The 115,343-nt window shown below is 35.1% G+C and carries 84 protein-coding genes and 4 pseudogenes (1 of these 88 only partly in view); 56 read left to right on the forward strand and 32 right to left on the reverse strand.

Annotation, left to right across the window (positions count from 1 at the left end; all coding sequences use genetic code 11):
- Positions 1–676 precede the first annotated feature (676 nt).
- Positions 677–1,981: a dihydrolipoamide acetyltransferase family protein gene (locus RGRSB_RS02140; protein WP_119259636.1), complete on the forward strand. Its 1,305-nt coding sequence runs from the start codon at positions 677–679 to the stop codon at positions 1,979–1,981.
- A gap of 1,071 nt (positions 1,982–3,052) precedes the next feature.
- Here RGRSB_RS02140 and RGRSB_RS09965 read toward each other — a convergent pair.
- From RGRSB_RS09965 to RGRSB_RS02150, 3 genes are all read right to left on the reverse strand, one after another.
- Entirely contained in the window at positions 3,053–3,223 is a 171-nt protein-coding gene (locus RGRSB_RS09965; protein WP_172582014.1) for a hypothetical protein, read from the reverse strand.
- Positions 3,224–3,420: 197 nt separating this feature from the next.
- Entirely contained in the window at positions 3,421–3,816 is a 396-nt protein-coding gene (locus tag RGRSB_RS02145; RefSeq protein ID WP_119259637.1) for a DUF948 domain-containing protein, read from the reverse strand.
- Complete coding sequence (locus RGRSB_RS02150; protein WP_119259638.1) at positions 3,813–4,181, reverse strand: YtxH domain-containing protein; 369 nt, start codon at positions 4,179–4,181, stop codon at positions 3,813–3,815. Before RGRSB_RS02150 ends, RGRSB_RS02145 begins: the two co-directional genes overlap by 4 nt.
- A 115-nt stretch (positions 4,182–4,296) precedes the next feature.
- Here RGRSB_RS02150 and purH point away from each other — a divergent pair, with 115 nt between their 5' ends.
- On the forward strand, positions 4,297–5,847 hold the full coding sequence (gene purH, locus RGRSB_RS02155) for a bifunctional phosphoribosylaminoimidazolecarboxamide formyltransferase/IMP cyclohydrolase (RefSeq protein WP_119259639.1): 1,551 nt from the start codon (positions 4,297–4,299) through the stop codon (positions 5,845–5,847).
- Positions 5,848–5,983: 136 nt separating this feature from the next.
- Here purH and RGRSB_RS02160 read toward each other — a convergent pair whose 3' ends face one another.
- Entirely contained in the window at positions 5,984–8,239 is a 2,256-nt protein-coding gene (locus RGRSB_RS02160; RefSeq protein ID WP_119259640.1) for a PBP1A family penicillin-binding protein, read from the reverse strand.
- A gap of 4,373 nt (positions 8,240–12,612) precedes the next feature.
- On the opposite strand from RGRSB_RS02160, the gene RGRSB_RS02165 reads away from it, so the two are divergent.
- On the forward strand, positions 12,613–12,933 hold the full coding sequence (locus tag RGRSB_RS02165) for a hypothetical protein (protein ID WP_119259641.1): 321 nt from the start codon (positions 12,613–12,615) through the stop codon (positions 12,931–12,933).
- Positions 12,934–15,053: 2,120 nt separating this feature from the next.
- Here the strand turns inward: RGRSB_RS02165 and cysK are convergent.
- The 4 genes from cysK to RGRSB_RS02185 form a co-directional block, all read right to left on the reverse strand.
- Positions 15,054–15,986, reverse strand: a complete 933-nt coding sequence (cysK, locus tag RGRSB_RS02170) for a cysteine synthase A (RefSeq protein WP_119259642.1) — start codon at positions 15,984–15,986, stop codon at positions 15,054–15,056.
- Positions 15,987–16,084: 98 nt separating this feature from the next.
- Entirely contained in the window at positions 16,085–16,795 is a 711-nt protein-coding gene (gene purQ, locus RGRSB_RS02175) for a phosphoribosylformylglycinamidine synthase subunit PurQ (RefSeq protein WP_119259643.1), read from the reverse strand.
- Between the two features lie 6 nt (positions 16,796–16,801).
- The gene (gene purS / locus RGRSB_RS02180) at positions 16,802–17,083 is read right to left on the reverse strand and encodes a phosphoribosylformylglycinamidine synthase subunit PurS (RefSeq protein WP_119259644.1); all 282 of its coding nucleotides are present in this window, start codon (positions 17,081–17,083) and stop codon (positions 16,802–16,804) included.
- Positions 17,084–17,537: 454 nt separating this feature from the next.
- Positions 17,538–19,022: a site-2 protease family protein gene (locus tag RGRSB_RS02185; protein WP_119259645.1), complete on the reverse strand. Its 1,485-nt coding sequence runs from the start codon at positions 19,020–19,022 to the stop codon at positions 17,538–17,540.
- 150 nt (positions 19,023–19,172) lie between these two features.
- Here RGRSB_RS02185 and RGRSB_RS02190 point away from each other — a divergent pair, with 150 nt between their 5' ends.
- Together RGRSB_RS02190 and RGRSB_RS02195 are read left to right on the forward strand one after the other, a co-directional pair.
- The gene (locus RGRSB_RS02190; RefSeq protein WP_119259646.1) at positions 19,173–19,853 is read left to right on the forward strand and encodes an MBL fold metallo-hydrolase; all 681 of its coding nucleotides are present in this window, start codon (positions 19,173–19,175) and stop codon (positions 19,851–19,853) included.
- A gap of 2,666 nt (positions 19,854–22,519) precedes the next feature.
- Positions 22,520–23,674: an NHL repeat-containing protein gene (locus RGRSB_RS02195; RefSeq protein WP_232014596.1), complete on the forward strand. Its 1,155-nt coding sequence runs from the start codon at positions 22,520–22,522 to the stop codon at positions 23,672–23,674.
- 1,302 nt (positions 23,675–24,976) lie between these two features.
- Here the strand turns inward: RGRSB_RS02195 and RGRSB_RS09970 are convergent.
- The 4 genes and pseudogenes from RGRSB_RS09970 to RGRSB_RS10690 all read right to left on the reverse strand — a co-directional run bounded on the left by RGRSB_RS09970 (position 24,977) and on the right by RGRSB_RS10690 (position 27,568).
- Positions 24,977–25,114 carry a hypothetical protein gene (locus RGRSB_RS09970; RefSeq protein WP_172582015.1) on the reverse strand — a complete coding sequence of 46 codons (138 nt, stop codon included), beginning with the start codon at positions 25,112–25,114 and terminating at the stop codon, positions 24,977–24,979.
- Between the two features lie 237 nt (positions 25,115–25,351).
- The gene (sodX, locus tag RGRSB_RS02200) at positions 25,352–25,696 is read right to left on the reverse strand and encodes a nickel-type superoxide dismutase maturation protease (protein ID WP_232014555.1); all 345 of its coding nucleotides are present in this window, start codon (positions 25,694–25,696) and stop codon (positions 25,352–25,354) included.
- Positions 25,697–25,726: 30 nt separating this feature from the next.
- Complete coding sequence (gene sodN / locus RGRSB_RS02205; protein ID WP_119259647.1) at positions 25,727–26,185, reverse strand: superoxide dismutase, Ni; 459 nt, start codon at positions 26,183–26,185, stop codon at positions 25,727–25,729.
- Between the two features lie 400 nt (positions 26,186–26,585).
- Positions 26,586–27,568: pseudogene (locus RGRSB_RS10690) on the reverse strand (succinate dehydrogenase/fumarate reductase iron-sulfur subunit).
- Between the two features lie 570 nt (positions 27,569–28,138).
- Between RGRSB_RS10690 and RGRSB_RS02215 the strand changes: the two are divergent.
- The 3 genes from RGRSB_RS02215 to RGRSB_RS02225 all read left to right on the forward strand — a co-directional run bounded on the left by RGRSB_RS02215 (position 28,139) and on the right by RGRSB_RS02225 (position 31,973).
- Positions 28,139–28,534, forward strand: coding sequence for an AbrB family transcriptional regulator (locus RGRSB_RS02215; RefSeq protein ID WP_119259648.1), 396 nt, complete (start codon positions 28,139–28,141; stop codon positions 28,532–28,534).
- A 264-nt stretch (positions 28,535–28,798) separates the two neighbouring features.
- Positions 28,799–29,635, forward strand: coding sequence for a CPBP family intramembrane glutamic endopeptidase (locus RGRSB_RS02220; protein WP_338063337.1), 837 nt, complete (start codon positions 28,799–28,801; stop codon positions 29,633–29,635).
- A 1,954-nt stretch (positions 29,636–31,589) separates the two neighbouring features.
- Entirely contained in the window at positions 31,590–31,973 is a 384-nt protein-coding gene (locus RGRSB_RS02225) for a DUF1815 family protein (RefSeq protein WP_119260918.1), read from the forward strand.
- Between the two features lie 83 nt (positions 31,974–32,056).
- Here the strand turns inward: RGRSB_RS02225 and pdhA are convergent, their stop codons facing one another.
- Positions 32,057–33,091: a pyruvate dehydrogenase (acetyl-transferring) E1 component subunit alpha gene (pdhA, locus tag RGRSB_RS02230; RefSeq protein WP_119259650.1), complete on the reverse strand. Its 1,035-nt coding sequence runs from the start codon at positions 33,089–33,091 to the stop codon at positions 32,057–32,059.
- 468 nt (positions 33,092–33,559) lie between these two features.
- On the opposite strand from pdhA, the gene RGRSB_RS02235 reads away from it, so the two are divergent.
- Together RGRSB_RS02235 and rpsU are read left to right on the forward strand one after the other, a co-directional pair.
- Entirely contained in the window at positions 33,560–35,836 is a 2,277-nt protein-coding gene (locus RGRSB_RS02235; protein ID WP_119259651.1) for an IMS domain-containing protein, read from the forward strand.
- A 189-nt stretch (positions 35,837–36,025) separates the two neighbouring features.
- A complete protein-coding gene (gene rpsU / locus RGRSB_RS02240) occupies positions 36,026–36,208 on the forward strand; it encodes a 30S ribosomal protein S21 (protein WP_012596483.1) in 183 nt (60 codons plus the stop codon).
- 127 nt (positions 36,209–36,335) lie between these two features.
- Here rpsU and RGRSB_RS02245 read toward each other — a convergent pair whose 3' ends face one another.
- The gene (locus RGRSB_RS02245; protein ID WP_119259652.1) at positions 36,336–36,683 is read right to left on the reverse strand and encodes a translation initiation factor; all 348 of its coding nucleotides are present in this window, start codon (positions 36,681–36,683) and stop codon (positions 36,336–36,338) included.
- Positions 36,684–37,166: 483 nt separating this feature from the next.
- Here RGRSB_RS02245 and RGRSB_RS02250 point away from each other — a divergent pair, with 483 nt between their 5' ends.
- Complete coding sequence (locus RGRSB_RS02250) at positions 37,167–38,483, forward strand: cytosine deaminase (protein ID WP_172582016.1); 1,317 nt, start codon at positions 37,167–37,169, stop codon at positions 38,481–38,483.
- Between the two features lie 1,846 nt (positions 38,484–40,329).
- Here RGRSB_RS02250 and hisC read toward each other — a convergent pair.
- Both hisC and htpG read right to left on the reverse strand, forming a co-directional pair.
- Positions 40,330–41,385, reverse strand: a complete 1,056-nt coding sequence (gene hisC, locus RGRSB_RS02255) for a histidinol-phosphate transaminase (RefSeq protein WP_119259653.1) — start codon at positions 41,383–41,385, stop codon at positions 40,330–40,332.
- 225 nt (positions 41,386–41,610) lie between these two features.
- Entirely contained in the window at positions 41,611–43,605 is a 1,995-nt protein-coding gene (gene htpG, locus RGRSB_RS02260) for a molecular chaperone HtpG (protein ID WP_119259654.1), read from the reverse strand.
- Positions 43,606–44,037: 432 nt separating this feature from the next.
- Between htpG and RGRSB_RS02265 the strand changes: the two genes are divergently transcribed.
- Positions 44,038–45,072, forward strand: a complete 1,035-nt coding sequence (locus tag RGRSB_RS02265; RefSeq protein WP_119259655.1) for a hypothetical protein — start codon at positions 44,038–44,040, stop codon at positions 45,070–45,072.
- A gap of 1,467 nt (positions 45,073–46,539) precedes the next feature.
- Here RGRSB_RS02265 and dusA read toward each other — a convergent pair.
- Positions 46,540–47,535: a tRNA dihydrouridine(20/20a) synthase DusA gene (gene dusA / locus RGRSB_RS02270; protein ID WP_119259656.1), complete on the reverse strand. Its 996-nt coding sequence runs from the start codon at positions 47,533–47,535 to the stop codon at positions 46,540–46,542.
- 1,144 nt (positions 47,536–48,679) lie between these two features.
- Positions 48,680–48,864: pseudogene (locus tag RGRSB_RS10415) on the reverse strand (photosystem II q(b) protein); the annotation flags it as partial.
- A 526-nt stretch (positions 48,865–49,390) separates the two neighbouring features.
- On the opposite strand from RGRSB_RS10415, the gene rplC reads away from it, so the two are divergent.
- From rplC to prfA, 31 genes are all read left to right on the forward strand, one after another.
- Positions 49,391–50,029, forward strand: coding sequence for a 50S ribosomal protein L3 (rplC, locus tag RGRSB_RS02275; protein ID WP_119259657.1), 639 nt, complete (start codon positions 49,391–49,393; stop codon positions 50,027–50,029).
- A 44-nt stretch (positions 50,030–50,073) separates the two neighbouring features.
- Positions 50,074–50,706 carry a 50S ribosomal protein L4 gene (rplD, locus tag RGRSB_RS02280; protein ID WP_119259658.1) on the forward strand — a complete coding sequence of 211 codons (633 nt, stop codon included), beginning with the start codon at positions 50,074–50,076 and terminating at the stop codon, positions 50,704–50,706.
- Entirely contained in the window at positions 50,699–51,001 is a 303-nt protein-coding gene (locus tag RGRSB_RS02285; RefSeq protein WP_119259659.1) for a 50S ribosomal protein L23, read from the forward strand. The genes rplD and RGRSB_RS02285 overlap by 8 nt, the downstream gene beginning before the upstream one ends.
- 103 nt (positions 51,002–51,104) lie before the next feature.
- Entirely contained in the window at positions 51,105–51,935 is an 831-nt protein-coding gene (gene rplB, locus RGRSB_RS02290; protein WP_119259660.1) for a 50S ribosomal protein L2, read from the forward strand.
- Between the two features lie 63 nt (positions 51,936–51,998).
- Positions 51,999–52,280, forward strand: a complete 282-nt coding sequence (rpsS, locus tag RGRSB_RS02295; RefSeq protein ID WP_119259661.1) for a 30S ribosomal protein S19 — start codon at positions 51,999–52,001, stop codon at positions 52,278–52,280.
- 62 nt (positions 52,281–52,342) lie between these two features.
- A complete protein-coding gene (rplV, locus tag RGRSB_RS02300) occupies positions 52,343–52,705 on the forward strand; it encodes a 50S ribosomal protein L22 (protein ID WP_119259662.1) in 363 nt (120 codons plus the stop codon).
- A 36-nt stretch (positions 52,706–52,741) separates the two neighbouring features.
- Positions 52,742–53,467: a 30S ribosomal protein S3 gene (gene rpsC, locus RGRSB_RS02305; RefSeq protein WP_119259663.1), complete on the forward strand. Its 726-nt coding sequence runs from the start codon at positions 52,742–52,744 to the stop codon at positions 53,465–53,467.
- Positions 53,468–53,566: 99 nt separating this feature from the next.
- Positions 53,567–53,986 (forward strand): 50S ribosomal protein L16, encoded by a 420-nt coding sequence (rplP, locus tag RGRSB_RS02310; protein WP_119259664.1) that lies wholly within the window; start codon positions 53,567–53,569, stop codon positions 53,984–53,986.
- Positions 53,987–53,990: 4 nt separating this feature from the next.
- Complete coding sequence (rpmC, locus tag RGRSB_RS02315) at positions 53,991–54,245, forward strand: 50S ribosomal protein L29 (protein ID WP_119259665.1); 255 nt, start codon at positions 53,991–53,993, stop codon at positions 54,243–54,245.
- Between the two features lie 30 nt (positions 54,246–54,275).
- Positions 54,276–54,518 (forward strand): 30S ribosomal protein S17, encoded by a 243-nt coding sequence (gene rpsQ / locus RGRSB_RS02320; protein WP_119259666.1) that lies wholly within the window; start codon positions 54,276–54,278, stop codon positions 54,516–54,518.
- A gap of 16 nt (positions 54,519–54,534) precedes the next feature.
- Positions 54,535–54,903 carry a 50S ribosomal protein L14 gene (gene rplN / locus RGRSB_RS02325; protein WP_119259667.1) on the forward strand — a complete coding sequence of 123 codons (369 nt, stop codon included), beginning with the start codon at positions 54,535–54,537 and terminating at the stop codon, positions 54,901–54,903.
- Entirely contained in the window at positions 54,904–55,254 is a 351-nt protein-coding gene (gene rplX, locus RGRSB_RS02330) for a 50S ribosomal protein L24 (protein WP_119259668.1), read from the forward strand.
- A 122-nt stretch (positions 55,255–55,376) separates the two neighbouring features.
- The gene (gene rplE, locus RGRSB_RS02335) at positions 55,377–55,919 is read left to right on the forward strand and encodes a 50S ribosomal protein L5 (RefSeq protein WP_119259669.1); all 543 of its coding nucleotides are present in this window, start codon (positions 55,377–55,379) and stop codon (positions 55,917–55,919) included.
- Between the two features lie 91 nt (positions 55,920–56,010).
- Positions 56,011–56,412 (forward strand): 30S ribosomal protein S8, encoded by a 402-nt coding sequence (rpsH, locus tag RGRSB_RS02340; protein ID WP_119259670.1) that lies wholly within the window; start codon positions 56,011–56,013, stop codon positions 56,410–56,412.
- 90 nt (positions 56,413–56,502) lie between these two features.
- Positions 56,503–57,042, forward strand: coding sequence for a 50S ribosomal protein L6 (gene rplF, locus RGRSB_RS02345; RefSeq protein WP_119259671.1), 540 nt, complete (start codon positions 56,503–56,505; stop codon positions 57,040–57,042).
- Positions 57,043–57,044: 2 nt separating this feature from the next.
- Positions 57,045–57,407 (forward strand): 50S ribosomal protein L18, encoded by a 363-nt coding sequence (gene rplR, locus RGRSB_RS02350; RefSeq protein ID WP_119259672.1) that lies wholly within the window; start codon positions 57,045–57,047, stop codon positions 57,405–57,407.
- 38 nt (positions 57,408–57,445) lie between these two features.
- A complete protein-coding gene (rpsE, locus tag RGRSB_RS02355; RefSeq protein ID WP_119259673.1) occupies positions 57,446–57,967 on the forward strand; it encodes a 30S ribosomal protein S5 in 522 nt (173 codons plus the stop codon).
- A gap of 78 nt (positions 57,968–58,045) precedes the next feature.
- Complete coding sequence (gene rplO / locus RGRSB_RS02360) at positions 58,046–58,492, forward strand: 50S ribosomal protein L15 (RefSeq protein WP_119259674.1); 447 nt, start codon at positions 58,046–58,048, stop codon at positions 58,490–58,492.
- Positions 58,493–58,570: 78 nt separating this feature from the next.
- Positions 58,571–59,887, forward strand: a complete 1,317-nt coding sequence (gene secY, locus RGRSB_RS02365; protein WP_119259675.1) for a preprotein translocase subunit SecY — start codon at positions 58,571–58,573, stop codon at positions 59,885–59,887.
- An 83-nt stretch (positions 59,888–59,970) separates the two neighbouring features.
- Positions 59,971–60,534, forward strand: coding sequence for an adenylate kinase (locus RGRSB_RS02370; RefSeq protein WP_119259676.1), 564 nt, complete (start codon positions 59,971–59,973; stop codon positions 60,532–60,534).
- 172 nt (positions 60,535–60,706) lie between these two features.
- Entirely contained in the window at positions 60,707–60,934 is a 228-nt protein-coding gene (gene infA, locus RGRSB_RS02375; protein WP_085433775.1) for a translation initiation factor IF-1, read from the forward strand.
- A 116-nt stretch (positions 60,935–61,050) separates the two neighbouring features.
- Positions 61,051–61,164 (forward strand): 50S ribosomal protein L36, encoded by a 114-nt coding sequence (gene rpmJ, locus RGRSB_RS02380; RefSeq protein ID WP_119260920.1) that lies wholly within the window; start codon positions 61,051–61,053, stop codon positions 61,162–61,164.
- 71 nt (positions 61,165–61,235) lie between these two features.
- Entirely contained in the window at positions 61,236–61,619 is a 384-nt protein-coding gene (gene rpsM / locus RGRSB_RS02385; protein WP_119259677.1) for a 30S ribosomal protein S13, read from the forward strand.
- A 48-nt stretch (positions 61,620–61,667) separates the two neighbouring features.
- Positions 61,668–62,060 (forward strand): 30S ribosomal protein S11, encoded by a 393-nt coding sequence (gene rpsK, locus RGRSB_RS02390; RefSeq protein ID WP_044106045.1) that lies wholly within the window; start codon positions 61,668–61,670, stop codon positions 62,058–62,060.
- A 98-nt stretch (positions 62,061–62,158) separates the two neighbouring features.
- Complete coding sequence (locus tag RGRSB_RS02395) at positions 62,159–63,103, forward strand: DNA-directed RNA polymerase subunit alpha (protein ID WP_119260921.1); 945 nt, start codon at positions 62,159–62,161, stop codon at positions 63,101–63,103.
- A 95-nt stretch (positions 63,104–63,198) separates the two neighbouring features.
- Positions 63,199–63,549, forward strand: a complete 351-nt coding sequence (gene rplQ, locus RGRSB_RS02400; RefSeq protein ID WP_119259678.1) for a 50S ribosomal protein L17 — start codon at positions 63,199–63,201, stop codon at positions 63,547–63,549.
- Positions 63,550–63,576: 27 nt separating this feature from the next.
- On the forward strand, positions 63,577–64,473 hold the full coding sequence (gene truA / locus RGRSB_RS02405; protein ID WP_119259679.1) for a tRNA pseudouridine(38-40) synthase TruA: 897 nt from the start codon (positions 63,577–63,579) through the stop codon (positions 64,471–64,473).
- Between the two features lie 24 nt (positions 64,474–64,497).
- Positions 64,498–64,956: a 50S ribosomal protein L13 gene (gene rplM, locus RGRSB_RS02410; protein WP_119259680.1), complete on the forward strand. Its 459-nt coding sequence runs from the start codon at positions 64,498–64,500 to the stop codon at positions 64,954–64,956.
- Positions 64,956–65,369, forward strand: coding sequence for a 30S ribosomal protein S9 (rpsI, locus tag RGRSB_RS02415; protein ID WP_119259681.1), 414 nt, complete (start codon positions 64,956–64,958; stop codon positions 65,367–65,369). The genes rplM and rpsI overlap by 1 nt, the downstream gene beginning before the upstream one ends.
- A 50-nt stretch (positions 65,370–65,419) precedes the next feature.
- A complete protein-coding gene (gene rpmE, locus RGRSB_RS02420; RefSeq protein WP_119259682.1) occupies positions 65,420–65,677 on the forward strand; it encodes a 50S ribosomal protein L31 in 258 nt (85 codons plus the stop codon).
- A gap of 515 nt (positions 65,678–66,192) precedes the next feature.
- Positions 66,193–67,305: a peptide chain release factor 1 gene (gene prfA, locus RGRSB_RS02425; RefSeq protein WP_119259683.1), complete on the forward strand. Its 1,113-nt coding sequence runs from the start codon at positions 66,193–66,195 to the stop codon at positions 67,303–67,305.
- A 1,034-nt stretch (positions 67,306–68,339) separates the two neighbouring features.
- Here the strand turns inward: prfA and RGRSB_RS02435 are convergent.
- Both RGRSB_RS02435 and RGRSB_RS02440 read right to left on the reverse strand, forming a co-directional pair.
- Positions 68,340–68,691: pseudogene (locus RGRSB_RS02435) on the reverse strand (DUF1257 domain-containing protein).
- Positions 68,692–69,237: 546 nt separating this feature from the next.
- Complete coding sequence (locus RGRSB_RS02440; protein ID WP_119259684.1) at positions 69,238–69,654, reverse strand: AAA family ATPase; 417 nt, start codon at positions 69,652–69,654, stop codon at positions 69,238–69,240.
- A 1,287-nt stretch (positions 69,655–70,941) separates the two neighbouring features.
- Between RGRSB_RS02440 and RGRSB_RS02445 the strand changes: the two genes are divergently transcribed.
- The gene (locus RGRSB_RS02445) at positions 70,942–71,904 is read left to right on the forward strand and encodes a cation diffusion facilitator family transporter (RefSeq protein WP_119259685.1); all 963 of its coding nucleotides are present in this window, start codon (positions 70,942–70,944) and stop codon (positions 71,902–71,904) included.
- A gap of 72 nt (positions 71,905–71,976) precedes the next feature.
- Positions 71,977–74,682: a DNA polymerase III subunit alpha gene (locus tag RGRSB_RS02450; protein ID WP_119259686.1), complete on the forward strand. Its 2,706-nt coding sequence runs from the start codon at positions 71,977–71,979 to the stop codon at positions 74,680–74,682.
- A 159-nt stretch (positions 74,683–74,841) separates the two neighbouring features.
- On the opposite strand, the gene cysH is transcribed toward RGRSB_RS02450, so the two are convergent.
- Complete coding sequence (cysH, locus tag RGRSB_RS02455; RefSeq protein WP_119259687.1) at positions 74,842–75,678, reverse strand: phosphoadenosine phosphosulfate reductase; 837 nt, start codon at positions 75,676–75,678, stop codon at positions 74,842–74,844.
- Between the two features lie 563 nt (positions 75,679–76,241).
- Here cysH and pyrH point away from each other — a divergent pair.
- Together pyrH and frr are read left to right on the forward strand one after the other, a co-directional pair.
- On the forward strand, positions 76,242–76,964 hold the full coding sequence (pyrH, locus tag RGRSB_RS02465) for a UMP kinase (RefSeq protein ID WP_119259689.1): 723 nt from the start codon (positions 76,242–76,244) through the stop codon (positions 76,962–76,964).
- Positions 76,951–77,499 carry a ribosome recycling factor gene (gene frr / locus RGRSB_RS02470; protein WP_119259690.1) on the forward strand — a complete coding sequence of 183 codons (549 nt, stop codon included), beginning with the start codon at positions 76,951–76,953 and terminating at the stop codon, positions 77,497–77,499. The genes pyrH and frr overlap by 14 nt, the downstream gene beginning before the upstream one ends.
- A gap of 660 nt (positions 77,500–78,159) precedes the next feature.
- Here the strand turns inward: frr and RGRSB_RS02475 are convergent.
- The 3 genes from RGRSB_RS02475 to RGRSB_RS02485 all read right to left on the reverse strand — a co-directional run bounded on the left by RGRSB_RS02475 (position 78,160) and on the right by RGRSB_RS02485 (position 81,119).
- Entirely contained in the window at positions 78,160–78,429 is a 270-nt protein-coding gene (locus RGRSB_RS02475) for a YggT family protein (RefSeq protein WP_119259691.1), read from the reverse strand.
- Between the two features lie 648 nt (positions 78,430–79,077).
- Positions 79,078–79,716 carry a hypothetical protein gene (locus tag RGRSB_RS02480; protein WP_119259692.1) on the reverse strand — a complete coding sequence of 213 codons (639 nt, stop codon included), beginning with the start codon at positions 79,714–79,716 and terminating at the stop codon, positions 79,078–79,080.
- Positions 79,717–79,853: 137 nt separating this feature from the next.
- On the reverse strand, positions 79,854–81,119 hold the full coding sequence (locus RGRSB_RS02485; protein WP_119259693.1) for a glycosyltransferase family protein: 1,266 nt from the start codon (positions 81,117–81,119) through the stop codon (positions 79,854–79,856).
- A gap of 217 nt (positions 81,120–81,336) precedes the next feature.
- Between RGRSB_RS02485 and RGRSB_RS02490 the strand changes: the two genes are divergently transcribed.
- A complete protein-coding gene (locus tag RGRSB_RS02490; protein ID WP_119259694.1) occupies positions 81,337–81,900 on the forward strand; it encodes a DUF2808 domain-containing protein in 564 nt (187 codons plus the stop codon).
- Between the two features lie 2,075 nt (positions 81,901–83,975).
- Here the strand turns inward: RGRSB_RS02490 and RGRSB_RS02495 are convergent.
- Complete coding sequence (locus RGRSB_RS02495) at positions 83,976–85,190, reverse strand: M20 metallopeptidase family protein (RefSeq protein WP_119259695.1); 1,215 nt, start codon at positions 85,188–85,190, stop codon at positions 83,976–83,978.
- A gap of 777 nt (positions 85,191–85,967) precedes the next feature.
- Between RGRSB_RS02495 and RGRSB_RS02500 the strand changes: the two genes are divergently transcribed.
- Positions 85,968–86,198 (forward strand): DUF3134 domain-containing protein, encoded by a 231-nt coding sequence (locus RGRSB_RS02500; RefSeq protein ID WP_119259696.1) that lies wholly within the window; start codon positions 85,968–85,970, stop codon positions 86,196–86,198.
- Positions 86,199–86,282: 84 nt separating this feature from the next.
- The gene (mraY, locus tag RGRSB_RS02505) at positions 86,283–87,380 is read left to right on the forward strand and encodes a phospho-N-acetylmuramoyl-pentapeptide-transferase (RefSeq protein WP_119259697.1); all 1,098 of its coding nucleotides are present in this window, start codon (positions 86,283–86,285) and stop codon (positions 87,378–87,380) included.
- On the opposite strand, the gene RGRSB_RS02510 is transcribed toward mraY, so the two are convergent.
- Positions 87,372–88,181: a TlyA family RNA methyltransferase gene (locus RGRSB_RS02510; RefSeq protein ID WP_119259698.1), complete on the reverse strand. Its 810-nt coding sequence runs from the start codon at positions 88,179–88,181 to the stop codon at positions 87,372–87,374. The two genes, mraY and RGRSB_RS02510, sit on opposite strands and share 9 nt — an antisense overlap.
- A gap of 3,238 nt (positions 88,182–91,419) precedes the next feature.
- Between RGRSB_RS02510 and bchL the strand changes: the two genes are divergently transcribed.
- Together bchL and RGRSB_RS02525 are read left to right on the forward strand one after the other, a co-directional pair.
- Entirely contained in the window at positions 91,420–92,289 is an 870-nt protein-coding gene (gene bchL, locus RGRSB_RS02520) for a ferredoxin:protochlorophyllide reductase (ATP-dependent) iron-sulfur ATP-binding protein (RefSeq protein WP_119259700.1), read from the forward strand.
- Between the two features lie 218 nt (positions 92,290–92,507).
- Positions 92,508–93,896, forward strand: coding sequence for a ferredoxin:protochlorophyllide reductase (ATP-dependent) subunit N (locus RGRSB_RS02525; RefSeq protein WP_119259701.1), 1,389 nt, complete (start codon positions 92,508–92,510; stop codon positions 93,894–93,896).
- Between the two features lie 2,907 nt (positions 93,897–96,803).
- Here RGRSB_RS02525 and RGRSB_RS02530 read toward each other — a convergent pair.
- Positions 96,804–97,952: a SpoIID/LytB domain-containing protein gene (locus tag RGRSB_RS02530; protein WP_119259702.1), complete on the reverse strand. Its 1,149-nt coding sequence runs from the start codon at positions 97,950–97,952 to the stop codon at positions 96,804–96,806.
- Positions 97,953–98,589: 637 nt separating this feature from the next.
- Positions 98,590–98,718: pseudogene (locus tag RGRSB_RS11020) on the reverse strand (response regulator); the annotation flags it as partial.
- A gap of 364 nt (positions 98,719–99,082) precedes the next feature.
- Here RGRSB_RS11020 and RGRSB_RS02535 point away from each other — a divergent pair.
- The gene (locus RGRSB_RS02535) at positions 99,083–101,599 is read left to right on the forward strand and encodes a DNA gyrase/topoisomerase IV subunit A (protein WP_119259703.1); all 2,517 of its coding nucleotides are present in this window, start codon (positions 99,083–99,085) and stop codon (positions 101,597–101,599) included.
- Positions 101,600–104,453: 2,854 nt separating this feature from the next.
- Here RGRSB_RS02535 and glgX read toward each other — a convergent pair.
- On the reverse strand, positions 104,454–106,541 hold the full coding sequence (glgX, locus tag RGRSB_RS02540; protein ID WP_119259704.1) for a glycogen debranching protein GlgX: 2,088 nt from the start codon (positions 106,539–106,541) through the stop codon (positions 104,454–104,456).
- A 353-nt stretch (positions 106,542–106,894) separates the two neighbouring features.
- Entirely contained in the window at positions 106,895–107,329 is a 435-nt protein-coding gene (locus RGRSB_RS02545; RefSeq protein ID WP_119259705.1) for a SufE family protein, read from the reverse strand.
- Positions 107,330–107,749: 420 nt separating this feature from the next.
- On the opposite strand from RGRSB_RS02545, the gene RGRSB_RS02550 reads away from it, so the two are divergent.
- The 3 genes from RGRSB_RS02550 (at position 107,750) to RGRSB_RS02560 (ending at position 110,822) form a co-directional block, all read left to right on the forward strand.
- The gene (locus RGRSB_RS02550) at positions 107,750–108,130 is read left to right on the forward strand and encodes a DUF7682 family zinc-binding protein (RefSeq protein WP_119259706.1); all 381 of its coding nucleotides are present in this window, start codon (positions 107,750–107,752) and stop codon (positions 108,128–108,130) included.
- A 98-nt stretch (positions 108,131–108,228) separates the two neighbouring features.
- Positions 108,229–109,410, forward strand: coding sequence for a cysteine desulfurase family protein (locus RGRSB_RS02555; protein ID WP_119259707.1), 1,182 nt, complete (start codon positions 108,229–108,231; stop codon positions 109,408–109,410).
- A gap of 128 nt (positions 109,411–109,538) precedes the next feature.
- Positions 109,539–110,822: a pentapeptide repeat-containing protein gene (locus tag RGRSB_RS02560; RefSeq protein ID WP_119259708.1), complete on the forward strand. Its 1,284-nt coding sequence runs from the start codon at positions 109,539–109,541 to the stop codon at positions 110,820–110,822.
- Positions 110,823–112,004: 1,182 nt separating this feature from the next.
- Here the strand turns inward: RGRSB_RS02560 and RGRSB_RS02565 are convergent.
- Both RGRSB_RS02565 and RGRSB_RS02570 read right to left on the reverse strand, forming a co-directional pair.
- Positions 112,005–113,393, reverse strand: a complete 1,389-nt coding sequence (locus RGRSB_RS02565) for a DUF2079 domain-containing protein (RefSeq protein WP_119259709.1) — start codon at positions 113,391–113,393, stop codon at positions 112,005–112,007.
- A gap of 779 nt (positions 113,394–114,172) precedes the next feature.
- On the reverse strand, positions 114,173–115,343 hold the 3' portion of the coding sequence (locus RGRSB_RS02570; protein ID WP_269460793.1) for a mannosyltransferase family protein. 110 nt of this gene lie beyond the right edge of the window; 1,171 of the gene's 1,281 nt are visible here — the last part of the coding sequence; the start codon falls outside the window, past its right edge; the stop codon is at positions 114,173–114,175.

The raw sequence follows: 115,343 nt of genomic DNA on the forward strand, positions 1-115,343 counted from the left end.
TTTTTCTTGTTTATAACAGTTAATTTCATATTTATCGAAGCATTTATTAAATAAATCTATATTAGATGCCATCATTGCTATGATGATTATCAAGAAATGAATTCAGTGAAATTAAAGACTAATTATTAAAATTAACAAGGTTAAAATTCTATTATTTAAATAATCTAAATATTAGAATTTTAATCGTAAAATTATGTTTACTCATTTAAATAATAAGATTCAAAAATTATGAGATCTAATAATTAAGAAGAAATAGCACCTTAATTTAAGAAGACATTTAAAATTTATTTATTAATCTTTTTAAGAAAAAAATATAATTTCTTAACTTTAGTTAATTGTGCTTAAACTTATAGTTAGTTATTATATCGCGTAAAAGATTTCATTGAAATACAAAAATTGTTAAATATCTTTCATAAAGTTAATTTAGCCGGTAAAAGAGTTAAAAGTCCAGCAAATACCACACAGTATTTTTGATATTCATATTTATAAGTCTGCGATGTACCTAGTCTAAACTTAAAAATTGTAATTTTTCTTTATTGGATTCGAGATGATTTTGACTTACAGGTGATCACTAATAGCTATGGCATTAAGGTTAAGACGATTCACAAAAAATGATAAGATCTAATCTGGTATAAACTTCAGTGCCTATTTACATACTTAAAGGGAAAGCCACTTCATGATTCACGATATCTTCATGCCTGCACTCAGTTCCACCATGACAGAGGGAAAAATCATCTCTTGGGCGAAGTCTCCGGGGGATAAAGTGGAAAAAGGAGAAACTGTTGTTGTAGTTGAATCAGATAAAGCAGATATGGACGTGGAATCTTTCTATGAGGGTTATCTAGCCACCATTTTGGTAAAAGCTGGACAAGAAGCCCCTGTAGGAGAAGCGATTGCCCTCTTGGCAGATACCAAAGCAGAAATTGCTCAAGCGCAGCAAAAAGCTTCCTCAAGCTCAGTGCAAACTCTTCAAGAAACTCCCCAAACTGTAGTCTCAATCTCCACCCCTGAAGCAACTAAGACACCAACAACAGCTTTTTCTACTTCGACAGATACTTCTAAAACCAATGGAAATCGTGGCACTAATGACCGCATCATTGCTTCACCACGGGCGAAGAAACTAGCTAAACAATTAGGCATTGAGCTCAAAACCCTTCAGGGCAGTGGACCTTATGGACGCATTGTTGCTGAAGATGTAGAACGCACTACAAGAAGAACTCCAACTGCAACTATTACCCAGACTTTATTTTCTGCATCTCAACCGACTCCAACTCCAAGTACGTCGCCAACTCCTGTACCTATTATCTCAGGAGAAGCCGTTCCCCTTACCGTCCTGCAAAAAGCAGTAGTACAAAATATGATGGCGACGGTGCAAGTTCCTACCTATCATGTGGGTTATACGATAACTACCGACAATTTAGATAAACTCTATAAGACAATTAAATCTAAAGGGGTAACTATGACGGCTTTATTAGCAAAAGCAGTGGCTGTTACCCTTCAAAAACATCCTTTAGTTAACGCTAGTTACAGTGACCAAGGAATTCACTATAATAGCTCAGTTAACGTTGCTTTAGCAGTAGCAATGCCTGATGGGGGACTTATTACTCCTGTTCTACAGAATGCAGATCAAATCGATATTTATTCTCTGTCTCGTACGTGGAAAGACTTAGTAGAACGCGCTAGGAAGAAACAATTGCAACCACAAGAATATAAAAACGGAACTATTACCATATCAAATTTAGGAATGTTTGGGGTAGACTGTTTCGATGCAATTTTACCTCCAGGACAGGGAGCAATTTTAGCTATTGGTAAATCTCGTCCCCAAGTAGTAGCAACCTCAGAAGGATTGACTGGAGTAAAATGTCAGATGACAGTAAATATCACTTGCGATCATCGGGTAATTTATGGGGCTCATGCAGCTGCATTTTTGCAAGATTTAGCTCAGTTAATCGAAACCGATGTTCAATTCTTAACAATGTGATCGGCAATCAACTAAGAAAAATTACACTCCCCGATTTCAGTCTCTCCACAAACCTGCCAAGCTAAATCTATCAAAGTCTTAAGTAAGAGCTATGGCTACCACCGCACTTCTCAGGATATTGTTTAGCGGGAGTTAAAATTACTTATGTTTGTTGTTTGTGTTTTATTTTTTTAGGAACGGGTAATGGTTAGAGTGTTGCCATAAACTGAGTTGACAAACGTTGATTATAGATCAGGTACAACGTCCACTTATACAGTGGGTACATTTGGAATAGCACTGCCCCAGCCATTTCCAATAATATGCCTTTTTATAAGAAAAAATTAACGGAAAGTAATCACACACAATTAGCAGTTTTATGGATCACTCGACGAATAATTTTATATTTAGCTTAAGACAACTGACAGTTTTTGAACAAGGAATTTTACAATATAGAGCTAAGAGATTAAAATTTTAGTATTAAAAAAAATTTAAGTTTACTCAGTACTAAAAACAGATAAATCTCTGATATTTATAGGACAAATATCGTCGTATTACGAAATAAAAATAATAAATTAAAAGTACGGGGAATCAGTGGGCTAAAAGTAAGGAACAGAATATCCCACAAAGGAGAAATAACCAAATCCCATTGCCAAGCAAAAGCTTTACCTTTCTTATGTGATATTCTAGCAAATACGCAAAGAAACACTAAAGATAAAAGTTCTTATTGTTAAAATCCACTATTCCAGTAGTTCTTTCAAGACAACTGCACACGTTTTTTCGATCAAGATGACCTTATCTAAGATATCAACAACAACTATGTTTTTTACATCATCTTGAATATGATAAAGTTTTCTAAAGCGTGCGTTTAGCTCTTTCCGAAAAGTTCGGAATAACAGATTATAAATAGTATAGTTAATACTAAATATTAAAAGTTGCCGTCACTGGAGTCTTCTACTAAATAAAATACTCCAATTATCAAATTCCTATAAATTGATGAAAGCCCGGTCAGAAGAGAGAGTATGTTTGATTAAAGTTCTATTTACAGCCAATATTTTGTTCTAAATTGGCGATTTATTCAATTAAATATAATTCTTAAGACCAAGGGAGAAAATATACTAAGTTCCCTACGGGGATAATAACATCGAGGAGAAGTTCTAAGTGATTAACTGCCCAAGCTGGATAAGGAAAAACGCAGCTTTCTACACTTAGAATACAAGTTATTAGACCCACCAGAAAAGACTTGAGATAGTGTTGTTCCATCATAATTTTCTAAAAAATTATGATACGTGTTAATAATTTTACTTTTAGTATTTAAACAAAAATTTACTCCCCTTATTTCTTAAAATATTTGATTATTATTGAGTAATTTTGAGTTAGTAAAACACATATGTGAGTGATTTATCTGCAATATTTGACATAACCTGCCAATATGTAATTCCTACATTTTGAGTCCTTATCTCTTATGCTTTAGGTGACCAATCCTTTTGTGTTGGATAACTTTGCCACTTCTGCCAAGCCGCTTTAAAGCCGATCGCAACTCGACGGGTTCCTTGTTGAACAAGACTGACTTGCCTTTGGGTCTTACTTAGAGTGAGCTCGAGTCTTTTGACCACATCTGAAGCACTTTTAACTCCATTATTGAGCTCATCTGTTAATTCAGTAATTTCTAATCCTGTCCGACGAATAGATTCCAGGGTGGGGGGAAGTTCTCGATTGAGAGTATCACAAAGCTTTTCAACACTACGAGCCGCTCTTACTAACTCTGTACAAGTAGGTATAGCCACAATTAAGACTGCTGTCAAACTTACAGTCACTAAAAGCAAAGAAAGTCCAAGCCATAAAAGAGGATAACTCACGCTTGTTTACCTGAAGAGGGTTTAGCAGAGGAAGATGCAGAATCCATAGTTATCTGTGACGAAGAGGTTTGAGAGTTTTCAAAATTCCCTTGACTGGCTTCGAGTCCAGCCGCTATTGTGTCTTTGAGTCGTGTAAGAGTGTCATTCCAGTTCTGAAGTGCTGATTCTGATAGACGATCAGCTTGTAACTGCACTGTAGTCGATAGATCTTCAGCCATCTCTGGCAAAGCATCTGCTGATTTCTTGAGAATACGTCTTGTTTCTTTTCCCGAACGTGGAGCTATCAAAATGCCGGTTACTGTCCCCAGCACTCCACCGATGACCATTCCAGCAGCTAAAATACTACTCTTGTTATTGTTAGACATTACTATCTGCAAAATCTTAGTAATTGTAATTTTATTCTAAAATCAAACCTTAGGCTTTGATGAGCAATGTCATAATACTCCTAAGTAATGGTTAACATCAGGAGATTAGATCTGAATGGCGCGTTTAGCACTACTGAGCGTATCGGACAAAACCGGAATTATCGATTTGGCTCAACAATTGGTTAATAAATTTGACTTTGAGTTAATCAGTAGTGGAGGAACAGCAGATGTCCTACAAGAGGCTCGACTTCCGGTCACTAAAGTGAGTGACTATACCGGATCACCAGAAATTTTAGGAGGACGAGTGAAAACCTTACATCCTCGCATTCATGGGGGCATTTTGGGACGACGGGAGTTGTCAGAAGATAACCAAGACATGGAGGATAATCAAATTCGTCCGATTGATTTAGTGGTAGTCAATCTCTATCCTTTTGAAAAAACCATTGTTCAGCCTCATTTTACAATGGCTGAAGCAATTGAGAAAATCGATATTGGTGGGCCGACCTTGTTGAGAGCAGCATCCAAGAATTTTGCTCATGTCACGGTCTTATCTAATCCTCAATATTATGATAGTTATCTACAGGAATTAGATAGAAACAACGGGGAAGTTTCCCTAGCGTTTCGTCAAAAAATGGCGAAGGAAACCTTTGCTTTGACTCATAGTTATGATGGAGCGATCATTAATTATTTCATGACCCTTGCTTCAGAAACAGAGTCTTCTTTACCAAGTCGTTTTACTCTCTCAGGTACTCAATTTCAATCTCTCCGTTATGGAGAAAATCCTCATCAAAATGCGGTTTGGTATCAAACTGGAACTCAACCAACAGGGTGGGCTGCAGCGACTAAATTACAGGGGAAAGAACTCAGTTATAATAACTTAGTGGATTTAGAAGCGGCACGGCGTATTATTGCTGAATTTGACTCGAAAGAACCAGCTGTTGCTATTCTTAAACATACCAATCCCTGTGGTATAGCGATAGGAAAGACGTTGGCTGACGCTTATGAGAATGCATTTAATGCGGATTCAATTTCAGCTTTCGGGGGCATTGTGGCTGTTAATCAACCCTTAGATAAGAAGACAGCAAGCCAATTAACGAAAACCTTTTTAGAATGTGTAGTTGCCCCGGGATACGATGAGGAAGCTAAAGCGATTTTAGTTGCTAAATCCAAGATTCGTGTCTTATTATTACCCGACTTAATGAATGGTCCGAAACAGACAGTTAAAATGATCGCTGGGGGATTGTTAGTGCAAACATCTGACGATCAGATAGATACTCCTGAGGGTTGGAAGATTGTTACAGAAAAGCAACCAACTCCCGAACAGTTAGCGGAATTATTATTTGCTTGGAAGGTAACAAAACACGTTAAATCAAATGCTATTGTTGTGACGAAAAATCGTACAACTTTGGGGATTGGTGCTGGACAAATGAATCGGGTTGGTGCCGTCAGAATTGCTTTGGAAGAAGCTGGAAATGAAGCTAAAGGGGGATTCCTTGCTAGTGATGGGTTCTTTCCATTTGATGACTCAGTGCGCACAGCAGCAGCAGCGAAAATTGCTGCTATCATACAACCTGGTGGATCAGTACGGGATAAAGATTCTATCGCGGCGGCTAATGAATTAGGGTTGGTGATGGTTTTAAGCGGAATACGACATTTTCTACATTAATTCTTGCAAAAAATCTTCTAGATTGATAAATAATGAAGGATAGATCTTTTCTGGAAGATGTCGATGGAGGGACAAAAAAAGGTTGAGCTGTTAGTTGCTGAGTGATTCCGTCCGATTAGAGAAAAATAGAATGGGACTACCGAGAAACTAACCCTTTCTTCATATAATCTCTCCACAAGGCCGCTGCTTGACTACTGCTGCCTCTGGTTGGGGAGCTATCGTCATTACCTAACCATACCCCTGTTACCAAATTCTGACTAGGAACATAGCCCACAAACCAAAGATCCACAGCTTTATTGGTAGTTCCTGTTTTCCCTACTTCTCCCAGTCCGATACTCGCTGATCCTCCAGTTCCCCGTTGTATGACCCCCCGTAATAAATCAGTCATGGTCTGGGCTAATTGGTAAGAGATCACCCTTCTTCTATTAGTTTGATCCTGATTGAGATTGTAAATGACTCGACACGTCTGCCAATTATTGACATCTAAACAGTCTCCCCCGTCAAGGATGCGCTGAATTGCATGAGGACGGTTCCAAACTCCTTTATTAGCAAAGGTAGCATATGCTCCAGCCATTTCCAAAACAGTGACTTCACTTTGTCCTAAAATTAGTCCTGGTGATCGTGTTAATGTTGATCCTATTCCTAACCGTTGCGCCATTTCAATCACTCGATTTAACCCTACATCTTGGGCAACTCTGAGGGCTATTGCATTTTCTGACTGTGCCATCCCTCGATACATGTCTACATTCCCACCACTGCGTTCACAAGGTTTGTATCGTTGTCCCATCCAGTTTAGTCCACCACAGGAATAAACTTTTCTGGGAGAAATTCCTTGTTCAATAGCCGCCGCATAACCGAACACCTTAAAAATTGATCCAGGTTGACGTTTAGCTTGAGTAACGCGGTTAAATTGACTTTGTCTATAGTCTACCCCTCCCACTAAAGCTAAAATTTCTCCAGTACGGGTATCTAAGGTGACAATTGCCCCTTGGGAGAACTTGTATGCTGAACCGGCAATTTTAACGTGATTTCGTAGCTCTTTTTCAGCTTTAGACTGTAAGTGAAGATCTAATCCTGTTTCTACAATAAAATTGCCTTCCTTCGCTAATTCATTCCCTAAAAGAGTTCTTAATTCTTTGAAAACGTGACTATAAAGGTATGGAGCAATCAAATTTGACAAAGTTTTTCTAGCTTTAGGACTAATTTCTATGCGTGATCTTCGCTCACGAGCGGCCCGTTCTGGTTCAATCATCCCTAAATCTGCCATACGAGTGATGACACGGTTTCGGAGTTGAACAGAAGCATCATAGTCCTGAACAGGATTATAGAGATTTGGGGCGGGTAACATTGCCACTAGAGTGGCCGCTTCGGAGATTGTTAAATATCTAGCTGATTTGTCAAAATAGAATTGGGCTGCATCTTCAAACCCGTAAAGGCTGCCCCCCAGATATACTTGATTTAGATAAGTTTTTAAGATTTTATTTTTGCTATAAACAGCTTCTAATTTTAGGGCAACAATTATTTCTCGTAATTTACGACCGGCTGTATCTTCCCATCCCACTTCACTAAAAAGACTGCGGGCTAATTGTTGGGTTAAGGTACTCGCTCCTTGACGAACGCCTTGATCTTTTGAATTGATGACTAACGCCCTAACAATTCCGTATGGATCGACGCCAAAATGCCAATAGAAACGAGTATCTTCCGATGCAATGAGAGCTTTAGATAAATAGGGAGAAAAGTCTTGTAAACGGTTAATTTCTTGATGCGTACTTTGGGTAATGGGGTTTAGGGGGATTTTATCATCCCTTGCATAGACAACTACTGGACCACTAACTCCTGATGGGAGAGGAGTTACGTCATATTTACGACTTTCCCAGATGATAACAACACTGACAAGGGCAAATAGTCCAACGGTTCCGTAAAGGGTATAGGAAATCAGTCTACGCCAAACAGGAGGAGGATTATGATAAGTCAGTTTAGCAGTTTTAGCTAATTCCGGGGGGCCAAGAATAATGACATCTCCATGACGTAAGGAAAGATTTTTAATGCGTTGTCTGTTGTGATAAATACCGTTGGTAGAGTGTTCGTCTTCGAGGACGAAATATTGGGAATTATTTTTGTCACGGCGTAGAGAACAGTGAACTTGACTAACAAAATTATTAGCAATGAGAATGTCACAGAATCTCGAACTTCGCCCCAAAATATAGCGATCACCAATTAATGAGTAGACTTGAGGTTTATCTCCTTCTTTATCTTGTATGTGTAATTCAGGAACTTTTTCCCCTTTTTTGAGAGTTTCAGGACTTAGCTTTCCTTTCCCAAGTTTTTGTACTACTTGGGTAACCAGTTGACTCAAGGGATGTTTGGGAAGAGATGGAGGTTTTGAGAACATAGCTTACTATGTTTAGGAATCGGTTAGCTAAATTTCTTAAAATTTTCTGTAATCTCGTTAATAATGTGTTACTAATTTCTTTAACACCACGACCTATTATTGTAACCGTTAAGTGGATAGATATCACTAAAGTAAAATCTGTTTCACTGAGTACTTCATAATTTTGCATTTTCTAAATCTTCTCTCATAACAGAGAGACTTTTCTTATATTCTCTTTCTTAAAAAGAGAAAGTTGTCCACTTTCTTTGTTTCACATTATTAAACGTGAGATTAAAAAGCAAGTTAGATATAACTCTAACTACCTAAATGAAGAGATACAAAATGTCTTAAGTTTTTGATGTTTATTTAGAGCTGCTTGCTTAGTGGTGTTAGTTTGACTATTATCATCTTTAATAAAGCTGCGAGTCTGTATCATCAGACGGTTAATTAACTGTTGCCACAGAATATTTGCTTTTTCCAAAGCCTAATAGAGGTTCTGCAGTAGTTTGGAAATAATTTCAGTTAAATTCTATTTCTCCCCTTTAATTATCAGATTCTAGTTTTGAGTTTAATATCAATATCTTTATGTTCGGGGACAAATAGATATAATTGCACGTAATAAATCTAAATAACTCCTATCATAGAACTTTGTCGTTAATTAAGATGTATTTACTGTCACTTTGCTCAATATAATTCTTAATCGATACATAAAGTTTATCTTCACAATTACCAAAATTATGATTTTTATCAATCAAAATAACAAGAAAATTGGGTAAGTCTCTAAAGACACCACTATATAGATAGTAGTTTTTCTCTTAGTTCATAAGCCTCCCGATAATCTTCCCATATAGGTATCGAAAAACTTTGTACTCATGTGGGAAGATTTCTCCCTACCCAGCTATGTTGTTCACCATCACTCCATTGCGAAAGTTAACATCATTCACCGCAGTTATAACAGTCACTTTTTGAGACTAAAATCAGTTAAACTCTAGGACAACTTAACACTGAATTAGTCTATTTCTGGTTTATTGTAAGAAAAATAACATTTTTTAAGTAAAATACAATAAAGACAATAGTAATTTTCTTATGACGAAAACTAATAGTTAAAGCTAATTTTTCTCTTATTCATACATAAAATCAGTTATTTTATCTATTATCGAACCCGGTTTACAATTTTTTTGATAGTGTCATGGTTAAGAATATTTGTCTTAAGTTTATCTTGTCCTGAAAGTCTAGAGAAAGTTAAATGACTACTACCAAGGAAGAGGAGTGTGGTTGAGTTAGAATGGTTTTGAGAAACTCAATAGAGTTTAACGATTAGTTTTGTAGATAGAATTTGTTTGTTAAGTTTTTTCAGTAATCTTTAATATTTATTAATGAATATTTATAATAATTTTTAATAAAAATCTTGGAAAACTCATTTTTAAAGTGAGTAGCTTTGTCCGCATCGATTCGATTCTTTTTACTACCTAATCCTAAAATATAATAAAATTTATCTTTTAGGTAATTATTGTTTTTTCATCAACAGACTACAACAGAAGCTTTAATTTTTTGACAATTGTTTAATCCTATCATAGATGAAGTTTCTATCGTTTTAAATTGAAATACTAAACACAAAGATCAGATCTTTTTGTATGATTTAGACTATTTACGAGATAATCTAAATTTTTACCATCGATCTTGTCAAAAATATTGGATATACAGTTTTCCTATTTTGTTATCAATCGTTATTGAGTAGATGTTATATATATGTTTTCATGATTCACCTATTTTTTAATTTATAAGACTAGAGATTTGTTTCCTTTTTATTTATGAAACCATAAATAAAAAATTATTAATTAAAGTTGTTAGAACCAAATAAATATATTTTATACTTATAAAAAGTTTTATTATTCTAAATACAAATAAGTATAATGAGTTATTTATTTGATTTTTTACCTTAGGTGATTGATCGATCCAATTTAAATAATGGAGGCTCGATAAGTATCATCTTACATCTAATATCCTGAGAATACTATTGCTAGGTAAGATTTTTATTTATGATTTGTAATTTTTTTAAAAAATTTACCCAATTTATATTAATTTTAGATTAAGTAAAAATTTTCTTAAAAAGATTAATATCTATTAATTTCTTTAAGAAGATAGGAACAGTTATATAATTACAATTCTTGTATGAATCAAGTTTATTTAAGGTATTTTACCTTTCAACTATTTATTAATAAATGCTTCTTGACGTAATAATAATTAACTAAAAAATCTTATTTATTTCAGATGTTTATTGAAAGCTAATAACTATTTTTATTTATATAGTTATCAGCTAACGAATGAAACTGTCTCTCTAAAATTATGTTTGATAGAATCACTTAATCTACAGTATAAAGTATCGTCAGATTCATATCTTTTATCTTATCTTGGGATTACATTTTTTGGTACCAATAAGCGACTACTATAAATTTTTTATCAGTTTATTTATTTAGAGATATAATGTGAATATCATTAATTATTTTTACAATGTATTTTTCTTGATATTCAATACTTATAATTGTTTTTATAAACATAGATCTATAATAAACAGAATGGTAACAAAAGTAGTCCATTTTTTTAAAATTTAGTCTCAGTCTAATTAAGATTAGGACGTATTTATTTGCTATTTTATAATTAATCAAAAATTAACGCAGTTGACTAAAGCTAAATTATAACTTTTCTGATCGATATAAACTCATTCAACACGTTCAAGAACTTTAACATTATCAAAAATGTAAACAGGGGAAGTATGTTCAACCTAAACTACTTGATTAGGTTTTTCTTTTCCACAGAAGGAAATTATATATATATCTACTGTTGACCCATTTTCTACTTGAGATAGTTTTCCTAAAAACTGATTAGTAGTATTTAAAAATTTAGGATTATTTAATATTTTAATTAGTTGACTATTGTCGGTTAGTTTTACATACTTAAAGTAAAACTGAAATTTATTTCGATAATTATCAATATTAATATTGGCTATGTGGTCAATAGGCGTATAGTTTTAAGAGAAAGCGTGAAGGTTAGTCATCTAAATAATATTAGTCAACTAAGAAATTTTTGCTCTTACTTCACTTTCTAAATTTCTTAGTTGGCTAATATTATTCCCTCCTTAACTAAAAATTAACGAGTAGCTGCTAGACTTTTATTGTCAAAAGTATAACTGGTAAACTATCTCAGTACTGATGGGAAAAAATCACATTCATCAATGGGGAGCCATACAACAAATTTCTGAGTTCAGAAAGTTTAATAAAACTTGAACCTGGATAATTACATTTACACATTTAAATAGTATTAATTACTAACGGATATCCAATATTTTAATGAATTTTTAATATTATTTAATTTTAAGCTAAAACTGGTTGTATTGTATGTAGATATTAGACAATTAGGAACAGAAAATAACCCAAACGCTGCTTATTATGCAGTATTTTTAGCTCAGTTTCAAATAGTGTCTAAGTTGAACAATTCTGTTTTTCCCTGATAACACTGTACCATTATTTTGTTAATAGTTCTGGGTTAAATAATATCCCCTTCTTAAGTAAATACTGTATAGTTACTCATTATCTAAAAAATTTTTGATAAATGTTAGAGCCATTCCTACTAACAAATTAAACTTCAGCGTCAGTAATTTATTCTGAGATACTAGCCTCGATGAGATTATCAAAAAATTTTAGAGTCATATAAATCCTAAATAAAAGATTATCAATATCTTTAAAATTTAATATATTTAGCGGTTTAAGATAAAAAGAATGATAATAAGCAACTGCCCTTATCCTTTGGTTAAAAGTAAAGAGATAAATTCATTAAGAAGACGCGATAATCGCTTATTGATAAGCGGTTTAGGCAGGTTTTGAATATTTTATGGAGTGAGATAACCGATAACACCATAGCTAAATAGTCCGTTAACCAGGACTTCTATCATGATTTTCTGTATAGAACTGTGTCCATTGTTTTGAGGTTTATCATCTTTTATTGAAGGGAGTTGGTAGTTTCTGTGATGTAATGCAATCCAATCCAATCTATATTTAAATTGATGGTACTGAGAAAATTTTTGGGCTTTACGATATCTACTTGCATTTGTTATCTTACTGCGATGATTCCATGGGATTTAGGTACTTGAATAATTCAAGATTACAATGTTATTGACTTTAATTGTTTTTAACAATTTAACAATCAAAAAATATATAGACTTTCTTAAACGAATACTATCTTTACAAAATTAATCCTGATTTACATAGCTATGAAGAAGGTAAATCATGCAAATGGATGAAGAAGCGATAATAGTAGTAGAGATAAAATCTATGTCAATATCTGGTATTTTTTAGTCGCTCGAATAATTCTATCTGCTCCTTTCGGAGAAACTCCCCATGAAAAGAATTTTTGTTTTAAAATTACTGGTAACTAGCTTGTTTATTGGTTCAATATCATTATTTTCTTCTCCAGTTAGGGCTCAGATTATACAATTGGGGAATGATGTTCGTATAGATTTTTCTAATGAACGCCGTCGCCGTCGCGGAACTAACATAAGAATGCATACCGAAGATAGTCGCCTCGATGTAGGCTTAGAAGAAGAAAGAAGACCTCAAACGAGAATCAGGATATTTGACAGAAATAGTTCTTTTTCTAGTGAAGTTCGTGAGGATATTCCTGCTTCTGAGCGAAGAGTTAGGTTTTCTATTCCTTTCTAACAGATTCAGTATGGGAAATCTCCGATTTTAGTGGCAAAATATGCGTTTAGGGTTTTTCTGTATTTGTCGTTAACCAACCTAATTCACTTAAGAGTCCACGCAAGTTGCATAAAGTACACATTTAGTAAGCTCAGAAAAGCTGCAGACTTTTCGTTTTGAACTAAGGAAATATTATGAGAGAGATACAAACTAATTAAATTTATTGGAACACAAAGCAAGTTTTGTTTTGTAGAAAGTTTAGTCATTATAAAGATGAAGCTTAACATGTGAATGTTTAAATGTGTGGACATGTAGGTGAATAGTTGCTTGATTAACAGTAAACTCAGTTAATAATTCTCTGAACTTTGTCTGACTGAATCACTATTTACTGAGTTTAATTACATTTCTTCAATAATTTTGGGAGGGGACGATAACCTTCTGTCTCTATAATTGAGATGAAAAGTTTCTTTAAAAGAGTTTCTTTAAAAAGAGGGATTATTTTCATCTAAATAGATGAAAATAATCCCTCATAGCAAAAGCTCGTAACGTTTTTTAAAAAAAGCTTCTTTGCAATTGCTTTTTACTTCCGTTAAACTATTAATATAATTGACTCCAAACTACAACAAAAACAGAAAAAATTCGTCAAAAATTTCCTGTCATATTGAGAATCATAGAGTTATTGATAAAACTACTTTATTAGTTTTTTTTGTAAAAATTAAAATAAAGTTATTAACTCAGTCTAAGTTCTCAACTCTATTTAATAAGCTACTTCAGCTAGTTTCGTGATTGATACCTGCTTAATTTAAAGTTTAAAATAATTGTTTAGGTAAGGGACTAGCAATCTTTTTCACTTACCAACTCTAAAGAGAATTTTTTCTACCCTAAATCTTAAAAAATTTTAATTTTGTTCATAAATACAGCTAATTAAATCTAGTTATAACGTAGGAAATGGATTCAATTCATTAAGAGCAATTTATTTTTTTTAAAAAATTAAACTAATTTTGACGATTATTTTTTGGCCAGTTCTTAAGGATTATTTAACTCAATGAGTTTAACAAACATTAGTAAATAATTATTAAAACCTGTCTGAGAAATTTGCTAAACAACTATAGTAATCCCCTGAGCGACTTGATTTTATCTATGTCATCTTTTTCATTATCCTTTAATAGTCTATTAAAGACTAAAAACTCTGATTGCTTCAACTTTAGTTTTCAATTAATATTGGGCAGTTTTTAAGTATTAAGAAAGGGCACCTTCAAAGATTTTTCTTGTTCCTTATATAATACATCGAACTAGCATTTTAAACTTGTTCTTTAGACCATATTTACTATTTCAAAGAAAGTATCTATAACATAATTAGCTAGGTTAAAATCTTACTCAGATATTTAAATTATGTCTAAACAAATCGTAGTTGAATTTAAAATAAATAGATAACGTGTGTCGTTGGGAGTTCTGATATAATTAGCTTAGGAGAAGTACAGCTTACAATTAAAGGGAAATGACAGAAAAAAAAGTCCGTATTGAGAATAGTTGATTTTCTAGTATTGTTTTGATAAAGTCTAGAATTTTCTGAAACAATATTCTTTAGCCCCTTATGTATTGTATCTTTCTGCTTCATAACAAAGACGTTGGGAGTAGAATGATTCTGTTTTTGTATATAAATCATTATTATGACAACTTAGAACAAACCTATCTAACTTATCAATTTTACTACCTACTTAACTGAGGAAAAAACATAGATAAGCTGCCGCATTAGCCACTGGAATCAGCTGTTAAATCATTAATTTGCTCTTCTAAGAAATGAATAATGAAATTTACCAGCCGAGCTTATAAATTAGAATATAGATTTCTTGCAACCGATAATCTGAATTAATTGGTGTGGCTTGTTGAGTTTATCGGTGATATTGATGCGTAGGATTGAATATCAGCCTAGTTATAGGTGGCAAATTACTTGATTTAAGACAAGAAGTTTAACTCATTAGATATGATTAAATCTGTATCTTCTTCAAGATCAAAAGCAAAGGCTTCAGATTTATTAGACAAGCTCTCAATAAACCTGCTACGAACTTGCCTTTTTATTGGCGGACTTATCCTAGAATAAGCAACGGTCAGTATTCATCATTGTTCAGTTGAAGTGTTTCTCAACTCTCGAAGAGGGGAGTACTTAAGTAACGTTCTCCAAAACTCGGTTGAATCATGACAAGTAGTTTGCCTGTATTTTCGGGACGTTGAGCAACTCTAATAGCAGCAGCTAAAGCTGCCCCTGTAGAAATCCCTGACAATAGCCCTTCTTCTCTAGCTAAACGACGACTATAAATAATAGCTTCATCATCAGTCACCGTTACTACCTCGTTAATTAGCTCCACTTTGAGAACTTTAGGAATAAAACCTGCCCCTATCCCTTGAATTTTGTGACCGCCAGGGCTTCCTCCTGATAAGACAGGACTATTAGCTGGTTCAACGGCAATAGCTTGAAAAGTTGGCTTACGTTGTTTAAGTACTTCAGCTACCCCAGTGATAGTTCCTCCAGTACCTACTCCTGCAACGAGAATATCTACCCGGCCATTTGTATCTTCCCAAATTTCTTGAGCAGTGGTTTGGCGATGAATTTCAGGATTAGCAGGGTTGTTGAATTGTTGTAGCATGTAAGCATTCGGCAAAGTCTTCACTAGTTCATCAGCACGTCGAATACAGCCACTCATACCTTCAATTCCGGGGGTTAACTCTAATTGCGCACCATAAGCTTTTAACATCGCCCGTCGCTCTTGACTCATGGTTTCTGGCATTGTCAAAATTAGTTTATATCCTTTGGCAGCCGCGGCCATAGCTAGTGCAATTCCCGTATTACCGGAAGTAGGTTCAACTAAAAGAGTTTTACCAGCAATAATTAGTCCTTCACGTTCTGCAGCATTAATCATATTTACCCCAATGCGGTCTTTTACTGAGGCCGATGGGTTCATTCCCTCTAATTTCACAACAATCTGAGCCATACATTCCTCTGCTTGAGGAATATGGTTTAATTGTACTAGTGGAGTCCGACCAATTAACTCTGTAATGTTATGCGCAATTCTCATCTTTTTTAAATTAATGTTTACTTACTTTATAATCCTTTCGTTGTAATATTTCTATTGTTTGTTTGATGGCATTCTTTAGAATTTCTTTGCACTAAAGCTTACTCCTCTATATGAGGTTGTGGCAATTTTTCTTCAATTAATCCTTCAAACAACCCTCGCCCGTCTGTGGATCCCAAAATTGGGTCTGAAGCACGTTCCGGATGGGGCATCATGCCCAAAATGTTTCCTTTTCGATTGCCAATTCCGGCAATATTATTAAGAGAGCCATTAGGGTTTTGGTCCTCATGAATTTCTCCCTTAGCTGTGCAATAACGAAACAAAATTTGTCCGTTGTCTTCTAAACTTTTAAGGGTATCTTGCCCTGCATAATAACGGCCTTCTCCATGAGCAATAGGTAGAGTAATAATCTGTTTTGATGCATATACTTGTGTCCAGGGTAGACGGTTATTTTCAACTCTCACAGGGACTTGGTCACAGATAAAATATAAGTCTCGATTACGAATTAATATTCCGGGTAATAACCCAATCTCCGTTAAGATCTGGAATCCATTACAGATTCCTAACACCCATTTTCCTTGGTTAGCGTGAATTATGATTTGTTGCATCACCGACGAAAAACGAGCTATCGCCCCACAGCGTAGATAGTCTCCATAACTAAATCCTCCTGGTATCACTACCACATCCAAATCAGAAATATCTGTTTCTTGATGCCATACCATACGGGTTGGTTGGTTTAACAATCCTTGAGTAACCGTTGCTACATCACGATCACAATTAGATCCTGGAAAAACTACAATACCAAATTTCATCAATACTTACCTCGTTGAGGATTGAATCACGTTAACAGCTGTTACTTCAAAACAATAATTTTCGATGACTGGGTTAGCCAATAATTGATCACACATTTGCTCAAGTTGTTCTTTTGCATAGATTTCACTATTGGCTGTTAAAGTAAGTTCAATGTATTTGCCAATTCTTACTTTTTCAACCCCTTGGTAGCCTAACTGCTTTAATCCCGATTCAACTGCGGTCCCAGCGGGATCTAATACTGATGGTCTAAGGGTAACGTAAATACGACACTGGTATTGTTGAGACATAGGATGTTAATTATTGCTAGGATAATCACGAAATTTCAATACATTTGTTTTTGAGTGCGAATCCTCCGCTTACTCAAGTCTTCAAAATTGTGCTATTTTGACTCCAGCCTAGGATTCATATTTAGAACCCAACAGTCAAGATCAACCCTCGGGACCAGCCACTTTACAATCTAAAGAAACGATGTAAGCGCCAACCTGAGTCGGTAGATAGTCCATTTATAGTTTAATCCCCCATGGTCAATACTGTCTTACCTGTATCAAGTACAATAAGTTTCTATTGATAAATGTCCTGTACATGACTAAAATGAACTTTTTAAGCATTTCTATCGTTTTTAAGCCCACTATCATACCTTAAAATTTTTGGACAATTTTCCAAATATCAATCAATTGAGCCAAGACACTATTGGTTTTTACAGACTTAGTTTTTAGTCAATCAATTTAGCTTTTGACTAGTTTAAAGATTTAACCATTGAGCTACTGTCCCAGGTAAAGGAAGTAAAATCATTATCAGCAATGCTAATGAAAACAATCCTAAGACATCTCGTCTGCCATCTAATTCTGTTACATCATTCAGGGCAGTTTGCTCAGAAGTCGGCATAAAAAAGAGTAGAATTGCCCATAGTAAAAACTCCTGTCTAATAATTCCTAAAGCTAAGACAAACATTCTAGTAAATTGACCAATAATAATTGCTGTTCGTTGGCCAAACATCCCATGAACAATATGTCCCCCATCGAGTTGTCCCACAGGCATTAAATTTAGAGCCGTAATAATTAATCCTACATAACCCGCAATGGCTAACGGATGAAGATAAATTGCTTTTTCAGCAATAAAGCTACTCCCAAAAACCAATTTAGCCAAAATAGCAAATAGAAAAGAAATTCGAGGATCGAATGCTTGTAGACTTAATAGGTTAGATTCCTCAACCTGAGGCACAACTTCTGATAAAGATAGTCCCCATAGTAGAATGGGAACAGTTACAATAAATCCGCCCAAAGGTCCTGCTATACCTACGTCAAATAAGGCTTTACGATGGGGGATAGGAGATTTTATCTGTATGAATGCTCCGAAGGTTCCTAAGAAAAAAGGGATAGGAATAAAATAAGGTAAGGTCGTAACAACTTTATAGCGAATAGCAGTTAGATAATGACTTAGTTCATGAATCCCTAAAATGATAATTACACCTAGACTATAGGGTAATCCTTTTAATAGTAATCTTAGATTTTCTTGCCATTGTTCTACTGAAATGCCAGCTATTTCAGTCCCAACAATTGTTGTAGTCAACAACGTCAGTAATAGTAACCCTAAAGCAAATAAAGGACGGGTGGTAGGTTGTTCTGGTTCTTTATGTTGGGATTTAGCCCAAGGATTAGCTACTAAGGCAAAAAAGGGTTGTCCCTGTAAGCTTTCCTGAAAAAGAATTAAAAATCGATCACCAAACACCCGCTCAATATTAGTTTTAATTGACTGATAAGCTTTTTCTGGAGCTGTCCTTAACTTTCCCCGACAAAGAATGGCTTGGGGACGATAATCTAAATTCTGCAAGTAATACACTCCCCAAGGGAAACAATCTCTCAATGACTGTTCCTCAGTGGCGGTAATCGGACGGATGAAAACGGGATTTTCTAGAGTCTTTATCTTTTTTTCAAGGTTAGAGGATAAAGAAGAATTACGACTATCTTGGTTCTCTGTGAGAATACGTCCAATGGAAATCAACCACCCATAAGTAATAAAACAAATAAATAGGGGCAAGATAATCCACACAAAGGGAATAGGTTCTTCTTCTCCCATTACCATATACCATACTGTCCAAGCTATGGGAGGAGTCATAACAACTAACCACAATAGCCAAGCAGGGGTACGAGTGACTGACGTTACCGTGCGCCCAATGAGGATATAAGTAATAATGCTTAAAGTAAGTAACAGTAAAAGTAACCACATAATTATCTATTGAAGAATGTGTTAAGAAATCGTCTCCACCGTTCATGATTAAGACGATTCACTAAATTAAGGAATAATAGAGTCATAAGGCCACACTCAATTTTGAGATTCCCTGTAATAAAGTAACAAGGATTCTGCTTTTCACCTATCATGTTTCAAAAGACAGCTAGGCTCTCTAAACTCCCTCGTCAACTATTAGAGGGGTTGTTCGCTTTCCCCTCCAATAAAGATACTTTAGGCGGGGCAGCTTACTTTATTCTAGAAAAAACTGGCAATATCTTGGTAGATTGTCCCGAGTGGAATAAACAAGTTGAAGACTTTCTTCAACAACACGGAGGGGTGCGTTATTTATTTATCACTCATCGTGGTGCTATAAGTAAATCGGTAAAATCTCTACAAAAAACTCTAAAGTGCTCAGTTGTGATCCAAGAACAGGAAGCCTATCTGCTCCCAGAGGCAGCCGTAACTTCTTTCGAAAAAGAAACCTTTCTGAGTCCAGATATTAAAGGAGTTTGGACTCCTGGACATTCTCCAGGTTCTTCTTGTCTTTATTGGAGCTTCCATGGAGGAATTCTTTTCACTGGACGGCATCTTTTGTGTGATCTCTCAGGGACTCTAAAACCTTTACGGTTAGCCAAAACGTTCCATTGGTTACGTCAGCTAAAGAGTGTTCAGATGTTACTCGATTACTTCAACTCTGGCTCCCTCACTTATATTTGCCCAGGAGCCAATATAGGATTTCTGCTGGAAAAAAGATTGATTGACAAGGCTTATGAACAATTATCTACTTTAAATCTGGATAATCTTCGCAACACTCCCATCAGACGATGATTTTGTTCATTTTTTACTAGTTCTTTCATTCTGATAACTCTGTTCTTTTTTTTAAGAGAAAATTGATAAACTTTAACATAATACAATGATTTACTCATAAATTTAGGAGAATATCATCTGATAGCAGGATTATTTGGATTGTTCGGTAACAAAACCAAGTATGTTGATGAATTTAGTGTATAAGCCTTTCAACGGAAAAAAAGAAGTACTTCATTTTTGTTTGAATCTGATGACGCAAAAAGCTTAGAAAATGCGGAGTTTGTAAAAAAATATCTTCGATAAAAAAAATCTTACTGACAACGTTAGGTGTTCGATCCTAACAATCTACTTCACCTTAAACCTCAATCTAGTTCCGCAATAAAAGCAAACACCTAACGTTGTTGTAGCGATAGCAGCATAGATATATTTTATCAACTAGACCTTAAGCTTAACAAGTAAGTTAATCTAGTTTTCTAAAAATTCTTTATAAGACGCTAAATAACTAGGTTAGGCAGAGACAATCTATTAATTATCTCTGTTTTTAAGTTTAAGCTTTTTTATTTAGATAGTGTGACAATTTTAATCACTTTTAATCGAATTAAAAAAACTCTATCAGATTGATTAATGATCAAAAAATTTGATATCAGACCTTAACGTGTTAAGGCATGTAGTCTCCTTGTTTTAAGAATTTTAGATATTTTAGCAACTGTAGGAGCCGGTACTTATTATTTTAACTAGAAGTCTTATGCCAGAAGTCTCCCCTTCTGAGACAGCTTAAGTTATCTCAAAATTAGCTATTACCAGTGGTTTTATAATCACTAACTCTCAATACTGGAATCAATTGATTCAATACGGAACTCCCGAAGGACGACAGGCAATCAAAGATTATTTTTGATAATAGTAAAAAAACTCTCTCTAATAATTAGATTACCTTTAAGCAAAGTATTTGACATTGGGTTAAGAACATAACATTAGTTTTTCTTTCTCCTTAACCTGGAAATACACAAACATATTTTAGAACTACACAAAATAATTAATTATGAAAGCAATTATTTTTTTTAACGTTATCTGCAGATACTATCCTAATTGAAGTTGATCTCATTCTTAATCCTGTCCAATATAACTTAATCAATAATAAATTTAATTTGTATTTTCTTATTTTAATAAAATAAGAAAATACAAAATCTTTCTACTTGCTCTGATTATGGAGAGTAATTTATTGAAGAATTTATTTTTTTTTGCTAAAATCAGATATATAATTATCTTCCTAATAGAATACTTTTTTTATAAATTCTATCTTTTAAAAAAGAGCCTATGAACTAAAAAATCTTAACCTAAATTAAGTTATTTTGTATTTGATTTTAGAATATAATCCTATAAGGTTTCTTCCGTTTTAATTCTTCCAAATTTGTAGATATACGATTACTAATTATCTATGTTTACCATAGCAGGGTTTTTTTAAAAATTTTTTCTATTTTAGATTAAATATTTTTAGTTTTGTAGTTAATAAGCTACTCTTAAAACTGTCTATTTTTGCTTTTATAAGCTTAACTTAAATCAACTGGCTAATTTATTAATTATTTTATAAATAAACAAAATTTAATATATTTTTCACTTTAATTATTTTTTTTAAATTTTCTAACCTATAAGATATTTTCAGAAGTAGCTACTATTATTTATACAGATTTTTACTTTTTATATACTCACTTTTTGGTTTACGTTAACTAAGATATAGGAGTAATAAAAGTTTTGTTATTTTTTTTAGAATTTCAATTACTTCTCTCTTATTAGAGATAGCTTTTTACGATCTTATTTAAGCTAGAATAATGTAAACTATGAGTACATAATATAGTTATAATATTTGTCTAATTTACGGTTTAGAGATTATTAAATTTAATCTAACAATTATTATTGTAGTTAATAAATATTTGTAAAATTTATCCTATTCTTTAGGCTAAATTGTTAAAATTTTAAAAATCAGTTCTATGGTTAGAGACTTTATTGAAAATAAAAAACAAACTATTTTTTATAAAAAAATAGTTTGTTCAAAGATTAATAATCTAATTAAGCTAGAGATTAATTAGTAATTTTTTTTCTGGAGATAATTATTACTTCTTCTTTGGAGTTAGCTTTTAGTTAATTTTTAATAAACTAACAATTTCTATGAGCATTGATAGTCTTTTAGTTAAGCAATAGCTAGTAAATAATTAACTTTTAAAAAATAAACTCTGTCCCAATCATAGCCTTAAGACATCCAGTCTTTGCTGTTAAATAGAAGTTAACCATAATTTAGAGGATAAGAAACCGGCCTCATAAATAGCCCATACAAGAGGGCTATATACATACAATAAATAAGCACTAATCGAAAAATCAATAATATTTTTTTGTTTTGCTATTTAAGAAATAAATTTGGTTTATTACAAGACTAAAAAATAAAAATTAGAAATAATAAATTTAAGAGTAAGTTAGATGTAAATTAATGAGCTATTATTGTTTAGGTTTAATGATTGGAAGCATTACATCAAAAGATAATGTCAATTATAAAAAAATCAAAGAATCAGGAATAATATCTTTTATATATTAAAATAATCTACATATGAAGATCCAATGCCATCGACAGTCACACAAACTCTGCTGATTTATATATTGTGAAAAACTTCTTCCAAATTAACCGAAACTTTCCCCTTATAGCTGACACAGATGAACCATTCTGTCAATTTCTTGTTTCCGAAGGCGCAGCTGTCATTTTAGGTGAACAGTCCTCTAATAATTTGGCTATGCCCCTAAAACCTGATGCCACTACTATGTTTGGTCCAAGAGGTGTTTGTTTAGTTTCCAAAACTGGTCCGTTATGGGTAGCAGACACAGGGCACCATCGACTGTTGGGATGGAAAAATCGTCCTGAAACTGATGCCCAACCCGCAGACTTGGTAATTGGACAACCAGACTTTCATCAGGAAGGACAAAATGCCAATGGAACTCCTCAAAGCAATACCTTCAGTGTTCCTACAGGAATTTGCACTTGTGGAGAAGGATTAGCGGTAGCTGATGCTTGGAACCATAGAGTCTTAATCTGGAAAGAACTACCTCAAGATCATAATGTTCCTGCAGATATTGTATTAGGACAAACAGACTTTCACCAAAATCAAGTTAACCGAGGAGAAATTAATACAGCTGCAGATAGGATGCACTGGCCCTATGGCGTTTTTTATCATCGAGGCTATTTTTTTGTCGCAGATACTGGAAATAGACGGGTGTTAGGGTGGAATCGACTCCCGGAAGTTAATGGACAACCGGCAGATTTTGTTTTAGGACAGTCCCAGATGAATCTGCGAGACGAAAATGGAGGAGGAACCCCAACCGCTTCAAGTATGCGTTGGCCTCATACGTTAGCAATTTGGCAAAATAACCTAGTTGTGACTGATGCGGGAAATAATCGTGTAATGATTTGGGATGGGATACCAACTGAAAATAATGTTCCCTGTAAACTAGTTTTAGGTCAATCAAATTTTCAAGATGTAGAACTTAATCAAGGGGTTTATTGGCCATGTTCTAGTAGTTTAAGTATGCCGTATGGCGTAGCTGTTCATAAGCAATGGCTGATGGTGGCAGACACGTCTAATTCTCGTTTATTAGGGTGGACAGAGTCCCTAGAGATGGGTATCTCTTCCCAAGGATTAATAGGTCAACTTAATTTTCGTAGTAAGGGAGAAAATCGTTCCTACGGGAGGACTTATCGTAATAGTTTAAGTTGGCCCTATGGTATCTCGGTTTGTGGTGATACGGCTATTGTTGCTGATTCTGGAAATAATCGGGTTTTATTATGGTCTATTCAAAGTTGAAACCAGTAAGTAATCAACTCTAATTAGCACTTTTTATGGTAACTCTTTTCGATAACTACTTTTATAAAATTTTTTTAGCTAAATCATATTCATTACAAAATATCTTTCCGATAATTTTATGAGCTTTTACTGATGCCATTTTCCTTCTATAAAAAGATATTAATTATTTTTTTTACTCTGTAAAATTACTTTGTATTTTCCAACCTTTTCTATATAAGAAAAACCTATTAAGGTCTATAGACTACAATTGAATAGCTTTTTAAGAGGTTTTATCTATTCTTTATTACAAGTTATTTTTTTCTATTTTTTGGATAATTCTACAATTTTTTCCCTTGAATAGTCTATCCATAAATTGCTTTTCTAATTATATATACTAATAATTTCATAGAATCTACAATTTATTTAACCTTCCATTGTCTTGGATTTAAACATGATATTTCTATTTTTATTTACATTCAAGAAATAATTTTAAGATCGCGAGTTAACATTGATAATGTTTGTTCTTTTAATTGAATCAGCTAAGTTTTTAGGCTGACTTATATTCAGCGATTGCTAGATAAGTGATAAATTTTTTATTTTTACCTAGACAACAAACTATCCCTAAATTAGGTATCATTGACCTTAAACTTATTAATATAATTCAAAAAAAGAAACTATAACTATTCTTAATCTTAATTAAGTTTCTATCTTAGAAGTAATTCATTTTTTTTTATTTAAAAAATAATCGAGCAATTTAGTTAGGCTATCATGAAGTACGTAATGCTATTTTTTTATTATTTTACAATGTTCAATTTCTGTCACTAGCTTTTCAGTTAGTTGTTTCCCGTTCTAAAGTACGGTTTTGAATGATAACTTCTAAAGTTTAAGTTTTGTTGATTAATTGTAGATTAACTTTTTTATAAACCTTTTATATTTTTATTGGTTTTCTGAAGGAACTTACTAATAAGGCTAAATAATTCAGTTACAATAAAGCTCAATCCCAATAAACTTATAAATTAACTTGTATTGAGATGAAGAGTCGTCATTGCTTTCATTGCTTTTTAATATGAAGTAAATCAAGACATAACATAAATAAAAATCAGTTCTTATGTTCGACATGACGTATAAAACTAATGTTTGTAATCTAAGTTTTTTAGGCAGGTTTTAATTTTTTGTAAATGAACAAAAAGAAGATTACACTGAACTAACGATATAAAATAAACTAGTAAAATGTCAAATAGAAGAACTTCAGATTTATTTATATAAGACAAAAAGTTTAAATCTAGTAATATCTCCCAAAATGAGAGTAGCATTTCGCGTATTTTATTTTTGTTGGTTTTGTTGTTGATATTGACTAATTATATGAACAATCATGCCAGAGGGGAAATTAGGAAACGGAATTAAATCAGCAACGCAAAAAACAACAGTACTAGCTAGGAAGAATTTTAAAAAACAACTCATGATGATAGACCTGTGTGCAATCTCCTCTTCACTATCTTAGAATTAACTTGCTTAAATCTTCCTCTAATTGGATGAACTACTTAAACTCTCATTTTTACGAAAATTTAATCGATTAACCACGAACCTATCAATGGAACTGATATAGTAATGACTACTGTAGTAATTTACGAAGTGATCAACCAATATATTTTAGAATAGCCAGAAATTGATAATGATATGGAAATCCTAGAACATGTTTCAAGGAAATTTACTAGTAACTTTACCGATAATATGATGAAGGGTTATAAAACCAAAATACCGACTATCATTACTTTCTGCTTTATTTTCCCCCAACAAAAAACAGTTACCATTTTTATCAACTAAAACAACTCGTTTGATAATCTTTAAATTATGACGGTAAGGATGCTTAGCTACGACTAAGTCCCCTATTTCGGGCAAACGGCGACGGTAGGCTCTTGTGTCTACAAGGACCTCCTCTCCTGCCTTAAGCAGGGGAAACATAGAAGCCCCTGTAACACAAAACCGTTGACGCAATCTTAACAACCAGAAAAGTAATTCTTGATTCTTACTAGTAATGATCAACTGTATGTACACTACCTAAAATAAACAAATTTAGCTAGCTCTTACCCAGACTACATCCCGATTCTTGCTGGACCAGAACATAGTATGAATTTTCTCAACAGTAGCAAGTAATTCGGTGGCTTGGTCCAAGCTAACTCCTACCTTACACGCAGAGCAAAGTTTAGCTGCTTTCCAAAAAGTGTCGTGAAGATCAGGATATTTTTCTAAATGTACAGGTTTAAAGTAGTCAGTCCAAAGAATAAGTAATTCTTCTTTAGTTTTTTGTGCTTGCTCTTCCTTAATTGCGATATAGCGAGAAAGAGTATTAGCAGTGCCATGATCTCCGACAGAAGGATTAAGGTCTAAGATTTTCTTCGTCATAGACAATACCGCTTCAGCGTAGATACGAGCAGAGGCGGTATCATAAACACCACAAGGTCCATCGCAGTGAGCACTAACCTCTGGCGCACGGAAGTGCTTTTTAATTTGAGTAGCAATTCTGTTGAGCATAGTTTTCTGAGATATATCTAATCTTTCAATAAAACGTTCGTAAACGTCATTATAAGGAGCTGTTGTTAGGGAAAACTTTTCCTGTAACTCCCCTACTCCTAATTTTAATTGAAAAGTGTAGGCATTTCAGATCTTAAAATTCTAGATTCTTGCCTTTACCCTTATGGTTTCCCAATAGTTACACTATATTGATTATTTAAATACTGTCCAAACCTTTGAATACAAAGGTTTAGAATGTTAAAACTGACCGAGGAAAATGAACTGTTTTGCGGCTTATACAGCTTGGGTAAATCATCCTTCAGCTTACGTTGTGGACATTTTTGATGCTTCCTTTCGGTAAGATAGTAATTAAACCTACCAATATCATGGAATTGATAAGCAGACTCAAAATGACTGCCTCTTAGCAGCTTTTTGCTTGTACCCGTTCGATTAGTAATCGAACCTCATCGGTTCCTTTTGATGGTTTAAAAGTGAGGGAAAACTTACCACTCGCTACCATTCGTACCCCCAAAGGAACAAGACTAAACAATCCTTTTAAATCTCTCAAATAATTCCCTACTACAAATAGTCCAAACTTACGTTCATCAATCCATCCCCCTTGTTTGACTAAGTCTACCAAAACTTTACGATGCCGAATTGCACGACTGTATTGAGAATCTTTTGTGGCTAAAATTTTTTGTTTAATGTAACCAATTTGGTTCATGGGGAAAACGCCCATGGGACACACGGCATTACAAAAATAGCAACGAGTACACCCCCAAACTCCTTAGGTTACATCATTATGAGTTTCTATGCGAGTTTCAGTTTCTGTATCCCGTGAATCAACTATCATACGTTGTGTTTTGGCGAGAGAGTGAGGACCAACAAAATCGGGGTTAACCTTAAGAGCGTTACATTCGGAATAACAGGCTCCACACATGATGCAGCTGCTGGTCTGATTGAGACGTGATCGCTCTTCGGGGGTTTGCAGGAATTCATGTTCAGAAATAGAATGTGCCTTTATACTGACGTAGGGTTCTATGGCTTCTAATTTTTTCCAAAAAAGGGACATGTCCACTACTAAATCCTTAACTACTGGGAGGTTTTCTAGGGGGCAATGGTTATGGTTGGCGTTTTTTCTTTCTCAGAGTGTCTAAATTTTTCAAGTTAACTGCCCACATTTTCTTTGCAAGCAAGGGCAGAACGACCATTAATTTTCATGTTACAACTACCACAGATCGTATTACGACAATTTTTACGAAAAGCAAGAGTTCCATCTTTTTCCCATTTAATACGATTGAGACAATCCAAAATAGTTGCGTTCAACTTCACGTCCAAGCTATAAGTCTGTGAATGAGGTGTTTTATTAAACTTTTGTCGCAGAATTTTAAATTGAACTTTCATAGGAAAGACATAGGAGAATTTATTAGAAGAGGAGTAAGGATAACCATATCTATTAGTTTAGTATGCCAACACATTCACTAAAATATCTTAATCATTATTCCATCACAGCCACAATAGAGATTGTCGAAAGTTGACAATCTCTATTGTGTATCTTCTTGCTTAGCCTTCTTTTAAGACTGCAATTAAACGGCGAGGTTTTTTCAACTTCTGGGGCAATTCCATAGATTGAAATCCTAGCAAATGGCTCCGCGACTTTCAGAGTTAATCCTTTCGTCGACCCATAAGTATATTCCCCCAAACTCAGTATTACAAAGGTTATCCAGATTGTAGAGTCCAACTTTAAAAAACTTATTTTTAGACTGAGTAACTCAAATTTATCACGATCTTAGGGGTAAATTTTCTGAAGGGGAGGCACTTCTCATTGCATTTTGTCTTCTTGAACTGTCTGCTTCTCCCGTTCATAATTGTTGAAAATTTTCTTGATTTTATTAGGAAGATAACGCTATATTTTTGATATGGTCAATAAAAGCAACGATCATTAAACTTCAATCAAGGAACATCGATAACATCATGACCGACAAACCAATCCCTTTAACGGGAAAAGCCCTACTTCAAAAAGTCAAAGAGCTATCCCACAAACCACGGAGAGAAACAGCCAAAGATTGTGGCTATTACTCGGTTACAAAAGACGGGCAAGTCCGCGTCAATTTGACGGAGTTCTATGACGCGGTGTTGGGAGCAAAAGGAGTTCCTCTTGAGCCAGGAACTGCTAAGGATGGTCGAGGACGTGAACCCACTTACCGTGTAAGTGTCCACAAAAATGGTCAAATTGTCATCGGATCAACATACACCCAAGAGATGGGATTGAAACCTGGAGATGAGTTTGAAATTAAATTGGGATATAAACACATTCACCTCAAACAAATTGGAGATGATGGAGAGGTCGTTGAGGAAGAAGCGGCTTAGGAATTATTTGATCTAGACAAAGATTATAGAATCTCTTGAGCCTAAAAAACTCCATTGGATGGGTTCACCTTTACCTGTTCTTATTAGAGTCTAATGGATAAAATTAGTCCTAAAGGCCATCGTCTTACCCGGGGCGGCGTAATATAAGAAACAGACGTTAGCCCCCATAGATTTCTCTGGGAAACCTGTCCGAATTCAAATATTTTTCTAGGGTAGTAACGATAGATTCTTCATTAGGAGATATAGACAGTATAAGGAATAATTTTGTTATCCCAATTGTATTCTTGGATAATTTTGCTCCCGACTCTTTCTGGGACAGTCAAAGTGTGCCTCTTTCTAATCACTTGGTTTATACTCTGGCTACCTTTGGCTTGGTATATAGCCAGGAAAGTTGGCTGGCAACCCTTTAGTCCTTTAGTGGGTTCGGAAAAACTCTCTCTTGTTATGTCCCTTTATTTAACTGTTCCTCTTCTAGTATGGCTAACTATTTCAGTAGAAGGAACATTAATATCAGACTATGGACTAGAGTTGCAACTAACTTTTTTAATTTCTTTACTTTTGGGAATAGGATTAGGAATTGCTGGTTTAGGAATTTCTTTTGGACTCGAAGGATGGTTTGGTTGGTTAATTTGGCAAAAAAATAATTTATATCGTCTGAGTAAACTGGGAATACCTTTGTTAGGGTTAGGACTTTGGGTAGGAATTACTGAAGAATTAATCTTTCGGGGAATTTTACTCAATTTACTACAACAAGACTATTCCCTAGGAATAGCTGCTATTATCTCCAGTGGTATTTTTGCCTTCTTACACTTACTTTGGGAAAGACAAGAAACAATTCCTCAACTCCCTGGATTATGGATAATGGGTATGATTTTGGTGTGGGCTAGAATAATGGGCGAAGGAAGTTTAGCTTTAGCATCAGGACTCCATGCGGGGTGGATTTGGGGGTTATCGTGCATAGATGCGGCTGAATTGATTTCTTACACTGATAAGGAAGCTACTGGGGGAGTTGGTTGGAAAAGACAACCTTTAGCTAGGATATCCGGGATTTTTTGTCTGTTGGGAACAGGTTTAGTTTTATGGCAATTATCTTTATTTTAATCTAGGAAGTTTATTCAACTAGACTGAGCAATCATTTGACTGTCGACTAAAATTTTTCTGGTTCATAAATATCCGACTGTAATTTGTGAAAATTACTATCCATCCACCAAAAAATATAGTTTAATGCAATCACTTCTTGTAATTTCCACCGGACTAATTTAGTAATTGTTCTTCCCGTATCTTTATCATTAAAGAGTTGTATCTAAGTCTTTTAACTTTATGACCGGAGAGTTACTGAGCGATCACCATAAAAATAGACTACCATTCCTCCTTTTTCAGAACCTAATTCTCTGATAATTAATTTCATTCTTGGTTAATTATCGATAGAAGCTTGCAATGTTTGTTCAAGGATATCTTTCATGGAATAAGATTTGCCAAATCTAATAATAGAATGCCAGCTATAACAATTCTTCTGATAGTTCTAATGTGGAGAAAGTCAGTTAATTGAAATTCTTGAGCTAATTATAAAGCTATCGAGACAATTGGTTTAATAATTCGTCAACCTTTGATTTTAGCTTTATTAAAGTACTGTTTTACCCAAGTCTTTACTAGAATGATTGAGAGATTAACCCAACTAATAACATCTCATCAATACTTAATATTTAAATGTGTTTCCTTTTTATAAAAGTTAATTTATTGAGTTATTTAACTGCTTTTAAAATTGATGTGGTTGGAAAAATTATTCCAATCTATCTCGATAAAGATTTAACTCATAAACATTTAATAGTTTATCATTGAAATACACTTCTGTTATTTCCATTGAGGGTAACAGTTTAGTTTTTAATAGTTCTACTAAACGTAAAAAAAGAGAGTACTGTAGTAAACTTCAGATGACAGAAAAATATTATATCAAGTAATTATCAATATCAGAATCGTTCAAATTCAAACCAACATTCATTAAATACCCATGACATTATCATGACATTATACTGAGCCTGAGCTGAATAATTTATCTTTTATTCTAAAACAAATTCTTGACTTTTCTGTCTGGTTCCGAGGTTTAGTCAGATTAGGGATAAGTCTATAATTTCTACCCAAAAATCTATTACTAATAATAAACTTTTTTGATTACTCTACATTCTAACGCTGCTACAGTATGTTTATCAACATAGTCTCACTTGCTCAATAGACCAACACTAACATAACTAGCCTAACCAACAATGGTAACTTTTAGAAAGTCTACTGGAACGGTTATAATTACCGAGTCAAGGCTAAGAATTTCTTCTGCTTTAAGTTGTTTTACTAATTTAAGTTAAAGATCGTTTTCTAATCTATTCAAAGAATATAATTTTTTCATCCAAATTTTGCGGTAAATCTTAGACTTATAAGCTAATCCCTCGCTTAAATCTTTGAAACAATCTAAAATCTAGCCCGCGACCGGGTATGGATTGTCTTTCGATCACTTAAAACTCAGTAGTATTTTCTAAATAGAGTAAATTGAGGATTGATAAAGATTTACTGCTTATATTGACATTGACAAGATAGTTTCGACAACTTTACACTTTCAGCCTATTCTGTGATTGGATTCCAATAGATGGTAACGATGTTAATTGTCCTGAAGTCGATAACATAAGACATGTTAGGTCGAAAGAAAATCAGCCAGATCAAATATTAACAAATTAGGAACAAGAACAATTTATTAAAGTTAAAAATTCTAATAATCAAGTCAAAAAGTTGAGTTAACATACTCTTTTCAAGATAAATCTTAAATTTTTCTTGAAACTTTTATACATGGCGCAAAACTTCAAGAGAGTAAGGACAGCATAATCGGGTGCAATAGCACACACTAAAAATCTGTGTGAAACCAGACTAGACTAACACGAAGTCACTAGTATACTGAGTTGAGTTTTGTGCTTACCTAGATTGTTAAGTGAATATATCTTGAATACCTTAAATAAAATTTAAAAAGAGTGTTAGGGTTTTACAATGGGTAGTGTTACTCGGAGGAAGAAAAGTGTTTACCCGACTAGCTCAACAACACCACAACTTTGTGAGAGATTTAGTGATCAATCTCCAAGCACTGGCGATTGTCCTTGAAAAACAAGGTTATTTAGCTTCTTGCTACACTTGTGGTGGGCAGATGAACAGTGGTTCATTTATGGTTAGCCTAGGAGAAAACCATCTGATTCGCTTTCTGGTATCTGACTACGGAATTACCTGGACAGAGATGCGAGATGATCTTGAGCTAATGAAACTTGAAGGGGCTGAGGCTATCAGTCAATTACAGGAATTAGCTGATTTAGTTAAGTATAAAATCGAACCATCCAAGTCCAACACGCCAGATAGTTTCACTTCTGAAAACAATTCGGCTACTGAACCTCAGATCCAATCAATTTAGACATTAGGAGATTCAGGGGAAACATAAACAAGAAAATCTCCTTAATCTTCCCCTTGAATTGTTCTCTCTTTGAGGAGAGAAACTTATTTGTCTTCAGCAAAAATATAGCGATAGAGCTCATTAGCATTAGGTTCTGGACTATCTTGAGCAAATTGGACAGCTTTATCAATTTTCTCTTGGATCTTATTTTTAATGTTCTCGAGTTCTTGATTGTCGGCCAAATTTTGCTCTACTAAGTAAGTAGCAAGTTGTCTGATGGGATCTCGTCCTCCCCAAAATTCTTTTTCATCGGAAGATCTGAGTTCATCAGGATCAGCCAAAGAATGTCCTCGAAAGCGATAAGTTAGGGCTTCAATTAGGGTTGGTCCTTCTCCGCTACGGGCACGGGCGATGGCTTTTTGGGCAACACTACGAACAGCTAGTACATTCATCCCATCAACTTCCACACCAGCCATATCAAAAACAGTGGCTTTTTGATAGATTTTCGGTTGAGAGGTGGCCCGCTCATGAGCCATGCCAATCGCCCATTTGTTATTTTCAACGACATAAATAATTGGTAATTTCCACAATGAGGCCATATTTAGACACTCAAAGAATTGACCATTATTGCTAGCTCCATCCCCGAAAAAGCACACAGTAACTTGATCTGATTTCTCATCTCCCATCATTTCCCGTCGATATTTACTCTGGAAGGCTGCCCCCGTAGCTACAGGAATCCCTTCAGCGACAAAGGCATAACCTCCTAGCAGTCGATGTTTTGCAGAAAATAAGTGCATTGAACCCCCTCGTCCTTTGCTACATCCAGTCTCCTTTCCAAATAATTCTGCCATCACTTCGTGAGGAGGAACCCCGCAACTGAGAGCATGAACGTGATCACGATATGTGCTAGATACATAGTCTTCATCAGGACGCAAAGCTTTGATTATTCCAGTAGAAACTGCCTCTTGTCCATTGTACAGATGAACAAAACCGAACATTTTACCCCGGTAATACATTTCAGCACACTTGTCTTCAAATAAGCGCCCCAGCATCATGTCTTCATAGAGAATTAAACCTTCTTTTTTGGTAATTTTGATGGAAGTTTGGTCAAATTCTGGTAATTGTCGTTGGGAAACCATAGATTTTGTAATATTATGATGATTAATGAAGACTATTGAGTGATTAAGGTTGACTTAGCTCAACCGCCTACTTCAAATGAGGGCAAAAAATACTGACTTAAGAATTATAGAAGGAGATGAGATTTTTATGTTAAAAGACTTATACGATTTGCCATAACTCCAAGTTTTTACTAAAACAAACTCTAATAAACCCAATAGAGTCAACGTGGTTAGGATGGAGCGGATCTCTATGAAGGCTAAGATTGAGAGAGGTAGTAACTATTTTACTAATTGGAATATTTTAGTTATAATCTTTCTCAGCTTTGTCTATGGTTACCAGTTACTGAATCTTTTCTGGAGCTTAAGTGTTATTAGCTTACTATGTTGTCCTTGATCTGTTTCCTAAGTATCTTAAACTGGACGTGTATCCTACTATAGGCAGAATAAGGACAAGCTTATTGTCTTGACCCGGCTCTGAGGAAATCAACCGTGCGCATCCCCCTCGACTACTACAGAATTTTGGGAGTTCTTCCCCAAGTAACAGATAAGCAGCTTAGTCAGGCTTATCATGATCGCTGCTTGCAATCACCCCGCCGGGAATATAGCAAGATGGCGATTTTATCGAGGAAGCAACTGCTTACTCAAGCTTATGAAATATTATCGGACTCAGAACAAAGGGCTGCTTACGAGGCCTTGTGTTTAGAAAGCACTCTTTCCGACCAATTAAAGTCTAATCCAGAAATTCCTTTAACTGGCCCAGGGGAAGAAATCCTTCCTGATTCATCGCCGTTAGATTCTAAAACATTAAAAATTGCCCCTAAGCATTGGATAGGGGCTTTAATGATTCTCCAAGAGTTGGGAGAATATGAACTAGTAATTAAGTTTGGTGAAATTTCTCTTGACACCTTGTCAAGTCCTCGATCAGAGCTGTATTCCTCCATCTGCGAGATTCAAACTGATGTTATTCTTACTATTGCTCTAGCTGCTTTAGAATTAAGCAGGGAACAATGGCAACAAGAAGAATATGAACAAGCTGGGATTTCAGGAGGAAAAGGACTCAGTATACTCCAAGAAAATTGTTTATTTCCCTCATTACAACTCGAAATTACCAAAGAACTTTATAAGTTACGTCCCTACAGAATTCTGGAGTTGTTGGCTCAACCTGAAAAAAATCGAGCTGATCGAGATCGAGGTAAAACCTTACTTCAAGAAATGTTAAAGGAAAGACAGGGGATTGATGGTCAAGGTGATGATCACTCTGGGCTTGGTATTGATGATTTTTTACGGTTTATTCAACAACTAAGGACTTATCTGACAGCCTCTGAACAAGAAGATATTTTTTTTCGTGAAACCAATTACCGGTCAGCTGTAGCTGCTTATTTAAGAGTATATTCTTTAATTGCCAGTGGTTTTGCCAGAAAACAACCGGCTTTCGTTGTTGAAGCAAAAGATATTCTTGACGGTTTAGAGAAACTTCAAGACGTCTCTTTAGAAAAAGGAATTTGTGCATTGCTTTTAGGAGAAACCCAAGAGGCTATCCTAGCATTAGAACAGTGTGAGGATGAAGAAGTCTTAACTTTTGTTCGACAACAATCCCAAGGTGCGCCAGATCTTTTACCTGGATTGTGTTTATATGGACAACATTGGTTACACACAGAAGTATTTTCTCATTTTCGTGATTTAAAAAAACGGACGGACTCTTTAGAAGATTATTTCGCTGATCAAGCAGTTCAGACTTACTTAGAACAATTATCCTTTGATTCTCAAAAGAATTCTCTTAAAGAAAAACAAGAAAATGAAGTAATGTTTAGCAGAACAATCTCTCGAAATGATCATGTCGTTCAAGAAAGAAGATCTTTCACCAAGGGACGATACGTAAGAAAAACTCGCTTTCAACATCAAGAACCTCAGTTACTCGTCAGTGGAGGTGGGGGCATTCCCACCCTGGCCACAGCAGCTACCGTTCCTACGACTCCATATCGTCGTAGTTTTAGGGAAAATTATTCGAGAGGAACTAGAGACAGGTCAGTTGTTACGACCTCTCACCAAGATTCCCTCCGGAGGTCACAGACTGACCAATCCCTTAGTTTACCGACAACAGCTGACGAACCAGAACAAGGATCTCAGCGTGGGTCATATAAGCAGACCAATCCCTACAGGCCCAGCAAAACAATTTTTAAATTCCGGCCTTGGTTTGTACTAGTTGCGTCATTGACCGTTTTAGGAGCAGTGGGATCATCGGTTAAATGGATTCAATATATTGTGTCTCCCTTGGTTGCTTTAGAAGAAGAACAACTAGTTTTAGAACTACGTCAACCCCCAATTACCATTCCAGTGCCAGAGACTAGAATAAAAAATCAGATAAAAAATCAGACAGAGAAACTGACCATAGAAGACGCTAAACAAGTTATTGAGATGTGGTTATTGGGTAAAGCTGATGCTTTTGGAGTTGACCATAAGATTGAGTCATTAAACAGCATTTTAGCAACTCCTCTTCTCAGTTCCTGGAAAAATAGAGCGCAGAGTCTTAAAAAATCCCAAAACTATTGGCAATATAAGCATAATGTTACTATAAAGTCCTTGAAGATTACTGATAATAACCCAGATAAAGCAGTCGTTGAAGCTGACGTTAGAGAAATTGCTGATTTTTACCAAAATGGTCAACGAAATGCGAATATGTCCTATGATGATCGACTGAAAGTTCGTTATGAGTTACTCCGCGAGCAAGATCGTTGGCTAATTCACTCCCTTGAACTTATTAATTAAAGAAAAATGGGAATAAAAAACAATGAAAAGCAAACTTTTTAAGTCATTAGAGCAATTTGTTTGACAAAAAATAATGTAGCTGATATGCTAGAGAACTGTAACTAAACGGATCCTTGTCAGGAAAGCCAATAGTCAGATTGTTGGCCCATTTCTTGCTGTAAAAAAAATAGGAGGTATAAGAGTTAATCAATGACCCAAGTTGTCGTCGGTCAAAATGAGCCCATCGAATCTGCTTTGCGTCGGTTTAAGCGACAGGTTGCTAAAGCCGGAATCTACACAGATTATAAAAAGCATCAATTCTTTGAAACGCCGCAAGAGAAACGGAAGCGCAAAGAAGCGACTCGTAGAAGGCAGCGATCGCGCCGTCGTTAGAAGTTGGACTTGCAATGCAGGCTATACCCTAGTTGGTTAATTTTTCTTAAAGTTGTTGATATATTCTGAAAAGCTTTATAGTATCCATAGCCTCTCCTGAATTGGAGAGGATTGATTTTTTGTGGAATTAACCGCCACTAATTTTTACTTTATAGCCTAATTGAGAGAGAACAGTTACTAGTTTTTGGCAATGATCTCCTTGAATTTCAAGAGTATTGTCTTTAATGGTTCCGCCACTACCGCATTGATTTTTTAATTGTTTGAGTAATTGAACTAACTTTTCAGCAGAGTGTTGAAAACCAGTCATAACAGTCACGGTTTTGCCCTTTCGTCCTGATCGGGTAGACTTTACCCAAATCTTTTGTTGTTGGGGAAGTAGATCTTGCACCTCGCTTTTTAATATCTCTGGGTTGGAAAATAAACCAAACTCCTGATAGGCGATGTGTTTAGAAGAATACTGACGTTTGGAAGACATAAAAAACCACAGGAAGATAACCTGATTTAACTTTATCTTAAACTGTGAGCAAAACTCACTTAGTTGCTTCTTCTAGCCAAACCACAAAAAGTTAGCTAGAACGATCAGATGAAGTTATTAATCCCATTCGTGCCAAATGAACTACATTAGATAAAAAGTTCAGTAAAGCGGGTCTCTATATAGTTTTAGTACTTTTCTAAAGCTTCTCCTAAATCCAGGGTAAGATAATAGCCCCGCAGTTGAGTATTTTTTTAAAAAAAAGCTAATAAACCTATAACTAGCAGTTTAAGAACAATTGATTTACCTTTTCACTCGTCAGGTTTACCGTTACCATTCTAATTCTAATGTTCTAATTGATGAGAGATAATCTATTTATTGTCTCTAATTCAGGCATAGTTTTGAGGAAGATTCCTCCCATAGAATAGCGATCAAGCTAAAATCCTAAACTCCTAAAATTAATTAAAATAAATTTTGGTTGCTCTTATGTCTATTATTTCTGAGATATCTTTGAGTGAGCGCTACTGGCTCAAAAATGCTCATATTCCCTTGTGTTTGTTAGATGATAGCCATTTTAGTCCTGATACTAGAGAAGGTTTATGTCGAGTTGATTTAGAAATTGCTCAAGGAAAAATTTCCTCAATTGTTCTTTCTGGTTCTAATGTGATAGAAAATCCTTTTATAGATTTAAAAGGAGGTATTATTTTTCCGGGGTTTGTCGATATTCACACCCATTTAGATAAGAGTCATATTTGGGAACGATCACCAAATTTAGACGGGACATTTGATACGGCGATAACAGCCCTTAAAAGAGATACTCAAGTATTCTGGCGACCAGAAGATGTTTATGCTCGCATGGAGTTTAGTCTGAAGTGTAGTTATGCTCATGGAACAACAGCTATTAGAACTCATTTAGATTCATGTGGAAGAAAGGCTGACTTAGTTTTTGAAGTTTTTAAAAGATTACAAACTCAATGGCAAGGTAAAATCATTCTTCAAGCTGTTTGTTTAGTTTCTCTAGATTATTTCTTGACGGATAAAGGTGTAATTCTAGCGGATAAAGTAGCTGAATATGGAGGAATTTTAGGTGGGGTTGCTTATATGAATCCCTATCTAGACAAACAACTTAATCAAGTTTTTACTTTGGCAAAAGAACGTGACTTAAGTTTGGATTTTCATGTAGATGAAAATAATGATCCTAATTCGGTTTGTTTATATAAAGTTGCTGAAGTTGCCCTCAAACATGAATTTCCAAATCAAATTATTTGCGGTCATTGTTGCAGTTTAGCAGTTCAACCGCAAGAAATTGTAAATCAAACAATGAAATTAGTTAAACAAGCAAACATTGGAGTTGTTAGTTTACCAATGTGTAATTTATATCTTCAGGATCGAGCTTCGGATAGGACTCCTTATTGGCGAGGTATAACAAAAGTTCATGAATTTAAAAACCAAGGAATTCCTGTTACATTTGCTAGTGATAATTGTCGAGATCCTTTTTTTGGATTTGGGGATCATGATGGGTTAGAAGTCTTCAAAGAATCCGTAAGAATTGCTCATTTAGATACTCCTTATAGTGATTGGTGTAGTGGGGTAACGAAAATCCCTGGAATCTTAATGGGACTCTCTAGTATTGGTCGAATTTCAGTCGGTTTAAATGCAGATTTAATTTTGTTTAAAGCTCGTTATTTCAGTGAATTATTGTCGCGTTCTCAAAGTAATCGCATTGTTTTGCGTCGAGGAAAGCCAATCAATACTAACTTACCTGATTATGCAGAGTTAGATAATTTAGTATTAGTCAATTAAAAATTTTGGAATAAAAATTATTAAATAATGAGTAGTATATATAGAAAAAAATTGCTGAGTTGAGCATTTAACACCATAGATGTAAATCTAGTTAAAATTTTGGATCCAGCACAATTCAGTTTAAATAAAAAATATAGTATAGTACTGTCTATTTAATAGATATCATTTTTGATAAGCCTATTTATTGATCATCATCTATATAATCGATTGTTTGGTCTACCAAACCTCTCGTAAATAAATCTGCGCGCTAATAATTAAACTAATTACCATCATAAAAAAATAATATCTATAGAGAAATTAATAGATTTAATCCTATTCAATAGTCAATGACTGGCTAACTATAGTTTGTCACTAATTTAATTAAATTCAGTTCATCCCCACCACGAGAACTGTGTTCCTTGGCTACATCTGACCTGTTACTTTGTAAACCGTTAACCCACAAATATTACAGTGTTTATAAGTCAGGATAGCATTGTCAGTGTTCTTAAACTATATATTCCTTCTAAAAAAAGAGAAAAAAGTAAAGTAAACTCCCGGAAGAATCCGTAAGATTTTTAGAAAAAGATCTGAAAATGGAAATAAATAAAATTGAGAACGAGGATTGATCTATTTCCTGAAGAAAAAGAGTTTAAGATAATGTAAATAAAGTTACCTAAGGACTAATAATTATCTAAAAGTTAGTTATACAATAATTATGATTTAGTGTAAAGAAAACAATGTTATCAATATTTTATTAAAGATGATGAATAGTAATCAATACAGGATTGGTAACCATTTAAGATAGCATCATTATGCTGCACAAGAGTAATTTAACTATTAATAATTAATTCTGTTATCCAACTTAATACATTAACTTAATTGGTTGTCTAAAACCTTATTGTTGGTCTGCAGATTAATAACTTTATTTATAGTAAGAATTATCCTAAACAGAGAAAAGTAGAATAATAAAAATGACGACCGTGATCCAAAGAATAGTCTTCCCAAAAATGGTAATGTTTTGAGAAACCCATTACTTAATTGTAATAAACTGACTATTGACTAGCACAACTTAGTATGAGTGTAAATTATAGAAAATATAACAGAATATACAGAAATTATTCAATTAAAACAGTTGTTTTATTATTGTAGCTTTACAATTAATCTATCATATAGTTAATGAAACAAAAAATCGTATTAAAGAGCCATCACAGATAAGAAAACCCATTAAGCAAATCTGGTAAAAACTATAGCAACTAACTTACTTATTGGAAGCAATTGCTGTTCAGCAAGCAGGTGGGTTTAAATAAACATAAAATAAGAAGGTAGTTAGAATAGACTGATAGCCAAATGCCACCGTATCTGAAAACTTAGCTCACACAATTACAAGAATAGACACTATCAAAGTTGAATTGCACCAAAAAGGATGATATCGTCCGTAACGAGGATAAGACTAAAAATAGTAATAGTACTTATCTTTATCAATTAACTATAACTAACAATCACAATAGAAACCGATTTCATCTCACTAATCTTATCAGTTAGATTTTGTAATCTAGGGCAACAATGTTCTCCACCGGATGAGGAATTAATTCATTTTATCGACTACCTCTAGATATTAAGAATAGTAGGTATAGGTTTCTAAAGCGGTGCGGCCACTAAATTTCACAACAAACGAGTCCATTATAAAATCATCTAGCATGTTCGGTAAAATTTTGACCATAGAAAAATTCTATAAACTGAGCTATCTTATTTATCCGATGTTTGTAAATATGTTACAGTCAAGTTCATATCTTCTAACAATATTTCTTTTTTATTTTTAAATAAATACAGTCTGTACAATCGTCGAATTAGTTTTTTCCTGTAAAAACTAACTAAATCTTAAACTAGATTTGATTTCGTTAATCGCCTCTAATAGCTGGGCAATTTCCTGATCGGTACCAACAGAAATTCTAACATAATCTTTAACACGAGGATTTTCAAAGTATCTTACTAAAATCTTTCTTTCTTTTAATTTTTTGTAAAGCTCTGATGCAGGTATCCATTGAGAAGATGCGAAAACAAAATTTGAGTCAGAATCAAAGACTAAGAAATCTAAAGCTTTTAGGGATTCAATGAGATGACTGCGGGTTTGACGAACTTTTTGCCAAATTCCCTTAAAATATTCTTGAAAACTAAAAGCATTTGTTCCTAACAATTGTGCTACTCTATCTAAATTATAGGAGTCTTTGACTTTATTCATTTGTTCAATTACGGGAGTTGAAGCAATTCCAAAACCCACTCTCATTCCTGCTATACTATAACTCTTGGACATGGTACGAGAAATGATAACGTTGTCATATTTGTTCAAAAAGTCAAGATGATTGTCATCGCTAAAATCTGCATAAGCTTCATCAATTAAAACGATTCCAGTAGCTCTTTTACAAGTTTCTTCTAAGTAATCACGGTTCAAATGTTGCCCCACGGGAGGGTTAGGAGAAGCAATAAATATTAATTTAGCTTCAGGACAAATAATCGGTTGATCAATGACAAACCGATTATTTGTAGGAATTTTAATAATAGATGCACCATGGACTCGCGCGATTGTCTCGTATAGAGAGTAAGTTAAATCGAGAAAAGTAACAGTTTCTCCTGGATTTACAAATGTCCTTACTGCAATATTTAAGATATCATCGGAACCATTGCCTGCTAGGATATTCGCGGGAGAAACTCCAAATACTTTTGCCGCAGCTTTTCGTAATTGAGTAGAAACTGGATCAGGATACAATCTAACTTTTGTTAATTCTTGTTGAAGCCCTTCAAAAATCTCAAGAGGAGGTGGATAGGGATTTTCATTAGTATTCAATTTAATAAAATCATTGGTTTGAGGCTGTTCTCCTGGAATATAACCTGATGTTTTTTCAACGCATTTCCGAATAGGTGACATAGAGACAAAGTTTATTGCTAGACCAAGAAAGTCTAGCGTGAAGTTATTATAGAATATAAACTTCTTAACGATACTTTAACGAGAATATCTAGTTAATAACAACCTAAAGTTTTCTACTCATATGCTACTCTAAACAAAATATAATCAACTTTTTTTAAAAAAAAGTGGGGATGCTATTTACCCATAACATCCCGAGAAAAGTAATGTATCTAGTAAATAATTCTATTATTTTGTTAAGCGAGTTAATATCTGGTTAGAACGTTCTACAAAGGATTTCATTCCCTGCGAACCTAATCCTTGTTGTGCTATCACAGCTAAGTCGTAAACGTGTTGGCAAAGCATTTTAGCAATTTCTCCAGAGGGAGATTCACCTGTCCCTTGGATGATACTAGATTGACTTAATTGATAAATATTTTCAATCAACGGATGGTTAGTATTGATCACTAAAACGTGCTCTTCTGGAAATTCCACAGCTTGTTTTTGCATCATGGCCGTCATTTCCTGTAAACGTCGCATTGCTTCAGGTAATAGAACCATCACAGGAGGAGTACTTTCAGGAGTATTCGATTTTAACGCCTCAGTGCGAATATTTACCTTAGGTTTATTGAGTGCTTTCTCGAAAATTTCTTTAATTTGTTCACTTCGAGTTTTATTTGTATTCGGATCAACAATTTCTTTGTTTTCATCCTCCTGTAACAGGGTTTTATCTAACTCCGCATCCACACGGGAGAATTGAACATCAGAATATTCTCGTTCCAAGAAGGGGATAAAGTAGTTAGTATCAATGAAAGAGTCCATAAACAGGATTTCTATTCCCTGATTTTTATAGAGTTCAACATAGGTTGTTTGGGTAGTTTGATCAGTACAATAAAATACCCTATTTTCGTGATTTTTCTTATTTCTTTCTAAATAAGCCTTCAAAGTAGTAAATCCTGATTTTTCATAAATTGATTGTGGATCTTTGTTGTTTTTTTCTTCTATGTTTTGCCAAACATCTCCTTTTGCTTCTGCTTTAATTTTTTCCGTTTCATCCTCAGTTTTAGTTGGTGTATCGGGAGGCTGATAAGTGGTCCGATAAATAAGGATGTCTTCTACTTGTTTCTTGAATTTATCTTCTTTGATAGAACCATATTTAACAAATGCTCCTACATCTTCCCAACAACGAATGTATTCTTCTGGGGTTTCCTCTGAAAGTGCTCTCAGGCGATCAGCAATTTTTTTAGAAATATGATTAGCGATGCCCCGAACAGTTCGATGATTAGTTAATGCACTACGAGAAACATTTAAAGGAATATCAGGACTGTCAATCACTCCTCGTAATGGCATTAAAAATTCAGGGATAACCTCTTCACAATGGTCACTGACAAAAACTTGATTACAGAAGAGTTTAATAGAGCCTTTTGAGACATCTATATCGGGACGAAGTTTAGGAAAATAGAGAATTCCAGTCACCAAAAAAGGGTAGTCAGTATTCAGATGTATCCAAAGTAAGGGATCTTCTTGGAAAGGATAGAGATAACGATAAAATTCTAAGTAATCTTCTTTAGTTAAATTTTGAGCTGGTTCTTTCCACAAAGATCGTTGTTTATTAACAGTCTCTCCTTCAAATTTGATGGGAACTAATAAAAAGTCAGAATAAGTTTTAACTAACTGACGAATACGAGAGGGTTCGAGGTATTCTTGCTCCTCATCCATTAAAGTTAGGATAATGGTTGTTCCAATTTCAGTTCGAGAAGAATCTGTCAATTCAAATTCAGGAGAACCATCACAAGACCAATGTATTGCCTGGGAGCCTTCTTTATAAGAAAGAGTATCAATTTCGACTTTTTTAGCCACCATGAAAGCAGAATAAAAACCCAAACCAAAATGACCGATTAAATCATTGGTATCTTTCTGGTACTTATGAATGAATTCTTCCGCACTAGAGAAAGCAACTTGATTGATATATTTCTTTATTTCATCAGCTGTCATGCCAATGCCATTATCAGAAATAGATAGAGTTTTGTTATTTTTATCGATCGAAAGTATAATTTCAGGATCAGGAATTTCTCCCTTCATTTCTCCAGCAAATGCAGCCATTTTTAGTTTAGAAATGGCATCAACAGAGTTAGAAATTAACTCCCGTAAGAAGATTTCGTGATCAGTGTAGAGAGACTTCTTAATAATGGGAAAAATATTCTCAGTATGAATGGTAATATTGCCTTTTTCAAATACTGTCATAGCTTCTTAATCTGGAAATGGTTTACATATTCTAAATAATAATTGTGCCTGATTGTAGGTCAATGTTCACTCAGGGATTGTCCCCCTAAACAGATGTGGATTTCCGTACACTTATGATTTACAATTAGACTTCCTCGAATATAATTTCTCAAATTAGCTAGACTCCCGAGGAACAGATTTGACAGAAACGCGTCAGTCCCCAATAGTGGTTAGTAAAGGTTTAGCAGCAAATGCTTTAATTTTACTCAATTTGGCAAAATAATGTTGCGATCTCAGAGAGGATGTTATCCCTCGCTTATAAAGATTATCTATAAATTCTACTTACTCTTCAATTATTCACCTTTTAAGTTCCCTCCGAGTTTACCCCGAGCTCGCTTTTACTTAACCGGCAACTTTTTTATTTAATCTATTGGTCCTGCTACAATCCTTAGAATGCCTTCTAATGCCAATGACAAGGCAACTCCTATTCTACTTTTATCTGAAACTAACACCGAAATGGCATTCATGACCAGTCCCCACAAAACATCTGCCACTGGCTGTTTAAATAAACTTATTTTTCTTACAATCCTAATTCTTAGTTCAGGAATCCTCGGATGGTTTGCAGGGAAAGCTTGGATCTCTCTGGTTGTTGGAGTTAATGAAGGGAAAAATGCTAAAGTCTTTTCAGAAACATCTAATGAGAGTAATGTTTCTAAAATTAATAATGAGGAGTTACAACGCAAAAATAAGTTACGTAGTCGTCGCCAGAGCTTAGGATTAAATCCTAACTTGTTTGTTACCTTAGTAGATGAGTATTTTAGTGAGCAATATCCTAGCCAAAAAGGTCGTCACTTGAGTAATAATGATGAAGATTATTCTTGGCGAAAAAAGTGGGACCAAACGGCAGCTTATTTACTTGATATTTTGGCATCTTTGAGTCCTGAGGCAGTTCAGAGAATGGGGACTTATACTCAAAGTGATCAACATCACTGGAAACAACAAGTTAATAATTTACATTTAAGTAGTCGTGCTCTTTATAATTTAGTTGATACTCGCTTTTTTCATGTATTTCCTGAACATAAAAATACATCTTTTCTTAATAAAGCTATCGGTCAAATTTGGAATAGCATGATGTTTGATACTTTACAAGCTTTGCAATCTAGTTCAATTTATGAAAAACTTCCTTTGACGGCTGTAGAATCTAACTTCATTCGGCGAGAGGCAACCCTAAAACTAGGGGAAGGAAGAGCATACGTTCTTTTCTTAGAAGCTTCTGATCGGATGAGGTTTGACTTAAAAGCAAATCGAGATATTTCATTATCTATTTATTCTCCAACGGGTGATAATAACTTAATCGAAAATTCTCAACAACATCAATGGTCGGGGATACTTCCTGAAACAGGATATTATGAAATAATAATAGTCTCTCATTCTAAAAAAATAGTTAACTGTCAATTAGAAATATTAGTTAATAAGAGTAATTTATAATTTTAAAATTATTTTTCTATATGTTAATAACATAGGTTCTATCAAAAACTATGTATAAACTATAGTTTCTTAACTATTTTTATGTAAAAGTTTTAGTATTAATTTTGTACTATTCACAATATATGTTCATTTCTTTTAGGAATAGACAACAAGGAACAGTCCATAAAACACGACGATGAAAAAATAAGTTAAAATTCTAAGCTATTAGGACGATAAAATTTAGAAACACGATTGTTTTTATCAGAAAATAACTTAAAATATAACTATTGTAGTCTTGATTATCTGGAAGTTTATATTTCAGATAATCAAGACTACAATAGTTGCTGTAAAAGAGTAATAAATAAGACTAGTTTACCTTTTGCTCCTATACCTAAAGAAGGTTTTTTGGTTAAATAAGTATAGATAATCATTCTATATTTAAAATTGAACATTTGAGATATATCTTAAAATTGTTCGTCAATCGTTTCAATTTTAAACCGCTTACACAAAAAGTTTTCTTGATTAGATCCACTAAATTTTACATCATCTTCTGTTAATGATAAGTAATTTATTGAAATCCTTATTAATAGAAAATTTTAAAAATTTATTGAGTAATATATCCTCGGCATCCAAACTATTTACAAATTAAACTTTGCGTTAACTCACAAATAAGTTGATGGTCATCTGTATTACCTTAAGTTAACTTGAAAAACAATCATTTATCATGGTCGTCTACAATTAAATTACTGATAAATTATCAGTTAAACTTTCTTTATACTTCTATACTTGTATTTAATCGTTGAATATCAATGTTCAGGCTGTAATCATTTGTATAAAATATTTGATGATTTATCTAATGAGCAGAAGTTAGGTTCCATGATGGCAATAACTAAAAATAGACTATTTTCCTATTTTCAACCAAAAAGGAGCGTAACAGTCGGTCGAAACTCTATATTTTTATATATATAGGATAATGAGGCAATTGTTTATTTAAAATAATTCGGAAAAGTTAGAGTGTTGAGAAATAATTGTACAATGATGCTTCGCGGTTTCATGCTATCCAGACAATCAAGACATAAACGAAGTTAGTAAAAGCATATTTCTTCAATTTAAAACAACTCATTGAGTTATTAAATATCACTATTAAGTCCTTAAATAATTAAGTGAAGTTAGTCTATTTATAGACATAAAATTATAAGTAATATTTACTCATTTTTTTAGTAGTTTATAATTTTTAATCTAGTTAAAATTAATAATGTTTAAAAAGTTAATTTATAGTCAGAATTAGACTCAAAGAAAATTATCTATCAAGGTTGAGCACAATTTTATTTTAGATAATTTTAACTAAACTTTAAACTAAAACTTAGTCCCTTTGTTTTTTAAAATATTTGAGCATTATTGAGAATTAATAAGTTATTTAAATATATAGTTACCGCTTTATTTATTTCAGGGAAACTATATTTTATATAATTTATCAATGTGTAATTTCTACTCTCTACTAATTTTAGTCAATGCTTTCTCAATAACCTTAACGTCTGCCCCTGGTAAGTGAGTATTCTCACTAATATATCGTTTCCAAGCTTTCGTTCCTGGAACACCTCCAAAAATAGTTAGTAAATGACGACTAATACTATGAAGTTTCAATCCATTGTTACTCCAATAATCAATATAAGGAAACATTCTTTCAATAACTTCATGACGTGTTAATGGGGTAACTATTTTTCCATAAATATCCCGATCTACTGTAGCAAATAAATAAGGATTATCATATGCTGCTCTACCAATCATAACTCCATCTATAAATCGTAAATGTTGTTTTATTTTTTCTAGGGTAATAATCCCCCCATTAATCTCAATAAAAAGCTGGGGAAACTGTTTCTTCAGGCGATAAACATCACCATATCTTAAGGGAGGAAGAGTTCGATTTTCCTTGGGATTTAATCCTTTTAACCAAGCTTTGCGAGCGTGCACTATAAACCGTTGACATCCTGCTTCTGAAACGATACGGACAAAGTTAGCGAGATCTTCATAGCTATCGCATTCATCAATTCCAATACGATGCTTCACCGTGACGGGAATATGAACTCGTTTTTGCATTGCTTCAACACAATCTGCTACTAATCCTGGTTGTGCCATCAAACAAACCCCAAAGTTGCCACTTTGGACACGATTGCTCGGACAACCTACATTCAAGTTAACCTCGTCATACCCTAAATCTTCAGCAATAATTGTACATTCTGCTAATTCTTGCGGACTGTCTCCCCCTAATTGCAAAGAGAGAGGTTTTTCTTCTAGTGAGAAGTCTAGTAACTTAGAGCGATCACCGTAGTGAATGGCTGTCGTTGTAATCATCTCCGTATAGAGTAGAGTATAACGAGTAATCTGACGCATAAAATAACGGAAGTGACGATCAGTACGATTCATCATCGGTGCTATACTGAGCGGGTATCCTGGAGGCTTCTGATTTATAGAATAAAAAGTCATTTAATTAGTCGATTTTTTGTTCTTGGGTATCTACTGTTAAATTTTAAATTTATTGAGAAAACTAATTGGTAACTTTAGTATTGATTTCTTAACTTTAAACGTTCTACTGTTCGCTGTAATAAACTAACCAGTAGTTTACTTAAAACTAAAAAAACTTATTTTTTGATATTTTTGTTTAACTTGTAAAAACAATCTAATCTGTATTTGGTTTTTATTTTTCTGTCAACTAAATAAAACAAATAATATTTTATTTATCTTATCTTTATTTAACCCCCAAATAATTCCATCTTTGTATTTATTGTAAAAAATTATTTTTAGCTATATTTTTAGAGTTTCATCATAGGTTATACTTTGATTTTAAGTAGAAGCTTTTCATTATAATGGAAAAGTAAAAGAATAGGATAATATTTATTTCTTGGAAATGGAGGAAGTCATAATTGCGATTACAGGCTAGAAGCTTATTATTGCTTATGCATTTTATATTATACCTTAATTAGCTGTAAAGTTTATTCTTTCAGCTACTTCAGCAATAAACTTAAACTGTTGATATAGAAAAATATTTTTAGCTTGATAGAATTAATATAAAAATAAGGTAAAATATTACGGTATTTGTTATAAAAATTTATAAGAGAATTTCAATTTTCTCCAATAAAAACAATAACTAGTTTTCTGAAAAAATAAGATAATGAATGGTTTTGTTGGCATCAAAATATTTAATTTTATAAAATAAAAATATAAAAAGTTGATTTTTAAAAACTTACCAGCAATAGGAAGTATTGTTTGTGCTTTATTGGCGATAAAAAAGGTAATTAAAATGGGAAATATTATATTCTCAACAAGATCTTACTATTGGTATAAATATGTAAATAGATTGTATTAAGCAGAATGGCAACTATTCATTAGGAGCATATATTGCTGATTATAACTAGTAGGGACAAAAAACAGATAAAAATGTAAAAGAAGCAGTGGTTATATTAACTTAATAATAGTAAAATTTATATAAAGAAGTGATTATAAGAATTATGAAAACAAGAAACTTAGAGGAAGTAGTAAGATGGTAAATATATTAAAAATAAAGAGTTTTGGTCAGAAGTAAAGATACTAAACATAAACGTGCAAAAGCTCTATGAAAATAGAGTAAACTAAGTCCGATGGCGTTAGAAAAAGGAATAACAGCACCAAAAACGACGTTGTTTCCGTAGAGAAGTGAACTAGCTACAGGTTTACAGATATCGTCAGTATCTACTGAAGGAGCCGCGACGGAATGGTAGCAGTTAAAAGAATAGAGGTTATTAAAATACCGAAATAACCTAGGTAGAGGCGGTTATTGATGCCGTTGGTTCATTAGCAAAACTGTTTTGTCGTTTTAGTGGGATTGATACTTGAGACTACGACCACCACATAAATAGGGATTGATAATTTGTAACAACACGACAACTATTGGATTTAGAACTCTCTAAAGTTAAATAAATTCTACTCAGCGCTTGATTTTTATAGGCACTTGCTTGTAAGATATACTGTGGTGGCTAAAAAGCATTAATGACTATTGCCATGGCTAATAGCCGTTGTCTTAAATGAAACTGATAAGGTATCGTAAAAGCAACCAGCAGCTTAGTGTTGTAAGTCCGCCTTGAAGATACTGAGGAATAAAAATTATCCTTAAGTCTTGAGGAGAAAACGGCATCTTAACCAGGTATGTTCAACTGGTTAAACGTATAATCAAGCATCTTCTTGATATACCGAATCTAAAATATCACCCAAGGATGGAGGAGCGTACAAATATTGTCTTGTACCTCTAGACTTGATTGATTGCTGCTCACCTATTGTCTAAATAATAATGTAGAGGGAAAAATCCGTGGCTGTTGGTATCCTCGGAACTAAGCTCGGCATGACCCAAATCTTCGACCAGGAGACGGGACTCGCGATTCCCGTCACTGTCGTTCAAGCAGGTCCATGTACCGTTACGCAAATTAAAACATCTGAAACAGATGGGTATAGTGCCATCCAGGTTGGATATAACGAAGTTAAAGAAAAAGCTTTAACTAAAGCTGAATTAGGGCATTTGAAAAAAAATGACGTACCGCCCTTGCGTCATCTAAAAGAATATCAGCTAGATGATCCTAATCAATATCAGTTAGGGGATGCTATTAAAGCAGATATATTTAACACAGGTGATTTGGTTGATATCGCCGGTAAAAGTATCGGTCGTGGGTTTGCTGGATATCAAAAACGTCATAACTTTAAACGGGGGAATATGACTCACGGGTCTAAAAACCATCGTCTTCCAGGATCTACTGGAGCCGGAACTACTCCAGGAAGAGTTTATCCAGGGAAACGTATGGCAGGTCAGTATGGTGCGACCCAAGTCACCATCCGCAGACTTCAAGTAGTGCAAGTCTATAGAGAACGAAACCTAATACTTGTTAAAGGAGCAATTCCGGGTAAGTCTGGGGCTTTACTTAATATTACCCCCGCCCAAAAAGTCGGTAAATAATCGTGTGTAATAATGACGACCGATCACTTAACTGAGAGCTAAAAATGGTTGATTGTATCATTAAAAACTGGCAAGGAGAAGAAGCAGGTCAAGCAACCTTGGAGTTAAAAGTGGCTAAAGAAGAAAACGCCACTCACATAGTCCATCGTGCCTTAGTACGGCAACGTACGAATGGACGTCAAGGGACTGCTTCAAGTAAAACTCGTGCCGAAGTTAGAGGGGGCGGACGTAAACCCTGGAGACAAAAAGGAACTGGACGAGCTAGGGCCGGATCTAATCGTTCTCCATTATGGCGAGGCGGAGGGGTTATTTTTGGACCTAAACCTAAGAACTTTAGCCTTAAGATGAACCGCAAAGAGCGCCGTTTAGCCTTGAGAACCGCCTTAAAAAGCCGTGCTGAAGACTTAGTGATTGTAGAAAACTTTGCCGCTCAATTTTCTCAGCCAAAAACTAAAGAATTAGTCTCGGCTTTGAGCCGTTGGGGAGTAGAACAGGGTAAACAAGTCATTTTGATCTTGTCCGATATTTCCAATAACGTCTACTTATCAGCCCGTAACGTTCCCTATCTAAAGCTATTAAGAGCTGACGGTTTAAATGTTTATGATTTGTTAGTAGCCGAAAAAATTGTCGCTACCCCAGAGGCCTTAAGCAAAATACAGGAGGTTTACAGTGACTAACTATGACCCCCGCAACTTGGCTGATTTAATCCTCAAGCCGATTGTTACTGAAAAAGCAACCTTACTTTTAGAAGACAATAAATATGTCTTTGAAGTTGCTCCTAGATCAACTAAATCTCAAATTAAAGCCGCTATTGAGAGCTTATTTGAAGTTAGCGTCTTGAAGGTTAACACGTCCCGCCCCCCACGCAAAAAAAAGAGAGTGGGCAAGTTCGTTGGATATAAGCCTTTATATAAACGGGCGATCGTAACCTTACAAGAAGGGGACTCCATTATCTTGTTCCCTGATGTTTAAAGGATCAGTCAATAGTGATAGTCAATACAAGGTATGGAGAAAGGCATCTGACAAACCAAAATATTTACTATCAACTGCTAACGATTAACTATTAACTATCATCATGGGTATTCGTTCTTATCGGCCTTACACTCCAGGAACTAGACAAGCGTCTGTCTCAGATTTCTCAGAAATTACCAAAAGTAAGCCGGAAAAATCATTAACCACATCCAAGCACAATCCCAAGGGGCGCAATAACCGAGGGGTGATTACCTGTCGTCATCGTGGAGGTGGACACAAGCGTCGCTATCGATTAGTAGATTTTCGCCGCGATAAACACAATATACCGGCAAAAGTAGCCGCTATTGAGTACGACCCCAACCGTAATTCCCGTCTTGCTCTTTTATTCTACCAAGACGGAGAAAAGAGGTACATGTTAGCACCGGCCGGCATCGTTGTTGGAACTATAGTAGTGTCTGGGGAAAATTCCCCCTTTGAAGTAGGTAACGCCCTACCTCTGATTAGAATCCCTCTAGGAACAGAAGTTCATAATATTGAACTAGTACCAGGGAAAGGAGGACAGATAGTACGTGCTGCTGGGGGAGCTGCTCAAGTGGTGGCTAAAGAAGGTGACTACGTTACCTTAAGATTGCCCTCAAAAGAGGTCCGCATGGTTCGTAAAGAATGTTACGCCACCATTGGTAAAGTGGGCAATATCGAAGCTAGAAACCTCAAACTTGGAAAAGCTGGACGGACCCGTCATCTCGGACGACGCCCTCACGTTAGAGGAAGTGTCATGAACCCGGTGGATCATCCCCACGGTGGTGGAGAAGGACGCGCTCCCATTGGTCGTAGTGGACCGATGACACCTTGGGGTAAGCCTGCATTAGGGGCCAAAACCCGCAATAAGAAAAAACAGAGTTCCAAACTAATTGTGCGTCGTCGTACGAAATAATCTTTCTGGAAAATGTAATTCCTTTAAGAAATTAATCACTGAATTTTTACCATTGAACCGCTTATGGGTCGCTCTCTGAAAAAAGGTCCGTTTGTTGCTGATAGTCTTCTTTCAAAAATTGAAAAACTCAACGAGAAAGGAGAAAAGCAGGTTATTAGAACTTGGTCTAGGGCTTCAACTGTCGTTCCCCAAATGGTTGGTCATACCATTGCCGTCCACAATGGAAAACAACATGTCCCAATCTTTGTATCAGAACAGATGGTGGGGCATAAACTGGGAGAATTTGCTCCCACCCGAACTTTTAGAGGACACGCCAAAAGTGATAAAAAATCGGGTCGTCGATAACCTAACTAATAGTCAATAGTCAAAAGCTATTAACTATTAACTATTAACTATTAACTAAAGAAATGACAGCTGATACGACAGTAGAAGTAAAAGCGCTCGCTCGTTACATTCGAATGTCACCCGCAAAAGTGCGGCGGGTGTTAGATCAGATTCGCGGGCGTTCCTACCGAGAAGCTCTAATTATTCTCGAATTCATGCCCTATAGGGCTTGTGAGCCTATTCTTAAGGTCCTGCGTTCAGCCGCAGCTAATGCAGAACATAACCGAGGGTTAGATCGGGCAACTTTAGTAGTCAGTAAAGCCTATGCTGATGGCGGACCAAGCCTAAAACGCTTCCGACCTAGAGCTCAAGGGCGAGCTTATCAAATTCGCAAACCAACCTGTCACATTACGGTTGCCGTCGCACCCAATTTAGCAGAAGACTAGCTAAAACCCTTAATACTTTCCTCCTTTTACTTTAATATGGGACAAAAGATACATCCAATTGGGTTTCGTCTCGGCGTTACCAAAGAACATAAATCCTGTTGGTACGCTGATGCCAAACACTATCCAGAACTGTTACAAGAAGATCGCCGAGTTCGCGATTATATCACTAAAAATCTTAGTAATGCTGGAATTTCTAGCATTCGTATCGAGCGCAAAGCCGATCAGATCGACCTCGTTATTCATACGGCACGACCAGGAGTTGTCGTTGGGCGAGGAGGTAGTGGTATTGAGCAACTACGTGTTGGCTTACAACAGAAATTAGGCGGCAACCGTCAAATCCGCATCAACGTGATAGAAGTATCGCGAGTCGATGCTGATGCAGCTTTGATTGCTGAATATATTACTCAACAGCTTGAGCGAAGAGTCTCCTTCCGTCGTGTTGTCCGTCAAGCTATTCAACGGGCGCAACGAGCGGAAGTAAAAGGCATCAAAATTCAAGTAGGAGGTCGCCTTAACGGAGCAGAAATTGCCCGGAGTGAATGGGTGAGGGAAGGAAGAGTTCCTTTGCATACTCTCCGAGCCGATATCGACTATTCCTACCGTACCGCCCAAACCATCTACGGCATATTAGGAGTTAAGGTTTGGATATTCAAAGGAGAAATCATTCCTGGTCAAGAAGAACAACCTATTCCCATGCCGACTCAGACGCCACGTCGTCAACGCCGCCGTCAGCAATTTGAAGATCGCTCGAATGAAGAGTAAGTTAACAAGAGTTAAGTAAGTGTAGTCAATAGTGGATTATTTAACGGTTATTAACTACTAACGACTAACTATGATATGAACTGATAACGGATAACTACAATGCTTAGTCCTAGAAGAACTAAATTTCGGAAACAGCAGCGAGGGCGAATGAGGGGGATGGCCTATCGAGGTAATACCCTGAATTTTGGTGAATATGCACTACAAGCCACTGAACCCTGTTGGATTACCTCTCGTCAAATTGAAGCTGCTCGACGTGCCATGACCCGTTATATCAAAAGGGGTGGAAAAATCTGGATTAGGGTTTTTCCTGATAAACCTGTGACTATGCGTCCTGCAGAGACTCGAATGGGATCAGGTAAAGGTAATCCAGAATACTGGGTTGCAGTGGTTAAACCTGGTCGCATCATGTTCGAATTATCGGGAGTGACTGAAACCATTGCGCGGGAAGCAATGCGGTTAGCGGACCAAAAATTGCCAATTAAAACAAAGTTTATAACTAAAGAGGAGGAATACATCTAAGGTTATGCCCCTACCTAAGATAGAAAATGTGAGAAAGCTCAGCGATGAAGAACTGGTTAATGAAATTCTAGCTACCAAGCGTCAGTTATTTAATCTGAGATTTCAGCAAGCTACCCGCCGCTTAGAAAAAACCCATGAATTTAAGCATGCACGCCATCGTTTAGCGCAACTTCTTACCGTGGAGCGGGAACGTCAAATCCGAGCAATTAATTCAAATATACTATCAAAGTTAGAGTCCACGGAAACTCAAACCCCATAGCCAACCTAAAAGGAGGAATCAGAGTAAATTATGGCAGTAAAAGAAAGAGTAGGAGTTGTCATCAGTGACAAAATGGATAAAACCGTCGTTGTTGCTATTGAAAACCGTTCTCCTCACCCTAAATATCGAAAAATTATCGTGAAAACGAAAAAATTTAAAGTCCACGATCAGGAAAACCAATGTCAGGAAGGCGATCGAGTTCGCATTCGAGAAACCAGACCTCTCAGCAAAACAAAACGCTGGGTAGTTACAGAAATTTTAACGTCCCATTAGTCCTTTTGTTAGCCCCGTGATTCAACAACAAACCTATCTCAATGTCGCTGATAATAGTGGCGCTCGCAAGTTAATGTGTTTGCGAGTCTTAGGAACCGGAAACAGCACCTACGGCGGGATTGGCGATGTCATTATTGCCGTCGTAAAAGACGCCATCCCTAACATGCCGATCAAACGCTCCGATATTGTAAGAGCCGTTATTGTGCGGACTCGCCAAGCACAAAAACGGGCAAGCGGTATGAGTATTCGATTTGACGATAATGCCGCTGTTATCATCAATAACGACGGTAATCCGAGAGGAACCCGTGTTTTTGGACCAGTTGCGCGGGAACTGCGCGATAAAAACTTTACCAAAATCGTTTCTCTGGCTCCGGAGGTACTCTAAATGAGTAATAAGAAAAACCAAAAGCTCCAACGGCATAGAATGCACGTCAAAACAGGCGACACCGTTCAGGTGATTTCTGGTCGAGATAAAGGAAAGGTTGGGGAAATTATTAAAATCAATCCTAAAACCAGTAAAGTCGTCATCCAAGGAGTTAATGTGAGAACAAAGCACATTAAGCCTCAGCAAGAAGGAGAATCTGGGCAAATTACTACTTTTGAAGCCCCAATTCATAGTTCTAACGTCATGTTGTATTCCACTAAAGAAAAAGTTGCCAGTCGAATTTGTTACACCTTCACCAAAGAGGGTCGTAAAGTACGGATGCTTAAGAAAACTGGGGAAATTATTGACTAGTTTGAGGAAAAATTGATTATTATCCCTGGATAGTTAATCCGTTCCTTAATTAATGATTAATTTCTTAACCAATGATCAATTCCTTCCCTGACCAAGCCCAGGGAAATCAAGGATAAAATGCCATGACTCAACGCCTAAAAAATTTTTATCAAGACACCATTGTCCCAAAACTCAAAGAACAGTTTGGGTACAAAAATCTACATCAAGTTCCTAAAGTGGTCAAAATCACCGTCAATCGAGGATTAGGAGAGGCATCTCAAAATGCCAAGGCTCTAGAATCTTCCATTAGTGAACTGTCCACTATCACCGGACAAAAACCCGTTGTTACCCGGGCAAAAAAAGCGATCGCTGGCTTTAAAATCCGTGAAGGAATGCCTGTCGGGGTCATGGTTACCCTGCGTTCAGATCGAATGTATTCCTTCTTAGATCGTCTTATTAACCTAGCTTTGCCTCGAATTCGAGACTTTCGTGGTATCAGTGAAAAAAGCTTCGATGGGCGAGGTAACTATAGTTTAGGAATCCGCGAACAACTCATCTTTCCTGAAATTGACTACGACACCATCGACCAAATCCGGGGAATGGATGTCTCAATTATTACTACGGCAAAGACTGATGAAGAAGGACGCACTTTACTCAAAGAAATGGGAATGCCCTTCCGCAAGTAGTCACCATATTACTCCGCTTTATACGGAGCCTGCCTGCTAGCAACCTTTGGTTAATCAGCGACTTCATAGGAGAAATTCACCTTAAGCAATAATGGCACCTAACGACACTATCTCAGATATGCTAACTCGCATCCGCAATGCTTGTGCCGTCCGGCATCCCACTACCCAAGTGCCGACCACAAAAATGACCCGTAGCATTGCTCAAGTTCTCAAAGAAGAGGGCTTTATTGAAGACTTCGAAGAAACGGGAGAAGGAGTTAAACGATTTCTTGTTCTGACTCTCAAGTACAAAGACAAAAGCCGTCAACCCATTATTAATATGCTTAAGCGGGCAAGTAAACCAGGGTTACGAGTCTACTCTAAGAGAAAAGACTTGCCTCGAGTACTTGGCGGCATTGGTATTGCAATCATTTCTACCTCCAAAGGTGTTATGACTGACCGAGAAGCAAGACGTCAAAACGTGGGTGGCGAAATCTTATGCTACATCTGGTAGCGTTTTCAGTAAACAGTAAATAAGAACTGATAACTGATAACTGATAACTGATAACTGATAACTGATAACTGATAACTGGTAATTAAACCTATGTCTCGTATTGGTAAACGCCCCATTCTTATTCCTAATAAAGTCACCATCGAGATCAACGGGCAATATGTGGCGGCTAAAGGACCTAAGGGATCGTTGGATCTCACCCTTTCCGAAAAAGTCAAGGTGGTTCAAGAGTCCGACACCCTGGTGATAGAACGAGCTGATAATTCTCGGACTGCCAAAGAGCGTCACGGACTCAGCCGCACCCTCATCGCTAATATGGTTGAAGGAGTATCTAAAGGCTTTGAAAAACGTCTCAGTATCCAAGGTGTCGGCTATCGAGCTCAAACCCAAGGAAGCAAACTTATTTTGAATGTGGGCTATAGTAAACCCGTTGAAATGATTATGCCCCAAGGCATTCAAGTTGTAGTTGAAAACAACACCCAAGTGGTGGTTAGTGGCATCAATAAAGAAATTGTGGGCAACGTTGCAGCCCAGATCCGCGCTGTCCGTCCCCCAGAGGTTTATAAAGGCAAAGGCATTCGCTATCTGGGCGAGTTTGTCAGACGTAAGGCAGGTAAGACAGGTAAAAAATAAATATGAAACTCACGCGTAGACAATCAACTCAACGTCGCCATCGGCGGATTCGCAAAAAAGTCAGCGGTACGACTGAGTGCCCCCGTCTGGCAATTTTTCGTTCTAATCAGCATATCTATGCTCAAGTTATTGATGATATAGCTCAGCAAACTTTAGCCGCCGCTTCGACCTTAGAACCAGATCTAAAACAGTCTTTGTCTTCAGGGTCTACTTGTGAAGCATCAGCTGCAGTAGGCAAATTGATTGCTCAACGGACTATCAATAAGGGAATTGAACAAGTCGTCTTTGATCGAGGGGGTAATCTTTACCATGGACGAGTTAAAGCATTAGCAGATGCAGCCCGTGAAGCTGGATTACAGTTTTAAATACAACGAACCAATATCTCAATGTGAGGGTAGAAATTATGGCAAAACGTCGTAAAGGCAGCCGAACAAAAGCGAAAGAAACCAACTGGCAAGAACGGGTAATTCAAATTCGTCGGGTCAGTAAGGTTGTTAAAGGCGGTAAAAAACTAAGTTTTCGTGCTATTGTCGTCGTTGGCAATGAAAATGGACAAGTCGGCGTTGGCGTTGGCAAAGCTGGGGATGTTATTGGAGCAGTTCGTAAAGGAGTCGCTGATGGCAAGAAACAACTAATAGATATATCTTTGAACAAAGCCAGTTCCATTACTCACGTTGCTAAAGGTATTTCTGGAGGAGCTAAAGTTGTTGTCAGACCGGCTGCCCCAGGTACGGGGGTAATTGCCGGGGGAGCCGTACGTACAGTTTTGGAATTAGCAGGTGTAAAAAATATTCTTGCTAAACAACTTGGCTCAAGTAATCCTCTCAACAATGCTAGGGCTGTGATTAACGCTCTTGAGGGTATCCGGACTTTCTCTGATGTCGCTCAGGAGCGGGGGGTTCCCCTAGAATATCTTTACACTTAATCCCTAGACGCCAATGGATTATTAAGGCGTGAGGAAGAATGACTGCCCAAACATTAAATATCCAAAAAAAAGAAAATTATGAGAATTCATGAAGTAACCCCGAAAGAAGGCTCCAAAAGACGCCGTCGTCGCGTTGGACGTGGAATTTCTGCAGGAAAAGGAGCAAGTTGTGGCTTTGGGATGCGGGGGCAGAAATCACGATCAGGAACAGGGACAAAGCCCGGATTTGAAGGTGGACAAATGCCTCTGTATCGTCGTGTTCCCAAATTAAAACACTTTTCCATAGTTAATCCCCATAACTACACCATTATTAACGTGGGTAAATTAAATTCTCTGTTCCCTCAGACCGAGGTTACCCTAGAAAGTTTGATTGAACAAGGACTTATTACGAGTAATGATGGTCCATTAAAGGTGTTGGGAGATGGAAATCTGGAGAAATCTTTAACAATTAAAGCAGCGGCCTTCACCAAAAGTGCTAAAGAAAAAATAGAAGCAGCTGGAGGAAGTTGGAAAGAGTTATCTTGAAATACTACCAAAAAAACACCGAAAACGATTAATAATTGATAAGGAATAATTGATCATTGATAACTGAGGTAGCCATTAATGGTTGTCAGTCGAGATAAAACGCCTACAGCACAAGAGACATTTTTACAAATGGCTCAAGCCGCCGGTCTTCGAGGTCGGCTCTTGATCACCATTGGATTATTGATTTTAATTCGTTTTGGCATTTTTATTCCTATTCCAGGAATTGATCGTGAAGCCTTTGCCGCCGCTATTAGTAATAGTCCTATTTTAGGTTTTTTGGATATCTTTACAGGAGGAGGGATTGCCGCTTTAGGAATCTTTGCCTTAGGAATCCTCCCGTTTATTAATGCCTCCATTATTATGCAGCTATTAACAGCTGCTATCCCTGCTTTGGAAGATTTGCAAAAAAATGAAGGAGAAGCAGGAAGGCGTAAAATTTCCCAGATAACTCGCTACGTTGCCCTAGGTTGGTGTATTGTCCAGAGTTCGGGGATTACTATTGGTTTATTGAGACAGTATGCTCTCAATGACCAGTTTTGGTTTGTCCCTGAAACAGTTTTAGCTCTAACGGCTGGTTCGATGTTTGTTATGTGGGTGTCAGAAATTATCACAGAACGAGGCATTGGCAATGGAGCATCTTTATTGATTTTCGTTAATATTGTTGCAAGTTTACCGAGAACTTTGGGTAACACTATAGATTATGCTCAAACAGGCGGTCAGCAAGCCGTAGCCCAAGTCGTAATTCTTTTGTTAGTATTCCTGATTATGATTGTGGGGATTGTGTTTGTTCAAGAAGGAACCAGACGCATTCCCATTATTTCAGCCCGTCGTCAAGTAGGACGGAGATTATACCGAGAAAGAACCAGTTATTTACCTCTACGGTTGAATCAAGGTGGAGTAATGCCGATTATTTTTGCTTCCGCCGTTTTGATTTTACCCCAGTCCTTAGCAGGATTTTTTGGTAACCAAGGACCAGTTAGTCAGGTGTTAGTACAAATTGCTAATACTTTACGTCCTGGAACTTGGACTTATATTGGAGTCTACTCATTGTTGATTCTGTTTTTTAGTTACTTCTATGCTTCCCTAATCATGAACCCTGAAGATGTCTCCAAAAATCTTAAGAAAATGGGAGCAAGTATTCCAGGAGTCCGCCCAGGAGATAAAACTAAACAGTATTTAGAAGGAGTTCTTAACCGTCTTACTTTTCTAGGGGCAATCTTTTTAAGCATTGTCGCAACTGTTCCTACTCTAGTTGAAGGAGCAACTGGAGTTACAACTTTCCGGGGACTGGGAGCAACTTCTCTTTTAATTCTAGTAGGGGTCGCCATTGATACCGCTAAACAAATTCAAACTTATGTCATCTCCCAAAGGTATGAGGGAATGATTAAACAGTAAATGATTTAGGGAATAGGGAAGTTTAATTATTCCCAGTCCCTATTTTTCATAAAGTCTAACTAACCTCAAGACAAACAATAGCTATGAGTCATGCAAAGGGATTAATTTTTTTAGGACCACCAGGTTCAGGAAAAGGAACCCAAGCCCAACTTTTATCAGAACAATTAAGAATTCCTCATATCTCAACCGGAGAAATGTTAAGAGAAGCGATCGCTAAAAAGACAGAATTAGGGAAAAGAGCTCAACACTATGTCGATAAAGGGGAGTTAGTGCCTGATGAGTTACTATTAAACTTGATTAGAGAACGACTTAACCAGGACGATGTTAAAAGTGGGTGGATTTTAGATGGGTTTCCCCGAAACGTTTCTCAGGCAACTTTTTTGGATAGACTCTTGTTAGAATTGGGAAAATTTTCTGAACAAGCTATCAATTTAGAAGTGTCCGATAATCAACTTGTTGAACGGCTTCTGTTAAGAGGTCGTAAAGACGATAATGAAGAAACTATTCGTCGTCGATTAGAAGTTTACCGGGAGAAAACAAAGCCAGTTATTGATTATTATCAACAACATTGTCGACTAACTTCTGTGGATGGAAACCCTCCACTAGAATGGGTAACCGCTTCTTTGAAAAGAGTTATCACTACTTAATTCAGTGACGGAGTTGACCACAAACTGACAAATCCCGTGACCTCAAAATTTCTGATAAAATAGGCGGGGAGTAGTCTATAAGGCTTACACGTCAGACTGATCATATTTGTCCATTCCTAGCTTAGACATCCACCCAATCTTTTTTAAAGTGTACCATTTGAGGCTTAATCTTTTGTCCAAACAAGATTTAATTGAAATGGAGGGAACAGTAACAGAATCTCTCCCTAATGCTATGTTTAGAGTTGATCTTGATAATGGGTTTAATGTATTAGCTCACATTTCAGGAAAAATCCGCCGTAACTATATTAAAATTCTGCCAGGTGATCGTGTGAAGGTTGAGTTAACCCCTTACGACTTAACTAAAGGAAGAATTACTTATCGGTTAAAAACAAAAAAATAAGAGGTTAGTAAACTGAAGCTCGACAACAATTCCTTAAAAAATTTGTTAAATTGGCTAAATTTGAAGACAATTATTGCTACAATAATAAGCTTGCAGTCGAAGCTTTAAAAAACAAAATGAAAGTTAGAGCATCAGTGAAGAGAATGTGTGACAAATGTCGGGTTATCCGACGGCGTGGGCGAGTAATGGTGCTTTGTACCAATCCTAAACACAAACAACGTCAAGGTTAGTCGTTATCGTTACACAAAAGTGAAACAATTTCTAAAAACGCAAACAGCAATATTGTATAGGGAGAAAAAGCGTGGCAAGGATAGCTGGTGTAGACCTGCCTCGGGATAAACGGGTGGAGATTGGCCTAACTTATTTATTTGGCATTGGTCTATCGAGGTCTCAAGAAATTTTAGCAGAAACAGGGGTTAGTCCCGATACTCGGGTTAGAGATTTAAGTGACGAAGACGTTGCTACTTTGCGTGCTTACATTGAAGCGAACTATCAAATCGAAGGGGATTTGAGACGTTGGGAGGCAATGAATATCAAGCGTTTAGCAGATATTGGGACCTATAGAGGCCGTCGTCATCGTCAAGGGCTGCCAGTACGGGGACAACGGACTAGGACCAATGCCCGTACTCGTCGCGGTAGAAGACTTACCGTTGCTGGGAAGAAAAAAGCCCCCTCTAAAAAATAATGAGTTTCTATTGGTAATTGAGTTAGACAGAAAATTCAGTAAAGAACTATGGCGCGACCAACAAAAAAAAGCGGTGCAAAGAAGCAGAAAAAAAATGTTCCTAACGGCACGGCTCACATCCAATCTACCTTCAATAATACTATCGTTACCATTGCTGATACGAAAGGTGACGTCGTTTCTTGGGCATCAGCTGGTTCAAGCGGTTTCAAGGGGGCGAAGAAAGGAACTCCCTTTGCGGCACAGACCGCGGCCGATTCAGCGGCTCGACGAGCAATTGATCATGGAATGCGGCAAATTGAGGTAATGGTCAGTGGGCCAGGTGCGGGACGTGAAACAGCTATTCGTGCTCTTCAAGGTGCAGGACTAGAAATTACCCTTATTCGGGATGTTACTCCTATACCTCACAACGGCTGTCGTCCACCAAAACGACGCCGAGTTTAGCCAGCAGTCGCAAATTAAAAAAAACGTAAAAAGTTGGCGTTGGACAAGGCGCGAATCCGCGTCGTAGGGGCATTTGACAATGAAGGGAGGTCATGGTCGTGGCGCAGTTTCAAATTGAGTGTGTTGAGTCTAAGACTCAGAAAAATCAAAGTCAATATAGTAAGTTTGTCCTGGAGCCTCTAGAACGAGGACAAGGGACTACAATGGGTAATGCTCTAAGGCGAGTGTTACTAGCTAATTTAGAGGGAGCATCGGTTACGGCGATTCGCATTGCGGGGGTTAACCACGAGTTCGCTACCATCCCAGGGGTTAGAGAGGATGTGTTAGAAATCATGTTAAACATGAAGGAAATTGTCCTCAAAAGTTATAGTGATCAGCCGCAAATTGGCCGTCTGGTAGCAATGGGAGCGGCTACAGTAACTGCGGCAAATTTTGAGTTACCCTCAGAAGTAGAGGCTGTTGATCCAACTCAGTACATTGCTACCTTGACAGAAGGGTCGAAGTTGGAGATGGAGTTTCGAGTTGAAAAAGGAACTGGATATAAAGGAATTTACCGTCACAAAGATGAATCTTCTTCCCTAGATTTCTTACAGATCGATGCAGTTTTTATGCCGGTCACCAAGGTTAATTATAGTGTAGAAGACATTAGGGGAGATGGGGCTGAGCCTAAAGATCGACTTATTTTGGAAATATGGACAAATGGCAGTTTTAATCCAAAAGATGCTCTGTCTGAAGCAGCAGAGATTGTAGTGGATTTATTTAGTCCTCTTAAAGATCTTAATCAACTTGAAACTAGTCCTCCTGATTATCAAGATGACGATAATCCTCAAAGTCAGATTCCTATTGAAGAACTACAACTTTCGGTGCGAGCTTACAATTGCCTAAAAAGGGCACAGATAAATACAGTCGCAGATTTATTGGATTATAGTCAAGAAGACCTTCTCGAAATTAAGAATTTTGGGCAAAAGTCTGCTGAAGAGGTGATTGAAGCTTTACAAAAGCGGTTGGGCATTACCTTACCTCAGGAAAAAGTTAAACCTTGATCTAAGTCCTCAAATTTTGAGTGTTGTACACTCAAAATTTGAGGACTTAAACTTGACTCGTTACATTACAATTTACTTTAGGAGGAGTAAAAATCATGCGTCACCAATGTCGCGTTCCCCAATTGGGAAAGCCAGCAGACCAACGGAAAGCTTTGTTAAGAGCACTCACAACAGAGTTAATTCGTCACGGTCAAATCACAACTACTAAAACTCGAGCCAAAGCTGTGCGCTCTGAGGTGGAAAGAATGATTACTTTAGCTAAAGACGGCTCTTTATCAGCTAGACGCAGAGCAATAGGCTACATATACGATAAACAGTTAGTTCATGCCCTATTTGCAGAAGCCAAAGACCGCTATGGTGATCGCAATGGGGGTTACACTCGAGTTGCTCGAACCCTACGCCGTCGCGGAGATAATGCAGAAATGGCTATTATTGAGCTCGTCTAAATTATTTTAAAATTTGTTTCGAGATTTATGAACCGAACCCAACCACTAGAAAAACAACGAGTCGCCCTGATTATTCAATATCTGGGAAGTCGCTTTCATGGTTGGCAGTGGCAGCCCAACCGGCGAACGGTTCAAGCAGAAATCGAAACAGCGATCACCCAAGTCCTTGAAACCAAAGTTACCTTATACGGTGCAGGACGAACGGATGCAGGAGTTCACGCAGCCGCTCAAGTGGCTCATTTTGACCATTATAGTCCCATTCCTGCAACTCGATGGGCAAATATTCTCAATTCTCATCTACCCGAAGATATTCTTATTCGGGCCTCGGCCCTCGTTACTGAAAACTGGCACGCTCGTTTTTCGGCCCAGTGGCGACGCTATCGCTACACTTTTTATACTGAAAAGCAGCCAAACCTATTTGTAAAACCCTTTAGTTGGCACTATTACCATTCGCTCTTGAATGAATCTCTAATGAACGCGGCTCTTAAACCATTGATAGGAAAACATCATCTAGCGGCTTTTTGTCGTGCAGGTTCCCATCGTGATCATTGTTGGGTTGAGATTCAAGCCGCTTGTTGTTACCGACAGGGGCCATTTATTCATTTAGAAATCCAAGCCAAGGGTTTTCTGTATGGAATGGTGCGTTTATTAGTAGGAATGTTAGTTGAAGTAGGCAGTGGTAGACGTTCTGCTGATAACTTTACCGATATTTGGATGAATCAGCGAAGAGAAGAGGTTAAATATTCTGCTCCAGCTAAGGGACTATGCTTGCTGCGGGTAGGTTATCAAAATTTTCCTTTTCCCTGTAGTGTTCGGTTTGATACCCAACCCTTTGTATTTCATCAAAGTTTTGAACCACAGTTTTCTGTTGCTGAGCAGCCTATAGAGGTGTGTCATCAGTTCCTAGAAAACTCGATAAAATAAAATCTATTACTCACTGAGTTCTCCATGAATAAAACCCTAACTTCAACCCTAGAAAATATTGAACATAAATGGTATGTTGTCGATGCAACAGACCAACGTTTGGGACGTTTCGCTTGTGAGATTGCAAAAGTTTTACGGGGGAAAAATAAACCAACTTTTACTCCCCATATGGATACAGGGGATTTTATTATTGTAGTCAATGCCGAAAAAGTTATGGTAACCGGTAGGAAAAATACTCAAAAACTCTACCGCCGTCATTCAGGTCGACCAGGAGGGATGAAAATAGAGACCTTTGAAAAACTTCAAGCCCGTATCCCTGAGAGAATTGTTGAAAAAGCTGTCAAGGGAATGCTACCAAAAAGTGCTTTGGGTCGTAAATTATTTACAAAACTTAAAGTGTATACTGGAGCGACCCATCCCCACCAAGCACAACATCCTGAACAACTTAATATTAATACTATTCCTAATGGAGGAAAAAATTGATGCAAGCTACTGCGACTGAAGACAAAGTCATCTATTGGGGAACTGGACGTCGTAAATCAGCGATCGCAAGAGTTCGATTAGTGCCTGGTAGTGGGGAACTTACCGTCAATGGAAAACCAGGGAACACTTATTTTAACCGAATTGCTTCCTATATTCAGTCGATCAAGGCTCCGTTAGAAACCTTGGGGCTAGAGAATGACTATGATATTTTAGTCACTTCTCATGGAGGAGGGTTGACCGGTCAGGCGGATGCCGTTAAATTGGGGGTAGCGAGAGCTTTATGTGAGTTGGCTCCTGAAAATCGCCAACCCTTAAAAGTTGAAGGGTATTTAACTCGTGACCCTAGGGCAAAAGAACGTAAGAAATACGGCTTACATAAAGCTCGTAAAGCCCCTCAATATTCAAAACGATAATTTACGATTTTTGTTAACAATTATTAGTCAATAATAGCAGAAGGAGTTTTATGGCTAAACCGGACATTCATCCCACTTGGTATCCCGAATCGAAAGTGATTTGTAATGGGGAAGTTGTGATGACAGTAGGATCGACTCAACCCGAAATTAATGTGGAAGTTTGGTCGGGGAATCACCCTTTTTATACTGGAACTCAAAAAATGATCGATACGGAGGGACGAATTGATCGCTTTCAAAAGCGGTATGGAAACCTTGCTAAAGGAGGCAATAAAAAATCTGAAAAAAAATCTGATGCTTCTGAAGAATAGCAACGCGATTGATGTTAGTGTCTCAGCAGAATTTCTGCTGAGTTCACAGTTTTCGAGATTAAGATGAGAGAATATGCTGTGTTTAAAATTTAAGCAGCGGTAGGTCAATTTGGGGTAAGATATCGTCAACAATCATCAATTCTGTTCACCACATCTTCAAGCAATTTGATATTCTAGTCTACGGGTTATTAACAAGTTTAGCTGTCTAGAAACTCTCCATTTAAAATTATTGCGAAAGTATCTCCAGTCCATATTATTTTACATTTAAATATACATTTTTAGCGGGTAAGGAAACGATTTTTTACTAGTATTTTTATTCCTGTACAAGGGCGGAACTAAAATAGTTATATCTTTAAAAGATAAATTAGTAGCGTACTCTAGTCGTATTATAAAAGTTCCACTTTTTACTAAACAGATATCGTAATTCTTTAGTTAATTCAAACCGAGTTGGAAGCAAACTCTTTGACATAATCTTGTTATTGTTAAATTAGAAGTATTAAAGTTAAGAGAATCCTATGGCTGAGTCCTATCTATTAGAAAAGTTACAATCTGTTGAACAAACCTATGAAGAATTAACCTACCGTCTAGCAGATCCTGACATTGCAACTAACCCTGATGAACTTCAACGGGTAGCTAAGGCACGTTCATCTTTAGAAGAAACTGTTCTTACTTATGAGACTTGGAAAAAGACTCAAGAGGAGTTAACAGAGGCTAAACAAATCTTCAAAGATGCCGGAGGTGATCTTGAAATGAGAGAAATTGCTTCCATGGAGGTAGAGGAGTTACAAAAAAAGTCGGAAGATTTAGAAAAAAGACTAAAAATTCTGTTACTTCCTCGTGATCCTAACGATGATAAGAATATCATGCTAGAAATTCGCGCTGGTACCGGAGGCGATGAGGCCAGTATTTGGGCTGGAGATTTAGTACGTATGTACTCTCGTTATGCAGAAAGTCAGAAATGGATAGTTAAGCTAGTAAGTGAGTCTCTGGCAGATATGGGTGGATTTAAGGAAGCTATTCTTGAAATTCAAGGGGAACAGGTTTATAGCAAACTTAAATTTGAAGCCGGGGTTCATCGGGTACAACGCGTTCCTGTAACAGAAGCAGGAGGACGAATTCACACTTCAACTGCAACGGTGGCAATTATGCCAGAGGTGGATGAAGTGGAAGTCGATATTGATCCTAAAGACATTGAAATATCGACAGCACGTTCAGGGGGGGCAGGGGGACAGAATGTCAATAAGGTAGAAACGGCAGTAGATTTGTTTTATAAACCTTTGGGTATTCGTATTTTCTGTACAGAAGAGCGTTCGCAGCTACAAAACCGTGAACGGGCAATGCAAATTTTGCGGGCAAAGTTGTACGAAGTAAAGTTACGGGAACAACACAACGCGGTTAGTTCAATGCGTAAGTCTCAGGTAGGAACAGGAGCACGTTCTGAGAAAATTCGGACTTATAACTATAAAGACAATCGAATAACGGATCATCGTTTAGGTCAAAATTTTGCTCTTGAGGGAGCTTTGGAAGGAGATATTGAGGATATAATCCAAATTTGTATTAGTCAGGATCAACAGGAACGTTTAGAAGAATTAGTAGCTTCCCCAGAAATAGCTGAGGCAATCAATTAATCAGGTTGATGATGTCTAATTATGATGAAAATCACTTACTATCTTCACGCCGCTATTATTGTTTATAATTTAGAAAAAGCTGAGCATTTTTATGGCTAACTTTTAGGATTAGAAATGATTAATTTTATCTTTATACCGAGGTTTGATATTAATTAGAAGACTATCAACCTTACGATAAATTATCGACAGTAATCTTGCTATGATTTTATGCAATGAAGAGAAATTAGACTGAAACCGTCACATTGCTTTTGCAATTAAGAATCTTAGTGAAACGATATACAAAATTAGAGAGTCCTGGTTTTCTTTTGATAAAAGTAGGTCAAAAAAAGTTGTTCTTATTACCAGAAATTTTAATGGAAATGTAGTTGGCATTAGTAAAGTTTGATATACCATTACAAATATCAAAAATAGTCTCTGTCCACCCTACAAAATAATAATATTGATACTTGACTTTTTAAAAACCCCGTAGTGTGTTAATTCTCTCAATTATTTTATACAAATAAAAAGAAAGCCCAAAGTTTAAAAAACATATTTTGTAGCTAATAATTAAAAACACAAAATTTGTATATTCCAATAATTTTGAATTAATCAATAGTTCTTTAAAACAATATTTAGTATATCTTATGAAGATAAAAATTTTACTTAAATACCCTGTTAAGTTATTAACACAATTATTAAACATTAGTCTAAGTTCTTAAATATATCACTTTAAGGTTTTTAAAAAAATAATTTATTCATAAAAACACTCAGTTTTTGGGGTTAAAAAATCACCAAAAATTACAGATATTTCAGGTTAATAAAATTTATAAATAAAAATTATATGATAATTACTTACTCATATCTTCCAATTAATCCAAATGTTAAAATTGCCCATATCTCGATACAAGTAATAATAAAAAAATATGTGTATTTTTTATTTACATTTTTGCAAAAAAAATAACTATAATTAACACTATTAATTACTATTAATCTTCAAGAAGAGGTCAACCGAAAAAGTCAATTATAAAACTTGGGAATGTGTTTCAAATTACATCTTAGTTAAGAATAATTAATTTAATATCAGCATTTCGTAGAAATTGCTGTTTAAAGTCGACGATAATTTTGTTAAAAGTGCACTTTTGGTTGATAGAGATGAATTAAGCTTGGTTTTACTTCTTAGCAACACTCTATAGGTCAGTAATTAAGTCGAAAGTCCTATCGTTGTTATGAGACTAGCCTAGATCATATTCGCCCTCGAGAACGGCTATGATGTCGGAACAAACATGCTGTCCGTTATAACTACGGATATCAGCTTCAACCTTAATAGAAATGCCGAGATTGCTTAAAGAAGCGTTTAAGATGACAGTATTTGTGATATTCAGTACGCGGAGTACTAAAGTGAGATATTTTAGATTTCCTCCAGAAGAATAGAAGACAACAATAATTTATGATTTGCCATCTTACTAAATAGGAACCAGTTTTTGACCACACTGTTAACACAAAGTTAGCCTTTTGTCTTGTTAGAAAATAGTAGAAAACTTGTTAGAACTCCAATCGTTAATATTCAGCAACAGAGGCTGAAGTGGGTTGTGCGCATTATCTTGCCAGGACTAAAGGGTTGTTACCTCTTCAGTCATTGTCGGCGATAGAGATAGGATGGATTTAATCGCAACAATAATATCAAGCTATGTTAACTCCCTATTTTAAGCAAAAACATCATGTATTGTAGCTGTTAGAGCCTGCTAAATCTCTACACACAAAAAAACATAAAAAACCTTAGCCAATTTCTCAATATCGAAGCGAAGAATATTCACTCAGAGCAAGTCTTGCTAAGCTAAATATTAAAAACAGCTCGACGTTTATCAAACGCCTTGTTCATAAGAATCCTCTTGATAAGAGATCTACTTGGTTTGCGGTTGCCATCACAAAAACAAGTGATGTTTTTTCTCGTATTCAAGTCAGGAAGGAACCAGAAATACGGCTAAAAGTTCCCTTATTAGAATCAGCAAACCCAGTTCCTCCGAATAAAGGCTTGTCTAATTCATCAATGAAGAAAATGACTGGGGAAATAGATTCGTCCGTCTTGAATGCATTACAAAGGTTTGTCTCGGAATGTCCTATCGTCAAACTATCATAAACTAGTCCCATGTCTAAGTATAATAGGGGCGATCTCCACAAAAGGAAAATAGTTTTGGCAATAAGGAACTTTCCGTACCATCGAACTACGAAAATAAGCATTCTTTTGGGATTGGATAAACTATATTTCCTAGCTCTTTTTGTAAACATATCGGAGCGTTGTTTTAGCCATTTATTTAATTTTTCTAGTCCACCTACTGCATTGATAATTTTATTTTCTTCGATGCAATCCAAAACTTCATTACGATGGATAAGTTGCTTCTTTTCAGACAGAACACTACTTCATCTTCAGTTAAACGATCTGTTTTGACATAGACTTTACAATAAATTTTTTCAGCTTCATCTCTTTTTAATCCTAAATCCATTTTCAGTAGTCTTTTGCGCACTCCTATGTCCGTTCGGTGCATCTTTGTCTTCTCTAGCTGATGGTAGAAAATTTTATTGGGTTCGCTTAAATCTGAAAAAGGAAAATCAAAGACAACAACTCTTTTTTTAATTCAATAGGAATATCTTGTAGCAGAGACATCAAAATAATGATTTTCTCAAGGGAATTGAGATTAGTTTTTACATCTCGCAACCACCGTATATCTTATTAAAGATAAAAAAATTGTGTAAAACTTAATTTCGGAAAACTTTTATCGCTATTTTCCTCATCATAGTCTTATCCGAGATAATTTTAGAGAAAATTGAGAGTACACGAAAGATGACAGTAGAAATGAAGAAGAATACTATTCTGTTTGGTTATGAAGATAAGGCAGTCGAATAGCTAAGGTACTCTACAGATTTGATTAAATTTTAAAAAAGTGATCATAAAAAATATTTTTTATATGTACAAAATAAAGATATTAATCCAATACATGAAGCTACGAACATCGCTAAAAATTGATCTATCTCTGTTTTTTCTTCATAAAGAACACGCTATTTTTATTTTTTTAAATGTTTTGTTGATTCAAAAGAGTATTTTGACATATATTTATATTCTTCTCTTTTAAGAATAGCTACTAAGTCAACTATTTCAATAATTTATTTTTTTGTTATTAGATAAACAAAATCAGTAAAAAAAACAAATAAGTTTATAATTTAAAGTCGTGGTTAGCGGTAAATTTTACAAGCAAAAAATATTAAGCAGAGAATTATTCTAGCAATTTTACCTTCCTATCTTGTTAATCTTAATCACTGAACTTCATGTTCGTAGTGCTCATTCTTAACAAGACAATGGAGAATAGGTAATAAGTTTTTATTTACACTAATAGTATCGTATTTTTTATCTTTACCTAATCTATGAAAGATTTAAATTTACAAAAATGCTAAATTGAAGAATAGTATAAAATATATTGTAGATCCACAAATCACTAAAATTAGATGATTAATGATTACTTATAGATGAAATTTTATTTTTTAATATTATTAAATATAGTTTGAAAAACGGACATTACTACAGACTTTATGTTTTCTTCTTAAAAGACAGTTATTATTCTTTTATATTAAACTAAGTCAAATTGTATATCTATGATCCTATAAATGACACGCCACCATCATTATACTCACTCTCACTCTCACTCTCGTGATAAACATTCTACTACAGTTCATGGACATAATCATAATCCCACTAGTTACAATCGTGCCTTTGTTGTTGGGTTACTGCTTAATGCAAGTTTTGTATTGATTGAATTTATAGGAGGTTTTCTAGCTAACTCAGTTGCCTTAACGGCGGATGCAGGACATAATTTAAGTGATGTTTTAGGGTTGACTTTAGCATGGTCCGCTAATTTGGTCGCCCGCCGACAACCATCGAGTCGAAAGACCTATGGTTGGCGAAAATCATCAATTTTAGCTGCATTTTTGAATGCAGTATCTTTATTACTAGTAACAGGGGGAATAGCTTGGGAGGCGCTTGAGCGATTATTCTATCCTAAGGATGTACAAAGTAATACAATTATTTGGATAGCGGCGATAGGTATTATTATTAATGTTGGCACTGCCTTAATGTTTTTCTCAGGTCGTCGAAATGATATAAATATTAAGGCCGCATTTTCCCATATGATAGCCGATGCTATGGTGTCGGTTGGGGTTGTTTTTGCAGGAATTGGAATTCTTTTAACCCATTGGTCTTGGCTAGATCCAGCCTTTAGTTTAATTATTAGTATATTGATTATTCTCAACACCTGGGAACTGTTAAAAGAATCCTTTCACTTAGTAGTTGATGGAGTTCCTAATAAAATTGATGAACGTGCTGTTTACACTTATTTATCTGAATTTCCAGGTGTAACTCAAATTCATGACTTGCATATTTGGGGAATTAGTACCACAGAAACTGCCTTAACAGCACATTTAATTATTCCTCAAGGTCATCCAGGCGACAAATTTTTATCACAAATTTGTCAGGAGTTACATAACAACTTTGGCATCGATCATTCAACACTCCAAGTTGAACTAGGCGATTCACAATATCCTTGTATATTAGAACCAACGGAGAGAGTTTAATCGTAAATAATCAATATTTTTGATTAACAAACAATAAATCAAAAAACTATTTTAATTTTTAAGGAGAATTGTATGTCTTTTGTTGGTTTACATATTCACAGTGAGTATAGTCTACTTGATGGAGCGTCTCAACTCAATGCTTTAGTTGATCGTGCTTTGGAATTAGAAATGCCAGCGATTGCTCTAACGGATCATGGAGTAATGTATGGAGTGATCGAACTCATGAAAGTTTGTCGCAATAAAGGAATTAAACCAATTATCGGCAATGAAATGTATGTTATTAATGAAGATATTGAAGTTAATAAACGTCATCGAAGATACCATCAAGTTGTCTTAGCCAAAAATACCCAAGGCTATAAAAATTTAGTAAAGTTAACAACTATATCTCACCTTAAAGGTATTCAGGGAAAGGGGATTTTTTCTCGTCCTTGTATCAATAAAAAATTATTAGAGCAATATCACGAAGGGTTAATTGTTACTAGTGCTTGTATAGGAGGCGAAATTCCCCAAAAAATTTTAGCAGGAGATTTGAAAGAGGCTAAACAAATTGCTAAATGGTATCAAAAGTTATTTAAAGATGACTTTTACTTAGAAATCCAAGATCATGGTTCACAAGAAGATCGAATTGTTAATCGAGAAATTGTCAAAATTGCTGATAAATTAGACATTAAAATTATTGCAACTAATGATTCTCATTTTATCTCTTGCTATGACGTAGAAGCTCATGATGCGTTACTTTGTATTCAAACGCAAAAGTTAATTACAGAAGATAAACGACTTAGATATAGTGGGACTGAATATCTCAAATCTGCAGAAGAAATGAGGTTATTATTCCGAGATCATCTTCCTGATAGTGTGATTGAAGAGGCAATAAATAATACTTTAGAAGTTGCTAATAAAATTGAACATTACAAAAATATTTTTGGAGAACCTCGCATTCCTAATTATCCCGTTCCTCCAGGACATAATCCCGATAGTTACATTGAAGAAATAACTTGGCAAGGGTTGATAGAAAGATTAAAATGTCGTTCTCGTGAAGAAATACCAGAGAACTATAAGGAAAGATTAGAATATGAATTAAAAATGTTGCAAAGAATGGGATTCTCAACTTATTTTTTAGTAGTTTGGGATTATATTAAATATGCAAGAGATCACAAAATTCCTGTAGGACCTGGAAGAGGATCGGCGGCAGGTTCTCTGGTTGCTTATTCTTTGAAAATAACTAATATAGATCCAGTTCATCACGGACTTTTGTTTGAAAGATTTTTAAATCCTGAACGGAAATCTATGCCCGATGTTGATACAGATTTTTGTATTGAAAGACGAGATGAAATGATTAGATATGTTACCGAAAAATATGGAGAAGCTAATGTTGCTCAAATTATTACTTTTAACCGTATGACTTCTAAGGCTGTTTTAAAAGATGTGGCTAGAGTATTAAATATTCCTTATGCAGACTCCGACAAAATGGCGAAAATGATTCCAGTTTCACGGGGAAAACCCACTAAATTAAAAGTAATGATTTCTGATGAAACACCAGAGCTAAAATTTAAAGAAGCTTATGATAGTCAAGAAGTAGATATTAAAGATGATAAAGGAAATGTGATTGGTCAAATCCCTGTACGTAATTGGGTGGAGATGGCAATTCGCATAGAAGGAACCAATAAGACCTTTGGAGTTCATGCTGCAGGTGTAGTTATTTCTTCTGAACCTTTAGACGAAGTTGTCCCCCTTCAAAAGAATAATGAAGGAGCAGTTATTACTCAGTATTTTATGGAAGATTTAGAGTCCCTCGGGTTGTTAAAAATGGACTTTTTGGGGTTAAGAAATTTAACAACTATTCAGAAAACAGCAGATTTAATTAAGCAAAATAGAAATATAGATTTAGATTTAGATCAACTACCTTTAGAAGAAAGAAAAGCTTTACAAATTATTGCTAAAGGAACTGCTAAAAAACTTCCAGGTGATATAGAGAAAACATATAAACTTTTAGCAAGAGGAGACTTAGAAGGAATTTTTCAGTTAGAATCATCAGGAATGAAGCAGATAGTTAAAGATCTAAAACCATCAGGAATTGAAGATATTTCCTCTATTTTAGCTCTTTATCGTCCTGGACCCTTGGATGCTGGACTTATTCCTAAATTTATTGATCGTAAACATGGAAAAGAAGCGATTCAATATGAACATCCTTTATTAGAATCCATTCTTGAGGAAACCTATGCTGTCTTAGTTTATCAAGAACAAATTATGAAGATGGCGCAAGATCTAGCGGGTTATTCTTTAGGAGAAGCAGACCTGTTACGTCGCGCAATGGGAAAAAAGAAAATCTCAGAAATGAAAAAGCATCGAGAGATTTTTATTGATGGGTCAACTAAAAATGGGGTTCCTAGAAATGTTGCAGAAAATTTGTATGAACAAATGGTTAAGTTTGCGGAATATTGCTTGAGTTATGATACAAAGATATTGACTGTCGAATATGGAGCAATTTCCATAGGTAAAGTGGTAGAGGAAAGTCTCGACTGTACTGTTTATACAGTAGACAAAAATGGCTTTGTTTATACTCAACCTATTCAACAATGGCATTCACGAGGTAAACAAGAAATATTTGAATATTGTCTTGAGGACGGTTCCATCATTCGAGCAACAAAAGACCATAAATTTATGACCACCGAAGGTAAAATGTACCCTATTCATGACATCTTCGAACAAGGATTAGAGTTGAGGAAAATTACCCCCCAGTTCAGTGATAACAAAACCTCGCCAAATCGAAAATTATAATAAAAAGTTTTAGGGGTTTTCTAAACCGAGCACCACGAACCGACTGTATTCTGTAAAACCTGTGAAGCAAAACAGCCAGCTTTTGTTTATTATGACCTTGTAGCAATCAATCTTAAGAAAGTCAGTTTTATTAACTCAATTATGATGCTTATTTGCAGATCACAAAGTACTTGAATCTAAACTTTGTGCGGCCTCAGGCGTTAAGGGTAAATGCAGCCCGCACTCTTGCTTCAGCCCGTGAAAACGACCATCCCGCTCGCTTTTATCTCCTGCTATCATAGGACGACTTGAATGCCAATCTCCGACAGATACATATCCTTTCTCAAAATAGGGATGATAGGGTAAATTGTGAACTGTTAAATACTGATAAACATCACGGGAATCCCAATGTAGAATCGGATGAACCTTATAATGGTTTCCTTGTTGTTCTACTCGTTCTAAAGATTCCCGATGACTCGTTTGAGTTCGACGTAACCCTGCTAACCAAGCTGTAGCATTTAATTCGAGTAACGCCCTTTGCATTGGTTCTACTTTACGGATGTGATCATATAGGTTAAGAGATTCTAAATCCTTTTTGTCCCACAGTTTCCCATAAAGAGCTTCCATACGGCCTGGGGTAAGAGGAGATTGATATATTCTCAAATTAAGGTTTAACTGTTTGCTTAATTCTTCAGCAAAACGATAGGTTTCCGCCGGAAGATACCCAGTGTCGACCCAAATCACCGGAATATGAGGTACAATTTGAGTTACTAAATGGAGCATAACTGCCGCTTGGATACCAAAGCTGGTACTCATCACCAATCTATCCCCGAATGTATTGGCAGACCATTCAACCACATTTTTGGCATTAGCATTTGATAGGAGTTGATTGGTTGCTTGTAAATCAAGACCAGGTTTAAGAATTTCGGGAGTGTGATGTGGTTGAGGACCCTGAACGGAGATAGCTTGGGTACCATTTACTTGCATTTGGGAGTTGAGCAGATCAATGTGGGGCATTCGGTAACTGTTTCCCTGGTGTTCAACAATCTTAACGTTAAGTAATGGTATCCATCAAAATTAAACGATCCCATTGACGTCCTCACCGTCAATTGCCAACGCAATTGTTAATGGGATTTGGCGACTTGACATCTAGGTTTTTGATCCTTCTAAAATTTGATTTTAACCAAAATTTAGTGTAGTCATAGCCCCATTGTATCGTAGTTCCAAAAAGGACAACTCCTGTAGCTAATTTATTAGCTTTTTTTAAGATTGAGCTTGACTAAAATACTTAATCGATAGACCCAAGAGTCATTGAGCGATATGATTGTCTAGGAACTGTAACTGATGTGACTTGAGTTGACAGACCCACTTAAATCAATCATGTTGCAAAAAACATTCTGCTGTCGGACAGCCAGTGGAAGTGAAACAAATGCTTGTAGAGGGGAATTTGGAGCGAGTTTAGAAACCTTGCTTTCTAAATTAGACAAACCCAATGAAGCAAAAATCCTGCGCGGTTACACCGGTGGGAATATCAATTTAAACATAAACTCTAGGTTCAATTCAATAGTAGCAACAGAGGGATGACTTACCACCGAGTATTAGTTAAACTAAGCGGCGAGGCCTTGATGGGCAACCTAGGCTATGGCATTGATCCTAAAGTGGTAGCCGAAATTGCTCAAGAAATTTCAGATGTCATTGAACATGGCACCCAGTTGGCTATCGTTGTTGGGGGAGGGAACATCTTTCGTGGAGTCAAAGCGGCTTCGGCCGGTATGGATCGAGCGACAGCTGACTACATTGGTATGATTGCTACAGTTATGAATGCTATGACGTTGCAAGATGCCCTCGAACAGATGGGAATCCCCACACGGGTCCTGACAGCAATCGCTATGCAGGAAGTAGCTGAACCCTATATACGTCGTCGTGCTATTCGCCATCTTGAAAAGGGACGCGTAGTTATTTTTGGGGCTGGATCAGGAAATCCCTTTTTTACCACTGACACCACGGCCGCACTCCGGGCTGCTGAAATTGATGCAGAGGCGGTTTTTAAGGCTACAAAAGTCGATGGGATTTACGATAGTGATCCCAATATTAATCCGAAGGCTCGTCGTTATCAAAGTCTGACCTACGGTCATGTATTAGCCAATGATCTACGGGTAATGGATGGAACGGCGATCGCCCTTTGTAAAGAAAATAATATCCCAATCGTTGTCTTTGATCTCTCGGTTCGAGGCAACATCCTTCGAGCTATCAAAGGAGAAGCGGTTGGAACACTTGTGGGAGGTTTATGTGAAGTTAGCTGAACTTGAAGATAATATGCAAAAATCCATTGAGTCCACTCAACGGTCTTTCAATACCATTAGAACAGGAAGGGCTAACGCTTCACTTCTTGATAGAATAACAGTTGAATACTATGGGACAGAAACTCCCCTAAATCAACTAGCCAATATTAGTATTCCTGATGCCAGTAGCATCAATATATTACCCTACGATAAGAGTAGTATGGGAGCAATTGAAAAAGCTGTTAGCCTTTCAGATATTGGTTTAACCCCAAATAATGATGGTAAAGTCATTCGTTTAAATATCCCTCCCTTAACGGAAGAACGGCGTAAAGAAATGGTCAAATTAGCTGGAAAGTTAGCCGAAGAGGGGAAGGTGGCCATTCGCAATATCCGTCGAGAGTCCATTGATACAATTCGTAAACAAGAAAAAAATAATGATATTTCTGAGGATGAATCTCGTGATTTACAGAATGAGATTCAGAAGATAACTGATAAATTTACGACGAGAATCGACGACTTGTTAAAAATCAAGGAAAAAGATATTATGACAGTCTAATTAGCTGGGTACTATGTATAATTGCCTGAAGTCAATCTCAGTAAGGAATTGACCTCATCAGTGTCAATATTAAGCCTCTACTAGAATAGGAACTCTATCAACAAAAATCAACCTCCTGCTTTCAAAAAGCAGGAGGTGTCGGAGTCAGCATTGAGCTAAGAAAATCATTTATAAAATGAATAAATGTCTATGAAATTTAGAGCAATCACGACTGTTATAATTTCCTTTCTACTATCGCTGTTAAATTTGGTTAATTACTCTATTGAGGACTGCCCTTACTTAAATCAGAGTATTCAAAATGGACTATCAAGACTATCCCTTTGAACTAGCTGAAGAGCGCTTCAATAACCGCAGCGCTATGTCTTCGTCAAGTATTATATAGCGACCAGAAAAGTTCAAAATATTTTAGAAAAAACTGTTTTTTATACTAAATACTTTTAGGCGAATTTTAAACACGAATGATGAGCCAATATTGTAACATCTAAATAGTGTTGGTCCAATTACTGAAGTTCCACCAGGGGTCAGCAAGTTCAACCTAAGGATTACGGTTCCAGCCAATCGACTGACCCCCCTTAAACTAAAGCAATTTAAAGCGTTTGAGTTCACCACTAAAATGACCTCTATTTTCTAGAAAAATGAAGCCTATAATGCCTACTTAAGCTAGAAGATAGCAGGAACCTGGGTCAGTATAGAAGAAATAAATTGCAATGCTAAAATTGCCAAAAGGGGAGACATATCCAAGCCGCCCAAGGGGGGGATAATCGACCGAAAAATGTTGAGATAGGGATCAGTAATGGGGCTCAAAAAGGCCATTAAACTGTAGGCCCACTCAGTAGTTTGGAACCAAGAGAGTAAGATTCTAATAAAGATCAACAGTAAGTATATATTGATGAAGTTGATCAAAGTTTCAATAATTAACGCAGCGGCCATAAGTTACAATCCTCCTTAATAAATCGATCACTGTTGTACAGGCTGATCTTATATCAAATTCGATTCTTCAATTATAAATGGAGGGGAACACCTTCCCCAATTGAGCTGATCACGATTATATCAAAAGCTGTTTCAAACAGTTCTTAAGTAAGTTTTGTTTTAACCGACTCTTGAACTTTTTTTCATCAACTTTGCCCCTTAACTATTACGTATAGCTAGTTTTATTATTTTTTACATATCTTTAAGGGACGTTGCACCGATATTTACAATAATTTCGTCAATAATTTAGTTAATTTCGTATTCACAGACTCGGGCTAGTGAATAAGTTGCAATAAAATGCTATCTATCTATGAAACTGGTAGCGGCGGGGTTGATTCCTTGACTGGCTACTCCTCAACTTGATTAATTGACTAACTTGAGATCCTCAAAAACATGTTAGTCCATTAATTCTACCTATCTCAATTTACATTTTCAGACTAAAGCAGTTTCGCAGTCTCGCGATAGGTATAGTTTTAGAAAAATCTACAAACTACCTTAGCTTAGTCAAAAACTATTGCGAATTCGTTTTGGCGGCTGAAAAAATAGAACAGCTCAATGTGTCAGTTGCCATGATAAACTGGTTCAAAATTTTTTTTAAAATGAATAGATTTAATTACTGGGAGTTGTAGCTGCCGGAGAAGTTCCAAAAGGCACATCAACAAATCCTAATTCATACAACTGTTGATAACATTTTTTTCCTAAATCAGTTGTAGGATTTTGGGAACGAATAACTTGAATCAACAAAGGAACAGCCAATTCTGGTTTGTCTTGTGCTCGGTGAACAAGAGCCAATTGATAAGTGGCAGAATCTCTCATCTGACCTGTTTTTAGCGCACTATTACGTTGAGATTCATAAATCTTACTATCAATTCCTGAAAAACTCTTGGCTAGTTGTAAATAGAAATTAGACAACTGATTGAAAATCTTGCGAGCTTGCTGGAGTTTATTAGCCGCTAGGTCATAGTTTTCAGCATTAACAGCTTCATTAGCCTCTGAAACTAGTCTTTGAGCTCCTTGTGAGCTAAGTAAACTGTCAGCTTGAGTTAGGGGACGCAAATTAGTAGGATCACTAGGATCTTCATCTGTGATTTCCCCTCCATTATCTGGGGTAGCTCCAAGCAGCTCACCATTATCCTGGCTAATAGGGGACGTTTGAGCTTGGATTGGATGTAATTGGGTGATTCCCAAGGCTAGTAAGGCAACCATTAGACGATTCAAACTAAAGCAGCGCATTAACACCTTTAACATAACAGAACTCGCTCGAGCCGAGTTTTGGTAAAACAACTTATGAAGACTCGAGACATCTTAACATTTGTCTTCCCTCATTAGTTAATTTTTTTACAAAAAGCCACTCAAACTAAAGGAAGTTATAGCTCAATTTTGCATCAAGAATTGAGTAAATTTAATTGCTCCTTAAGGATGTTAGTAAGCTCAGTTGCTGCTCCTGTCCTTCCTCTAACCTGTAATAAGCGATCGCGGATTTTTGTTAGTTTGATAGGATTAGCTAACCAATCTAGTATTAATTCTGCGACATCGGTCGGTTGAAGTTCCCCCACTAATTCCGGCACAATTTCTTCATTAGCCCAAAGATTAGGCCAAGCAAATAATCGTCCCTGTTTAAGTACCATTAAATTAATAGTTTTAGCCAAAATTCTTCCCACTAAAGGTAAACTGGCTAAAATCCCTGGAATCCCGTCCCAAGTCCGCATAGCATCAAGTTGTTGGGTAGGGAGTAAGACAATCATGGGAATCCCTAATGCTCCTAATTCAGCTGTGTTAGCCCCTACAGTAGTTAAGGCTAAACAACAATGACAGAGGTAATTATAGGCTGGAAATTGGGTAATCAATTCTACTTGAAGTCCATTAGAAGTCTCTAGTCGAGGAGAAGGAGATGAGTCAGCACTAGCCATGACTAATTTTGCACACACTCCCCCCATCTTCATTACCATAGGATTTTGACTCGAATTAGCAAAGCCGGCTAGGGTGTATAAATCCAAGGTGGGGGCAACAGGAAGAATAAAGCGAGTTTTGGGATTTTGTTGATAAACTTGTTCCGCAATTGCCAAACATAAAGGAATCCCCTGCATTAATTTTCCTGGTTTCGATCCAGGTAAAATTGCAATGGTGGGGAAAGGAGCAATTTGGGATGAACTTACAGAAGTTGGAGTCAAATCAGCCATTAGATCCCCTACTACGGTCAGTTTATGTTTATGGGATTTGGGAATAGGCTTAATCACATCTGTATTCATGACTCCAAAACGATCAATCCAACGATACCAACGAGCTTCCCGTTCCGCATAAATGACGGTGCGGTATCCTAACCGTTTACCGAGTAGTATTGGATAAAATTGATCACCCCCCAGAAATAAGACAATGCCATGTTTATGCCAGTTCCAATTCTCAGCAGTTTTTCCCCAGAATAAAAAATTAAAAAAATGTTCACTTGACTGAACCCGATCAACTTCCAGGTAACGACGCGCGATAGCAGCTTCTTGCCCAGTAGCATGAGGACAAGGGGATAAAACCACAGAAATCCGCACTTGGGAGCTATTACAGCCTATAATTTCCCGTATAGCTTTCACCACAGGACGCACCCAAGTGGTCACTTCCCCTGGTCCGTTAGACAAAATCAGAATATCAGCTGGTTGCATTAATAGTTGTCAATCCTTTTTTGCAAGAATACCTCATCTTCATAAGATTTTAAGCGCAGCAATCGCTTCTCTTACAAAAGTTTTTCTATCGAAGTTTTGACACCTACAGGATTATCTTATTTTCTCCCCATAATGGAAAGACATTTGTTATCCTAAGACCCAATGAGTGAATTTACTTAATCTGCTTCTAAAACGTCTTTGGCTAACGAAATCAATTATGAATAAAAATCATTTATTTTCTGCAATCTTTTTTTCTAAGCGTCTGATTTCTACTTTAATTTTGTCTGGTTGTTTATTCACTGGTGTTCAGGCTCTGACTTGGGCAGGGAGTAATCCTGGACTGACAATTTTCAGTGGAGTTGAGAACCGTAAAGATATTCTCGATTATCATTTGGACTTTAATGGCCGCCCTAGACAAGTGGGAGAACGGTATAGACTCTATGTCCCAGGAAAAAAATTGACTCAAGGAGCAAGTAAATTTTTTATTTCTTATCTTGAAAGGCCTAAATTCGATGGAAAATTTAATCTTGATAAAGTAGAAGTTCGTGTTGATGGAGAGTCTTTACCCCTAAAGGATGTCTATTGGGATAAAGAAAGTCGTGTCGTCGAAATTGAGCTAGAAACACCTATCGAGGCTAGTCAAAAAGCAGAAATTGTCTTTTCTGGCGTAAAAAATCCTAGCAATGGCACTTATTACTTAATTTGTGACGTTCTGAGTTCAGGAGATATCCCCATTCGTATGTATGTAGGAACTTGGATTGTATCAATTGAAAGAGTTTAAGTTTTTAATGGTCAAAATTTTTGAATAAAGATTAGACGTTAATAAGGGTTAACGGCTGTTGACCCTTATTCAGTTAAACGAATTAAGTTAGATCTACTCTTCATTGGAAGTTTATACATGTATTCAAACGATTTTTTAAAATAAATGCCTTTATCTATTATTTTAGATTTTTTAAAGCTTTAGCTATCTAAAGTAACGTCACTATTAAATTTAGATATTTTTGAAGTTTACAAGTTATTAAAAAATTTTTTTGAACAACCTCTATAGCCTTCCGTCCCATCTTTATTCAAAGAGGTTTGACAGAAAGTTGTGCAGAGAAAAGTAAGTAGTATTTATTAAGATCAGGTACGTTGGAGGTAAAATTTTGTCTTGAGTTTTGACTAAATAATTATGTGCTCCATAGCACTACGCAAAAATATTAGGGTGGTTTATAAAAACAATGTCTACATGTTCTCTAACTAGTTTAAATTTAAATGATATTCGTATAAGTCAAATTTTTATAAAAAACTATTATTTTTTAATTTTGTTTAAGTTTGGTAGAGTAAGGTAGAAGGTATTAATGCAATTTAATATAAAAAAATACCTCCTAGTTTCAATTAATAAATTAAACGTTAATATAACTAAGTTTTAAATAAATCTCTATTAGAGATTCTCTCAAGAGTTAAATTAGTAATTTTCATAAATACTTCTTTAATTTTTTTGTGTTGACAAGTATTCTTTCTTAACTTTAGTATTTAATTGCTTATTTTTTAAGTTAAAAACTAAATTAATATTTTTATATATTGCTATATAATCTATATATTTAATAGCAAAAAAAATTAAAGAAAATACAACAGATTCTGAAAAGTCTAAGATTTTACTTCTAAATAAAAAAATATTAATCGCTATTTTTGTAATAAGGAAAAAAAGCAAGTTTATTTTAACATAAAAGATAGAAATATTAACAAATATATAAACATTATATAGTGTATTATTTAAGCTGGAAGATTTTTATTGAGTGTCTCCCAAATTATAATTATACTATTTTAGTAGTAAAAAAATATACTGTAATCTGTTTAAGATTTTAACTTAGTTAATAGCCAAAATAATATTTTAATATTTTTGTAATAAAAAATTTATTTTTTATTACAAAAAAGCCGGTGAATTAAGTAATTAAACATAAGATTACTTTATACTTATTCCTAAGTTAACTTCAAATTTAATTGAAATATTTTTTAAAATCTAGATATTTTAGACTAAAAAATTTATAAAAAGAAATGATTAATAATATTTTATTTTTTTATAATTTCTAACTGAAACGGTTAATGACCAACTTGAACATATATTTTACATTCAAAGAAATATTGAAGTGTTTGGAACTGTTTTATTAAGTTTTTTTGTCGATTGACCACTTATACTTAATTTACCTAAAAAATTTTTTCTCTATTTTTTAATCTCATCGAACTCATATTTTGTTAACCGATTGGCCTATTTTAACAAGCAACTAATTCATAATTCATCTCTTTTTAGAGAATTTACCACAAAATATGTACAGTGATCAATCCCTGGTCAATAAATTACCCCTAAATAACCTCAACTAATAAGTTTTTACTAAGTAGTTTTTAGTATCAATTTTAATGGGTATTTTTTCATATAGACTCTGTTTAATATAACTGATATTTTTGGAAACTGTTTAATATTATGATTCTTCTGTTTTTTTTAGTTTATTTAGAAACTGTTTTATATTTTAGACGTTATATTCTCTTTTTTTTACCTTACTAAACATTTTATAATTCTATTAATCAAAATATGTTTTGCCGACGAATTGTTGAACAATGTCCTAATTATTTTCAGTACTGCTATTATTTCCTAATAAACCTTTAATTTAAAGTCTAGATATAATCTAACTTCGCTTTGTAAATACAGAATGGGTTGGCATTGTTCGTAAATATCCCATTTCTGAATATTAACTATTGTTTGTGACTGAAACTTCTGTAGAGATAAACTTTAGGTTATGTTTTTACAAAAATAGAATAGTCTTAATCAAACTATCAAAAGATTCACCTCTGTATAATCGTTGATATTAGTTCTTAATCCTACTGACAAAACTTTTCAACGACTCTAACAAAGATTTCAACTCCTATTAATAATGCTGTTTCATCAAAATCAAAACGAGGATGATGGTGAGGATAGGTAAACCCTTTATTTTGATTAGATGACCCCAAGAAAAAGTAGCATCCTGGGATTTCTTGTAAAAAGAAAGATATATCTTCTCCTCCCATAGTTTGACAAGAAGAAATGATTCTGGCGGGAGTTTCCATAACATCCATAGCTACTGAGAGCACTAAATCTGCCATCTTTTCATCATTAATAACTGGAGGATACAACCACCAGTAATCTAGCTCATAGGTTGCACCAAAGGTTTGACAAATTCCCACGACAATCTCTTCTATACGTTGACCAAAATATCCTTTTAAATTAGGATTAAAATAGCGCACAGTACCACTCATCTTAGCCTTATCTGCAATTATATTTAATCCCGTTCCTGCATGAAGTTCTCCTACTGTAATGACGGCCGAGTCAAGAGGATTGACATTACGCGAAACAATTGTTTGTAAAGCACTGACAATTTGCGCACTAACTACCACAGAGTCTACAGTTTGATCAGGCATTGCCCCATGCCCACCTTTTCCGAAAATATTTAGGCGAAAACATTCTACTGCTGCCATCAACGGTCCACTGCTTACCCCCACTGTCCCTAGAGGGAAATTATTCCATAGGTGTAATCCAATAATGGCATCTACATCAGGGTTTTTGAGTACTCCTTCCTCAATCATCAATTTTGCCCCTCCTGGACTTTCTTCAGCGGGTTGGAAAATGATTTTAACAGTTCCTTTAAAATTATGGCGATGGTGCCACAGATAATCAGCCGTTCCCAGAGCAATCGCCGTGTGCCCATCGTGCCCACAGGCGTGCATTACGCCACTGTTTTGGGAACGATAAGAAACTTCATTTTCTTCTTGAATAGGTAAAGCGTCTATATCGGACCGAATTGCTAAAATTGGTCCAGGATAGGGACTGGTAATAGTGGCGACAATTCCTGTTTTAGCAATTCCTGTTTGATGAGGAATACCTATTTTTGTTAAAGTTTGGGTTATAAACGCCCCCGTTGCTTGTTCTTGAAATCCCAATTCTGGTTGAATATGAAATTGTCTGCGCCATTGAACTAATTTTGATCGACAAGAACGAATATCTAAGCGAATTTTAGAGAAGTTAATGCTAGGAATCAAAGGAATTTTAGATAAAGTCATCGGTGGAAACAAACATATCAAATATACTGCTCTATTCTAGATAGAATACAAAAAAATATTCTACCTAATTTAGGATGATAAATCAAACAATTATAAATAACAAACAGGAAATAGTTGAGAGAAAAATACATTAAATAAATTCAATGACTTAATAATTTAGTAAAAAGGTATCTACATTGTGTAGAAGTACTATTTATCTCCTAAGATTTTTTCTAAAAAACTAGATTGCACAAATTAAAACAAGTCTCAAATTAAATCTAAACATGGTTGAAGGCTATAAACAGAAAACTATATAGGGAGAAAAATGCAAAATTTTTAAATCTAGCGAAAGGTTTAACTGAATCAAAGACAAAAATTGTCTAATTTTGTGTGAAGGGGTAGGACTTATGCTAAAGAAGAGAGGCAGAAATAATTCTTGATTTTATTAAAAGGGGAAAGTAGAATGATTATTGATCTTATAAAAAAACTAGAAAGTTAAAATTATTTTGTCATTTCCTGTCTCCTCCTTCTTAAGATTTAAGATCCTTGATTATTCTCTAAGAGAAGATTATAATTATATTCGCTTCAAGGATAAAAATATAAATATTTTTAATATTAATTATTTAAAGAAGTTTTTGAAATGACTAGACTAGAATAAATATCACGCATTTTTATAGATTTTGTAAATTGAAGAAAGCATCAATTAGCAGTAAGTCTAAAACTTCTTGGCTATAGAGACAAAAAAGGGATTTCAATGGTACACTCTAATGGTATTTCGGTAAACTTAAGGGTAAGCTTATGTACAATCCCTCTTTGCGCCAAGAACCACGTTATGAACCGGCTGTGGTAATTCCAATTAAATATGATTCATCTATTCTAGATTGGTTAAAAGCCAATGATCGTCTGATTCCCCGCGAACAAGAAGACATTAAAAATACTCTGAAAGAGGATGAAGAAATCTCAGAATTGATGGATGTTGATGATAGCTATGATGATGATGACGATGATATTAATTTAGACGAAGACTAAGTTAGTCTATCTATATCTATCTATCAACCTCACGCTGTATTGTCTGTGTTGATTGTTGTTCGATTCTAAATATTTAAGGTAGTTGTGGACGCTAAATTCTCCCCTTCAACCCTCTTTACAAAACCATCAGGGACCTTTCTATTAGTTCTACTAATAGTACTGTTAAACATTTTAAGTTTAGGGTTAGCTCAACTTGTAGGGCAACCAATTTGCTTTAGCCTGAAACTTATGTTTCCTCTTGGTATCTCCGCCACTATTAGTGCAATTCTTGGTTATGGGATCGTTCCCCTACTACGGCGACTTAAAGCTGGACAAATTATCCAAGAGGACGGTCCTCGAGCTCACTTAACTAAAGCGGGAACCCCAACCATGGGGGGAATTTTTTTTATACCTGTTGGAGTGATTGTAGCTCTAGTCTGGACAAACTTTAATCCAACTGTTATTGCTGTTTCAACCGTTACTCTTGCTTATCTTGGCATTGGTTGGATAGATGACTGGCAGATTTTACGACAAAAATCCAATAAAGGGATTAGCCCTTGGGTGAAATTTATTCTACAAATCGCAGTCGCTATTGTTTTTTGTTTTTGGGTGTTTCAGAGTCAACCGTCTAGCATTACTGATATTATCCTTCCTGACAATCTTATTTTGCATTTAGGACTTTTCTTTTGGTTAATTGCAGTATTTGTCTTAGTAGCTGAGAGTAATGCCACTAACCTCACTGATGGGATAGACGGCTTAGCTGCAGGAAATGGGTCCTTAGCTTTTTTAGGGTTAGGAGTATTAGTAGGTTCTGACAACTCAGGATTAACGATTTTCTGTGCTTGTCTGAGTGGAGGATGTTTAGGATTTGTCGTACACAACCGTAACCCCGCTAAGGTTTTTATGGGGGATACAGGTTCTCTTGCATTAGGGGGTTCCCTTGGGGCAGTGGGTATTCTTAGTAGCAATCTTTGGGGATTGTTTATCATTAGTGGGATTTTCTTTGTTGAAGCTCTCTCAGTTATTGCCCAAGTTACCTACTATAAGGCAACTAAAGGACCTGATAGACAAGGCAAGCGATTGTTAAAAATGGCTCCGTTGCATCATCATCTAGAATTGAGTGGTTGGGCTGAAACCAAAATTGTAGGGATATTTTACCTAGTTAATGCAGGACTGGTAGTGTTAGCTGTAGTTTTAACCTAGTCCATTAGGAATGAATTGGGTAAAATTCTCAAGAGTTTTAAGCTGAGGTGATTTTTTATATTGATCGCAACGCAACCATAATAAATATTCCACGTTTCCCCCAGGTCGGGTAATAGGAGATTCAGTTAGCCCGTGATAGTACCACCCCAGAGAACAAGCAGCTTGTAGAACTTGGTCAATAGCTTGGGCGTGATCTTTGGGATTACGAACAATCCCTTTTTTTCCAACCCGCGATCGCCCTACTTCAAACTGAGGTTTGACCAACAAAATGACTTCTTTGGGAACTACTAACAAATTCCACAGGGGTTCTAATAATTTAGTTAAAGAGATAAACGAAACATCCATTACCCCTAAGTCAGCTTGAGGACTATCTCCATATAAATCATCGGGGGTTAAATAGCGGAAATTAGTTCTTTCTTTCAAAAGAACCCGCTCGTCTCGACGTAGACGCCATGCTACTTGCCCATAACCTACATCTATTCCATAAATCTGTTTTGCCCCAGCCTGTAATAGACAATCGGTAAACCCTCCTGTAGAAATACCGCCATCTAGACAAATTCGCCCTGATATAGCTATCTTAAAAGTATTTACAGCTTTTTCGAGCTTAAAACCTCCACGAGAAACATAACGGGCTTTAGCTTGTAGTTGAATGTCGGCTGTAATGTCGACTCTGGTTCCTGGTTTATCAATAACTTGCTGATGTACCTTAACTTCTCCAGCTAGAATAAATCCCTGGGCTTCTTGACGGGAAGAACACAAATTCTTATTAACTAATAAAATATCGAGGCGTTGTTTACTCACAGATTTTACTTTTGAATTTTTGTAAAAATTTTATTTATCTAAATTATAAAAAGAAACATGTATTTTTCTATAAAAATACATGTTTCTTTGACTGAGTAGATGGCTATCAATAAACCCCAGAAGGGGTAAATTACTTTTTATCTTTATACTTAAGTAAGTAGAGTTAAATTTATATTGATTCAATTAATACTTTGTGGATCAGCTCTTTTGAATAAGACCTTATTTAACTATTCTAGTGAAATCACATCCAAACATACTTCCAGTAAAAGTATAAGTTTGTACTTGGTGTCATCATTTTTTATCCTGTTTTATACTAGGCTATGAGTTTTTAGAAAAAATAAACATAACTATCTTCCTTAAGATTGTTTTAGTTTAAGTTAAATTGAAATACTCGTAGGTACTAAGTAATTATTCTTAATAATTACCACGTCTATTTCTTAGTTTTTGCCATGTTCTTCAGTTTCATTTACCTCTTTATCTAAAATCTTTCTGTTTTTCTTATATTCTTTTTCTGTAGGACATAAATCAATTCTTATCCTCACTTTTATTGCTTTCTATATTAAAGTTATTTTTTTAAAATTTTAGATAACTGTTGACCATTATAGATTTTTTTATCGTCTTTTCAACTATCTCTCTTCAAGAGATTTTATATTTTATTTCTTCCAAGTTATCTTCTTTATACTCCTCAAGGAATCTCACAATTCTCCTTTTGCTTTAATAATCTATCCAGAGATTGTTTTTACAATTGTGTTTTGTGATAGGATCAGCCGATCTGTAATTTATTTTAGTTTATATCCTTTTTGATTTAAACATAAAACTTCTGTTACTGTTTATTCTCGAAGAGAATTTTTGTGTTAACTTATAACCATAATAATGCTTATTTTTCTAATTTTATTAGTTAAATCTTTAGAAAGATTGATATTTAAATACTAGCTTTTTTATAAAACATTCCTATTTTATACTCATTGAAATTTACATATGTTACATAAACAAACTACATTATGCTAATAAATATTACATAAAATGTATTAGTATAGTTAGCTATAATTGCTTTTAGCTTTGAATAATTGATGTCATTTTTCCGTTTAAAGGTATTTCTCAAGTTGAAGTTGAGAAAAAATTTATTGAACTCAAATAAATTAAAAAAAGTGGTTATACCGAAATAGTAATGTAGAATTAACTAGTAAAATGCTTGGTTATGGAATTTTATAGTTAAAAATTGAAAAAATTTCTGAATCCATAGACTCTTATTTTAATCAACTTCAATTTATTATTAATATTTTTTACTATTCTTTGAATTGTTTCTTGCTCGAGGCAGGCAATAACTTTTTTAACTCAATGTCTAATTGTTTTACAGCTTTTTCGAGACAACTAATAAGTATTTTAAAACTAATTAATTGATTTCAATAATCATGATATTTAGTTATTAATTTTCTTTTTTATTTAATTGGTATTTTGCGAGGTGATTGATGACGTTTCATATATCTAATTTAGTTTTGTTTTTCTTTTTCAAACATCTCCTCTTTCTTTTTATACAAAATATATTTGCTTTTATTTAGCCTTAACAGAGTGTTTTATTTTTGATCGGTATTTTTAAGTTTTTTTGGCTTCTTATTGAAGAATTTTTATTCAATTATCGAATTAATTGCTAATTTATGTTACTTATAAAAACTTTATTTATTACTATTTAAACCTATGGTGTTAATTTATTTACAATCTTTTTAGAGAATTTTTTAAAATTTATACTAACCTCTTCATTTTCAGTATTTACCTCCTAAACTATTTTTATATTCTTGTTTTTATAATTTCTATGTTTACTATTTTTTATCAGTTATTAGCTGTCTTAACATCTGATTTTTTTCTATTTGTAAGTCTTGATCTTAATTTTTTAAAATTGTTTCTCTTTTTTGTCCATTTACTTAATTTCTTTTGATCATATTCTTAATTTAACTTTTTAAGACCTCTTCAATAATTTTTATCTTAGACTCTATCAGTCTATGTCTTTTTTAAAAAAACTTAACCCTCCTGTAAATTTTTCTTCCCGTTGAACTTTTTTCTAGAAAACACTATTTTCTACACGAAGATAGGGAAACACATTTTCTTTGATTTAAGTGGCCTCTAAGAATAAAATTTACAGTTTGATTCCTTTGAATTCTTAATAGTAAGAAAACTTGATGTTTTTTTTTAAAAACTTATTTGTAATTTTCTTTAGTAAATGAATAAATAGGAAAAGATTTGCTAGCATATCTAAAGTTTTTACTGAGCGAAATCTCATTGATTTTTAGGTGTTTAGCTATTTCGGTAAGATATTGATGAAAACAAATCGGGAAAACTTTGATTTGTTTAAGATAATCTCTGAGAAGTTCAAATTGCCCAGACAAAGGGAGTAATTGCTTAAGAAAAAAAATAGAACTGAGTATAAATATAATAGAGACGAGAACCCCATCATACTTTATGATCCTCAACGTCGATTATTTTGCACGCTGTACAAAATACCTAACAAAGTTGAGATAGCTATCAATATTAGTGCTATACTCCCTGGAAAAAAGCTCAAAATCTTTATTCCTCTCAATATATAGAATGTGAGTGTTATTAGTAACGATACTATGAAAAAATAGAGTATAGATGAAGTCTTAGAACGAGTTGATTTACCCATAAACTATAGCAGAACAAGTAACAGTCATGAAATTAATGCAAAATCAGCAGCACACCAGTCTACAATATTTTATAATTTTATCAATGTCCTAACCATAATGTTTAGTGCTCTTTTTCTATAAACCTCAGTGAGAGTGAACCTATAATTTATTGAAACTGTAAAGATTCTTTATAAAGGACTTGGGGAGCTAATCATCTTCGAAAACTTATTCTCTTAAAATCTAAAGTTTCATCCGTTAAAAATTAAGGTTCAAGTTTGATACTTAAACTCAAAAATTTATTGATTAAGGATTAGCGGCTTTTCTTTAAAAGAAGTTTAGATCTACGAAGTTTCTTTACTTTTTTATTTTGAATAAATTAATCAAAATTTATAATCATGTTTTTTAGTCAATATAAATTTATGATAGATTATTTATCTCTTTAAAAAGCCTTCTAAGACTCTAAAAATAATCTTTTATTTTTATGTAAAACAGTTCATAATTTAGATTTATTAAGATCAACAAAAGAAAGCTACTGTCGATTTCCAGTTGAGACAGCTATAAGCAAACAACTATTAAGAGATAACTTAAGGAGAAAACGAACTTTGACTTTGACACTCGCAGTTTACGGTAAAGGCGGCATCGGCAAATCTACTATGAGCTGTAATATCTCTACAGCATTAGCCAAAAGAGGTAAAAAAGTCTTACAAATTGGTTGTGATCCTAAACACGACAGCACCTTTACTTTAACCGGATTCCTTATCCCTACCATTATTGATACCCTGCAAGAAAAAAACTTTCACTATGAAAATATTTGGACTCAAGATGTCATTTACAAAGGCTATGCAGGAGTCGACTGCGTGGAAGCTGGTGGACCTCCAGCAGGGTTAGGTTGTGGAGGTTATGTAGTTGGAGAAACTGTTAAATTACTCAAAGAATTGAATGCATTTGATGAGTATGACGTCATCATATTTGATGTGTTGGGTGACGTAGTTTGTGGCGGGTTTGCTGCACCGTTGAATTATGCGGATTATTGTTTAATTGTGACTGATAATAGCTTTGATGCCTTATTTGCTGCTAATCGAATTAGTGCTTCGGTTCGAGAAAAGGCAAAGACTTATCCCTTACGTTTGGCAGGGTTAATTGGAAACCGTACTTCTAAGCGTGATTTGATTGATAAATATATCGAAGCGGTTCCTATGCCTGTGTTAGAAGTTCTACCCTTAATTGAAGATATTCGGGTTTCTCGTGTTAAGGGTAAAACCTTATTTGAAATGTCAGACAAAAATCCCTCTCTTGAGTATATTTGTAATTACTATCTCAATATTGCTGACCAATTGTTAGCTATGCCAGAAGGTGTGGTTCCAAATGGTGTTCAGGATAGGGAATTGTTTACCCTTTTATCTGATTTCTATCTTAATCCTCAAGCCCCTCCTAAGAGTCAGGAAGAAAAGTTAGATTTAATAATAGTTTAGGTTTATAGTATCCTATTAAAATAGGGTCTAATAGCCTTACTACAAACTGGTATTTATAAAAAATTTTATAAAAGAATGAATATAAGTTCTCAAGTTAGATTTTAGTCCGGATTCAAAAAAAAGCAAAGGGAGAAATACAATTATTTCTAGAATTACTATCAGAAACTGAAAAATTAAAATAAATTAGACAAAAACTTAAACTAAGAATAGTGTAAATTATGACTGCGACACACAAACCTACTGCCTTACAATTTGATTGTGAAACTGGAAACTATCATACTTTTTGTCCCATTAGTTGCGTAGCTTGGTTATATCAAAAAATTGAGGATAGTTTCTTTTTAGTTATTGGGACTAAAACCTGTGGCTACTTTCTACAAAATGCCATGGGGGTAATGATTTTTGCGGAACCACGTTATGCAATGGCAGAGTTGGAAGAAGGAGATATTTCTGCTCAATTAAAAGATTATGAAGAACTCAAAAGATTATGTTTACAAATCAAACGTGATCGCAACCCTAGTGTTATCGTTTGGATTGGTACTTGTACAACTGAAATTATCCAAATGGATTTGGAAGGGTTAGCACCTAAATTAGAAGAAGAAATCAGTATTCCGATTATAACTGCGCGCGCAAACGGCTTAGATTATGCTTTCACTCAAGGGGAAGATACAGTCTTAGCAGCAATGGCACATAAGTGTCCCAAAGAGAGAGAAAAAGAAGAACGTAGTGCTATTCCTAAACTGCTTAATTTTGGACGAAAAAAAGAGAATGTAACGCAAGATAATTCGGAATACATAGACCATCCTTCTTTAGTTTTGTTTGGTTCTCTTCCTGATCCAGTTGTTACCAATCTAACCCTAGAATTGAAGAAACAAGGGGTCAGAATTTCGGGTTGGTTACCCTCTAAACATTATACAGAGTTACCGGTGATTAATGAGGGATATTATGTTAGTGGGGTTAGTCCATTTTTATCACGGACTGCAACAACTTTGATTCGCCGTCGTAAGTGCAAATTAATTAGTGCGCCGTTCCCTATCGGACCTGATGGAACCCGCGCTTGGATTGAGAAGATTTGCTCGGTATTTAATATTGAAACCAAGGGTTTAGAGGAACGTGAAGCAAAAATTTGGGAGAATTTAGAAGATTATATTAAGTTAATTCGTGGTAAATCTGTTTTCTTTATGGGAGACAATTTATTAGAGATTTCTTTGGCACGTTTTCTAATTAGTTGCGGGATGACTTGTCCTGAAATTGGAATTCCTTATATGGATAAGCTATATCAAAAAGCAGAATTAGATTTGCTTGAAAAAACTTGTAAAAAAATGGGAGTTCCTATTCCTAAAATTGTTGAAAAACCAGACAATTATAATCAGATAAAACGCATTTATGAGTTAAAACCTGATTTAGTTATTACGGGAATGGCACACGCTAACCCCTTAGAAGCAAGAGGAATTAATACAAAATGGTCTGTTGAATTCACTTTTGCTCAAATCCATGGATTTACTAATGCGCGAGATATTCTAGAATTAGTCACTCGTCCTCTACGTCGCAATAATAACCTAAAAGAATTAGGGTGGGAAAAATTAGTTAAAGAAGAGGCTAATGTTTAGTTTTAATTGTGGGGTGGCATTGCCCGCCCCACAATTAGGTTATCTTTACAGTTAGTAATGAGTTGTATTGATAGTCAGTAATAATATGTGGTTCTCTTAAAATAGGTATGATGAATTGGTATATGATAAGCTATAACATTCTGATTCTGACTGCATTCTATAACGCCAGAAACTTAATTTCTATCTAGCTCGAGTTGATAGTATCTTGGGAACCTTGTAAAGTTAGCCCTTTAGCTTTTATTTACAGCAATTCTATTATAGCTGAGCCGAAAGAGCCTAATATTTTTAGATCTTCTAAAAAGTTGTTAATAAGTAAATAGGTAAACTTAAATAAGTTTAAAATAGGGAAGTAGTTATAGAAAGCAATCGAGCCCAAACATTTAGTCAACAGAACTAGAAAAATAAGAACTATTAAGGTAAAATCTACTAACGTAAAAATCTGTAAGCTTAAAAAAAAGCTGAAAATAGAAAAGAACAAACGTAATTACAAAAATAGATCCATGCTCTACAGTAAAGGAAGCTAAAAAATACTGTAAAGACCAAGTGATGTACTCTCAATTATTATTAATAGTAATTAAGGGTATATTACTAGTTTAGTAAAAGCCAAATTACAATAATGTCAAGACAAATAATTTTATATATTTTTATATTATTGACTAGATTTAATAGAAATTAAATAACATTAAATAATAGCTTATTAAGCTGCCACACATATGTTTGAAAATGAATATAATTTGGACAAGGTAGGTAAACAAAGAGTTGCTCTAAAAAAGATATAAATTTTAATAATATAAATTTAACTCTGAACACTTAATTATAGAAATATATGATAGTCTATTTTTTAGATTTATTTAAATAAATCTACTTACTTATCTTCTCTTTTTAGAAGAAGATGACAAAGTAAGAATGACAAGTGCTGTTAAATAATCCATAATAACGAAAAGAACTATGATTAACTCAACTCTAATAACAACAAACCAATTAAGGATCTAAATTTTAATCAATTTTGCTTACTCAATTGATTTTATTGAAAATTAAAGATAGTTAGCTTTAACAATAAAGATAAATTTGTTTTGGACCTATTTACTTAACAAAGATTTAGTTAAATTAAAAAGTCTAAAGAATGATAGTCAAAAAGATAAATTGACTCATTTATAGTCTCATTAAAAAGATGTAAAAAAATTTGCTAAAACGATAGATTAAATTTTTAAGAAAAAGGATTTCTTTCAAAAAAATATATTTTTTAATATTAATATTATTTATGAAATAATCATAAAATGATTGAAATCAGTTTATAGAAAAAAATAATACATAAGTATAATTATCATGGTAGAACTCTATAAAAGTACGTTTAGTTTAACCAAATATTAAAATCTTTTTGATATAATTACAATTATTTCATAAGTTATAGTTATATATATTGATATATCAACTATTTAAATGTAAGATAAGATTCAGGCTGAATTTTAAAAAAAGTCAAGTGTTAGCTTATGTAGATTTACAAATTACAGCAGTAGTTATTTAACATTGCTTATACATAATCACAAAAAACATCAAGTATATTTATAAGATCAAATTCGTTTAAATAAATTTATTACTTCTTATTTTTGTTAAAAACATATACAAGCTTAATTTTTAAAATTTATTTTTTTTCAAAAAAAATAAATTCCATAAAGAAATATCTTTTAATCAATAAGTAAAATAAATAAAATCTAACATTAGTAAAACTTATAAACAAGAAAAATTACCTTCACTTCATAAATATTTAAATAAATACAAGAACAAACAACAAAAAATATAAAATTTAAATATTTCTTTGAAAGAAATTAGTTTTAATAAAAAAAAATATTTGTGTTTTTTTTTATTAAAAGAAAATTATAATCCTTGATATATAAATTATAAAAATATTTTAAAGTCGACTAACTAATTTTTATTAGTTAGTATGTAGAGTGGGAAAATACTATCTTGTTAGTACCATTATGTTTATCCCTAAATAAAAGTTTTTAATAAGAGAAGATAATCATCTATCTTAGATAGAGTAATGACCTCTAGAAATTAAAATTAATCCTAAAATATTAATTACAATTATTATCGTAGGAACAGGTAAACTTTGAAACATTTGTGAGAAATTTAAATAAGATTTAAAAATCATTAATTAATGTTATTAGAACTATGCAAACTTAAATACAAAAGAATTAAAAAATTAGCAAAAGGAGTTATTACCATCGTTAATCTAACTTTAATGAGGAGATTTTATTGGATGGTAATCTAAATAATACGATGAGTTATCTCTCGAATAGCAGTGACAGCAAAAGATAAAAATTATTCACCTTGTTATAAAATTAACTACAATAAAATTTAAGAAACCAGACAAATTAACCTATGCTATTTGCTAAATTTAATTTACTAACTTACAAATTAATAGTTATGTTTAAATTTTGGGGAAATCAAAAATCATAACTAAATTACCAAACACTATCTTATAAAAAAGAATTTGGACATTTTTAACAAAAACAGTGGCAATGACACTCATCTGATCTAGTACTAACTCCAATGCCTAGCAATATGATAATTCTCCCTGTTAGTTTTCTTTATTTTCTAATACGGATTAGAAGTTATAAGCATATGGAATGTAGGATGATTATCAAAATATTGTTTTGAAAAATAATTTCTACAAAAGGAAACAACAAAACAAAACACTAAGTAAATAAAAGTCATACCAAAAAGAATCTTATAACCATATCAATAATATTCGAACTAATGTCCATAAAAAAAGACAGAAAAACAATTAATTATCCAATAATCTTAGTTCAAATAACTATCAAGTGAGCCAAAATCTAATCTCTATAGAATTAAACGATTAATTAACCTTGCTCACTTGATAGTTATCACCACACTAACCAAACCTTAATTTAAGGTTGTTAACTGAGCATTTTGATAATAATGGCTGACAATTTGGTCATAGGGGATACCTTGTTCTGCTAGGTAATGACTGCCCCATTGACTCAGACCAATACCATGACCGTAACCCCTACCATCAATTTGAAACGTTTCATTATTGGCAGAAACAGTAAATAAGGTGCTCTTCAGATCGAGAGCTTTTCGCAAATTGTCATCAGTAATATTTTTAGAACCGCGAGTTCCTACTACTTTCAGAGTAATAATCCGTCCGTGAGGGGTCGTTCGTTGGGGAATAAGTGATCGTACTGCTCCTATACCACCGATGAGTTGTCCCATTTGACCAGCATTAAAAGACTTACGCCATTGGAAAACAGGGGCGAGTTGATCGTAGTCCACCACGCCACGCAAATATGGTAGAGGGGAACTCCAAACATCTTCAACATTTTCGGTATGACCGCCAGACGAAGAATGGAAGGCTGCCAAGATGACCTTGCCATTGTGGGTTAAGACCTGACCAGCTGTTCCATTAACCGCTTCATGAGTCGTGACAAATTCAGTTTCTAACCCCCTATACACCTGGGTTTTAGTGGTTGTATCAAGATCGTAGTAACGATTTTGTGCCTTAGAACTTTTGTAGAGAGCGTAGGTGCGGGCAACTACAGCTTGGGATTTAAGAGCTTCTATGGGCCAGGTTGGATAAGCTTCTGACCCTACTACACTGTAAAGATATTCCTCTAAATCGACTAAGTTAACTGCCGTTACGCCATTTCCCTGACGAATTAGTCGTACCTTGCCCCGATACCAACGATCACCGATCCAAATAGAGCCGTTTTTAGTAGGTTCAATGACAATTTGATTGGAATTCCATCGATCAAGATTCACTCCACTACGATGAGGCTTTACGACGAAAGCCTCTAACTGAGTCAATTCTCCCAATTTGTGGCCTGCCCCATCGTGGACTAGAGCAGGGGTAGAGCTTCCCACTTTGAGGGTACCAACACTTTTTTCAATAGCAACTCTTAATTCAGTAGCCCCTTGAGCTGGAAAACTCAAAATCATCCAAATTAATCCTGTTAACCAGCCATAGCGTCCCAACAAAATCTGTGAGAGTTTGAACGTCCAGACTCTAGAACCTAAATCATAGTTTTGTGACATTTGCTTGTTCTCCTCACACACATCCACAAATATGAAAATCTTATCGCAAAACTCAAGGGATTTGAGAGGTGATCGTACATACTAAGAAAACTTCGGATGGATAGCGTGAATAAGTTTAACTCTATAAAGATATTCCTCTAAATCTACAAAATCAACCATCTTTGCGCCATTTACCTGGACTAATTGGTCGTTCTTTGCCCCGATACCAACGATCACCGATCCAGAATAAAGCGGTTTTTAGTAGATTTAATGACATTTTGATTGGAATTCCATCGATCAAGATTCCATTGATTAAAATTAACTCCACTACAACGAGGGTTTAAAGCAAAAGCCCTAAATTGAAGTCAATTCTCCCAATTTACTAACTGCCCTATTGTGGACTAGAGCAGGGGTAAAACTCCTACATTGAAAATACCAACGCCTTTTTTAACAACTCTTTATGTATTGTCTTTTCTTGTGTAAGCCTTTTGTCAGAAAAACAAGCACTTTTTAGTGAAAGACTTAGCTTTAAGACACTGAACAATTGCGACTCTATTTACAGCTTGTCCTTGCTTGATCTAACAATATAGATTGGATAAAGAGATAAACACTATAGGATAGGGAAACATCTATTTAAGTAATATTAACTTCTCTCTCTTTGACTATTCTTAATTATTTCTTCTACATTCTCTGTTCTTTTGACATCCAACTCACCACGTTTGGTAGAAATTTTAGAAGACACGCAAAAGTTAATGAGATCGTCTTCTACGATAAGAATGCTTTTGATAGACCCCAAAAACATTATGTTGGATCACAAAAAGTATAGATTACTGATTTTTAGTGATTTGGGTAAGATTAAAGAGACTATCGAGCTGCTCAAAGAAATAGGAATGACTCTATCAACTTGATATCTGATTGGACATCAACTCCCATAAACTACGTTAAATAAGTCCTGCCGGACTAACCCTCTAGCTCTAAATCAGGAAGAGATTAAACTTAGTTTTTGGGGAAAATCTTAAAAATCAATGCGAATTGCTAATGGTTAGCCTACATCCGATGCAATTTATTCACAAGTTGCTTAGTGATCAGGTTAAGTTAAATTCAAGGACTCTTACTGTAAACCGACAGAATATTCTTATCAAGAAACTTCAATGACAAGACAGCTAAACGTATTAGGGACAGGTAAAATTATCCCAACCGCATTGCATACAGAAATGCAACGCTCTTATCTTGAATATGCCATGAGCGTTATTGTCGGGAGGGCTTTACCTGATGTTCGTGATGGACTTAAGCCTGTTCACCGACGCATTCTTTATGCAATGTATGAATTAGGATTAACCCCTGATCGCCCTTTTCGTAAATGCGCTAGGGTAGTTGGAGATGTGTTAGGAAAATATCATCCCCATGGTGACCAAGCAGTATATGATGCTCTGGTGCGGATGGTACAAGATTTTTCGAGCCGTTATCCTCTCCTATCAGGTCACGGAAACTTTGGGTCGGTGGATAATGATCCACCCGCAGCAATGCGCTACACGGAAACACGACTGGCCGCCATTGCTGATCGCGGGATGTTGAACGATATTAGCAATTCAACCGTCGACTTTACCAATAATTTTGATAATTCTCAACAAGAACCCGTTGTTTTACCTGCTCAACTCCCTATTTTACTCCTCAATGGGTGTACTGGAATTGCTGTGGGGATGGCGACAAGTATCCCCCCCCACAATTTAGGGGAGTTAGTTGATGGATTAATTGCTCTTATCGATAACCCCGATGTTTCTGATGAGAAGTTATGGAAAATTATTCCCGGTCCTGATTTTCCCACTGGAGGGCAAATTATCAACACAAACGGTGTTAAGGAAGCTTACGCTACAGGACGCGGTATAATTCCCGTTCGGGGAGTGACTCGGATTGAAACCTTGAATGTGGGACGACGACGACGCAAAGAACGCACCGCTATTATCGTCACAGAATTGCCTTATCAAGTCAATAAGTCCAGTTGGATTGAGAAAATGGCAGATCTGGTTAATCAAGGAAGCCTAGAGGGTATTGCCGATATTCGGGATGAGAGTGATCGCACGGGAATGCGGGTTGTCATTGAATTAAAACGGGATGCTAACTCTAATACTGTTTTGAAAAAACTTTATCAGAAAACTGCTCTACAAAATAATTTTGGGATGATTTCATTAGCTTTAGTGGATAATAAGCCCTGTCAGCTTTCCTTGCGTCAGTTATTAAAAGAATTCTTAAAATTTAGAGAACAAACTCTAACACGGCAATATAAAAATGAGTTGAAAGAAGCACAAAACCGTGTCCACTTATTGGACGGGTTATTAATAGCCCTCGATAATCTTGATCAGGTTATTAATATTTTACGAAATGCTGCCGATGGAACTACTGCCAAATTCAGGTTTCAAAAGGAATTAGAAATTAGTGATGCTCAAGCTAACGCTATTTTAGCAATGCCAATGCGTCGTCTAACAGGGTTAGAACAGCAAAAGTTACAGTCCGAATATCATGAATTACAAACTCGTATAAATGAATTACAAACTCTATTAAATGATCGTCATGAATTGTTAAAAACGCTTAAGAAAAATCTGCGATCATTAAAACGTAACTTTAGTGATCCTCGTCGTACTAAGATGGTTACTACCACCAGAGACACGAAAGTTAAATCAACAAAAAGTGATCTTAAACCCAAATCATCTTTCTCTAAACAAGAGAATAATTCAGAAAAAAAATCACAATCTTCGGAGTTGCCTCAACCATTAACTTTTTTCTCTCTTCAAAAACCCCCTGAAGATGCAATCTTAGAGATTACCCATAGTAGTGAGGTAGCTTGGCGATCGCCCGGTACTAAAGGACTCGATCACCTTGTTTATTCTGCAACCATTGGACAAAAAACCGAGTTAATAGTGATTACCGATGCCAGTAAAGCTTATCCTGTCACCGTATCAGAAATTCCTCCTGTCACAACTCAATCAATTTCTCTGTTAAGTCTTTTGGCGAAAGGGACGCAACGAAATGTAAATCGGGTTATTTATTCAGGTTTCCTGCCTCAGAAATTGGAAAATCAAGATTTATTATTATTAACCAAACTGGGGCGTATTAAACGTATTGCAATGTCCCAATTGACCAGTTTAACTAATCGAGGATTAGTGTTGGTGAAACTTAAAGACGGTGATCGTCTTGACTATGCTTGTCCTACCCAAGAAGGGCAAGAAGTAGTGATTGCTACGTCAGGAGGGCGTGTATTACGCCTTTCAGTTACTGATGAGATGATTAGTGTAATGGGACGAAATGCTCAGGGAAATCAGGCGTTAAAATTCCTTTATGGAGAAACCTTAGTCGGTTGTGTTACTTTGAGTCCAGAAGAAGATATTCTCTTAATTTCAAGTCTTGGTTATGGTAAACGCTTGTCTTTGAAAGACATCAGGGCAGGAAAGTTGGGGGATATTGGTCATCAGTGTCTACAATTCAAAAGTAAAACAGATGGTTTAGGGGGAATGATATTGGCTAAAGACGAAGGAGAAATTACCTTGCTTACCGATCACAATCGTTCTTTAGTTGTGCCGATTGGTTCAATTCCATTTTTTGGTAAAGATGGCACAGGAGATAAGTTAGTAAAACTTCAATCAGAGGAAACAATTGTTACCGTATTAAGCTGACTCAATCTCTTGTGGTGCTGCTGTACTCAATGTGATAAAAAAATTGTATATTTTGTAAGCCTAAGTTAGGCAAAAGCTTTATTGTGAAGAGAAGTTTTTCTCTGTGACGTAACCCACTCTAAATAGTTGACTATGTAGTTTGTACCGGGCTGTCAGGAGAGTCAACTCTACTAACATAAGTTCGATTGAAGTTTTGGGAAAGCATTGCCTAATCTAGTCAACTAAAATTGTTTTGTAGAACTTGTATTTTAAGCAATGATATTGCTATGTAATTTTTTACAAACTTGTAAAGAAAAAATTATAATAATTAGTATTGTTTACTCTACTACTATAGGAGTTTTTGAACACTTAGTTAACTTAGATAAAAGTTATGTTGGATTGCATGAGAATTAAAACTACTGATCATAACGACAGTAGTAAGTTGTTTGTTTTTAAGTTAACTCCAGACAACACAGATGACCGTAAATTCATGAATGAGTTTAAGCAAAATCTAAAATTAGAGATTACTCAAAAACTTTTTTTAAAATAATCAACAATTATTTAAAATAACTATACTAAATACGGTTACTTTATTTTTATAAAAAATTATAGAAAACTTGACTAATGATAATAAGTTTAATTTTAAGTTTCTTCTTTTATTTGATTTAGAATATCATAATAATTTAGCAAGACTTCTTCTATCTAATCAAATAGCTCTTAATACTCATGAACTCAAGTATCATATACCAAAGTTTAGAATCTTTCCGTTTGCTCCAATTCTAGAGCGTAGGCTAACAAATATTATCTAGTAATTTACTCAAAAATTTTCCACTGTTTGTTATGTTGTCATCTAGCATCATTTTCTATTAATAAGACTTCTTTTAAGAGTTAATTTATTTTTTCTAAGTTGGTAGACAATCTGACTCATTTCTTGTACTTCTAGTGAAGTTGCTCTTAAATAAGAGCATTCTTAACAAGTCTAATGTAACTAACATTAACAAATGTTAGTTACATTAGGTTTTTTTAAAAAAATACCTAAATTAAATTGGAGATCCTTCTTCTAAAGTCTTTTGAGATTTAACGATATACTGAAAAACTACTGGTGTCACTTCTTGTTTGTCTGGTGAGTCATTGATAGACTTTGACCAAATATTGGAATAACGACATCTTTATCCAAACAAAAGTTCCTATAATACCAAAAATTCTGAATAAATCTCAGGAATAGTCGTTTTTTATCTTTTTTTTTCCGATTGTCTATTTCATTATTCTTGTAGGCTCTTGTGATGTTCCCAGACCTATTTTACCAAATAAAAAATTCTATGATCAACTTCACTTACTAATATAGATCAATAATACCGCTAGTTCTTCATAACTTTATCCTGTGTAATTATCATGAGGTAATGTCACCTTCATTTATTAGAGCCAATAAACGATTAAGAGGAAATTGTCTATGTAATTCTAACTGTGTTTGTGACGTAATTGATAAACTCCTAATTTATCAACACTTGACTAAGTAGAGATTTCCACTTTTTTGCCCACTTTACTTTTTTAATTTAAGTGAATGATCAGTTAGTTATTTGATAAATCCGTAGATATACAACTATTCATAGCCCTAGCTTACTATAGTAGATTTTCTCAATAGAACTCTAAACTTTTGTTCTAATTAGCTTTAATCGCACTCTAGATCCCTTAAGATGTCATATATTTATTTTGGCTTTTAGATATCTTTTTTCAATTTTTTAAGTTTTAAAAGTAAATTTTTAAGAAATCTTTCTTGTGCAATAGATTCTCCCTTTCTATAAATTTATCTCAAAAATTGATAATGATATCTGAAATTTTTAAAAAATTAAATTCTTTTTAGTCCCATTAATACCAAACTTCTTTATTTTTTTATATATAACAAGTAACTTTTGAGTATATAAATATTTATCTACTAGTAAAATTTAAAATTAGCTGGCTAATTTTAAATTTACTTATAAGTTATTGAATGTTTGTTTTTTTTTGCTCCAATTTTTGAGACTTATTATTTTTTTATAGCTCTCTTTTTAAGATTTTTTCAATAAAAAATATCCTCTTGATTAAAAATAATTTTTATCTTTTAAATACTTAATTTCTGGCTTAAATAAACAATATATAGAATAGTTTTATAGACAGAGTTTTTATCTAAATTATTTTTAATTTATTATTTGGTTTAATCAACTAATAAAAGTTTAGCTAAAAATTAGTAGAAATAATTAATAAAAATTTGCTTAATAAACGTTATTTTCTTTAAATACCTACTTCTCAGATTGAATATTTGAGAAATTTAAGTGTCTAAAATTGTTGTGTTAATCTTTTTAATCGACTGACTTCTTATACTTATTTATATAAAGAATTTTCTTTCAATTAGAAATTACAAAGTAATCTATCCTAGTTTTAGGCTATTTTATCTGTTTTAGTCTTGATTACTGGCAGTTACTATTTTAAATAATCATCAGCTAATTGTAAACCTCGTCGTACTTTGACTTAACATATCGAGAATAACAACTACGTTTTTAAATCTCATTAAACTAACATAGGAAGAAATTTTAAATCATACAATGATTGTTACTAATAAACTAACAACAACAACAAATATTGGTATATTTTTCTTTTCTAGAAAACCTCTTCAAGAGAGAATGTAGAGAGTAGACTACGATGTTCCCGATGCCCCTATCTGATTTATTACCATCGATGTTATTCTATACATTAAGCTGGCATGATCATGTGGCATTTGTGTCAGTTACAATTATATAAATCTGCTGGTAGAAGCTGTTTAATAACTCTTGAAGTGGATATTAGTTGGAACTCTAGTTATTATTTATCAGTAGTAACCCTCAAGGAAAATCAACTTTTTTTAAAGAGAAGGTTTAACCATTAAAACCACAGAGGCTCGTCCCTGAACATGATAGCTATTAGTTTTAACAGGATAAGGTGCATCCAATTTGCAGAAACTCTCGGATAAAGGTAACGCTGTGTCAATGATACGATGCCAACAGTATCCGTGCTCTAAAACAGGCAATTCGAATTCTAAGGATTTCCAGTAAGCATTCAGCATTACGTGCAAATGTTCATCCACATCAGGATGGCGCACACTAAAAGCCAAACAACGCGAATGATAAGACCAGTCAGGGTGTTTTAATTTGGTTCCATGCCAACTAATCTGAGGATGATGAAGATTTATATAGGCAACTTCCAACCGTCGTTCTTGACGGAATAATTCTAACCCTTGGGTAAAGTGAATTAATTTTCTAACAAAACACCATAAATGAAATTGTCGATCCACATCGTCCCAATCAAACCAGCTCAATTCGTTATCCTGGCAATAAACATTATTATTTCCTTTGCAGGTTCGACTTACCTCATCTCCCATCAAAATCATTGGGGTTCCCTGGGAAAGAAACAGAATAGTTAGAAAATTTTTAATTTGTTGTAACCTTAAAGCATTAATTTTAGAATCATCGGTTTCCCCTTCCACTCCACAATTCCAACTAAAGTTATTATCGCATCCATCGTAGTTATTTTCCCCATTTGCTTCATTATGCTTTTCATTATAGGAAACCAAGTCATTAAGACTAAAGCCATCGTGACAGGTAATAAAGTTAATACTACGGTTGGTATCCATATCTATGCGGTGGTAAATATCAGGACTACCTATAATTCTTGCTGCTAAAGAAGGAACCATTCCTAAATCTCCTTTTACAAAGCGGCGAATATCATCTCGAAATGGTCCATTCCACTCAGCAAACCAGTCTGCTAATTCTACAAATCGACCTACATCATAGAGTCCAGCAGCATCCCACGCTTCAGCAATAAGTTTGGTTCCTGCTAAGACAGGATCAGATTCGACTACCCATAATAAATCTAATCCCTGGCGATCTTTAATGGGGGTACCACTAGCATCCCTAGTCAAAATTGAAGCCAAGTCAAAGCGAAATCCATCAACATGCATTTCTGATACCCAGTAGCGTAGCGAGTCTAAAATTAGACGGGCAACAATGGGATGATTCCCCCTAAAAGTATTGCCACAACCGCTATAGTTTTTGTAATGGGCTAAATTATCTGCTTCTAGAATGTAATAAGTTGCATTATCTATGCCCCGAAAACAAAGAGTCGGTCCTAGTTCATCCCCCTCCGCAGTATGGTTAAAGACTACATCTAGAATTACTTCAATTCCTGCTTTATGTAATGCTTTAACCATATCTCGAAATTCATTAAGAGGTCCCAGAGAACTTTTGTCAGAACTATAGATGCGGTGAGGAGTAAAAAAATTAATGGTACTATAACCCCAATAATTTGTTAGTCCAGATCTAGCATCTTCGGAGTCAAAATAGTGAACTGGTAATAATTCAACCGCCGTAATGCCTAAGCTTTTGAGATAGGGAATTTTTTTAATTAATCCAGCATAGGTTCCCTGTTTATCAGGTTCTACACCAGAATTAGGATGACGGGTGAATCCTCTCACGTGCATTTCATAGATAATACTTTGGGAATAGGGAATGCGTAAGGGGTGGTCGTCTTCCCAGTCATAATTATTGTTGTTAATAACAACATTCCGTAAAGCTTGGGCGCAGTTGTTTCCAGGTTGGAAAGCAGCACTACGATTGTAGATGGAAGATCCCACAATAGCTTTGCCATAGGGATCTAAAAGAACTTTATTCGCATCAAATCGATGACCATTTTCCGGTTCAAATGGACCATGAACCCGATAAGCGTAAACTTGTCCAGCTGTTAACCCAAATACGAAAATATGCCAATAGTAGTGGGTGCAGTTTGTTTGTCGTTCTAAAACCAGGACATACGAAGGCTGAGGGGCATTAGATTCCTCGAAAAGAAGCAATTCAACAATTGTGGCGTGTTTGGAAAAAAGACAGAAATTAACGCCTTCTGGATAAACAGTAGCACCAAGAGGGTGACTTTCGCCAGGTCGGGTATTGATGTCCATGGTGCAATTTAAATTTTATATTCCAGACATTGTAGAAGTTACTCACAGTTGAAAGTTTATCTTAAGTCTACAGATAATTACTGTTTTGTTTAGTATCTCTTTAGATCAATAATCAAAATAGTTTAGTTATCATTAATAATAACTACAGAATGATAGGAAATATCAGGTTTTATCAAACGAGTTTTTACAGAAAAGTACAAGTGTTTAGATATAAACTAAACTGAGATAACTGCTAATTGTGCAATTTACTTCGATCTATTATAAATCGCAATATCTATTTCTGCTAAATTGCTGAAAATGCAATATATTAGCAAATTTTCCCCCTATAAATAACTAGGGGGATAGCTCTATGCTTATGTTTCTACTTGTAATTCTAGAGCTTTCTTTTTCATGAGTTGGAAGATATTATAAAATCCATTAGCACGAGAAGGAGTAAGGCTAACTTTCAACCCGGTATCTTCAATAAAATCAGGGGTAATTTGCAAAATTTCAGCTGGTGGTAAACCATTTAATCCCTCAATCAGAAAAGCAACTAACCCTTTGACCAATTGAGCATCAGAATCTCCCCGGTACCAAACCTTACCATCTCTCAGGTCAGCAGTAATGTAAACTTGAGAAACACAGCCTTGAACTTTATTTTTGGGTATTTTACTCTCTTCTGGCATTGATTCTAGCTTTTTGGCATACCACAGCAATTGTTCATATCGTTTCTTGGGGTCAGAACGCTGTTTGAATTTCTGGACAATCGCATCAAGATTGGGGGGTAACGAGATTGGGAATGATGACATAATTCTAGCTTTTAAGTAGTAAACGTTATTTACATTAAATCTCACTATAACTATGCTATCTACTCCTGAGAACCTATGATAATAGATTTATTATAGTAAACAGTTTCTAAACCTTTTTTAAAAAGATGGATTATTAGAACTTTTATTAAAAAAACTTAACAATAATTAAACTTAAAATATATAGGTTTAAATCTTGGACAAAGGAGATTTTGTGAATTAGAGATAATGAAGTTCTCTCAGTATCTTTCTAATTTCTTTGCCTGGAGATAATAAGACCTTGTATGCTGAACACATGTATAACTGTGGGTTGTAGGAATACCTCAATATCTTCTTAAGAGAAGATGTTGAGAAACTAGGTTTCGTCGAGACACTCCATTTTAACAAAATAATCTGTAAATATTTTATGGATAAATAATTATTATGTCGAGAAGAAAAAAGCTCTTTCCGTGTGGTCATAAAGGATACGGTCAACGGTGTCACCGATGTGATCAAGCTCAGGTTGCTTGGGAACGAAAAAAACAAGAGAAAAATGCTTGGGAAGACAAGTTTGATAAAGATCCTATTGATTTAAGAACTCTACCTAGAAATGTTGTTTTTAAAGCCCGCAAAATTCTTAAAGAATTAGCCAATCGAAAAAATTATCGGGAATTTCATGGGAAGCGACTTAGGCATGATCGTTTTGTCATTAGTATACCTGTAACACGACATTATCGTTTAATTTGTCGTGATCAGGGAAATTTACTAGTCCCAGAAGCGGTCATTTCCCATGAAGAGTATAATGTTTGTAAACCTGGCCATTGATACATAATAAATATATAAATTTTTTTAAAATCGCTCTGATTGTTTAATCTTCAAGTCAGCTTTTCGTCTTGCTTCCGAATATTCACTCTGGTGAAATAATGCAAATTTATCTTGACTACAGTGCAACCACGCCCCCTCGTCTAGAGGTGATAACTAAAGTTCAGGAAATCTTAAAATATCAGTGGGGAAATCCTTCAAGTTTGCATACTTGGGGACAGCGGACGGCTACCATCGTCGAAACTGCTCGATGTCAGGTAGCAAATTTAATCAATGCTCCTAATGTTGACTCCATCATTTTTACATCAGGAGGAACAGAAGCGAATAACTTGGCTTTATGGGGAATAGCTAAACAATATTCTACTCCCCAACATTTGATTATTTCATCAGTTGAACATTCTGCTATCTCAGAAACTGCTAGACTTTTGAACCAAAGAGGATGGCAAGTGACAACGTTATCCGTTAATCGTCAAGGACGAGTTTATCCGTTAGATCTCAAAGAGGCTATGCGACCAAATACAGTACTTGTTTCTACTATTTACGGACAAAGTGAGGTGGGAACGATACAACCGATTAAAGAATTGGCACAAATTGCTCGTTCGTCTGGGGTACTTTTTCATACCGATGCAGTACAAGTAGCCGGTAGATTACCCTTAGATGTGCAGCGTTTAGGGATAGATTTATTATCTCTCTCAAGTCACAAAATTTATGGAATTCAAGGAGCAGGAGCCTTATATGTGCGTCCAGGAGTGGGAATTTCTCCTTTATTGGGAGGTGGAGGACAAGAAAGAGGGTTACGGTCAGGAACCCAAGCTGTTCCTGCTATTGCCGGGTTAGGAGTCGCCGCTGAATTAGCTGTCTTAGAAATGGATAAAGAAACCTCTCGCGTAACTTCGTTACGCGACCGTCTTTTTGATCTGATGGCTGACTGTCCTTACCTAGTTCCCACAGGTGACAGATTACATCGTTTACCTCACCATGTCAGTTTCATTGTAACCGATCCATCAAGCAATAATAACCGAAAGCAAATAACTGGGCAAACTATCGTTCGTCAGCTTAATTTAGCTGGAATTGGGATTAGTGCGGGTTCAGCCTGCCACAGTGGAAAATTAAGTCCTAGTCCAATTTTATTAGCCATGGGTTATTCTAGGAAAGAAGGACTAGGGGGAATTCGACTCACTTTAGGACGGGGAATTACCTCAGAAGATACTGAATGGACTGCCATAGTCCTGAAACAGATTCTTGATAGGTTACTGCAACCATTGGTTTTAGCGGAACGTTAATTCAATAGAATTAACGTCTGGGGGTGTTAGGTTTTTTTTACTCTGTATAAAGAGATTGATTCATAATGCATCCATAAAAAGATAATTGTTATCTTGTTCTTAATTTACTGGTTAACAGTCAATACTTTATGTCCAAAACTCCTGAATCTCATTCCTTCAACGAAACTCCGGACCGTTTGGCAGAGAAAAATGGTAAAAAAAACATCTCACCTACTACAATAGGGACAACTGTCTCCTCCAACTCGTCAACTCAACTCTCGCAGAAGACTCTATCTTCTATTGCGAAACCTCAACCATTATATATGCACGAAGTAAAATCCTCTAACCCTTGGTTACTTTTAACCTCAGCAGCAATTATGGGACTAGGATTAGGATTTAATATTTCTTGGTTAGGATTTTCAGCGGGAGTTCTTGCTTTATTACTATCTTTACAAATTATTTTGCCGTCGATCCGAGATTGGGTGGTTCAATATTTAACTCCCCAAGAACGTGACACTTTGATCGGATTTTTGGTGTTTATTCTGGCAATTACTGGACTAGCAAAATATGTTGGTTTTTATCAAAAAATTGGAGATTGGCTTAATCAGTTTAAATATGATGAATTTGGCTCCTGGGCTGAATGGGTAGGGGCATTGGGTCAAATTATGATCGCCTTACTTGCAGTTTATGTCGCCTGGGCTCAGTATGTCATCTCCAAAGATTTGACCATCCAGCAAAACCGTATCACTCAACAACAAACTATTGATACTTACTTTCAAGGAATCTCCGACCTAGTTCTTAATGAAGAAGGAATGCTTGAAGATTGGCCGCAAGAACGTTCTATTGCTGAAGGGAGAACAGCAGCTATTCTCAGTAGTGTTGATGAAGTAGGAAAAGCAAAAATTCTGCGTTTTCTGTCCCAATCAAAATTATTAACCCCCTTGATGAGAGATAGTCGTTTAGGCCGACCTATACTTGATGGTTTTGGAGGATACGCTGAAGATCGAGTTCATGGGGTACGAGTAATTAATTTAGGGGTGATGTTAGCAGGGGCAAATTTATCAGGTCAAGATCTACGCTGGACAGATTTAAGTGAAGCCAATATGGTACGTGCCGATTTAAGTTGGTGTGGTCTTGTCAAAGCCAATTTATCTCGAACTGTCCTTTATGATGCCAACTTAAAAGGGTCAGATCTTAAAGAGACTCGTTTGTTTTATGGCTCTGTCGAAACTGCCAGTCCCCGTTCGCGTAGCTTTCCCCCTAATTACGAAACGGGAGCTTATACAGGGGTTGTATTGGAAAATTGCAATCTGATGGCAATCCAAAATCTTACTGAAGAACAGCGTTATTATTGTTGTGCTTGGGGAGGAGAAAAAACCCGTGCAACTATTTCAGGGGGATGTTGCGAGATTCCCAACAAATTAGATCGGTAAACTCCCCCACTTTCTATTGTTTAATTTAGGGCTTACAACCGAATTGGGGGTTGGGTTTAAGAGATAAGAAATCCACTCTCTAGCCCTCTCTTATTTCCTTCATTAGACATATGAATAGTTTTAATTACAATTCCGTAAGCCTGTATTCATTTATAATGTTTATCGACGTATTTATGTCTCGGTTATGATCAATGGAGTAATCCTCATAAGTTCAGTTTCTAAAGTTACCAGCATGATTTAGACATATATGACGAGTTTCAGGGGGAGGTTACCATACCCTCCTAAAAAATTACAGAAAATTTAATCGATAATAAGTTAAATTTTTAATTCATTTTTTTATGTTACTGACAATCTTACAAAAATACGACAAAACCTCTTTTATATTTTTTATAATGTAAAGTGTTTCTTACAGCTTAATGACTTGTCTCTACAATTTAAACTAATGAGTACACTCACTAATTTAAGGGAAAATATTGATAAATCGATAAAACTTAAACATTGTGTTGAGGATATTTGGATATAGTTAGTTATGTCTTGTACTTAGGTTGAAAAATGGAGGTAGTAATAAATAGGGATCGAGTACCTATCTTGGCTGAGTTTTTTATAAAAATTGCCAACATTTTATCAATTTAACAAAGTTAATAGTGATGGTTATGAGAATAAAAATATATGTATCTAAATAATCAATAATATAATACTATGCTACTTTTTTTAAAAAAATCAAATAGTGAAGTTTTAACATTGGGCTATGGATCTATTTTTCTATAATCTCCGATTTATCATGATTGTCACGCTGTCTTATACTATAGTACTAATGATTGAATAGATAAGTTTATCTTTAATTAAATTTCTGACTTATAGAGTTCATTTAAATGAGTAATAGATAATTATTATTTTAAATCTATATTGATAGTAAAAAAAAATTCTGTGAAGAAAAGATCTAAAGTAAAACATGTTTATTTTACGGTTAGCGGTTGATTGTTAACTATCCTGGCAAAATATCTCAAATATTGATTTCTAGTAAATAGTTTTTAAAACTGCGACTATTTGAATAAAGTTTTTGTAATTCTTCTGCAGTAGATTGTCAACTAGTTGAGCAAGTATATATACTCTGGTATTTTAGATAATTAAGTCATTAAACTAAGGCAAGAGTTTAATGACTTAATTATTCTACTCTGGCTCCTAATTTTGCTTGAACAAAAAAACATTATCCTGTTCATAAATAGAAATAAACTTTGTATTTTCTTTCAATTTTTTCACTAAATCGATAACAGTTTTTTTAGATTTTGGCCAACTCGGATGATGAACATTCAGCAGAATATAGTCAAAATTATTAATGTCAATAGATTCCGCACCTTTAATTCCTAATTTCACTACAGGACGATGGGTTAAATGGGGAGCAATTTGAGGGGATGTTAAAACTTTTACTTGAGGAGGGACTAACTTTATTCCTTGTTTCATCGCCAATAATGTGTCTAATTGTTCTAAGTATTTCGAGCCAAAATAATTATATTTAGCTAATACTAAGAAAGTAATTAATGACCAAATTATAATTATTTTATGACGTTTTATTATTTCTTTTTTAGCTGCCAATGTGTAAATATTTGATAACAATAAAAAAGGTAGAATTGGCAAGGAATATTGATGAACTAAATCTTTTTGGGGTTGGTAATCAGTTAATAGATTTAATCCTAACTGAGGAATAGCTGCAACCATTGGAGCTAAATGATTGAGAGATAATCCCCAAATCACCGGACAAACTAATAAAATCAAATATTCAAGATTAGCTAAGGTGAAAATTTTACTAAGAAAAATACCAGGATTTAAGAAAATATTTTTTATAATTTCTCCGATAGAATCTCCTAAAAATGAATAACGTCCCAATGCGGCAACTGTATTTCCACTAAACTGAGGAATAATAACTTGAGTGGTGATTAAAAGCCAAAAAATCCCCAAGGATAACGCTACACTACCACAAAGACGTTTTCTTTCAAAGAAAAATAACCATAATCCCATGGCTGCAACAGTTAAAGACAGTACAGCTTTACAACTTAAAATAATGATAATTGCCAACAAAAATCGCCAGAAATTATTGTTTTTTGCTTCCAAAATTGCCCAAAATAGAATAGGTAAAGCTATGACTTCTGAATGAAAATCAAATATGTTGAGATTAAACACTAAAGGATAAAGTAAATAAACCTCTGACATAGTTAAAGCCAAATTTTTTTGTAGTCCTGATTTTTGTGCTAATCTGTAAACAGGGACTGCACTGAAGCCAAGAGCGACCGCTTGGATAGCAAATAACCAATGTACATTAGGATAAATTACATAAAATAATGCTAAAGGGTAAAGAATAAAAGCGGCATGATCTCCTAAAATATGATTATCTACAAAAGAAACTATCGGCGGGTTTCCCTGACTAATCAAAAAAATTGCTTGATCAAACCAACCCAGATCTAAAGCATTAGATTGAAATAAAAAATGACGTAAACTTGCGCACAAAAAGAGTATTATTGTACTTGTGCCAGTAATAATCCAAAGCCAAAAAAGATTACTATTTTTCTCTTTCATAAGTTGACCATAACCAAAATAAAAATGCTATTACAGCTTAATTATTTTAGTAAAAAAATACAAAAAAGTTAAATAAAATTATGTGATAGAGGAGTGGAGACTTTTAGTTGCAGTAGCTGACGGGGAACGTTGAAGGGGTATTCTGTAGACAGAATATAAGCTTACAGCGACTTTTGCTCGGCATTGTATTATATTTGCTTTTTTGTTACTCTTAACTACTAAATACATCTCGAACCCCTTTCAAATTGGTGACAGTGGATAACTGACATTACAGATATTTTTAGAGACAAAAACTAAAATTAGACTCAATGAGATGATAACTCGGTCAGCAGAAAATAACGGTTTAGAAATAGTAGTAAGAAGGTAAGATTAAATAAGTGTCAAAGAGGAAAGTAGTTGAGAAAGAGTAATCACTAGATACTAGCCGTTCTAAAAATTCAGTTAACAGAATCATAAAAGCAACAGTTCAAGTAAAATAAGTGCAAGGAGAAAACGAATTCCAATGATGTGTTGGTTCAATTTTAGCATTTATTAATGAGACTAAAACTTACAGCCAATTGCAAGCATTTCCAGTCTCTTTATTAAAAGTATCTTGTCAGTTATATTTAGAAGCTGTGACTACCTACTCCATAATTAGGATATAAACAAATACAATCAATCTCTTGACAAATTATCTGAGTTTATTAGAGAAAAAGTCTTAAATTTTAATTTAAAATTTTTTAAAAAAGAAAGAAAACTAAATTTCTAAAAATGTAATATTGTTGACAATCATCAATTATTTATGCAACCCAAAGATGTTGAGCGAAACGAATTGAAAAACTGACTAACAAAACAGTACAGAACCCAACCATAGCATATCCCCAACGAGGATTACTTGAAAGTAACATTCCTAACCCTAAGTTTAGAGAAACAATCCCATAAGCTAAACGACTCAAAGAGATGGTTCCACCAGATACTAACAATAATCCCAAGGAGGAAAACCCATAAGCAACTACAACAAAATTGAGCTTATTTCGTAAGTGCCATAGTAAATAAATTCCACCTAAAACAGATATCGTATTGAGCAAAGGATCACCAATTAATAACCATAATAGAAACAATAATCCACAACAACTATAATCAAAACAAGTTTCTCCTAGACAATCACGATAATGCCATAAGCCATAAGCAATCACACTCATTAGTAATAATAAAAAAGGATGTAATAGATCCCATAAACTCTCATAATGCCACTGACTTCTCCCTGTGGTAATTTCAACCAACATAGTCCCCCATCCTTGCCAATCAATACCACGACTACGGTTCCATTGGGTATGCTGAACGGTAATAAAGGCTAAAGGATCACTAAACTGCATCCAGCAATAGCCACTATACAGTAAAACTCCTAACGCACTACCGAAACTTGTCACATAAGCAGTAATGGGGATGCGTTTATACCATGCTGTGAGGAAAAAGGCGGGAATTAAAGCTAATCCTGTAATGCGGGTTGCGGTTGCCATCATTCCCCATAATGCAGCTTGTAGATAAGACTGGCGATCAAAAGCCCACAAAGAAGCAGTGCTTAAAAATAGAAATAGTCCTTCAGTATAAACAACTGCGGTAAATAATGAGAGAGGACACCAAGCTAAAATAGTCGTTGTCCACTGTGCCGTTTTAATACCATTTGTCCTTTTTACCCAATGGAAAACAATAAATAAAGTTCCTAAAAAGGCTAAATTATTAATCAATGTTCCCGCCACTTCTGCTGATACTCCTAACCCCATTACAATCCTGATAGTTAAGGGAAAAAAGGGAAAAAAAGCTACGTTAGCTCCTGGTAGAGTTCCGACGCCATTATAATTTGCTGTAGCAATTTCTTGATAGAAATTACTATCCCAAGCAGAAAAAACTTCCCAACCCCATTCCGTCTTAATTCCACCTGAAGGAGCTTCGAGTAACGGGGCAATCCCT

Origin of the sequence: cyanobacterium endosymbiont of Rhopalodia gibberula, assembly GCF_003574135.1 — a bacterium.
Taxonomy (GTDB): Bacteria; Cyanobacteriota; Cyanobacteriia; order Cyanobacteriales; family Microcystaceae; genus Rippkaea.

Excerpts from the sequence above, each read along its gene's own strand:
- RGRSB_RS02140 (WP_119259636.1), top strand. The coding sequence starts at position 677 with ATGATTCACGATATCTTCATGCCTGCACTCAGTTCCACCATGACAGAG.
- RGRSB_RS09965 (WP_172582014.1), bottom strand. The coding sequence starts at position 3,223 with ATGATGGAACAACACTATCTCAAGTCTTTTCTGGTGGGTCTAATAACT.
- RGRSB_RS02150 (WP_119259638.1), bottom strand. The coding sequence starts at position 4,181 with ATGTCTAACAATAACAAGAGTAGTATTTTAGCTGCTGGAATGGTCATC.
- purH (WP_119259639.1), top strand. The coding sequence starts at position 4,297 with ATGGCGCGTTTAGCACTACTGAGCGTATCGGACAAAACCGGAATTATC.
- RGRSB_RS02160 (WP_119259640.1), bottom strand. The coding sequence starts at position 8,239 with ATGTTCTCAAAACCTCCATCTCTTCCCAAACATCCCTTGAGTCAACTG.
- RGRSB_RS02165 (WP_119259641.1), top strand. The coding sequence starts at position 12,613 with ATGAAAAGAATTTTTGTTTTAAAATTACTGGTAACTAGCTTGTTTATT.
- cysK (WP_119259642.1), bottom strand. The coding sequence starts at position 15,986 with ATGAGAATTGCGCATAACATTACAGAGTTAATTGGTCGGACTCCACTA.
- purQ (WP_119259643.1), bottom strand. The coding sequence starts at position 16,795 with ATGAAATTTGGTATTGTAGTTTTTCCAGGATCTAATTGTGATCGTGAT.
- purS (WP_119259644.1), bottom strand. The coding sequence starts at position 17,083 with ATGTCTCAACAATACCAGTGTCGTATTTACGTTACCCTTAGACCATCA.
- RGRSB_RS02185 (WP_119259645.1), bottom strand. The coding sequence starts at position 19,022 with ATGTGGTTACTTTTACTGTTACTTACTTTAAGCATTATTACTTATATC.
- RGRSB_RS02190 (WP_119259646.1), top strand. The coding sequence starts at position 19,173 with ATGTTTCAAAAGACAGCTAGGCTCTCTAAACTCCCTCGTCAACTATTA.
- RGRSB_RS09970 (WP_172582015.1), bottom strand. The coding sequence starts at position 25,114 with ATGAGTTGTTTTTTAAAATTCTTCCTAGCTAGTACTGTTGTTTTTTGC.
- sodN (WP_119259647.1), bottom strand. The coding sequence starts at position 26,185 with ATGCTCAACAGAATTGCTACTCAAATTAAAAAGCACTTCCGTGCGCCA.
- RGRSB_RS02215 (WP_119259648.1), top strand. The coding sequence starts at position 28,139 with ATGACCGACAAACCAATCCCTTTAACGGGAAAAGCCCTACTTCAAAAA.
- pdhA (WP_119259650.1), bottom strand. The coding sequence starts at position 33,091 with ATGGTTTCCCAACGACAATTACCAGAATTTGACCAAACTTCCATCAAA.
- rpsU (WP_012596483.1), top strand. The coding sequence starts at position 36,026 with ATGACCCAAGTTGTCGTCGGTCAAAATGAGCCCATCGAATCTGCTTTG.
- RGRSB_RS02245 (WP_119259652.1), bottom strand. The coding sequence starts at position 36,683 with ATGTCTTCCAAACGTCAGTATTCTTCTAAACACATCGCCTATCAGGAG.
- RGRSB_RS02250 (WP_172582016.1), top strand. The coding sequence starts at position 37,167 with ATGTCTATTATTTCTGAGATATCTTTGAGTGAGCGCTACTGGCTCAAA.
- hisC (WP_119259653.1), bottom strand. The coding sequence starts at position 41,385 with ATGTCACCTATTCGGAAATGCGTTGAAAAAACATCAGGTTATATTCCA.
- htpG (WP_119259654.1), bottom strand. The coding sequence starts at position 43,605 with ATGACAGTATTTGAAAAAGGCAATATTACCATTCATACTGAGAATATT.
- RGRSB_RS02265 (WP_119259655.1), top strand. The coding sequence starts at position 44,038 with ATGCCTTCTAATGCCAATGACAAGGCAACTCCTATTCTACTTTTATCT.
- dusA (WP_119259656.1), bottom strand. The coding sequence starts at position 47,535 with ATGACTTTTTATTCTATAAATCAGAAGCCTCCAGGATACCCGCTCAGT.
- rplD (WP_119259658.1), top strand. The coding sequence starts at position 50,074 with ATGGTTGATTGTATCATTAAAAACTGGCAAGGAGAAGAAGCAGGTCAA.
- rplB (WP_119259660.1), top strand. The coding sequence starts at position 51,105 with ATGGGTATTCGTTCTTATCGGCCTTACACTCCAGGAACTAGACAAGCG.
- rpsS (WP_119259661.1), top strand. The coding sequence starts at position 51,999 with ATGGGTCGCTCTCTGAAAAAAGGTCCGTTTGTTGCTGATAGTCTTCTT.
- rplV (WP_119259662.1), top strand. The coding sequence starts at position 52,343 with ATGACAGCTGATACGACAGTAGAAGTAAAAGCGCTCGCTCGTTACATT.
- rpsC (WP_119259663.1), top strand. The coding sequence starts at position 52,742 with ATGGGACAAAAGATACATCCAATTGGGTTTCGTCTCGGCGTTACCAAA.
- rplP (WP_119259664.1), top strand. The coding sequence starts at position 53,567 with ATGCTTAGTCCTAGAAGAACTAAATTTCGGAAACAGCAGCGAGGGCGA.
- rpmC (WP_119259665.1), top strand. The coding sequence starts at position 53,991 with ATGCCCCTACCTAAGATAGAAAATGTGAGAAAGCTCAGCGATGAAGAA.
- rpsQ (WP_119259666.1), top strand. The coding sequence starts at position 54,276 with ATGGCAGTAAAAGAAAGAGTAGGAGTTGTCATCAGTGACAAAATGGAT.
- rplX (WP_119259668.1), top strand. The coding sequence starts at position 54,904 with ATGAGTAATAAGAAAAACCAAAAGCTCCAACGGCATAGAATGCACGTC.
- rplE (WP_119259669.1), top strand. The coding sequence starts at position 55,377 with ATGACTCAACGCCTAAAAAATTTTTATCAAGACACCATTGTCCCAAAA.
- rpsH (WP_119259670.1), top strand. The coding sequence starts at position 56,011 with ATGGCACCTAACGACACTATCTCAGATATGCTAACTCGCATCCGCAAT.
- rplF (WP_119259671.1), top strand. The coding sequence starts at position 56,503 with ATGTCTCGTATTGGTAAACGCCCCATTCTTATTCCTAATAAAGTCACC.
- rplR (WP_119259672.1), top strand. The coding sequence starts at position 57,045 with ATGAAACTCACGCGTAGACAATCAACTCAACGTCGCCATCGGCGGATT.
- rpsE (WP_119259673.1), top strand. The coding sequence starts at position 57,446 with ATGGCAAAACGTCGTAAAGGCAGCCGAACAAAAGCGAAAGAAACCAAC.
- rplO (WP_119259674.1), top strand. The coding sequence starts at position 58,046 with ATGAGAATTCATGAAGTAACCCCGAAAGAAGGCTCCAAAAGACGCCGT.
- secY (WP_119259675.1), top strand. The coding sequence starts at position 58,571 with ATGGTTGTCAGTCGAGATAAAACGCCTACAGCACAAGAGACATTTTTA.
- RGRSB_RS02370 (WP_119259676.1), top strand. The coding sequence starts at position 59,971 with ATGAGTCATGCAAAGGGATTAATTTTTTTAGGACCACCAGGTTCAGGA.
- rpmJ (WP_119260920.1), top strand. The coding sequence starts at position 61,051 with ATGAAAGTTAGAGCATCAGTGAAGAGAATGTGTGACAAATGTCGGGTT.
- rpsK (WP_044106045.1), top strand. The coding sequence starts at position 61,668 with ATGGCGCGACCAACAAAAAAAAGCGGTGCAAAGAAGCAGAAAAAAAAT.
- rplQ (WP_119259678.1), top strand. The coding sequence starts at position 63,199 with ATGCGTCACCAATGTCGCGTTCCCCAATTGGGAAAGCCAGCAGACCAA.
- truA (WP_119259679.1), top strand. The coding sequence starts at position 63,577 with ATGAACCGAACCCAACCACTAGAAAAACAACGAGTCGCCCTGATTATT.
- rplM (WP_119259680.1), top strand. The coding sequence starts at position 64,498 with ATGAATAAAACCCTAACTTCAACCCTAGAAAATATTGAACATAAATGG.
- rpsI (WP_119259681.1), top strand. The coding sequence starts at position 64,956 with ATGCAAGCTACTGCGACTGAAGACAAAGTCATCTATTGGGGAACTGGA.
- rpmE (WP_119259682.1), top strand. The coding sequence starts at position 65,420 with ATGGCTAAACCGGACATTCATCCCACTTGGTATCCCGAATCGAAAGTG.
- prfA (WP_119259683.1), top strand. The coding sequence starts at position 66,193 with ATGGCTGAGTCCTATCTATTAGAAAAGTTACAATCTGTTGAACAAACC.
- RGRSB_RS02445 (WP_119259685.1), top strand. The coding sequence starts at position 70,942 with ATGACACGCCACCATCATTATACTCACTCTCACTCTCACTCTCGTGAT.
- RGRSB_RS02450 (WP_119259686.1), top strand. The coding sequence starts at position 71,977 with ATGTCTTTTGTTGGTTTACATATTCACAGTGAGTATAGTCTACTTGAT.
- cysH (WP_119259687.1), bottom strand. The coding sequence starts at position 75,678 with ATGCCCCACATTGATCTGCTCAACTCCCAAATGCAAGTAAATGGTACC.
- pyrH (WP_119259689.1), top strand. The coding sequence starts at position 76,242 with ATGACTTACCACCGAGTATTAGTTAAACTAAGCGGCGAGGCCTTGATG.
- RGRSB_RS02475 (WP_119259691.1), bottom strand. The coding sequence starts at position 78,429 with ATGGCCGCTGCGTTAATTATTGAAACTTTGATCAACTTCATCAATATA.
- RGRSB_RS02480 (WP_119259692.1), bottom strand. The coding sequence starts at position 79,716 with ATGTTAAAGGTGTTAATGCGCTGCTTTAGTTTGAATCGTCTAATGGTT.
- RGRSB_RS02485 (WP_119259693.1), bottom strand. The coding sequence starts at position 81,119 with ATGCAACCAGCTGATATTCTGATTTTGTCTAACGGACCAGGGGAAGTG.
- RGRSB_RS02490 (WP_119259694.1), top strand. The coding sequence starts at position 81,337 with ATGAATAAAAATCATTTATTTTCTGCAATCTTTTTTTCTAAGCGTCTG.
- RGRSB_RS02495 (WP_119259695.1), bottom strand. The coding sequence starts at position 85,190 with ATGACTTTATCTAAAATTCCTTTGATTCCTAGCATTAACTTCTCTAAA.
- RGRSB_RS02500 (WP_119259696.1), top strand. The coding sequence starts at position 85,968 with ATGTACAATCCCTCTTTGCGCCAAGAACCACGTTATGAACCGGCTGTG.
- RGRSB_RS02525 (WP_119259701.1), top strand. The coding sequence starts at position 92,508 with ATGACTGCGACACACAAACCTACTGCCTTACAATTTGATTGTGAAACT.
- RGRSB_RS02530 (WP_119259702.1), bottom strand. The coding sequence starts at position 97,952 with ATGTCACAAAACTATGATTTAGGTTCTAGAGTCTGGACGTTCAAACTC.
- RGRSB_RS02535 (WP_119259703.1), top strand. The coding sequence starts at position 99,083 with ATGACAAGACAGCTAAACGTATTAGGGACAGGTAAAATTATCCCAACC.
- glgX (WP_119259704.1), bottom strand. The coding sequence starts at position 106,541 with ATGGACATCAATACCCGACCTGGCGAAAGTCACCCTCTTGGTGCTACT.
- RGRSB_RS02545 (WP_119259705.1), bottom strand. The coding sequence starts at position 107,329 with ATGTCATCATTCCCAATCTCGTTACCCCCCAATCTTGATGCGATTGTC.
- RGRSB_RS02550 (WP_119259706.1), top strand. The coding sequence starts at position 107,750 with ATGTCGAGAAGAAAAAAGCTCTTTCCGTGTGGTCATAAAGGATACGGT.
- RGRSB_RS02555 (WP_119259707.1), top strand. The coding sequence starts at position 108,229 with ATGCAAATTTATCTTGACTACAGTGCAACCACGCCCCCTCGTCTAGAG.
- RGRSB_RS02560 (WP_119259708.1), top strand. The coding sequence starts at position 109,539 with ATGTCCAAAACTCCTGAATCTCATTCCTTCAACGAAACTCCGGACCGT.
- RGRSB_RS02565 (WP_119259709.1), bottom strand. The coding sequence starts at position 113,393 with ATGAAAGAGAAAAATAGTAATCTTTTTTGGCTTTGGATTATTACTGGC.